This is a genomic window from Gordonia jinghuaiqii, assembly GCF_014041935.1.
GTDB lineage: Bacteria > Actinomycetota > Actinomycetes > Mycobacteriales > Mycobacteriaceae > Gordonia > Gordonia jinghuaiqii.
The window spans coordinates 3,282,871-3,397,002 of record NZ_CP059491.1 but is presented as its reverse complement, the minus strand read 5'-3'; the positions used below and the strand labels follow the sequence as shown (position 1 = coordinate 3,397,002).

Sequence of the window (114,132 nt, the reverse complement as noted above, 5' to 3'; positions counted from 1 at the left end):
TGCGCTGGAACCCGAACATCGAATAGAAGATGTACAGCGGGATCATCGGCTCGTCGTGTGTCGAATACGACGTGCCGACCGCGGCGAAGCTGGCTGCCGAGCCGGCCTCGTTGATGCCCTCGTGCAGGATCTGCCCCTCGGAGCTCTCCTTGTAGGCGAGCATCAGTTCGGCGTCGACCGAGGTGTAGAGCTGTCCGTTGCGGTTGTAGATCTTGAGCGTCGGGAACCACGAGTCCATCCCGAAGGTGCGGGCCTCGTCGGGGATGATCGGCACGATGCGCTTGCCGATCTCCTTGTCGCGCAACAGATCCTTGAACACGCGCACCAGCGCCATGGTGGTGGCGACCTGCTGCTTGCCCGACCCCTTCGCGGTGGCCTTGAGTGCAGAGCTGGTGTCGGCCTTGAGGACCTTGGAGGAGGTGCGGCGGCTCGGCAGGAAACCGCCGAGCGTCTTGCGACGATCGAGCATGTACTGGATCTCGCGCGAGTCCTTGCCGGGGTTGTAGTACGGCGGCAGGTAGGGATCCTTCTCCAGCTGCTCGTCGGTGATCGGGATGCGCGTCGAGTCGCGGAACGCCTTGAGATCGTCGAGGGTCAGCTTCTTCATCTGATGGGTCGCGTTGCGGCCCTCGAAGTGCTTGCCGAGGGTGTAGCCCTTGATCGTGTGCGCCAGGATGACCGTCGGCTGTCCCTTGTGGGTCATCGCCGAGGCATAGGCGGCGTGGATCTTGCGGTAGTCGTGACCGCCGCGCTTGAGGTTCCAGATCTCGGCGTCGGAGAGGTCCTTGACCAGTTCCTTGGTGCGCGGGTCCCGGTTGAAGAAGTGCTCGCGGACGAACGCTCCGTCGTTGGCCTTGTAGGTCTGGAAATCGCCGTCGGGAGTGGTGTTCATCAGGTTGACCAGTGCGCCGTCGCGGTCGGCGTGGAGCAGCGAATCCCACTCGCGGCCCCAGACGACCTTGATGACGTTCCAGCCCGCACCGCGGAAGAACGACTCGAGTTCCTGGATGATCTTGCCGTTGCCGCGCACCGGGCCGTCGAGCCGCTGCAGGTTGCAGTTGACGACGAACGTGAGGTTGTCCAGGCCTTCGGTGGCGGCGAAGCTGGCGAAGCCGCGCGACTCCGGCTCGTCCATCTCGCCGTCGCCGAGGAACGCCCAGACATGCTGGTCGGAGGTGTCCTTGATGCCGCGGTCGTGCAGGTAGTGGTTGAAACGTGCCTGGTAGATCGCGTTCATCGGGCCCAGGCCCATGGAGACCGTGGGGAACTCCCAGAAGTCGGGCATCAGCCGCGGATGCGGGTACGACGGCAAGCCGCCGCCCGCGCCGGCGTGGCTGTGTTCCTGCCGGAAGCCGTCCATGCGCGTCTCGTCGATCCGGCCTTCGAGGTAGGCGCGGGCATAGATGCCGGGGGAGGCGTGCCCCTGGATGAAGATGTGGTCGCCGCCGCCGGAGTGGTCCTTGCCGCGGAAGAAGTGGTTGAAGCCGACCTCGTACAACGATGCCGACGACGCATAGGTCGAGATGTGGCCGCCCACGCCGACCCCGGGGCGCTGTGCGCGGTGGACCATGATCGCGGCGTTCCAGCGGATCATCTGGCGGAAGCGACGTTCGACGTCCTCGTCACCGGGGAACCAGGGTTCGGCCTCGGTGGGGATCGTGTTGACGTAGTCGGTCGAGGTGAGCGCGGGGATCGACACACGCTTCTCGCCGGCGCGCTCGAGCAGCCGCAGCATCAGGTAGCGGGCGCGACCGGGTCCGGCGGCGTCGAGCAGGGCGTCGAACGAATCGAGCCACTCGCTGGTCTCGTCGGGGTCGATGTCGGGCAGATAGGACGCAACTCCCTCGCGGATGACACGGACGCGTTGGCCGCCGGGTCGTCCGTCCGGGCGGGCGCCGGTGTTGTCGGCCTCTTCGCTCGGAACGACGTCCTGTGTCGCGGGCTCCATCTGGTTGGTCACGGTGATGCCTACTCCCTCTGACAGGCCGGACTCGGGGTGGTGGTCCGGCTGCATGGCGTGCGGCACCGCCACTCCGATGTTGTGCGGTGCCCCCTTCATCGTGCCCCATGTGAGGTGGCTTGGCACCGACTGGATCTGTGTACCCTGTCGCGATCGCCCGGCTGCGGTAGCGTCGGTCAACTGTTACTCATGAGTAGGGAGAGGCGATGCTGGGCACAGGGGAGGCCAGGCCCGGCCGCAGGGGACACAGGGGTGTTCTGGGCACCACGGCGCTGTGCATCGCATTCGGGGGAATGCTGTTGAGTGCGTGTGCATCCACGGTTGGTGGTGTGGGTGTTGCGGCCCCGGGTGAGGTCGCGGTCTACCGGTCCGAGGTGTCGGCGTCGGCAGCGGCCGCGGTGCGCGCCGAGGGCGTCGAGCTCTGCCGTGAATCGATGTCGTCGATGGTGGTGATGGTGCGGGGCGTCAACACGTTCATCGACCGGCTCAACAGGACGCACTCGTATCCCGCCGTCGGCGATCTCGACGACAAGGCGCGGGCGAGCCTGATCGCCGGAGCCGATCAGATCCGGCCGAACATCACCGACACCTCGCCGGCCGATGTCGTGGCCCCGGCGAAGACGTTCCTGGATTCGACGGCACGGCTCGAGGACGCGATCCGACGCGAGCTGCGTACCACACTGAATCCGGTGTCGGGACAGTGGTCGCGCGACAAGCAGCGCCTGCTCGACGCGTGTGGCGCCTACACGCCCATACCGGCACCGTCGTCGGCGACACCGCGCGCGCCTGCGACGGACGCGGCGCCGACCGTGCCGTCGAGTCCGTCCGGTTAGCACCGTCGCAGCGTGGGTACTGACCGCCTGTGCACCATGGAAAGACAGGCTCGGCGAAACGCCCGAAATCGACGACGGTGTTCAGCTTGCAATGTGAGGCTTTAGGCTGTTGCCTATGCTGACAGGCGAATCGGTGTACGGAGATGTACGCGCCTACGCCGGACACGCAAATGACAACGAACCATCAAAACCTTCAGGAGGTCACTCGCGGTGGTAGCCGCCACAGACGGTAGCAACGCTCAGAAATTGGGCTTGACCGCGGGCTTGGTCGTGCAGGAACTCGGCTGGGATGAGGACACTGACGACGAACTTCGCGCCGATATCGAGGACGCGATCGACGCCGAGATGGTCGACGAGGACGCCGAAGACGTCATCGACGTCGTGATCCTCTGGTGGCGCGAGGGCGACGGCGATCTCGTCGACGCACTGATGGACGCCATCGGTCCTCTCGCCGAAGACGGGTTTGTCTGGGTGTTCTCACCCAAGACCGGACAAAACGGATACGTGGATCCGAGCGAGATCGCCGAGGCCGCCCCGACGGCCGGTCTCACGCAGACGTCGGCGATCAGCCTGGGAGATTGGTCGGCCGCCCGACTGGTCCAGCCCAAGGCGCGCGCGGGCAAGAAAGTATGAGCGATGCTCTGCCTTCGGCACCACTGACCGTCGGAGACCGGGCGCCGGATTTCGAGCTGCGCGATCAGAACAACCAGCTCGTGTCCCTCGCGGCTCTCCGCGCCGACCGCAATGTGCTCGTCGTGTTCTTCCCGCTCGCGTTCACCGGCACCTGCCAGGGCGAGCTGGGCTACATCCGCGACCAGCAACCGCGCTTCGACAACGACGACGTCACCACGGTGACCGTGTCGGTGGGCCCGTCGCCCACGCACAAGGTGTGGTCGTCTGCGCAGGGATTCCTCTTCCCGATCCTGTCGGACTTCTGGCCTCATGGCGAGACGGCCCGTGCCTACGGGGTGTTCAACGAGGACCGGGGCTACGCCAACCGCGGCACCTTCCTCGTCGACCGCGACGGCATCATCGTCTACGCGGACATGGTCGGACCGGGCGAGGTGCGCGACAACGAGGTCTGGGACAAGGCGCTCGGCGTCGTCGGCTGACACGTCGCATGGCCCGACACCGCGCTCGACGCGGTGTCGGGCCATGCCTCTGTCGAGGGTGAAATTCCTTTGCCACCGGGGTGGTTCGACGCTTTGATGTGAGGGCCCGCTCCCGGGCGCCCACGAAAGGAACCCCCTCATGCCCACCATGGCGTCGCCCAAGGTGCTCAACTACGCATCGCACGTGGACGACAACGCCCTGCGCCAGGCTGCCGAGACCGCCCGCCTGCCGTTCGTGCACCCGCACATCGCCCTCATGCCGGATGCCCACGCCGGCAAGGGTTCCGCGGTGGGCACGGTCATCCCGACCACCGACGCGGTCATCCCCGCGGCCGTCGGAGTCGACATCGGATGCGGGATGATCGCCGTCGAGACGCGCCTCGGTGCCGCCGACATCGACGGGATGGATCTCGCGGCGCTGCGGCGCGCGATCGAAGCGGCGATCCCGCTGTCGCCGGGCAACTACAACCGCGGCCTCGATCGGTTCGTCTTCACGCGTGCGCGTATCGACTCTCTCGCCGGGCAGGCGTCCGACACCGGCGTCGACCTGTCGCATTCGCCGAAGTGGCGCGAGCAGCTCGGTTCGCTCGGTGGGGGTAACCACTTCATCGAGCTGTGTCTCGACGAGCGCGACATCGTCTGGCTGTTCCTGCACTCGGGATCACGGGGCGTCGGGAACAAGATCGCGCAGAAGCACATCAAGATCGCCCAGAAGCTGTGCCGGCAGTGGTCGATCCAGTTGCCGAATGCCGATCTGGCCTACCTTGCGCAAGGGACACCGGAGCTGGCCGCCTACCTTCGGGAGCTGAAGTGGGCGCAGCGCTTCGCCTTCGAGAACCGGGCCGAGATGATGGACCGTTTCGTCGAGGTGTTCGCAGACTGGTACGCCTCGGATGCCGGCGATGTCGATGCAGTGCCCCTCGAAGTGGATCGGATCAACTGCCACCACAACTACACCGTGAAGGAAACCCACGGCGGCAAGGATGTGTGGCTCACCCGCAAGGGCGCGATCGACGCGCACAAGGGTGTCCGCGGGGTGATCCCGGGTTCCATGGGGACAAGGTCATACGTGGTGCGCGGCAAGGGAAATGAGTCCGGACTGTGCTCCGCTCCGCACGGTGCGGGCCGCCGGTTCTCGCGTACCGAGGCACGTAAGCGGTTCACCGCCGACGACCTCGCCGCGCGGATGGCCGGCATCGAGTACCGGCACGGTGAGGAGTGGGTCGACGAGATCCCCGACGCGTACAAGGACATCGATCAGGTGATGGCCGACGCCGTGGACCTCGTGGACATCGAGCACACCCTGCGCCAGATCCTCAACGTGAAGGGGACGTGAGGGTTGTCGAGAAGTCCCCACAGACCCGCGAACCCCGAAGGCGCTCGGTGCCTTCGGGGTTCGTTCGGTTCTCGTTCTCGGTCACCGCGCTCTGTCGGCGTCGGTCATCGCTCGAGATGGACGAACGCCTGAACATGGACGTCGGAATCCCCGAGCGCGGTGCGGATGGAGGTCACGGCGTCACCGACGGGTCCGGCGATCTCCTGGTAGCTCCGGTCGGGCCGTGCGGTGGCCTGGACCCGGATGATGCTGCGGGCGCGGTCGTCGATCGCCTTGGCGGTCACATTCTGGAACAGGGGATTGCCCTCGAGTTGCTCGGCGGCCGCAGCGGCGATGAGTTTCGGTGCGATCGTGAGGGTTCCTGTCTCGTCGGAGCCATCGAGTTCGACGTCCTCGACTGCGCGGGGACGAATGTTGGTGGACAGCAACAGCAGTCCCCACCCGAAGGCGACGACGGCGGCCGCGATCAGCACCCAGATCCACCACGATGCGGTGGCGCTGCGCTCGAATGCCGCCTCGTCGATGCTGTCGATCCAGTCTGCGACGGGGTCGAGTCCGGTGCGCCATGCGATCGCGCCGGCGCCGACGGCGATCAGCGCCAGTGCCACCAAAGCCGCGGTGAGACGGTGAAACGACGCGGGAAGACGATTCATCGACGTGCTCTCCCATCTCGAAAGCGGAGCCGTACAACGGCTCGCGGCGGTGACTCGAGAACCGAGACGACGTCGGAGAGCGTCTGGGTGATGAGGTCACGCTCAGTGACCGATGTCCGACCGAGGACGGTGCTCTTGACCTTGCGGCGGGTCACGATCGTGTCGACCTCATAGACGCCGGGGAGGTCGGATACCGCAGCACTGCACCGGCGTGCCACGTCGCCGGGACGGGTCCACATCTCCGGCTGGGTCATGCGCAGGTGTGTCGGCTGTCGAGGTTTGACGGCGACCCAGAGCAGTATCAGTCCGACCAGGACGAGGCCGATGGCCGCCGGCCACATCCAGCCCTGCCACTGCAGATCCCGGATCCACTCGGCGACGGTGACCGACCATTCGCGGCCGTCGAGCCACTCCGCCCGGACCGCGATGTCGCGGATCGCGGTGACACCCAACGCGATCATCGCGATTCCCAGGACGGCCCCGGCGATCGCAGCCCCCGGTAACCCGGACGGGGTGAAGACACGGTCAGACGGCGGTGTGGCCGTGGTGGCAGGACGCTGTGCAGTCTGCTCGTCGGATGCAGATCGGGTCACGATGGCACCTCCGTCTCGTGGATGGTCCCGGTGCCGGCACCTGCACTGGCACCTGCACTGGCGGAAGCGGTCTCGCGAGGTGCTGCAGGGAGGTCGATGAACCCGCTGTTGCGTCGACGTACATCGGACCCCGGCACAAGTTGACCCACCGTGACATCGACCCGCACCGGACGGACACCGGTGAGGCGGGCGACTTCGTCGGTGACGTGGTCACGGGCCTGTCGAGCGATGTCGGCGACCCGGCACGGCCATTCGAGCGCAAGGTCGAGCGAGATCCGCGCGGCCGGACCCGACGACCGCACGTGGGCGCTCGGCAGATCGGAACCGATGATCGAACGGCCGGCGCTGGAACCCAGGAGGGAACCGACGTTGCCCTGATAACGGGTCACGCCCGGAATGTCGAGCGCGGCGCGCGCGGCGATCTGCTCGATGACCCGGTCTTCGATGGTGAGCGTCCCGGCCGGTTCGGGTGTGCCGTCGCCGGTGGCCGCGGTGACTCCGGCGACGGTGGTCACCTCAGCCACGGCCCCTGCTCCGCAGGAGTGCGCCCACATCGATGGTGCCGTCGCGGTTGAGTCCCAGTACGAGGCCGCAGGCGCCCAGGACGACGGCGAGCAGGAAGCCGCCAAGTCCCCCGGCGATCGCCGCGAGCGCCAGAATCAGGCCCACGAACATTCCGATTGTCGCGTTACTCACTGTGCGCCACCTTCTTTCGGTGCTGGCGTGAAGTCGGTGCTGATGTCTTCGACCGTCACCGAGATGGGTCGCGCGGCGATCTTCTCGGCGGTGTCGCGCACTGCGGCGGCCACTGCCTGGAGGTCGTAGGACAGCGAGGCGACGATGTGGATCTCACCGTGCTGGTCGCTCAGCGAGACCCCCGCGACGCGATGGCCGGGAAGGTAGGTCGCCACCTCTCCGAACATCCCGGCGTGCAGCTCTGTCACACCCGGGACGGCCAGTACCGCTGCGGCCAGGGCTTCGGCGAGTTCGGGTGGATCGCTGCCGTCGGGACGCGCGGAAGGGAAATCCGCCGTCATCACTGGACCCGGGGAGCGGCGTCGTTCTGGTCGTCGTCGTCGCCGAACGCGATGTCGTGCACGGTGACGTTGACCTCGGTGACCTCGAGTCCGGTCATCTGCTCGATCGCCGAGATCACATTGCGTCGGACCGCGGCGGCGAGCTGGTGTATCGCCACGCCGTACTCGGCGACGATCGAGACGTCGACGGCGGCCTGTTGTTCGCCGACCTCGACCTCGATGCCCTGGGTGGTGCTCACCGAGGTGCCCGGCAGGACGTCGCGGACCCTGCCGACCGCACGCTCGGTGGCGCCGCCGAGATCGTGGACTCCGTCGATCTCGCGGGCGGCGATACCGGCGACCTTGGCGACGACGATGTCGGCGATCGAGGTGCGCCCGCGGTCTCCTGCGTTGTCGCGGCGGGCCAGGGCGTGGCGGTTGGTCGAGTCGGCGCCGGCGGAGACGGGGGCATCCGAGCTCGCGTGGTCCTTCGTCGATGCGTCCTCATGTGCCGATGCGGTGGAGCTGGCAGCCATGTCGATCTCCTTCGGTCGTGATTCTCAGGTGCGGACCGCTCTTCGGTGTGCTATCGCAAATGGAATTCACGATCCGTCTGTATGGTCAGTCGTGAGGGACAGGGGAAGTTGCACGCATGAATAGGAGTGATTCAGGTCACAGCCTGTCGCTCGACCTGGCTGACCTCGGTCATGACGATCTCGCGGGCGCGGCGGCGGTTGGCGACACCGAGGCGTTCGCGGTGCTCGTCCGGCGGATGACACCGGGACTGCTGCGATACATGCGCCGGATGGTGAGCGATACCCAGACAGCGGAGGACCTCACGCAGGAAACGCTGTTGGACGCCTGGAAGGGGCTGCCCGACTTCGAATTTCGGAGCACCTTCCGAACCTGGGTGTTCACAATCGCCCATCGGAAATCTGTCGACTACCACCGGCGCAGAAGAGATGTGCCCATCGTCGACGGAAGATTCGCCGAGATCGAGGCCGCCGGACCGCTGCCGCCGGAACAGGTCGAAAGGCAGTTGCTGATCGACGCTCTGCGTGCAGAGCTCGACAACCTGCCGTCGACCTCCCGTGCGGCCTGGTGGCTCAAGGAAGTGGAGGGGCTTACCCTCGAGGAAACCTCCCGGGTCTTGCGCATCAGCACGGGTTCGGTTCGCGGCCATCTCCAACGAAGCCGGAAGTTCCTGCACACGCGTCTCGCGCCGTGGGACCCTGGCAGACGGACACCCACCACGCCCAACGTGGACGGGCGGGAAGGAGGGGGGATTGATGCCTGAGGCACCTGATCTCACCGACGCCTGGATTGTGGAGGCCTCCCGACAACTGGCCGAGCCGCCGGGCGACATCGATCGCCTGATCTCGTCGATTTCCGCTGGGCTCAGCCGGGTGCGACGCCCAGCACGTGCGCTCGCCTCAGACGGAGTGCGCACCAAGGTCAGTGACCGGATCATCAAACAGATGATCGCGATCCGAATCCGACGGGACGTGGGCCGACTGGTGGTGTTCGCGGCCGTCGACGGTGCCGGTGACTCGGTCGACGGTATCCGCCTCGGCCTGGTGGCCCGCTATTCCGACGACCTCGTCGCGCTGTCGGACACGGTGCGCGACGTCGTCGAGGAGGTTCTCGTCGAGACGCTCGGGCCGGAGACCAGCGCGGCGGCACGCCGGAACATCTCCGTGCGCTGGCAGGATGTGTACACCCGCGAGTGGTTGAGTCGCTGAACCCCGTCGTTGTCCGAACCGCGCCGACTGCGGCATGGGGCGATGAAATCGGGAGAACTGGTGCGCGCAGTAGGATTTGAACCTACGACCGCTGGTGTGTAAGACCAGAGCTCTACCGCTGAGCTATACGCGCGTGCGCCGACGAAATGTGCCGTGCTGCGCCAACGAATCTAGCCGTTCCGCGCCGATCGCCCAAACCGGCCGTCGTGACCGCCTTCCGCGGCTCCGGGCCTCCTCAGATCGCGGGGTGAGCTGACCGGTGGACTCCAACCCGACTGGTGGACTTCGATCGAAGTCTTGCGGTCGAGATGAAGTCCACCGGTGCGGGAGGGGCCGTCGCTACCTCACGCGAAGATCGGGGGTAGCGCGAGGACCATGATGGCGCCCCAGATGACGTGGGTGATCGCAGGCGCCAGGATGCCGGCCGTGCTCCGCCGCAGGATCGCGCACACCGTGCCCAGGATGACGCCGGCGAAGCCGAGCATCACGTTGCCGCTGGCCATGGTGACCAGCACGTAGATGACCGTCGACACCAGCACGGGATTGTGCGGGCGCGCCGCGGAGTACACCGAACCGCGGAAGAACAACTCCTCGGCGAGACCGTTGACCACGGTGATCGCGGTGACGACGGCGAGACTGCCGTAATCGGCGAAGGCCAGCACCTGGTTGGCCAGGTCGCTCACCCCGGGGATCTCGCGGGCGATGAGGCCGCCCACCACGAATGCGGCGCCGACGGCCAGGCCGACGACGGTACCGAGAGCTGTCGCCCCCAGACGATCAGGCGGCCGCGACGCGACGGGGCTGTAGGCCCCCAGCCGCAGCGGCCCGGACACGAAGGCCCCGACGGTCCACACCACCGCCATGCCGATGGTCAGCGGGTAGAACGCGGAGTCGCCGGGTTCGACGCGCAACGAGATGCCCAGCATCACCGCGCCGATGACGAGGAACACGCCGACGATCCAGCGGCGTCGGATGTAGTGGTTACCGGGATCGGGGTCGCGGTCCACGGCGATCGAGTCGTACAGGTCGCGCGCCAGCGAGGTCACCAGCACTCATCACCACCTAGGTCGTTGGGACGGGGTCGCTCGGAGCAACAGGGCAGGTCAGCCGGCGCGGCTCGGGCGCAGGGTGCCCACGATCTTCGTCGCCACCCCGAGGGACGTACCGATGGTCTCACCAACAGTGCGCTTCACGCGCAGCCAATCGCCTCCGGCCCAGGTCGGGTCGGTGTCGGCGAGGTGGTGGAGGTCGTAGAGATCGCAGACCGGGCGCGGATACGGCGACCGCACCGAGGCCCGCACCGCGTCGCGCATGGGGGTCAGCCCACCCTCGGGAGGCGGCACGAGATCGCGGATGCTGTGTTCGGACGCCGTCATCGGATGATCGAGCGAGGTGACCAGTTCCTCGGTCAGCGACGTCGGCACCGGAACCAGCATGCCGCCGACCCGACCCGCCAGTCGCGTGCTGACGCCGAACACCGGAAGACGCAGGCGAGGCAGGCGGACCGCGGAGATGTACTCGTGCAGGATCGAGATGTAGCGGGCGTGGTCGGGGCCGGCGATGTCGTAGTGGCCCGGCGGTAGCGACGGACCGCATGCGGCGGTCAGGTAGTGGATGGCGTCGCGGATGGAGATCGGGTCCATGGGGTTGGTGATCCAGTCGGGCTCGGGGATCACCGGAAGGCGGTCGGCCATGTAGCGGATGATCTCGAACGACGTCGATCCCGCTCCGATGATCACCGCAGCGCGCAGCCAGACGAGCTCGGGACCGTCCTCGACGACGAGTCCCTCGGCGACGTCGGCCCGGCTCTGCAGGTGGGTCGACAGTTGGTCGCCGCCGGGGACGAATCCGCCCAGGTAGACGATGCGGGCGACGGCGGCGTCGCGCGCGGCCTCGGCCACGTTGCGTGCCGCGTCGCGATCGGCATCGGCGAAGCCGGATTCCCCGATGCCGTGCACCAGGTAGTAGACCGTGTCGATCCGGCCCGCCGCTGCCATCGCCTTCTTCACCGATATCGGATCGTCGGCGTCCATGGCCACCTTGCTGACCTGCGACGACCAGCCGAACCGGGCGATCTTGCGCGGATCGCGCGAGGTCACCACGACCTCGTGCCCTTGTTTCAGCAGTGCACACACCAGCCGAGAACCCACATAGCCGGTGGCGCCTGTGATGAGAAGCCTCATGACAACGACCGTAGACAAGTCTCGGTGTGCACGCTGGCTGTGGGAGGTCACTCAGGGCCCGGCGGTGACCGCTCGGCGGTACCTCTGCGCGACTTGCTCGTGGTAGTCGGCGACCGCGGCGAGTTCTGCGCGGAGTTCGACGGGTTCGATGACGGTGAAGTCGGCTCCGAAGGCATACAGCCAACGAGCGATCGAGGTGAGGGAGGACCCGTTCAACGTCACCTCGCAGCTGTGTTCGTCGCCGGATTCCAGTGTGCCCCAGGACGCGTGGACCATCGCCGCGATCTCGTCGAGCGGGGCGTGGATGCGTACCCGGGCGATCGCGCGCTGGTAGATGGCGCCGAGGCCGCGCAGGACGAATGCGGCCGCCCCGCCGTCGGGCGGATCGCGCGGGGTGAAGCGGGGGCCGGTGGGGACCTTCGGTTCCATCCGGTCGACCCGGAACGATCGCCAGTCGGCGCGTTCGAGGTCGAAACCGACCAGATACCAGCGGTTCCCGTTGCGCACCAGCCGGTACGGCTCGACCTCGCGTCGCCCTTCCCGGCCGTCGTTGCGGCGGTAGTCGAAGCGCAGGCGTTCGTGCCGGTGGCAGGCTGTGGCGATGTCGGTGAGACGGTCGGCGGAGACCGCACTCGACGGTGCGGCGCGGGGAACGGCCTCGATCCGTAATGCGTCGAGCCGGTGCTGAAGCCGCGAGGGCATGACCTGCCGGAGCTTGGCGAGGGCACCCGCCGACGCCTCGGCCATGTCGGCGACAGCGCCCGTGGTGACCGCATCGAGCCCCAACGCGACCGCGAGCACTTCCTGGTCGTCGAGGAGCAGCGGCGGCATCTCCGCGCCCGCGCCGAGTCGGTACCCGCCGCGCGCGCCGACGTTGGCGTCGACCGGATACCCCAGTTCGCGGAGCTTGTCGACGTCGCGGCGGACCGTGCGCGTGGTGATGTCGAGACGTTCGGCGAGCTCCCTGCCCGACCACTCCCGCCGCGTCTGCAACAGCGACAGCAGCGCGAGGAGGCGAGCGGAGGTTTCCAGCATGGCCTTCATCGTGCCCGAAGATGCGGACAGATCCTGTCCTTGTTCGGAAAGCGCTCAGCAGGTGATGAGCATTGTCGGATCGGAGGTGTTGTCCAGCCACTTCCCGTAGGCGTCGCCGCCGATCCGGTTGCGCACGTCGCAGATCTCGCCGAGCGTGGACCCCGCGACGAAGTAGACCGCGTAGATCGGGTTGCCGTCGAGGCTCTGGCGTAGCGACGCGCAGGACTGGTCGGTCCGCAGGTAGCTCGCGCCCGGATGCCGGTCCAGGAACGCCTGCACCTCGGTGGCGTACGCCCCCGGCGCCACTGCGTTGCCCACCACGACGATCCCCGTGCCGTCGCACGCCGGACGGGTGATCGGCACGGCCAGGCCGAGGTCGCCGGTGCCGCGGGTGTTGCTCTGGGTGGGCGTCGGGGTCGCCGGTGGTGGCGGGGCAGGCGTCGTGGTGAGGGGTGGGGCGGCGGGTGCAGTCGGGCCCGGAACCGATGTGGCTCGGGAAGATTCGGGGCGCTCGGTGGCCGGCAGTGATGACCTGTCACCCGCCGTGGTGGCCGAGCTGTCCCGATCGGTCGTCAGAACAGCCCACCCCACGACGCCGGCACAGATCAGCAGGACGACGACGGTGGCCAGCGCGATCGGGATCGCGGGAGATCTGCGCCGGGGCGGGGCCGACCACACCGCCGCCTGCGTCGGATTCCACTGGGGGCCCGAGTGGGTGGCCGCCGGGGTGGACAGGACCGGGGTGGACAGGACCGGCGTGGATGGGACCAGCGTGGCCGGTCCTCCGAGCGGATCGGCGCGCAACGCGGTCGCGGCGTCGGCGACCAGCGCGCCCGCCGAGAGCTGGCGCTGCACTGGGTCTTTTGCCATCCCGCGGGCGATGACGGAATCGACGGCGACGCCCAGGCGAGGCGGCGGGGTGGTCAGGTGGGCGGCGATCAACCGTTCGATCGTCGTCGCCGATGCGAAAGGGTGTGCGCCGGCGAGGCATTCGTAGAGCACGCAGGCCAGTGCGTAGACGTCGGCCGGGGGCCCGACCGCAGAGTCACCGAACCGCTCCGGTGCCATGTAGCCGAACGAGCCGATGGCGGTGCCCGTGCTGGTGAACCGGGTGTCCGTATCGGCTTGTGCGAGGCCGAAATCCACCAGGTAGGCGAAGTCCCGGTGGTCGACGAGAATGTTGTCGGGCTTCACGTCGCGGTGGACGAGCCCCTGTCGGTGTGCGGCGTCGAGGGCGTCGGCGATCTGCCCGACGATCCGCAGTGCGCGCTCGGGCGGCAGTGGCCCTTCGTCGGCGAGGAGTGCGCGCAGGTCGCGGCCGTCGACCAGACGCATGTCGATGAACAGCCGGCCGTCGATCTCGCCCCAGTCGTGGATCGGGATGACGTGCGGGTCGTTGAGCTGCGCGGCCACCCGCGACTCGCGCAGGAACCGGTCGCGGAAGGCCGGATTGTCGGCGACCGTCGGGTTGAGCAGCTTCAACGCGACCACGCGGCCCTTGTGGGTGTCGGTGGCGCGATACACCTCGCCCATGCCGCCGCGGCCGATCAGTGCTTCGATGACGTAGTGGCCGAATTGTTCACCGGCGAGATCGGATGCGGACACGCGGTCCAGCCTAGGGGGACCGGTACCGCGTCGGCAGGTCGAACACCCGGATTAGTCGGTGTATGGGTGCTCGGAGTCACCCGTGCCGGATAGGTTTGATCCGAACGCTCGGCCGACCACTGGAGGAGTACGTATGGCGACGACGATCCTGCCGATCGACGAGGTGACCGAGGCCTTGACCGCCCAGTGGGCGGCGATATCCGGACTCGCGTCCTCGCTGGGAGACGACCAATGGTCCGCGTCGTCGGTGCTGCCCGGCTGGACCAACGCCGACATCGTCGCCCACATCATCGGGACCGAGAGCATGCTCGACGGCCGCGATGTGGAGGCCACCCGCACCGTCAGCGCGCTCGATCACGTCCGAAATCCCATCGGCGAGCTCAACGAGAAATGGGTCGACCACTTCCGTCCGATGCCGCGCACCGAGGTCCTCGCCGCGCTCGACGAGATCATCGGCGTGCGCACCGCGGCCCTGCGGGCCATGGGTCAGGAGGCGTTCGACGCCCCGGCGATGACCCCGGCGGGCGCCGACACCTACGGGCGGTTCATGCGCATCCGCATCTTCGACTGCTGGGTGCACGAGATCGACCTGCGTGACGGCACCGACGGCTCGTCGGTCTCCGACCCCGGACCCGCCGCGCTCGCACTCGACGAGATCGGGACGTCGTTGCCGTTCGTCGTGGGCAAACGTGCCGACGCACCCAAGGGCAGCGCCGTGCTGTTCGACATCACGGGTCTCGCACCGCGCACGGTGCGGATCGTCGTCGGGGATCGTGCGGGCATCGTCGACGAGTTCGACGGCGGTGATGGCGCCGCCGACGTCCGGATCCGTCTCGACGCGGCGAACCTCGCGCGATGTGCGGGCGGCCGTCGGGATGCCGATCCCGCGGCTGCGGACATCGAGGGCAATGAGCAACTCGGACAGGCGATCCTGAATCGGATGAACTACGTGATCTGACGCCTCGTACCTCTGATGTGCTCGTTCAGCAGTCGGTGTCGTCCTACGATACTTACTGCTGAACGGTCCGTGTCTCGGCTACCCGCTGACGGTTGCCTTCTGGATCAGCAGGTTCTGCTTCGGCGGGCCCGACGCCGCGCCGGGTGCGTTCGGGGTGAATCCGCCCGCCACGATCCTGTCGAGAACGGCGAGCCCGGACGGGTCCATCGTGCCGACGATCGCGTAGGTCAACGGCAGTTCGGTGTCGTCGGCCAGCATGAAGAACGTGGTCGAGCCGGTGGCGCCCTCGTCGTCGGGGAGATCGAGGATGCCCACGGTGCCCCGCGGGTAGGTGACCTGTGGGATGCCGTCGTCGTCCGTCCCGGCCGAGGGTAGGTCTTCGGGCAGCTCGTCGGGGCTGGTCCAGCCCGGGTTGGTGCCCTCCTTACCGCCCGACGAGCCGCAGATCAGGTACTTCGCCGATGCGCGGTGGCATTTGCTGCCGTCGTAGAAACCCGACCTGATCAGCGACACCATCGCGCCGACATTGCACGGAGCCTCGGCCCGATTGAGTGTCATGCCGATGGTGCCCTGGCCGGCGATCGGGATCTCGGCCTCGACTGTGCCCGTATTCGGTTGTTGCGCTGCGGGTTCGGGCTGCGTGATGCCGCCCACCGGGGAACGTTCGGTGTAGTCGCAGGCGACGGTGCCGGCCGGGAGTGCGCTGACCGACCCGCTGGGGGTGGCCGGGTCGTCACCCCCGGACCCGGAGAGGACGAGCACGATGCCGGTCACCGCCAACGCGATCACCAGCACACCCACGCCGACGGCGATGCCGACGTTGCGTCCGGTGTTCGACTTGCGCGGCGGGCCCGACGGCACCCCGCCCCACTGGTTGGGGCCCGAGAAGGACTGGGGGCCCGAGTACGACTGGGGGCCCGAGTACGACTGGGGGCCCGAGTACGACTGGGGGCCCGAGTACGACTGGGGGCCCGAGTACGACTGGGGGCCCGAATGGCCGGGCGGAGAACCGAATCCGCCGGGGCTCGGGGAGTACTGCGGGCCGGGCATGGTCGGACCCGAACTGATGCCGCGGACCATCGTCGGTTCCGATGGCACCCCGGTCGGACCGGATCCCCGGGCGGGTGACGGCGTGCCAGGGGAGACAACCGGCCGGTCCGAGGACACCGGTGTGCCCGGTGTGCCCTGCTGGGGCCGCGGTGCAAAGGTCGGCGGGGCCACGTGGGATGGGGGCACGGTGGAGGGTGCCACGGAGGTCGGGGGTGCGGGTGGAGTCGCCGGCGCAGGCGACGACAAAGCCGCGGAGGCGGCTCGGATGAGTTCGCGCGCGGACGGATAGCGCTGTTCGGGGTCTTTCGCGAGACCCTTCGCGATCACCGGGTCGAGCGCTCCGCCCGTCGTCGGCGGCGCCTTGGTGATGTGTGCGGTCATCAGCCCCTGGTCGGTCTTCGACGGGAACGGAGGTTGGCCGGTGATGCACTCGTAGAGCACACACGCGAGGGCGTAGTTGTCGGAGCCCGGTCCCGCCGGCTGGTCGCCGAACCGCTCGGGCGCCATGTAGGCGAGCGTGCCGAGGGCGGTGCCCACCTGGGTGAGCCGGCTGTCGGTGGTGCCCTGGGCGATGCCGAAGTCGACCAGATAGGCGAAGTCGTCGGCGTCGACGAGGATGTTGTCGGGTTTGATGTCACGGTGCACGAGACCGTCGCGGTGGGCGGCGTCGAGCGCGGCCGCCACCTGACCGAGGATGTGCACGGCCCGGGCCGGGGGCAGCGGCCCCGAGTTGAGGAGTTTGCGCAGGTCCTGGCCGTCGACCAGGCGCATGTCGATGAACAGGACGCCGTCGGACTCGCCCCAGTCGTGGATCGGGATGACGTGCGGGTCGGACAGCTTGGCCGCGGTCTTCGACTCACGCTCGAACCGCTCGCGGAAGTCCTTGTCGTGCACCAGGTGTGGGGGCAAGACCTTCAGCGCGACACGACGCTCCTTGACTGTGTCGTAGGCCTCGTAGACCTCGCCCATACCGCCGCGACCGAGAAGCTTGTCGATGCGATAGGGGCCCAGCACTGTGCCCGCTCGCGACGATGGATCGGTCACGTCATCCCCGGCTTCCTCGGTGTCGGTGTCGGTGTCGGTGTCGGTGCCTCGCCGCGCCACGACGAGGAGACGAATCCACACTATCGACTGGTGACAGGCTTCGTATGTCGAGTTCGGCCGGTCATGCCGGGTCGTCGGACAATGCGGGGCCGCGGGCGAAGTCGCGCGCCTTGGCGCCCGACAGAACCTGGGCGGGCAGGGGGTCGCTGAGCAGCGTGCGTACGAGGGTCGCCGACGCGTCGAGGGGTGCGTCGCTGGCTGCGATCACGATGTTGCCGGTGCGTCGACCTTTGAACATCGCGGCGTCGGCGATCAGCATGAGGTGGGAGAAGACCGAGCCGATCGTCGCGGCTTCGGCGCGGGCGCCGGCGAGGTCGCGGCTGTCGCCGCAGTTGGCGAGATACAGCCCGCCCGGTTCGAGGACTTCGCGCACCGCCTCGGTGAATTCACGGGTGGTCAGATGTCGGGGGGTACGGTCGCCGGCGAAGGCGTCGCGCACCACGACGTCGCGGGTCCGCGGCTGCAGCGACGTCACCACCTCGCGGGCGTCGCCCACCCGAATCCGCAGCTTGGGTGCACGTGGCAGGTCGAACCATTCGCGGACGAGGCGGGCGAGTTCGGCGTCGATCTCGACGGCCACCTGTCGGGCGTCGGGATACCGGTGGTCGAGGTGGCGGGCGAGGGCGCAGGCCGCGCCACCGAGATGAAGGACCCGTAGGCGTTGGGTGGCGGGATACCTGTCGTCGATGACGGCCGACATCTGGCGCAGGTATTCGAAGTCGAGGGCGGTGGGGTCATCGGGGTGGATGTGGGAGCTGTGCGCGCCGTTGATCGTCAGCAGCCAGCCGCCCGAGATGGTGTCGGGCGCGAGCTCGGCGACGCCGGTGTCGATCTCGTACCGGCCGGGTCTCGGCTGCGGGGTTGTCCTGGCCACGGGGGCCAAGTCTGGCATGCGGGTCGAAAGGGTACGGCGCCGGGAGCGGAGCGAGCGGGCCGAATGGGTACGGCGCCGGGAGCGGAGCGAGCGGGCCGAGTGGGTACGGCGCCGGGAGCGGAGCGAGCGGGCCGAGTGGGTACGGCGGGCGGGCCGATACCATCGCGCGGTGTCTGCTCTGTTCGGTGGTGACCGTTTGTGGCGTGCTCGTCTGGCGACCACTGCGGGGTTGGTTCTCGGGTTCGGCCTCGATGAGGCGTTCGGTGATCCCCGTCGTGGGCATCCGGTTGCCGGGTTCGGTCGGTTGACGAGCGCGGCGGAGCGTCGTCTGTATCGCGATTCGCGGTCGGCGGGCGTCGGGCTGGTGGGTGTGATGGTCGGTTCGACGGTGCTCGCCGCGTGGTGGCCGGGGCGGCGGGCGTCGGTTCCGGTGAGGATCGTGGTGACGGCCGCGTCGACGTGGGTCGCGCTGGGCGGCACCTCGTTGTGCCGGGTGGGCGATGACGTCGCGGGGGCGCTCGAGCGTGGAGATGTCGAGGCTGCGCGCGCGTTGATCCCGAGTCTGTGTGGACGTGATCCGCGGTCGCTCGACGAGGCCGGTCTGTGCCGCGCGGCGGTGGAGTCGCTCGCCGAGAACACTTCTGACGCGACGGTCGGCCCGCTGGTGTGGGGCGCTGTCGCCGGTGTCCCCGGCATCCTGGGTTATCGCGCGGTGAACACCTTGGACGCGATGGTCGGTTATCGCAATGAGCGTTACCGCAACTTCGGGTGGGCCGCGGCTCGCCTCGACGATGTCGCGAATCTGGTTCCGGCGCGACTGGCCGGCTTGCTGATCGTGTTGGTGGGCGGAGCCCCACGGCGTGCTGTGACGGCGTGGCGCCGGGACAGCGGAGCTCACCCGAGTCCCAATGCGGGGGTCGTCGAAGCCGGTTTCGCCGGTTCGCTCGGTGTGCAGCTCGGCGGCCGCACGGTCTATCCGCACGGCGTCGAACTGCGACCGACTCTGGGTGAGGGACGCGCGCCGGGGCCTGCCGATCTGCGCGCGGCCGTGGACCTGTCGCGTCGTGTGCAGCGCGCGACGCTGGTCGCGTGCGTTGCGGGATCGGTGCTGTGGCCGGCCGCTGTCGGTGCCTTCCGCGGTGGGGCCTTCCGCAGTGGGGCCTTCCGCAGTTGGGCCGTCCGCCGAGGTGCGGGGCGGTAGCGGGCGTCGAGATGAGCGGGTTCAGCCGCCGTAGCGCCGGCTGAGTTTGTCGCGGACGTCGCGCGATTCGTCGTCGGCGTCGGGACCGTGTCCGATCTGTCCGACCTGGTGGGTCACGGTGGTGCGGCTGGCGGCGCGTAGTTCGTCGCGCATGTGCTGGCGCCGATGTGCGCGTGAGCCGGTCGGCGGGACGGGAGCCGAACGTGGGGTGCCGGCGTCTGCCTCGGACCCGCCGGTGTCCGCGCCGGCGGCGACGGGCTGGGCGTCCGCCTCGCGTGCGGCGGCCGCGGCGCGGCGGCGGGCGCGGATCTCGGTGGTGAGGAAGTAGAGGACGCCGAGCGGGGCCATGACGCCGAAGGCGAGCCACTGCAGGCCGTAGGACAGGTAGGGGCCGGTGTCGAGCTGCGGCAGCGAGATCTCGCCGAGCGAGCCGGGTTGGTCGGGTGACAGCTGGAGGTAGAAGTCGTCCATCGGGACCGACGTCGCGGCGGCGACGAGGCCTGGGTTGATGGTCGCCACCGTCAGTGCGCCGTTCTCGGTGCGCGCGCCACGGTCGGCGCTGACGCTCTCGGCGGCGCGGATGCGTGCACGGATGGTCTGTTCACCGCCGGGCGGTGCCGGGATGTCGGGGACGGCTCCTTCTTCGGGGCGCACGAAGCCCCGGTTGACGAGGATCACCCGGTCCGACCCGGCCACGGCGAACGGGGTGAGCACCTCGACCGCCGGGCGCTGGCCGACGTTGCGCAGACGGACCAGCGCCTGCTGCTCGGTGAGATAGGCGCCGGTGACCTCGATTTCGCGCCACTCCGACGACGGGTCGAACGTCGAGGCCGGAGCGACCTCGGCCAGCGGTTCGGTCTCCAGCGATGTCGCCGTGCGGATCAGATCGTTGCGGCGTTCGGTGTCGGAGTTCTTGCCCAGCTGCCACGGGGCGAGCAGCGTGAAGCAGGCCACCGCGAACGCGACGACCACAACACCGAGGGCGATCCACCCGGGACGGAGGATCGTTCGCAGAACATGCACGCCACCCAGGTTACCGAGCCGGGGTAGCGTGATCGAAATGCGAGACTTCCTCTGTTTGAAGTGCGGCCAGCGTCTTTCCTTCGAGAACAGCCTCTGCCTGAACTGCCGGAGTGCCCTCGGGTTCTGGCTCCAGACCCGGTCGATCCATGTCCTCGACGAGAAGGGGCGGGCCGAGGTCGACGGCGTCCTTCTCGAGCGCTGCGCGAACAACAAAGTCGCGCAATGCAACTGGCTGGTGAAGTGGAGCGGCAAGCCGACCATGTGCGAGTCGTGCCGCCTCACCAGGACCCGTCCCGGCGACGGTGACACCGAGGCCCTGGTGATCTTCGGGCAGACCGAGACCGCCAAACGACGCCTCATCCTCGAACTCGACGAACTGGGACTCCCGATCGAGGGCCGTGACGAGAATCCCCAGACCGGCCTCGCCTTCGACCTGCTCTCCAGTGCGGAGGGGCCGGTCATCACCGGTCACGCGAACGGCGTGATCACCCTTGACCTGGCCGAAGGCGATCACGTCCACCGCGAACAGATGCGCGTCGAGCTCGCCGAGCCGTATCGCACCGTCCTGGGACATTTCCGCCATGAGATCGGTCACTATTATCAGCTCGTCCTGATCGACGACGATCACCGGCCGGGTTTCGAGGAACTCTTCGGTAATCCCGACGACGACTACCAGGCTGCGCTCGACCGGCACTACAAGGAGGGTGCACCCGAGGGCTGGAAACAGAGCTTCGTGTCGTCATACGCCACCATGCACCCGGCCGAGGACTTTGCCGAGACGTTCGCGCACTACCTCCACATCCGCGACACCCTCGACACCGCGGCGGCGTTCGCGATGGCGCCGTCGGGCACGACCCTCGACAGCGTGCCGCCCGGTGACGTCGGTTTCGACCGCATCATCGGCGAGTGGCTGCCGCTGGCGTGGGCGCTCAACCAGATCAACAGGTCGATGGGGCACCAGGATCTCTACCCGTTCGTGCTGCCGGGACCGGTCCTGACCAAGATGCGCTTCGTGCACAACCTGGTGGCGCCGGCGCCCTGAGACCGACGCCGGGGTTCAGAAGCCGGGGTTCACTCGACGCCGAGTTCGGCACGAACCCAGTCGACGAGCCCCGGCATCGAGCTCTCGATCTGCTCCCGGGTCACGACGAAGTCCTCGGTGCTGCCGTAATACGGGTCGGCGAGATCGAGGTCGTCGGCGGGGGCCGACGGGTCGAACGAGCGCAGCAGTCGGGTCCGGTCGCCGAGACGTTTGCGTTCGAGCTCACGCGCGTGGCCGTTGTCCATCGCCACGAACAGGTCGGCGTCGAAGTGTTCGGGTCCGAGAACCGCGGCGACATGGGCGTCGGAGTAGCCGTGGGCGAGCAACTCCGTGCGCGCCCGGTTGTCGGCCGGCTCGCCGGTGTGGAAACCGCTCGTGCCGCAGGACGAGACGCGTACCTTGCCGCCCAGGCCGGCGTCGTCGAGCACCGTGCGGAAGATGTTCTGCGCCATCGGCGAACGACAGATGTTGCCGGTGCACACGAAACAGATGTGTAGTTCCTCAGCCACTGCTACCTCAACAAAGTCGATTGAGCCGTCACCCTATACGTCCGGTGCCGATCACACACCCAGGACGTCGCGCAGTTCGGCGACGGAGTCCACCGCCCAGGCTGCGTCCCGGTCCTCCCCGTCCAGAGAATAACCCCATCTCACGAGGATCGCCGAGATGCCGAATGCCGCTGCGCCGTGGACATCATGACTGCGATCTCCGATCATCACCACCGGGACGGTGACGTGGCCGGTGTCCGGATCGACGGGCAGACCCAGCTCGGCGATCGCGTGCGCGATGACGTCGGACTTGTGGCGTCGGGTGCCGTCGTCGCTGGCGCCGGCGATGTAGCGGAAGTGCTCGGTGAGTCCGAAGTGGTCAAGGATCTTGCGCGCGGTGGTCTGGTTCTTCGACGTCGCGATCGCCACGGTGCGTCCCGACGCGGCCAGATCGGCCAGGACCGCCGCCATACCGTCGTATACCGAGTTCTCCCGCCAGCCGATGTCGGTGTAGCGCTCCCGGTATGCGCGCATCGCCTGCTCGGCGGCCTCGGGCGGGAGGCCCAACGCGTTCAGCGTGTCGATCATCGGCGGTCCGACGATGCCGGCGACGACGTCCGGATCCGGTTCGGGGGCCCCGACGGCGGCGAGTGCATGCCGGAAACTGTTGGCGATGCCGTCGAAGCTGTCGGTGACGGTGCCGTCGAGGTCGACGAGCAGAACCGTCTCGGGATGGCGTGGATCTGGCGGCGTCATCACCCGACCATCGTGCACGTAAGGTCGGAAGGCATGACAGCTGGGTTCCGTGCAGTGCATCACGCCGGGGTGTGTGAGACGGGGGTGCATCAGAGCGGGCCGGATCTCGCCGACCCGGAACGTCACGGTGACCAGGATGCCGCGCCGGGGCTCGTCGACTTCGCGGTGAATGTCCGTGGCACCCCACCGGAGTTCGTGCTCGACGCGATCCGCGCGGGGATGGCCGACCTCGCCCGCTACCCGAGCGCCGCCGACGAGCAGTGCGCCGTCGACGCGATCGCGGCTGCCCACTCCCGGCGCGCCGACGAGGTGCTGTTGCTGTCGGGCGCCGCCGACGGTTTCGAGATGCTGCCCCGCCTGGGAGTCGGTTCCGCGGCGCTGATCCAGCCGTCGTTCACCGAACCCGAGATCGCCCTGCGGGCGGCGGGTGTGCCGATCACACAGACGACGCTGAGTGCGCCCTGGCAGTTGGGTGCCGAGCGCGAAGGTGACCTGGATTCGCTCGCGACCGTGCCCGAAGACGCCGATCTGGTGATCCTGGGCAACCCCACCAACCCGACGTCGGTGCTGCATCCGCGGGAGGCGATCGACGCCTTGCGCCGTCCCGGCCGGATCATCGTCGTCGACGAGGCCTTCGCCGACCTCACACTCGATGCGCGCGGAGTCATCGAACCTGAGTCGCTGGCATCTGTCGACTGGCCCGATCTTCTGGTGATACGCAGTGTGACAAAGACCTTCGGTCTCGCCGGGTTGCGGGCCGGATACCTGCTGGGGCCGGCGGATCTGCTGGCGCGGCTTCGGGCCGGACGACGCCCCTGGGCGTTGTCGACACCCGCGCTGACGGCGCTGACCGCCTGCGTGGGTGAGCAGGGGCACCGCTTCTGCGTCGAGCAGGCGCGGCTGGTGGCCGCCGAACGCGCCGCGATGATCGAGGAGTTGGCGCGGATCGGACTGGTTCCGGCGACCCGGCCGGCTGCCCCGTTCGTGCTCGTCGAGATGCCGCACGCGACGGAGGTCAAACGCCGACTCGTCGACCATGGCTTCGCGGTGCGCAGCTGCGCCAACTTCGTCGGACTCGGTGACACCCACCTTCGCCTGGCGGTCCGTCCGATCGAGCAGGTCCGGGCGCTCACCCGCGCGATCGAGCAGGTACGAGAGGAGATCGGGAATGCAGTCGGAACCCACCCCTGAGGCAGGGGTCACCGTCGGAGATGTCGTCGGCGTCGTCGAACGGGCGTATCCGCCCGCGCTCGCCGAGTCATGGGATGCGGTCGGTCTCGTGTGCGGTGATCGCGGCGAGCCCGCGCGCGGCATCCTGGTGTGCGTCGACGTGACCGACGCGGTGGTCGACGCGGCGGTCGAATCCGGTGTGGGGGTGGTGGTTGCGCACCACCCGCTGCTGATGCGCGGGGTGACCTCGCTGGCCGCGGACACCGCGAAGGGCCGCATCGTTCATCGTCTGATCCGCAACGGCATCGCGCTGCTGTCCGCCCACACCAACGCTGACCGTGCCCGCCCCGGTGTCTCCGATGCGCTCGCCGAGCGGCTCGGGGTGCTCGACACGGCGCCGATCGAACCCAAACCCGTTGCCCCTCTGGATAAGTGGGTCGTCATGGTGCCCGAGGGAAACGTCGAGCAGGTGAGCGAGGCGATGTTCGCCGCGGGCGCCGGATCGATCGGGGACTACCGCGACTGCTCGTGGACGGTCGTCGGCACCGGACAGTTCGAGGCCCAGGAGGCGGCGTCGCCGACGATCGGCGAGATCGGGATGCGCACCCACGTCGACGAGGCGCGGGTGGAGATGGTCGCCGACCGCGCGATCCGTGCGTCGGTGCTGCGGGCGCTGCGCAACGCCCATCCCTACGAGGAACCGGCCTTCGACGTGTTCGAACTGGCCGACATGGACAGCGACATCGGGCTGGGCCGGATCGGATCGCTCGCCGAGCCGACGACCCTGCGCGAGTTCACCGCGACGGTGGCACGGGCGCTGGGCAACCCGTGGGGCATCCGCGCCGCCGGTGATCCCGACATGCCGGTGCGGACCGTCGCGGTGTGCGGCGGTGCGGGGGACTCACTGATCGAACGCGTGCGCGGCCTCGGCGTCGATGTCTATGTGACCGCCGATCTGCGACATCACCCCGTCGACGAGAGTCTGCGCGTCGGCGCTCCGGCGCTGATCGACGCCGGCCACTGGGCCACCGAGTTCCCCTGGTGCGCCCAGGTCGCGGCGCTGCTGCGCAGTGAGCTCGGCACGCCGGTCGCGGTGTTCGAGCCACCCACCGATCCCTTCGGATTGCACAGTTTCGGCTGACCCGGGACAACGCCGAGCCGCCGCCGGGACAGCCCGGCCCCCCGCGTACGGTAGGGGGACTTCAGAGACAGGAGACCGCAATGAAAGTCGACGCCACCGTGCAGCGACTGCTGCTCGATCTCGCGGACTCCGATGCCGAGATCAACCGACTCGAGCATCGACGCAAGACGTTGCCCGAGGACGCCGAGATCGCCGAACACGAGACCGCGATCGACGCCGCCCGCGACGATCTGGTGCGCGCCGAGATCGCGGCGGAGGATCTCGGACGTGAGTACCGTCGCATCGATTCCGAGGTGACGGGAATGGCCAACCGGGAGGCCAAGGATTCGGCGTTGCTGGCCGGCGGCGGGCTCGCGCCCAAGGCGCTGTCGGAGTTGCAGCACGAGCTCGCCGGGCTCGGGCGCCGGCGCTCGGTGCTCGAGGACGAGATGCTGACGCTGATGGAACAGCAGGAGGCCGTCGAATCCGAACGCAGCCGCGCCGCCGCGACCATGTCCCATCTCGAGGAGAAGATCGCCGACGCCCGCGCGCGTCGTGACAAGTCGCTCCAGGTCATCGACGAGGATCTGTCGCGCGTTCGGGAACGGCGCGACTCGCTCGTGGCGGAGATCGACCCGCCACTGCTGGCCGTGTACGACAAACAGCGCGCCAACGGCCGGATCGGCGCCGGACTGCTCCGCGCCCGACGCTGCGGTGCGTGCCGGATGGAACTCGACCGCGGCACGATCGCGTCGATCGCCGCGGCGAGCTCCGATGAGGTTCTCCGCTGCGAGGAGTGTGGCGCGATCCTCGTGCGCACCGTCGAATCCGGGATCTGACGGGTGACGTCGGGCCGGACCGCGAAGAAGGCCCCGTCGTGGCAGGGGCAGCGTGGGGCACCCACCCGGTTCATCCTCCTCCGTCACGGGCAGACCCCGCTGTCGGTGGAACGCCGCTACTCCGGTCGGGGAAACCCTGACCTCACCGCGGAGGGACTGCGTCAGGCCCGCGCCGCTGCCGAACGCGTCGCGCGTGAGGACGGCATCGGGGCGATCGTGACCTCACCGCTGAGTCGTGCTCGCGCCACCGCCGACGAGGTGGCGGCACTCACCGGGGTCGACGTCGTCGAGCACCCCGGACTGATCGAGAACGACTTCGGCCGGTGGGAGGGACTGACCTTCACCGAGGCGTCCGAACTCGACCCGCAGATCCACCGCGAGTGGCTGTCCGACATCACCGTGCCCGCACCGGGCGGCGAGAGTTTCGCCCAGGTCGCCGAGCGGATCGCAGACACCAAAAACGATCTACTGGAACGATATTCAGGGCAAACAGTCGTACTCGTCTCCCATGTCACGCCCATCAAACTGATGCTGCGCGATGCATTGCGGGTCGGCCCCGAACTGCTGTTCTCACTCCACCTCGACCTCGCGTCGGTGTCGATCGCGGAGTACTTCGACGACGGTGGCTCGGTGGTGCGCCTCGTGAACGACGCCGCGCACTGGCACTGAGAAGACATACCCGGGGTCATTGGGCCCGGTAGATCAGAGACAGCCCTTGACACGGGCCTTACGACGGTCGAAACTGGCGCGCCACCAGTTCATGAATCAACGCACCATCCCGGGTTTCGTACCCAGTCCGGAGGCCTACGCCCCGGCCGTGAACGCACTCGAATCGACCACCGGTCATCTCGCCAGGGTCGGAGTCGAGGGCAGGGAGGACGTCGATCTGTACACCGCGATCATCGGCGGCCTCATCGACGCGCAGCAGGCCAATGACCCCGGCGGCAACCGCTGGGCTCGGCTGCTCGATCGCGCCGTGGACATGTTCGCCGACGATGTCGGCGTTCCACCACACATTGCAACCTGAGGAAGAACCATGTCCGGAACCACTTCTGCCGCCGATGCCGCCACCAGGCCGAGGCGCTCGACCCTGGACAGGGCCACCCTGATGCGCCTTGCCGCGACGGAGTACCGTCGCATCACCGCTCTGCTGTCCGCACTCGACGCCCGGTACTGGGAACGTGACACCGATTGTCCGGGTTGGGATGTCCGGGCGACGGCGAGGAGATCCCGCTACAGTCCGGGGCCCTCGGCACGCAGGTTGTCCACCTCGTCCATCGCCGACCGTAGTTTGGTCAGCCACTCGTCGGTGTGCGCACCGACGAGTTTGACCGACCAGGCCAGGGCGTCGGCGCGCGAGCGCGCGACACCGGCGTCGACGAGCGTGTCGAGTACCTGTCGCTCGGGCTGGCGCAGTCGGGTCATCACCGGAACGGCCAAGTGGGTGAACAGGATTCGTTGGTCACCGACGGTGACACCCCACGAGACCTTGCGGGCGTAGCGGGCCTGTGCCTCGTCGGCGATGGCCATGCGTTCGCCGCGGGTGTCCTCGCGGAAGCGCGAGGCGCGGCCCTGGGCTGCCGCTGCCGCCGCGGCGGGGTCGTCGTCGGTGTCCGGCGGGTCGAGGCTGCCGATGACGGTGATCTCATCGCGGTCGACAGTGACGTCGACGGGGCCGGTGAACCACTTGTCGGGCAGTCGCCCGGCGAACCAGGCGCCGGCGTCACCGGCGTCGGGCAGTTCGGCCTGCTGCCATCCTCCGCGACGCCCGCCCGGGCCGCGGGAACCTTGGTGTGGGCTTCTCATGACCGCCTCCTCGTGGTCTGATCACGCACGGACTGATTACATGATTACACCGTTACAGATGGTTGTCACCCCTCTCTTGGCGACGATGCGCCGAGTGCATGTCGGGCACCCCGACGGGCTGCCGTATCCTGGGTGCGCGAACGAGTCGGCCGGGCGGCCGCGGTGGGTGGAACGGGCGGATCACCGTCACGCCGCACACCGAGGAAAGTCCGGACTCCGCAGAGCAGGGTGGTTGTTAACGGCAACCCGGGGCGACCCGCGGGACAGTGCCACAGAAAACAGACCGCCGGCCGTCAGGCCGGTAAGGGTGAAACGGTGCGGTAAGAGCGCACCAGCGATGCGGGTGACCGCGTCGGCTCGGTAAACCCCACCCGGAGCAAGGCCGAAGCATGCACCTGCCGGTGCATGTGCGCGGGCGTCATGAGGGCTGCTCGCCCCAGCCCGCGGGTGGGCCGCTCGAGGTACCCGGCGACGGTGTGCCCAGATGGATGGTCGCCACCCGCGACGGTCGTCCAGACCGGCGCGGGTACAGGATCCGGCTTACGTGCCGACTCGTTCGCCTTCACCCCGGTGCCGTCCGGGTTTGTGCCGTCCGGGTTTGTGCCGTCCGGGTTTGTGCCCTCTGGGTTTGTGCCCTCTGGGTTTGTGCCCTCCGGGTTGATGTCGACCGGGTTAATGTCACTGGGGTGAAGCGCATTCTCTCCGCCCCCGACATCGACTTCGCCGGGATCCGCCACCAACTCGGGGTGGACGAGGAGTACGGCGACGACGCGCTGGCCGAGGCGCGTGCCGCGGTCGACCGGCTCGCCGGCGCACGTGAGGACCACACCGGCGTCCCGTTCGTCACGATCGATCCGCCGACGTCGAAAGACCTCGATCAGGCCGTGCACATCACGTCCGACGGGGACGGCTTCGTCGTCGACTATGCGATCGCCGACGTCGCGGCCCTCGTCATCCCCGAGGGTGCCCTCGACCAGGAGAGCCGACGCCGCGGGTCGACGGTGTACTTTCCGGACGGTTCGGTCCCGCTGCATCCGCGCGAATTGTCGGAGGGCGCGGGATCTCTTCTGCCCGAACAGGTCCGGCCTTGTGTGTTGTGGACGATCCGCGTCGGGCGGGATGGCTCGGTGACCGATGTGGCCGTACGGCGCTCGCGGATCCGGTCCGTCGCGCGCCTCGACTATGCCGGAGTCACCGCCGACGCCGCGGCCGGCCGGTTGCATCCGTCGATCGCGGCACTCCCGGCGTTCGGCGAGCTGCGCCACGAGGTTGCCCTGGACCGCGGCGCCGTCGAACTCGATCTGCCCGATCAGCAGGTGTCGCTCACCGACGCCGGGTGGCGCCTGCACCTCGAACCGCACACGCCGGCCGAGATGTGGAACTCGCAGGTGTCGTTGTTGGCGGGGACCTGCGCGGGCACGATCATGGCCGACGCCGGAATCGGTCTGCTCCGGACGCTGCCGCCGGCCGAGGACGACGCGGTCGACGGCCTGCGCGCCGCCGCGAGGGCTCTGGGCGTGGCGTGGCCCGAGGATCAGCCGGTCGGCCGGTTCCTGGCCGGACTACCGGGAGGCCTGCCGAGCACCCTGGCCCTGCAGTCGGCCGCGGGTGGACTCATGCGCGGCGCCAACTACCTCGCGCTCGACGGTTCCGATGCGGCGCGGGCGATCCCGGACGACAAGAAGCGACACGCTGCGATAGCCGGGCACTACGCCCACGTGACGGCACCGCTGCGTCGACTCGGTGACCGGTTCGCCACCGAGGTGTGTCTCGCACTCACCGCAGGAGACACGGTTCCGGACTGGGTGATGCGGGCGTTGCCCACCCTTCCGAAGATCCTGCGCTCGGCCGACACCCTGGGTGCCACGGCCGACCGCGCCGGCATCGATCTCGCCGAGGCGGTCATCCTCGGCGGACGTGTCGGCGAGCGATTCGACGCGGTGGTGATGTCGGCGGCCACCGAACGTAAATCCGCACAGATCTTCATCGCCGACCCGCCGGTGATCGCGCGCTGCGAAGGTGACCTGCGGGCCGGCGACCGGATCGTCGTCGAGCTGACCGACGCCGACGAGGTTACCCGCACGGTGGGGTTCCGGCCGGCGGGCTACAACTCCTTGGCGACCTTGCGGTAGGCGGCGATGGCGCGCTGTCCGTCGGCTTCGAGGCGGGCGTCGATGCGGCCGAGGACGAACATGTCGGCGCCGCTGAGCTTTCCGGCGGCGACAACCTCGGCGAGGCGGGCGCGGTTGATGCGGGTGTCGTTGAAGTCGCCGAGGGCCGACTGGATCTTCTTGGCCACGGCGCCGACGTCGCGGTACTTCTTCTTCCCGAGCGGTTCGGTCGAATCGATGCTGTAGCGCAACCGCTTCGCGCGCTTACGGATGGTGTGTAGTTGTTCTTCCCATTCCGCCGAGCCCTCCGCGAGGCCGGCAAGCTTGTCCTGAGCCTTACGGATGTGCTTGCGGCTCTTGGCGATCGCCCGGTCGACGACCGCGGTGGCCGGGAGCTCTGCGTCGGGGCCCGGTGGGGGAGCGGCGATGAGGCCGTCGATGGTGTCGAGGAGTGTGAAGTAACGCTTCGACGACATGGCCGCATGCGCGGCGCGCACGGCGCGGTCGTGGGCGGCAGACTCGGTGCCCGCGAGTTCGGCGAGCAGTTCCGGGGATGCGTTCTCGCCGCGTAGCAACGACTCGCTGATCTCCAGCTGCACCTCGGAATCACGTGCGTCGCCGAGGATCTGGGCGAGCAACTTGAGTTCGGCCCCGATGTGGGCGGTGCGGTCGGCGTCGAGCACGGTGGGGTAACCCGACAACACGCTCCGCAACCGACGGCACGCCACACGCATCTGATGGACGGCGTCGGGGGCATCGACGCGCACCTGCGGGTCGTAGGCGATCAGCGCGTTGCGGTGCAGGGCGATGTCGGTGATGACCAGTTCGAGTGCCGTGGGGCGCTTGGACAACCGCGGCTCGTGGACCGTGGGTGTCGCGCCGATCGCGCGGGCCAGTTTCGAGGCGCTCGACGCCTCCCGGGCGCCCCCGGCGCGCAGCGCCTTGTCGGCGGCCTTGAGGAGTTTGGTGGTGCCGCCGCGGAGGAGCTCGAACTCCCACTCGGCCCACTGCTGCGAGTGCCCGCCCGGCAGCAGTGACTGTGCGGTCACGAGATCCTCGGCGAGTTCGGCGAGAGGTTCGTCGTCGGCGCCCAGGAGTCGCGTCACGGTCCTCGTCGTCGAGATCACCGCGACCGGGGTGAGAGTGCGCGCCCGGGTCAGCGCGAGGATCGGCGTGAGCAGGGCATCGGGTATGTCGCCGTCGGCGGGCGCCTCGTCGAACCCGACCTGCAGTTCCCGTCGCGCACCGGGAATGTCGGTGGGGCGCTTGAGGTGCCAACCCTGGTCGGTGCCACCGGTGCGTCGGCGCAGGGTGATCTTGTTGCCGGCGAGATCGAGGTATTCGGTGTCGTAGTAGGTGGCGTCCAGCGCGAACGTCTGCGGTGTGGTCGCCGAGACGACGCTGGGCAGTGCGCGTAGGTCGGGGGCCACATGACCGGCGTCCACGTCGAACTTGAGCTCCACCTCGAGCTGCTCGGATGCGGGCACCTGTTCCTCCTGGATGTCGGGACGTACCGGTCGAGTCTAGTAGCGGGGCGGGGGTCTACCCGGAGAAGCGGTCGGTGGCCTCGATGAGATGGTGCCGGATGCCCGGCTCGTATGACGCGTGGCCCGCGTCGGCGACGACGTGCAGGTCGGCCGCCGGCCACGCGCGGTGGAGATCCCAGGCGCTGCGCATGGGGCACACGACGTCGTAGCGGCCCTGGACGATCACGCCCGGGATGTGCGCAATCGAGTCGATGTCGGCGAGGAGCTGGCCGTCGTCGAGGAACCCGTGGTTGACGAAGTAGTGGTTCTCGATCGATGCGAACGCGAGATCGTAACGGTGCGTGTCGTCCTCGGTGTTCGTAGTCTCCTCGGGCCGGGGGAGTAGGTAGCTGGTGGCCTGCTCCCACCCCGTCCAGGCCCGGGCGGCGGCACGCGCCACCGCCGGGTCCGTGGACGTCAGCAGGCGGTGATACACCTCGACGAGATCGCCGTCGCGTTCCTCGACCGGGATCGGCTCGAGATAGGACTCCCAGACATCGGGGTAGATGTGGGCGGCACCGCCGTTGTAGTACCAGTCGATCTCGCTGCGACGCAGCAGGAAGATGCCGCGCAGCACGAGCTCGGTGACCCGATCGGGGTGTGCCTGCGCGTACGCGAGCCCCAGCGTCGATCCCCAGGAGCCGCCGAACACCTGCCAGCGGTCGATGTCCAGATGGATTCGCAGGCGCTCCATGTCGGCGATGAGGTGGGGTGTGGTGTTGACCGACAGGTCGGCGCCGTCGGCGATGTGTGGGCGGGACTGTCCGCAACCGCGCTGGTCGAACAGGACGATCCGGTACTTCGCGGGATCGAAGAACCGGCGCTGCGCGGGTGCTGTACCGCCACCGGGCCCGCCGTGGACGAACACCGCGGGCTTACCGTCGGGGTTGCCCGAGGTCTCCCAGTAGATTTCCTGTCCGTCGCCCACGTCGAGATGGCCGGATTCGTAGGGCTCGATCTCCGGGTAGAAGTCACGCATGGACGCCAGGGTAGGCGCCGAAGCGCGGTCAGGGGGTACGGATCAGTAGCTGTGCTCGGGGCCGGGGAACACTCCGCGGCGGACTTCGTCGGCGTACTGTTCGGCGGCGGAGCGCAATTCGGAGCCGACGTCGGCGAAGCGCTTGACGAACTTCGCGGTCTTGCCGTGGGTGAGTCCGGCCATGTCCTGCCAGACGAGCACCTGGGCGTCGGTCTCGTTGCCCGCGCCGATGCCCACCGTCGGGATGGTGAGCTTGCGGGTGATCTGGCCGGCGAGGTCGGCGGGCACCATCTCCATCACCACCGAGAAGGCCCCGGCCTCCTGTACCGCGATGGCGTCGGCGATGAGCTGGTCGGCGCCGTCGCCGCGACCCTGCACGCGGAATCCGCCGAGTCCGTTGACGCTCTGCGGGGTGAACCCGATGTGCGCCATGACCGGAATCCCGGCGGCGGTCAGTGCCGCGATCTGCGGGGCCACCCGCTCGCCGCCCTCGAGCTTCACCGCGTGCGCACCGGTCTCCTTGAAGATGCGGAACGCATTCTCCAGGGCATGCTGCGGGCTGATCTCGTAGCTGCCGAACGGCATGTCGGCGACGACCAGCGCGTGGGGTGCGCCGCGCACGACGGCGCGGATGAGCGGGATCATCTCGTCGACGGTGACCGGGATGGTGGTGTCGTAGCCGAGGACGACGTTGGCCGCCGAATCACCCACGAGGAGCACGGGGATTCCGGCGGCGTCGAAGATGCGTGCGGAGGAGTAGTCGTAGGCGGTGAGCATCGACCACTTCTCACCTTCGGCCTTGCGCTGGGCCAGGTGATGGACGCGGGTCACGCGTCGCTTGGGGGCGTCGGAGGTGTCAGGAGTGGGCGTGGACGCGCCATACACCGAGGATTCGGACATCGTTGTCTCTTCTCTGCCTCGAGTCCCGGCTGGCCGTGACGACCGGAGTCGTCAGGAGCGGCGCGGCGGGTACCCGGGTTGAACACGGACAGTGGCCATTGTTTCATCACAGCGCGGCCGTGTGACCGGCGGTTGTTATGCAATTGGTCACATCGGGGGTCTGTGGACGACCGGCCCCGGCCGTACACCGCGCGCTCTGCCGGGGTGTAATCGCTGTTCGTCAAGCGTCCCACAGGGCGATCGCGGATCTCATAACGTGAGAAGCGGTCGGTAAAACCCCTGTACAGCGAGTTGGTCGCCTGCGTGTAACACAGATTTAACAGGGTACTTCTAAGGTCGGCGACCATGGATCGCCAAAAGGAATTCGTGCTGCGGACCCTCGAAGAGCGCGACATCCGCTTCGTCCGGCTGTGGTTCACCGATGTGCTCGGTTATCTCAAGTCGGTGGCGATCGCGCCGGCCGAGCTCGAGGGCGCCTTCGCCGAGGGGATCGGCTTCGACGGTTCGGCCATCGAGGGCTTCTCCCGGGTGTCCGAGGCCGACACCGTCGCCAAGCCGGACCCCTCCACGTTCCAGGTCCTGCCGTGGACGACCTCGGCCGGACGTCAGCACTCGGCGCGCATGTTCTGCGACATCGCGATGCCCGACGGCACGCCCAGCTGGGCCGACTCGCGCCACGTGCTGCGCCGTCAGCTGAACAAGGCCGCGGACCTCGGTTTCAGCTGCTACGTGCACCCTGAGATCGAGTTCTTCCTCCTCAAGGACGCACCCCTCGACGGCTCCGTCCCCACCCCCGCCGATTCGGGTGGCTACTTCGACCAGGCGGTCCACGACGCCGCCCCGAACTTCCGTCGCCACGCCATCGAGGCACTGGAGTCGATGGGCATCTCGGTCGAGTTCTCCCATCACGAGGGCGCGCCCGGGCAGCAGGAGATCGACCTGCGCTATGCCGATGCACTCTCGATGGCGGACAACGTCATGACCTTCCGCTACCTCATCAAGGAGGTCGCGATCAACGAGGGCGTCTGGGCGACGTTCATGCCGAAGCCGTTCAGCGAGCACCCCGGCTCGGCGATGCACACGCACATGAGCTTGTTCGAAGGTGACTTCAACGCCTTCCACAACCCCGACGACCCGATGCAGCTGTCGAACACCGGCAAGAAGTTCATCGCGGGCATCCTCCACCACGCCGCCGAGATCAGTGCCGTCACCAACCAGTGGGTCAACAGCTACAAGCGGCTCATCCACGGCGGCGAGGCGCCGACCGCGGCCACCTGGGGCGGGGCGAACCGTTCCGCGCTGATCCGGCTCCCGCTGTACACGCCGAACAAGGCGTCGTCGCGGCGCGTCGAGGTCCGCAGCCCGGACTCGGCCTGCAATCCGTACCTGACGTTCGCCGTCCTGCTGGCCGCAGGCCTCAAGGGCATCGCCGAGGACTACGAACTGCCCGACGAGGCCGAGGACGACGTCTGGGCGCTCACGCCCGCCGAGCGTCGGGCCATGGGGTACAAGGAACTCCCGGGCAGCCTGGCCGACGCGCTGAAGGAGATGGAGAACTCCGAGCTCGTCGCCGAGGCCCTCGGCGAGCACGTGTTCGACTACTTCCTGCGCAACAAATGGACCGAATGGTCCGGGTATCGCAGCCTGGTCACGCCCTACGAGCTGAAGAACTACCTGCCGCTGTAGCCGCCTGCCGGGCGGTGTCGAGTACCGCGGTGTCGTGCTCGGACCGCTCGATGGCTAGTTTGATGGTGTGACAACACGATCGGGACCCTCGGCACGCACGGGACGCAGTACGGTTCCCAGCGCGGGACGACTGGGTCTTCTCGACGACGCGGCACCGGGCAACCTCGCCGACCTGGGCTGGAACACGCCCGAGTCCGTCGACGTGTTGTGGGCGTTGTCGCGATCCCCGGACGCAGACCTCGCCCTGCGCACGCTGATCCGGCTGCGCGGTGAGGTGGGCGAGGAATGGTCCGAGATCGATTCGGCGCTGCGTGTCAACCGGTCGTTCCGCGGCCGGTTGTTCGCGATCATCGGCTCCTCCGACGCCCTCGCCGACCACCTCGTCGCCGAACCCGCGAGCTGGCGCCTGCTGCTGGCCGACGAGTTGCCCGACCGTGCCGAGGTCGACCGCCAGATGCTGGCCGCCGTCGACGCCGTGGCCGAGCCGGGTGAGGTCGAGAAGGGCAACCGCGTGTACCGCGCGAAGCTCACCGGCCCCAAGGCCGTCGTCGCCCTCCGGCTGGCCTATCGCAACCTGATCCTGCAGCTCGCCGCGCACGACGTGGCCTCGACCGTTGAGGACGAGCCCGTGATGTGGCTGCCCGAGGTCGGCGCCTACCTGTCCGATCTGGCCGACGCCGCGTTGACCGCCGCGCTGGCCGTCGCCTACGCCGAGGTGTGCGGGGACGACCCGATCCAGGTTCGCCTCGCCGTGGTGGCGATGGGCAAATGTGGTGCGCGCGAACTGAATTATGTCAGCGACGTCGACGTCATCTTCGTCAGCGACCCGGCCGACGGCGCCGCCGCGCGCATCGCGGGGGAGATGATGCGCATCGGCTCGCTGGCCTTCTTCGAGGTCGACGCGGCGCTGCGGCCCGAGGGCAAGTCCGGTGCGCTGACCCGCACCCTGGAATCGCATGTCGCCTACTACGAGCGCTGGGCCAAGACCTGGGAGTTCCAGGCGCTGCTGAAGGCGCGGGCGATGACCGGCGACATGGCGCTGGCCGACGAGTACATCGCGGCGGTCAAGCCGATGGTGTGGAAGGCCGCCGAACGACCCGACTTCGTCCCCGAGGTGCAGAAGATGCGACGCCGCGTCGAAGCGCTGGTGCCCGAGGGGGAGCGCGAACGCAACCTCAAACTCGGTCAGGGCAGCCTGCGTGACGTCGAGTTCGCCGTCCAGCTGCTGCAGATGGTGCACGGGCGCGTCGACGAGGAACTGCGCGTGATGCCCACGGTTGACGCGCTGGCGGCGTTGACCGCCGGCGGGTACGTCGGACGCGATGACGGCGCGAATCTGTCTGCGTCGTACCAGTTCCTGCGGTTGCTCGAGCATCGCCTGCAGTTGCAGCGGATGAGCCGGACCCACATGCTGCCGGCACCCGACGACGACGAGGGGCTGCGCTGGCTCGCCCGGGCGGCCCACATCAGGCGGGAGGGCGAGCTCGACGCGACGAGCGTGTTGCGCGAACAGATCCGCCACCAGAGTCTGCGTGTCCGACGGCTGCACCAGAAGCTGTTCTACCGTCCGCTGCTCGAGGCGGTCACCAGGTTCAAGCCCGACGAGCTGACACTGTCGGACTCCTCGGCGGAAAGACGCTTGGCCGCACTCGGTTACGCGCAGCCAGAGCGCGCGCTCAGCCACATCCGTGCGCTGTCCAACGCTCCCGGGCGACGCGGTCAGATCCAGCTCCTCATCCTGCCGCAGTTGCTCGAACACATCGGTGACACACCCGATCCCGACGCCGGACTCCTCAACTATCGCCGGTTGTGCGACGTCATGGAGGACACCGACTGGTTCCTGCGGCTGTTGCGCGACGACGGTGTGGTCGCCGGGCGTCTGATGAAGGTGCTCGGCACCTCCGAGTTCATCGCGAACATGCTGATGCGTTCCCCCGAGGTGATCCGCCAGTACTCCGACGGGCCCGACGGACCGAAGTTGTGCGACATCCGGCCGGAGGACGTCGCCAAGGGGCTGATCGCCTCCACCGTGCGACAGCAGGACATGAAACGTGCGGTGGCCGTTGCCCGATCGCATCGTCGGGCCGAGCTGGTCCGGGTGGCCTCGGCCGACGTCCTCGGGCTGATGGACGTGCCCGCGGTGTGCAACGCGCTGTCCAGCGTGTGGGCGGCGGTGCTCAACGCGGCACTCAAGGTGGCCATCGGCATCTCCGAACGCGACCGCGGCGGACGAGCACCCGCGCGGATCGCGGTGATCGGCATGGGACGTCTCGGCGGCGGCGAGCTCGGATACGGCTCGGATGCGGACGTGATGTTCGTGTGTCAGCCCGACCACGACGTCGCGGACTCCGAGGCGCTGAAGTGGGCTCAGACCGTCGCCGAGAACGTGCGCTCGATGCTCGGCAGCCCCAGCGCCGACCCGCCGTTGGAGGTCGACACGGGCCTGCGTCCCGAGGGTCGCAACGGTCCGATCGTCCGCACTCTCGCCTCCTACGCGGCCTACTACGACCAGTGGGCACAGCCGTGGGAGATCCAGGCGTTGCTGCGTGCGCATCAGGTGGCCGGCGACGAGGCGCTCGGCGTCGACTTCCTGCACATGGCCGATCGAATCCGCTATCCGGCGGGTGGTGTGTCCAACGAGGCGGTCAAGGAGATCCGGCGCATCAAGGCACGCGTCGACGCCGAACGTCTACCGCGCGGTGCGGATCCGGCCACCCACACCAAACTCGGCCGCGGCGGGCTCGCCGACATCGAGTGGACCGTGCAGTTGCTGCAGCTGCGGTACGCCCACCGGTACCGCAGTCTGCACAACACCTCCACGCTCGAGTCGCTGGACGCGATCGGCGCGGCGGAGCTGTTGTCCGAGAACGACGTGGCGCTGCTCAAGAACGCGTGGATCACCGCCACCAAGGCGCGCAACGCGCTGGTCCTCGTGCGTGGCAAGCCGGTCGACCAGCTTCCCGGGCCGGGGAAGCAGCTGCGGCAGATCGCGTATGCGGCGGGTTGGCCGGAGGATCAGGCGTCGGAGTTCCTGGAGAACTACCTGCGTGTGACGAGACGGGCGAAAGCCGTGGTGCTCAAGGTCTTCGGCGCCTGAGGCGTCGTGGTGTCGAAGTAAACGGCGTCCGGGGGGACACATGACTGCGGGGGATGGATGAGAAAGTTCTTCTGGGCGGCTGCGTACGTCGTCGGTTGGGCGATGCTCGCCGGCGTGCTGCTGGGTGTGTGGCTGCACTACTACCCCTCGCGTGGGGACGCCGCGCTGTACCTCACCAGCGCGGTACAGTTCACGCTCATCCCGGCGGTGCTCGCGATCGCGATATTCGCGGCGCTTCGACGCTGGTTCATGCTGGTGATCGCCGTCGTCGTGGCCGGGGCGCTGGCCTACACGCAGGCGCCCCTGGTGATCGCGCAGGACGCGCCTGCGGGGGAGAGGTTCACCGTGGTCTCGGCGAACCTGCTCTACGGTGGCGGGGACCTCGGCGCCCTCGAGAAGATCGTCGCCGACGCCGATCCCGATCTCGTGGCCCTGCAGGAGGTCACCCCGGAGGCGCTCGAGCGGGTGCGCGGGAGCGCGATCTCGCGAAAACTGCCGCACTCCTTCGCGATTCCGTACCCCGGCGCGGCCGGCACCGCGCTGTTCAGCAGACAACCGCTGGTCGAGCAGTACAACATCCCCGGCACGGTCATGCACAACCTCCGGGCGCGGACCGATCTGCCGGGCGCTGCTCGCACGCAGGTGCTGGCCGTCCACCCCGCGGCACCGGTGTGGGGCAACAACGGCGACTACTTCGAGGACATGGACATCCTCGCCGCCCAATTCGCGCAGTTGCCGGCCGGACGGGTCATCGCCGTCGGTGATTACAACTCCACCTGGAATCACGCGAAGTACCGCGCACTGCTGACCAACGGACTGCTCGACGGCACCGACGTCGCAGGTGCGGGTTTCCTGCCGTCGTATCCGACGGACTCTCGCATGGGCGACCGGCCACTCGTCGCGATCGATCGGGTCATCCTGCGCGGATTCGTGGCCACCTCGATGGACACCCACCACCTGCCGGGTTCCGATCATCGAACTCTGGTGGTATCACTGGTGGCATCATGAGCGCTGATCCCCAGACCCCGGCCACCGAGCCTGCCGCAGACGCAACGATTTCCGAAAGACTACGTGCGGCGACCGCGGTCGCCCACCAGCGCGCCGAACATGCGCCGTTCATCGACGACCTGATGTCCGGTCGACTCGGCACCGCGGAGTATCAGCGACTGGCCGTACAGCTCTACTTCATCTACGAGGCGCTCGAACGGGTCGGCGGTGACCTCGCCGGTCACCCGGTGGCCGACGCCGTGCTCGATGAGAAGTTGCTCCGGTTGCCGCGCCTGGGCGCAGATCTCGCATCGTTCGGGATCGACCCGTCCTCGACGACGCCGCTGCCGGCCGTCGCCCGCTATGTGGAGGCGATCGAGTCCACCCGCGATGACCCGGCACGCTATGTCGCGCACCATTACACGCGGTACCTCGGTGACCTCAGCGGCGGGCAGGTCGTGGCCCATCGCATGCGGGAGCACTACGGCGTCGACGACGCGGCACTGAGCTTCTACAGCTTCGACGGGATCGACAAACTCAAGCGCTACAAGGATGCCTACCGGGCACGGCTCGACGCGCTACCGCTCGACGAGGAGGCCGTCGACCGCCTCGTCGACGAGGCGGTCGCGGCGTTCGATCACAATCAGGCGGTATTCGGCGATCTGGACGGCGACCGGGCGGCCTGAGATTCGGCCCGAAGGCCTCCGCCCGCCAGGTGTGATGTCAGTTGACCTGTAGCTTGACGGTTCGATCCAGCACGATCTCGGCGAGGTCGTCGTGCCCCTTGACGAGCTCGATGCGCAGTTGATTGTCGTCGAGGCGGCTGGTGGTGCGAACGACGCGCGGTGTGCCCTCGAGGCTGATGCGGTCACCGGGGACAAGGTCTTCGACATACACGTCTCTGGTCATACGACCAAAATACGGTTCGACCGTGTGAGTCGGCAGGGCAGGAAGTCCCAAAAGTGATATGGATCACATGTGAGCGTCTTCACTGCCACCTGGGGTGATGCCGCGGCGTGTCGAATCGGGTCTTGACAACATTGTGCGCCGGGGTGACAGTGGTCACACTGAACAGATGGAACGCTCGTTCGGCGAGTGTTCATCTGCCACCCGGAAGGTGTCCTACATGACCGAAACCGTCGTTCCCGCCCTGACCGAACTCCTCGCCGATTCGCCCACCAACTGGGGCAAGTGGGGACCCGAGGACGAGGTGGGCAGCCTCAACTATCTCACCGCTGCACAGGTTCTGGCAGGTGCCGCGCAGATCAAGCAGGGCAAGCTGTTCACGCTGCAGCGGCTGATCGGCGATCCCAACGGTGATCCCGTGTGGCCCGGCCGCAGCCCGGCCACCCGCGAGATGATCCTCGACGAGTCGCACTGGGACTCCGGCGGCGACGGCCCGGCCTTCCCGGGCGGCCTGCACTACGCCGACGACAAGCTCTACGCGTTCTTGCAGGGCTCCACCCAGTACGACGCCCTCGGGCACGTCTGGTACGACGGCAAGCTCTGGAACGGATACGACGCGCGGACCACCATCGGCGGACTGTCCAAGGCCAGCGTCGCACCGATCGCCGAACGCGGCGTCGCCGGCAGGGCCGTGCTCCTCGACATGGCGCGGTACCGGGGCAAGGAGTACCTCGAGCCGTCGGAGACCTTCACCCATGAGGACCTCATCTCGTGCGCGCAGGCGCAGGGAACGCCCATCGAGCCCCGCGACATCCTGGTGATCCGCACCAACCACCTGCAGCTGTTCTTCGAGAAGGGCGACGACTTCTACACCGACTTCTGCGAGTCGGGACTGGTGTACTCGCCCGAGCTCGTGTCCTGGTTCCAGGAGATGGAGATCCCCAACCTGGTGACCGACACGATCGCCAACGAGGTGACCACCGACCCCAACAGCGGGGCGGCACTGGTGCTGCACAACGCCCTCATGCGCAACCTCGGTATCGCGTTCACCGAGATCTGCGACCTGGAGAAACTCGCGAGCGACTGCGCCGAGGATGGTGCGTACAACTTCTTCTACGTGGCCGCGCCACTGAAGATCAACGAGGCCACCGGCTCGCCCGTCAACCCGGTCGCGATCAAGTGAGCGACTACGAGGCCCGTCCCTGGCTGGCGCGCTACAGCAGGGGACGCCCGGCCGACATCGACACCGAGTTCGCCACCGCACTCGACATCTTCGACGCGGCGGTCGAGGAGGCCGCAGAGGTCCCGGCCATCAAGTACTTCGACGGTGTGCTGACCTACCGGGACCTCGACACGGCGTCGGATGCGCTGGCCGACCATCTACTGCGGCAGGGGTTCTCGACCGGCGACCGGCTGGCCGTCTACGTGCAGAACAATCCGGCCTTCGTGATCGGCCTGATCGGCGCGTGGAAGGCGGGCGGCGCGGCCGTGGCGGTCAACCCGATGAACAAGGCGCGCGAACTGGAGTACCTGCTCTCCGATTCGGGGGCCGTGGCGTTGCTCTGCCTCGACACGCTCTACGACGACGTCGCCCGCGGGGTTCTCGCCGACGCCGCAGGCGCGGTGGCGACCACGGTGACCGTGTCGGCGCTCGACGGCCAGACCCGGGACGACACAAGGCTGTTCAGCGGGCTGACCCGCTCGACACCGGCGGGAACCGTCGCACTGTCCTCGCTGATCGACGGGTACGACCGGACCCGCCCGCCGCGGGCGACACCGGCACCCGACGACCTGGCGGTCCTGACCTACACCTCGGGCACCACCGGAAAACCGAAGGGGGCGATGAACACTCATCGCAACCTCGCGTTCAACGCCCAGACCTATCGCGACTGGATCGGACTCACCGGCGACGACGTCATCCTCGGTGTGGCACCGTTGTTCCACATCACCGGCCTCGTCGGCCACGCGATGATCGCCATGCTGCTGCGTGCGCCGCTGGTCCTGACGCACCGCTTCGCGCCCGAGGTGATGGTCGACGCGATTCGGGAGCATCGCCCCACGTTCACCGTCGGATCGATCACCGCCTACATCGCGCTCGCCGATTCCGGTGGCGCACAATCCGGTGACTTCGAGTCGCTGCGTGCGCTCTACTCCGGCGGCGCACCGATCGCACCGGCCGTGGCCGACCGGCTCGAGGGCGTCTTCGGCGCGTACATCCACAACATCTACGGGCTGACCGAGACCAACTCGCCCTCCCATGCGGTGCCCTTCGGGGTGAAAGCGCCGGTGGACAAGGAGTCGGGTGCCCTGTCGGTGGGTGTGCCGGTGTTCAACACCGTCGTGCGCGTCGTCGACGACAACGGCAAGGACGTCGCGGTCGGTGAGATCGGCGAGTTCGCGACGTCGGGGCCGCAGGTGGTGCCGGGCTACTGGAACAGACCCGAGGCGACGGCGGAGTCGATCCCCGGCGGCGAATTACTCACCGGTGACGTCGGATTCATGGATGCCGACGGCTGGTACTACCTCGTCGACCGCAAGAAGGACATGATCAACGCCTCCGGTTACAAGGTGTGGCCGCGAGAGGTCGAGGACGTGCTGTACGGCCATCCCGCGGTGGCGGAGGCCGCGGTGATAGGTGTACCCGACGAATACCGCGGCGAGACCGTGAAGGCCTTCGTGTCCTTGCAGCCGGGCAAGTCGGCGGAGTCCGCCGAGCTCGTCGCGTTCTGCAAGGAGCAGATGGCGGCGTACAAGTATCCGCGCGAGGTGGAGATCGTGGGCGAACTGCCGAAGACGGCGACCGGCAAGATCCTGCGCCGGACCCTGCGAGACGCCGAGGTCGCGAAACCCGAGGTCGCGAAACCCTAGGTCGCGAAACGGTGGGTCGCGAAACGCTGGGCTGCCAAACCCTGGACGCGACGTCGTGGCCGGCGTGCCTGCATCCAACGAGGCCGTGCCGTACGACGATTCGCCCGCTACCGGCGTTCTCCGCCACCGGCGAGACGCACCGAGTAGCGGGCGTATCGACGTGCGACGGTGTCGGTGTCGGTGTCGGGGTCGTTCCGTCGGGACACCCCGAGGCACAGCGACACGATTGCCCGCGCGGTCTCGTGCGGGTGGTCGGCGTCCAATGTGTCCTCGGCGGCCCCGGCGTCGATCTCGGTGCGCAGCAACGACATCACCTCCCCGTCCAGGAGGGCCGCCCGTGCCTGCGCCTCGGTGGCGGCATTCGCCTCGTGGACGACGATCCGGGCCAGGTCGGCGCGCACGATCGCGAACCGGGTCAGGGCCTCGCAGAGGTTACCCAGGCGCGCAACGGGATCGGCGGCGTCGTCACGCGCGGGTGGAAGGTGCGCACGTAATTCCGCGAGGGCGAGATCGACACCGGCCACGAGCAGGGCCTGCTTGTTCGCGTAGTGGTGATAGACGCCGGGCACACTGATGCCGGCCTCGGCTGCCACCGTGCGCATGGTCGCGCCGTGATAGCCGGTGCGTACGAAACACGCGATGGCAGCGGCGAGTACAGGATCGAGTTCGAGTGCGGGATAGACGCGCCAGTCGAAGGGCGACCGCAACGGGTGCCCGCCGGTCGGGTCCCCGGCAGGGACCGGGTCGGCCTCGGACAGCCTGTGCACCGTGGTGCCGAGTTCGGCGGCGATGACATCGAGCCGCTCGGTCCCGGCCACTGTCTTACCGGTTTCGATCGCACTCATCGTCCCGACGCTGACACCGATACGACGGGCCAGTTCGCGCAGCGAGATGCCGGCCAGTTCGCGGGCCGGGCGGATCATCGTCTGTGGCGAGATCCTGAGCGGAGAACCCGCATCGCTCCACTCAGGCGAGCAGTTCCCGTGCTGTTCGGGCATGGCGTCCACGCTAATGGGAACCACCGCACGGTGTCTCGCCGGCGTGGCGGATCTGCCGCGATCGGTGTGCCCGCGGCGCGTGTTCGCGCGGCTACAATCGCGCCATGGCCGGACTTTCCGGGGACCTCGCCGGACGTCCCCCGACCGCACTAGCGATGTTCTCCGATGCGCTCGCCGACCGTCCCGGCCGGGCCTTCATCAAGTACTTCGACGGTGAACTGAGTTTCGCGGAGGTCGACGCGGCGTCGTCGTCACTGGCGACATCGTTGGTCCACAACGGGTTCGCCGCCGGCGACCGGCTGGCGCTCTATCTGCAGAACAACCCGGCGTTCGTGATCGGGTTGCTGGCCGCGTGGAAGGCCGGCGGGGTGGCGGTGCCGATCAACCCGATGAACACCGCTCGGGAGCTGACCTTCGCGCTCGTCGACACCGAGGCACGCGCGCTGCTGTGCCTGGATTCGCTGTACGCCGACGTCGCCGCGGCCGTCGTCGAGGCGAATGAGACCTCGATCGAGCAGGTGTACGTCACCTCCGCGCGCGACTGGCAGACACGGAACGACCCGCGGGTTCTCGCCTCGCTCGGGCCCGCGGAAACGGCCGGGGCGGTGCGACTGACGGATCTGCCCACCGCAACCGGATGGCCGGCCGGGACACCTCCGCACCCCGACGACCCGGCAGTCCTGATGTACACCTCGGGAACAACCGGGATCCCCAAGGCATGTGTCAACACCCACGCGAATGTGACGGCGAGCGCCGAGATCTACCGCACGTGGCTCGAACTCGACACCGACGACGTCGTCCTCGGCATCACCCCGCTCTTCCACATCACGGGACTCGTCGCGCATGTCGCGGTCGCGCTGCGCCTCGGCGCACCGCTGGTGCTGACACATCGGTTCGATGCCGGGGTCATGCTCGACGCCCTGCGAGAACACCGGCCGACGTTCGTCCTCGGGACGATCAGCGCCCTCGTCGCCGTGGTCGACGCGGCGTCGGGAGCGTCGGACTTCGCCTCGATCCGTCGCGTGGCATCGGGTGGCGCGGCGATCTCCGCGGCGGTGGCCGAACGCATCGAGCAGGCGACCGGGCAGGGCCTGACCGTCGTGTACGGCCTGACCGAGACCACCTCGCCGGCGTTGGCCGTGCCCCTCGGAGTCCGCCCGCCGGTCGACCCCGAATCGGGTGCGCTGTCGATCGGCGTGCCGGTGACCGGCACATCGGCGCGGATCGTCGACTCCCACGGGATGGAGGTGGCCCCGGGTGACGTCGGGGAACTCACTGTGAGCGGACCGCAGGTCGCCCGCGGATACTGGCGCGGGGATGAGGCCGACGACGGTGAGGGCACCTTCGCCGACGGCGAACTGCACACCGGGGACGTCGGTTTCGTGGATGGCGAGGGTTGGTTCTTCGTCATCGACCGCAAGAAGGACATGATCACCTCCGCGGGGTACAAGGTGTGGCCCCGCGAGGTCGAGGAGGTGTTCTACCGGCATCCCGATGTGGCCGAGGTGGCCGTCGTCGGCGTGCCCGACGAGGTGCGAGGCGAATCGGTGACGGCTTTCGTCGCACTGGAGTCTGGTCGACGTGCCGGGGTCGACGAGCTGGCGGCCTACGCCAGCCGTGAACTCGCGGCCTACAAACGTCCGCGCGGCATCGTGATCGTCGATGCGTTGCCGAAGACCGCGACCGGCAAGATCCTGCGCCGAGAGCTGCGCGGCAGCTGAGACGGGCCCTGACAACGACGACGCCCCGTCCGCAGGAGCGGACGAGGCGTCGTGCCGAGCGCTACCGAAGCGGTGCTCTACAGAACCGCTGCCACCACCGGATCAGCAGTCGTAGTACAGCGAGAACTCGTACGGGTGCGGACGGATCTGCACCGGCTCGATCTCGTTCTCACGCTTGAGCGCGATCCAGGTCTCGATGAGGTCCTCGGTGAACACGCCACCGGCGGTGAGGTAGTCGTGGTCCTCTTCGAGGCGGTCGATGACCGCGGCCAGCGAGGTCGGAGCCTGCGGGATGGACTTGGCCTCCTCCGGCGGGAGCTCGTAGAGGTCCTTGTCGACGGGCTCGTGCGGCTCGATCTTGTTCTTGATGCCGTCCAGGCCGGCCATCATCATCGCCGCGAACGCCAGGTACGGGTTGCCCGAGCTGTCCGGGCAACGGAACTCGAGGCGCTTGGCCTTCGGGTTGTTGCCGGTGATCGGGATACGCACACAGGCGCTGCGGTTGCGCTGGCTGTAGACCAGGTTGATCGGGGCCTCGTAGCCCGGGACCAGACGCTTGTACGAGTTGACCGTCGGGTTGGTGAAGGCCAGCAGCGACGGCGCGTGGTGCAGGATGCCGCCGATGTAGTAGCGAGCCAGGTCCGACAGACCCGCGTAACCGGCCTCGTCGTGGAACAGCGGCTTGCCGTCCTTCCACAGCGACTGGTGGGCGTGCATGCCCGAGCCGTTGTCGCCGAAGAGCGGCTTCGGCATGAAGGTGACCGACTTGTTGTTCTGCCACGCGGTGTTCTTGATGATGTACTTGAACAGCTGCACGTCATCGGCTGCGTGGAGCAGCGTGTTGAACTTGTAGTTGATCTCCGCCTGGCCCGCGGTGCCGACCTCGTGGTGACCGCGCTCGAGCTCGAAGCCCGAGTTGGTCAGGTTGGTCGACATCTCGTCGCGCAGGTCGACGTAGTGGTCGTACGGGGCGACCGGGAAGTACCCGCCCTTGGGGCGGACCTTGTAGCCCAGGTTGGGGCTGCCGTCGGGGTCGCGCGGCGACCCGGTGTTCCACCAGCCGGACTCGGACTCGACCTCGTAGAAGGTGCCGTTCATCTCCGAACCGAAGGACACCGAGTCGAAGATGTAGAACTCGGCCTCGGCACCGAAGAAGCAGGTGTCGGCGACGCCGGTCGAGGCGAGGTAGTCCTCGGCCTTGCGGGCGACGTTGCGCGGGTCGCGGCTGTAGGCCTCACGGGTGAACGGGTCGTGGACGAAGAAGCTGACGTTCATCGTCTTCGCCCTGCGGAACGGATCGATCCGCGCGGTGGCGGGATCGGGCAGCAGCATCATGTCCGACTCGTTGATCGACTGGAAGCCGCGCACCGACGAGCCGTCGAATGCCAGCCCGTCGTCGAACACGCTCTCGTCGAAAGCCGAAGCGGGGATCGAGAAGTGCTGCATGACACCGGGCAGGTCGCAGAAGCGGATGTCGACGTACTCGACACCTTCCTTCTTGATGCCCTCGAGTAGTTCTTCTTTACTGCTGTACACCGTGCGGTGACTCCTTCGTGATCGGTGGTACGTGTTGGGACACGCCACATCCGCCACTGAGAAACAGCAGCGGATCTCAGCGGCAACCGTATGGAGGCGAAGTTGCCCATGCGTCAAGTCCGTGTTTCTCCTGTGTTACACGCACAGTGTTGTTGGCTACACGCGCAATGTTGGCTACACAGCGCGGTGTTGTCAGCTACACCGCTGTGGATCACAGATCGCACTCGGCGCACCCCAACAGTAGCGGGGTGCGTTCGCGGGCGAGGAAGGTCGGCTCTGCCGCCGCGACTACCATGGTGAACACCGCATTTAACGACGCGGACCCGGGGTGTTTCCGCGGTCGCGCGAGAGGAGTCATCACAATGGGACGAGCCACCGGTTCCTGGCTGTCAGGCCCGCAGATCGGTCCCGGGACCGACGTCGACAACGAATATCGTGGTCAGGACCTCGGCTTGCCGGCCGGCGGCCCAGGGTCTCTGGCCACCGGCTGGCCCCGCGTGGCGGGCCTGCTCGTCGACTGGTTGATCGCCGCCGGACTGGCATTGCTGTTCGTCGGTTTCGATTCGCCCAACCTCGCCACCACCCAGCTCGGCGTGTGGTTCGTCATGGGTGTGTTCGCGGTCACCTTCTTCGGGTTCACGCCGGGCCAGTACGCCATGGGAATGCGTGTCGCACGAGTGGATTTCGGCGCCGAGCGCAACACCGCGGAGGCGACAGGCAAGCAGAGCCCGGCCGCGGTCGGCATCGTCCGCGCCCTCGCCCGACAGATCCTGATCGTGTTCCTCGTGCCTGCGCTGATCAACGACTACAACGGCCGCGCACTGCACGATCGTGCGACCGGAACGGCGCTCGTCCGCACCCGCTGACCCCGGGCCGCACACCCTCCAGAGTTGGACAAACGCACCCCGAGATAACTCGGGGTGCGTTCGTCCGTTCGTGGAGGGTGTGCGGGCGTCTCAGCCTCGACGACGCGCGGTGCGCTGCATGCTGCGCATCTTCGCGTTGCCGGGCAGCGGGCCCTTGGGCATTCCGGGCCCGGGGGCCTTGCTCCCGAGAGCGGCGAGCCGGCCCTCGAGGGTCTCCATGCGCTTGCGGTCGATGTTGCTGGGCAGCTTGTTGAGGTGGCGTTCCAGCTTCGAGAGCGGGACCTGGCCGTCGTCGTTGCCGACCATGATCTCGTAGATCGGGGTGTCGCCGACGACACGGGCGACCTTCTTCTTCTCCTGGGTGAGCAGCGATTTGATCCGCGTCGGGGAACCCTCGGCGACCAGGATCACACCCGGCTTGCCGATCACGCGGTGCACGGCGTCGAGGTGCGAGGTGCCGGCCACGGCCTGCTTGACCCGCCACTGGCCACGCATGTTGCCCAGGGCCCAGCCGGCGGCGCCGGGCTGTCCCTCGGCCTTGGTGTACACGTTCTTCTGCACGCGACGGCCGAACAGGATGAACGCGCCGAGGATGCCGACCACGACGCCGAGGGGGATCACCAGCCACGGCGAGCCCAGCAGGAAGCCGAGCGCGGTGAAGACGGCGATCGACAGGACGATCACGCCCGCCATGTACGGGATGAGCCGCTTGTCTTCCTTGCGCTGCATCTGGAAGGCCTGCCACAACTGCTGGCGCCGTTCCTTTGATGCCGCCTTACGGGCCTGCTTCTTCGCGGCCTTTGCTTCCTTGCTCACGGACTGCGCCTTTGCCATGTGGCCAGTTTACGTCCGGCTGGATGGGGACCGTCCGAAAGGTCGCCGTGGGTGCGGGCGCGAGGTCAGCGGGCGAGACGTTCCATCAGGCTCGAGGCCTCCTGGCTGGCCGAACCCGCGGTCGCCAGGTGCGCCAGTGCCGGGGAGATCTCGCGACCGTGGTGTGCCATGGCCTGCGCGTACAGGCGCCCGGCCCGATAGGACGACCGCACCAGCGGGCCCGCCATGACGCCGGCAAAACCGACCTCTTCGGCGAACTCGGAATGGTCGACGAACTCCTCGGGCTTGACCCACCGCTCCACCGGATGGTGCCGCGGGGAGGGGCGCAGGTACTGCGTGATGGTGAGGATGTCGCACCCGGCCTCGTGCAGGTCGACGATCGCCGACTGCACCTCCTGCGGGGTCTCACCCATACCCAGGATCAGGTTGGACTTGGTGACGAGGCCGAAATCGCGTGCGGCGGTGAGTACTTCGAGGGAGCGCTCGTAGCGGAACGCCGGCCGGATGCGCTTGAAGATGCGCGGCACCGTCTCGAGATTGTGCGCGAGCACCTCGGGCCGGGCGTCGAACACCTCGGCCAGCAGGTCGGGCTTGGCGTGGAAGTCGGGGATCAGGTTCTCCACGCCGGTGCCCGGATTGAGACGGTGGATCGCCCGGACGGTCTCGGCGTAGAGCCAGGCACCCTCGTCGGGCAGGTCGTCGCGGGCCACGCCGGTGATGGTGGAGTAGCGCAGGCCCATGGCCTGGACGCTCTCGGCGACACGACGCGGCTCGTCGCGGTCGAGCGGGGCCGGCTTGCCGGTGTCGATCTGGCAGAAGTCGCAGCGTCGGGTGCACTGCTCGCCACCGATGAGGAACGTCGCCTCGCGGTCTTCCCAGCATTCGTAGATGTTGGGGCACCCGGCCTCCTCACACACCGTGTGCAGGCCCTCACGCTTGACCAGACCCTTGAGCTCGGTGAACTCCGGGCCCATGGTCGCGCGCGTCCGGATCCACTCCGGCTTGCGCTCGATGGGGGTCTGGGCGTTGCGCACCTCGAGCCGAAGGAGTTTGCGGCCTTCGGGCGCCGGGGCGGCACCCGAAGACGTGGTGCTCGGTGCCGGTGCGCTCTGGGCTGAGGTGATCTTGGCTGGGGTGGTCTGGGCTGGGGTGGTCTGGGGTGCGGGAGCCGACGCCGTGGGTGTGGCATCGGGGGCACCGGGTCCGGGGGTGAGGGGGGACGCGGTCACTGGATCGATCCTACGCTCGCAGAAGTGTGGTCAGGGGTGGGCGTCGCGGCGACGCCGTCGAACGCGGTCAGCACGGCCGTCGCGGTGGCGTCGAGCAGCGAGGACACCGACAACGGCTGTGCCAGTTCACGAGACAGCGACGTGACCCCGGCGTCGGCGATACCGCACGGCACGATGGCCTCGAATGCGGACATGTCGGGATCGACGTTGAGCGCGAAACCGTGCAGTGCGACCCCGCGCGCTACGCGGATGCCGATCTGTCCGAGTTTGCGTTCGCCGGCGTCGTCGACGATCCACACACCCGACCGCCCGTCGACGCGGCCGGTCGAGACACCCAGGCCGGCGCAGACCGAGATGAGCGCCGACTCCAGGCGACGCACGTACTCGACGACGTCGAGCGGCTCGGCGAGTTTCACGATCGGGTAACCGACGAGCTGTCCCGGCCCGTGCCACGTGATGCGGCCGCCGCGGTCGACATCGATCACCGGGGCGCCGTTCGTCGGCCGGTCGGCGTCCTCGGTGCGCTTGCCCGCGGTGTAGGTCGACGGATGTTCCAGCAGCAGGAGCACGTCATGGTCCAGGGTGCCGTCGGCCCGATCGGTGGCCAGACCGTGCTGCATGTCGTAGGCCGTGCGGTAGTCGACCACGCCGAGGGAACGGACCTCGACGGGCGCGGTGTCGGCGCGGACGGAGCGGCCGGTCATGATGCGGGGGATCGGGTCGCGTAGGCCAGGGCCTCGTCGATCCCCGCGTGGGTGAAGGTGAATCCGGAATCGGTGAGCACGTGGGGTGCAACGCGCTGACTGAACAGAATCATTTCCTCGGCCATCTCGCCGCCGACGCCGCGCGCGAGAAATCCGGGCACCGCGAACGGTGCCGGACGGTGTACGGCCCTGGCGAGCGCGGAGGTGAACTCGCCGAACGGAACGGATCCGGGTGCGCTGAGGTTGACCGGGCCGGACACGTCGGCGTCGAGGAGGAACTCGATGGCCCGCACCTCGTCGATGAGACTGATCCAGGAGAAGTACTGTTCGCCGCCGCCGATCGGGCCGCCCAGCCCGAGCTTGAACAGCGGTCGCAGCTTGCCGAGCAGACCACCGCGTGCGCTGAGGACCGGGGCGGTCCGCAGCAGGACCAGACGGGTGTCGCTCCCGACGTTGGCGGCGGCTGCGGCCTCCCAGTCGACGACCAGCCCCGCGAGGAAACCCTCACCGGGGCCGTCGGTTTCGACGGCGACGCGGGTTCCGGTGTCGCCGTAGTAACCGGTCGCGCTGGCGCTGAGGAACGTCGGGATACCGAGATCGCGGACGGCTTCGGCGAGAACCTCGGTCGGCGTGATCCGGGAGTCGCGCAACTCCTGCTTGAACCGTCCGGTCCAGCGGCCGTTGCCGACGCCGACCCCGCCCAGGGAGACCACGGCGTCGACCCCGTCGAGGCTCTCCGGGGGCACGCCGATGGTCTCCGGGTCCCAGCTGAACTCGTCATCAGCACGTGCCTCGCGGCGGACCAGACGTGTGACCGTGTGGCCCGCCGCGCGCAGCGAGTTGACCAGGGCGTTCCCGATGAGGCCCTGTGAACCTGCGACGGCTGTGCGCATCGCGTGTCCCTGTTGTTGCCGGACTCTCTCGCCCTAGAGGCCGAGATCGGCGGCGAAAGAGGCACCTTCGAGGCGCTTCTTCACCGTGGTGAGGAAGCGGCCCGCGTCGGCACCGTCGATGAGGCGGTGATCGTAGGTCAGCGGCAGGTACGACATCGAGCGCACCGCGATCGACTCCGAACCGTCGTCACCGGTGATGACGACCGGACGCTTGACGATCGCACCGGTACCCAGCATGGCCGCCTGCGGCGGGACCAGGATCGGGGTGTCGAAGAGGGCGCCCTGGCTGCCGATGTTGGTGATGGTGAAGGTGCCGCCGGCGAGCTCGTCGGGCTTGAGGCCGTTGGAACGCGCACGCGAGGCGATGTCGGCGATCGCTCGGGCCAGCCCGGCGACCGACAGGTCATCGGCGTTGTGGATGACCGGCGACAGCAGACCCTGGGGCGTGTCGACGGCGATGCCGAGATGGACCTTGTCGTAGTAGGTGATCTCCTTCTTGTCCTCGTCGATCGAGGCGTTGACGTTCGGGTGCGCCTTCAGCGCCTCCACGACGGCCTTCGCGATGAACGGCAGGAACGTGAGGTTGACACCCTCGGAGGCCTTGAAGCCCTCCTTGGCCGCCTTGCGCAGTCCGACGATCTTGGTCATGTCGACCTCGAAGACCTGCGTGAGCTGGGCGCTCTGCTGGAGCGACTCGCGGGTCTTCTTGGCGGTGATCTGACGGATGCGGTTGATCTTCTGCGTCGTACCGCGCAGCTCGGCGAGCTCGGGCCGGATCTCCGGCGACGAGGACGACTGGGCCGGGGCCGAGGCAGCAGGTGCAGCAGCCGCAGGCGTGGACTCGGGTGCGGGCGCCTTGGCTTCTTCGGCCGCGGCGAGCACATCCTGCTTGCGGATACGGCCACCGACGCCGGTGCCCTTGATCGAGTTGAGGTCGATGTTGTTCTCCGCGGCGAGCTTGCGCACCAGCGGGGTCACGTACGGAGTCGACTCGACGGTGGGCGGGTCGGACTTCTCCGCGGACTTCGCCTCGGGAGCCGGCTTGGACTCGGCCTTGGGTTCTGGCTTCGGCTCGGCCTTGGTTTCCGGCTCGGGCTCGGGTTCCGGCTCGGCCTTGGTTTCCGGCTCGGGTTCTGGTTCGGGCTCGGGCTCGGACTTCGCCTCCGGTTCGGGCTCCGGGTCCTTCTTGGCGGGGGCGGCCGAGGCGTCGCCGATGACGGCGAGCTTGCCGCCGACCTCGATGACATCGTCTTCCTGCGCGAAGATCTCCAGCAGCGTTCCCGCGACCGGCGAGGGGATCTCGGTGTCGACCTTGTCGGTCGAGACCTCCAGGAGCGGCTCGTCCGCGGCGACCTCGTCGCCGACGGCCTTGAGCCAGTTGGTCACGGTGCCCTCGGTGACCGATTCGCCGAGCTCGGGCATGAGCACGTCGGTGCCCTCCGCGGAGCCGGAACCGGTGTCGGCGGTGGGTTTCTCGGCCGGTGCGTCCTCTTCGGTCGAGGGCTCCTCGGCGGCCTGCTCGGGCTCGGGCTCGGGAGCGGCCTCGGTCGGCTCGTCGCCGCCGGCGGAGTCGGAAGCGGAATCATCGGAACCGGAGTCGTCGGACCCCGCCTCGTCGGCGTCGCCGATCAGGGCCAGATCGCCACCGACCTCGACGACGTCGTCCTCCTGCGCGAGGATCTTGGTCAGCACGCCCGAGGTGGGGGCGGGGATCTCGGTGTCCACCTTGTCGGTCGACACCTCGAGCAAGGGCTCGTCGGCCTCGACGGTGTCGCCCTCCTCCTTCAGCCACCGGGTGACTGTCCCCTCGGTGACACTTTCACCAAGGGCGGGCATCTGGACGGAGAAGGCCATCGTTGTGAACTCCTGAACTCGACGTGGTGGTCTGTTGGTGATGCCCGGTGGTGTGTGCGCCGGTGGGCACGCTGGTGGGACGCGGTGGGGACCGCGTAAATGGATGGCGGGTCAGCCACTCATCCCCGCCGATCACCCTACCCGCACGGCGACGGGCCGACTCGGTTCGGCTCGTACTCGTTGGTAACGGTTCTCATCCGTTCTCGGCGATGTCCTCGAGCACTGCGGCGATGGTGCGGACAGGTACGCCCGTACCGCCCTTGGTGGTGTAGCCCCACGGGCCGCCGGTGTTGAAGGCCGGTCCGGCGATGTCGATGTGGGCCCACTGCACGTTCTCGGGCACGAACTCCTTGAGGAAGATGCCCGCGGCGAGCATGCCGCCCCAGCGGTGCGGCGTCACGTTGGCCAGATCGGCGACCCGCGACTTGAGGTCGGCGCGCAACTCGGCGGGCAACGGCATGGCCCAGGCGTTCTCGCCGACGTCGGCCGAGCGGGCGGCCACCCGGTCGCGGAACTCCTCGGTACCCATCACGCCGGGGGTGCGGGTGCCCAGCGCCACCATCTGCGCACCGGTCAGCGTGGCGGTGTCGATGAGGTAGTCGGGGTCGTCTTCGCAGGCGCGCACGATCGCGTCGGCGAGGACGAGGCGGCCTTCGGCGTCGGTGTTGAGCACCTCGACGGTGCGTCCGCCGTACTGGGTCAGCACGTCGCCCGGGCGTTGCGCCGTCGAGGACGGCATGTTCTCGGCCATCGGCACGGTCGCGGTGACCGACACGTCGAGGTCGAGACGGGCGGCCAGGATGGTCGCGGCGATGACGGCTGCCGCACCGCCCATGTCCGAGGTCATCTGGTCCATGTTCGCGGCAGGCTTGATGGAGATGCCGCCGGTGTCGAAGGTGATGCCCTTGCCGACGAGTGCGACCTTCTTCGGGGACTTCTTGGCCGTGTGGGTCAGCCGGACGAGCCGGGGCAGACGCGACGATCCCTTGCCGACGCCGATGATCCCGCCGTACCCCTGTGCGTCGAGTTCCTTGTCGTCGAGGATCTCGACGTTGAGTCCGGCCTTGCTGCCGAGCGTGCGGGCGCGGGCCGCGAACTCCTCGGGGTAGAGGTGGCTCGGCGGGGTGTTCACGAAGTCGCGGGCGATGGCGACGGAGTCGGCGACGGCGACCGCACGCTCCAGATCTGCCTTGGCTTCCTTGGACTTCGACTCGACGAGCAGCGTGAGGCGTTGCGGCGGAGTCTTATTCGGCTTCGACTTCTCCGAACGGAATTCGTCGAACCGGTAGGCGCCGAGGAACAGGCCCTCGGCCGCGGCGATCAGGTCGACGGTCGACAGCGTGGTCGCGACCGACTCGAGGCCGTCGAGTTCGCGGGCGGCGATGCCTGCGGCCTGACGGACCTGATCGTGGTCGTCGAGATTGTCGGCGTCGCCGAGGCCGACGGCGACGACGAGGCCCACCGAGAGTGATTCGGGGGCCGGGATCCGGGTGATCTCGCCGTGCGATCCGGTGGCCTGCAACGCCGTGAGGGCGGCGGTGATGGCGGTCGCCTGGGCGTCGTCGAGGATTCCGTCGCCGATCGCCAGGGTCGGCTCGGCGGCATCGGCGGTGTCATCACCGGAGCCCGATGCGCTGATCAGACCGATGACCAGGGCGGTGTCGTCCTTGCCGATCGTGGTGGACAGTTCGAGTTCGGGGCCGCGCGTGCGGTCGACGGTGTCGTTCTTGCTCACCCGGTCAACTCTGCCACAGCCCGGCCGGTGCCGACCGGTGGTGTCGAGAGGCCGGGTCGAGTGCGGACCTCACGGTCTCGGGCAGCTCCGCCGTACGGCCCGATAGCGTGAACGGCATGACTGAACTCCTCGCCGGACCGATCGCCGACCGCCATGCCGCACTGGGTGCGAGTTTCGCCGAGTTCGGCGGCTGGAACATGCCGGTGTCGTACTCGGGCACGGTCGCCGAGCATGCGGCGGTGCGTGAGGCCGTGGGCATCTTCGACGTCAGCCACCTGGGCAAGGCGCTCGTCTCCGGGCCGGGCGCGGCGGCGTTCGTCAACTCCACGCTCACCAACGACCTCGGCAAGATCGCTCCGGGCAAGGCGCAGTACACCTTGTGCTGCAACGATTCCGGTGGTGTCGTCGACGACCTGATCGCCTACCTCGTCGGCGACGACGAGGTGTTCCTGGTGCCCAACGCGGCCAACACCGCAGCTGTCATCGCACAGCTCGCCGCGGTTGCGCCGGAGGGCATCTCGATCATCGATCAGCATCGGGACCTCGGCGTACTGGCCGTGCAGGGCCCCAAGTCACCGGAGATCCTCGCCGCGCTCGGCCTGCCCGCCGACATCGAGTACATGGCCTTCGCCGACGCCGAGCTGACCACCGCCGACGGCGTGGCGCCCGTGCGGGTCTGTCGCACCGGCTACACCGGCGAACGCGGGTACGAGATCCTGCCGCGCTGGTCCGAGGCAGGCGCCGTCTTCGACGTGTTGCTCGAGGCGATCACGGCCGCCGGTGGGCTGCCCGCAGGCCTGGGCGCGCGCGACACCCTGCGCACCGAGATGGGTTATGCGCTGCACGGTCACGAGCTCGGGCCGGACATCACGCCGGTGCAGGCGCGGTCGAGCTGGGCGGTGGGCTGGGACAAGCCGTCGTTCTTCGGCCGGGACGCGTTGCTCGCCGAGAAGGAGTCGGGGCCGGCCCGTCGCCTCTACGGACTCAAGGCGACCGGTCGCGGGGTGCCCCGCGCCGGCTGCGTGGTCCGGTCGGCCGACGGTGCGGGCGGCCAGGAGATCGGGATGTGCACGTCTGGCACCTTCTCGCCGACCCTGAAACAGGGCATCGCGCTGGCGCTCCTCGACACCGTTTCGGGTGTGCGCAAGGGCGACGAGGTGGTCGTCGACGTGCGGGGTCGCGAGCTGCCGTGCGAGGTCGTCATCCCGCCGTTCGTGCCGTCGCATGTGTGACGGGCGCGCCCGCGCCCGGGCGTCTCACCGCGGCGTTTCGTGCGCCGACCGGGCGCGGAGATCGCTTTTGCGCCCAGCGGTACCATGACGCCATGACCTTGGAGTTCAACCGTACCGAGCACCCGCATCCGGTGTCGGAGGGCCGACGCGCAGAAATCCTCGCCGCCCCCGGATTCGGCCAGTACTTCACCGACAACATGGTGATGATCGACTACGACGCCGAGGTGGGCTGGCACAACGCCAAGGTGAAGCCGTACGGTCCGATCGCCCTCGACCCCGCGGCGACGGTTCTGCACTACGGCCAAGAGGTGTTCGAGGGACTCAAGGCCTACCGCCAGCCCGACGGGTCGATCGCCGCGTTCCGCCCCGAGGCGAACGCCGAACGCATGCAGCGCAGCGCCGCGCGGCTCGCGATGCCGGCGCTTCCGGTGGAGGATTTCATCCGCTCGCTCGAGGTGCTGCTCGAGGCGGACAACGCGTGGGTCCCCGCCGCCGGCGGTGAGGAAGCGCTCTACCTCCGTCCGTTCATGTTCGCCTCGCAGGCCGGTCTCGGTGTCAACGCGCCGTCCACGCAGTACATCTACTCCGTCATCGCCTCCCCGGCGGGCGCCTACTTCGCCGGTGGTATCAAGCCGGTCAGCGTGTGGCTGTCGACCGAGTACGTGCGCGCGGCGCCGGGCGGAACCGGCTTCGCCAAGTGCGGCGGCAACTACGCGGCGGCGTTCCTGGCTCAGCAGCAGGCCACCGAGCAGGGCTGTGACCAGGTGGTCTGGCTCGACGCCATCGAACGCCGGTACATCGAGGAGATGGGCGGGATGAACCTGTTCTTCGTCTTCGGGTCCGGTGCAGACGCGCGTCTGGTGACGCCCGAACTGTCGGGCTCGTTGCTGCCGGGCATCACCCGTTCCTCGTTGCTGACGCTGGCCACCGACGCCGGTTTCGCGGTCGAGGAACGCAAGATCACCACCGAGGAACTGCGCAAGGGCGTGGCGTCGGGTGACATCACCGAGGTCTTCGCCTGCGGCACCGCCGCGGTGATCACCCCCGTCGGACGCGTCAAGGGCGTCGGCGAGGACTACACCATCAACAACGGTGAGACCGGCGAGGTCACACAGGCACTGCGTGACACCCTGACCGGCATCCAGCGCGGAACCTTCGCCGACACCCACGGGTGGATGACGGAGCTCTACCGCGGCTGAGGGGAAACGGTTGCCGCCGAGGCGAGACATCTGCCGCTGAGGCGGCGTCCGACTCGGTCAGAGCAGAAGGCCGACGACGGCGAGTGCGACACCGAGTTCGATGGTGGCGCCGAGTACGTCGCCGGTCATTCCGCCCATCCGGCGCGCGCAGTGCCGGGTGAACAACCACGCGAATGCGGCGACACACACGACGATCGCAACACCCTGGACGACGGCGGCCGGCTCCATCTGGCCGCCGTCGAATCCGTTGTGGCCCAAGCGGAGCGGAACGGTCGCGACAAGCGCGACGAGCGACCACACGGCGATCGAACGGTACTGGGTGCCCGCGACCAGTGCGCCGAAACCGTTGGGGTGTGCGGGTTTCAGTGATCGTCGGGTGCCGATGACCGCACCGAGGCGGGCGACTGCGACGGCGAAGACGATGTCGTACCAACGCGATCGCTCGGCGAGGCCGGCGAACCCGACCGCCTGGACACCCAGGGTGAGGGTCAGCGTCGCGACCCCGAACGGGCCGACGGTGCCGCTGCGCATCACCTCGGTGACCCGCTCTGGCGGGCCGTAACACCCGAGGCCGTCGGCGGTGTCGGCGAGTCCGTCGAGGTGCATGCCACGCGTGAGTACGGCCAGCAGCGCGACCACCAGTACGCCGGTCAGCAGGGCGGGGGCGTCGGTGGAGGACAGCAGGAACGCCGCCGCCGCGGCGGTCGCGCCCAACACGGCTCCGACCACCGGCAGTGCCGACATCGCGGCCCCGCCGACCGCCCGATCGGGGGTGGTGCCGGCGTCGCCGACCGGCAGCACGGTCATCCAGCTGACCGCGGTCCGCACCGCGCTCACCGGCGAGAGCATCGCACATCGCCTCGCGGTCAGGATGTTCCGGTGCCCGCAGGCTCGGCGGGGGAGGCGGCCGCGCTCTTGTCGGTGACGCCGGCCTCGTCGAAGGTGGCCATCGAGATCAACAGGTCGACCGAGGACTGCACGATCGGAAGTGCCAGTACCGCGCCGCTGCCCTCCCCGAGCCGCATCGAGAGATCGAGTACGGGCTCGAGGTCGAGGTGTTCGAGGGCGATCCGATGTGCGGGTTCGACCGACAGGTGACCGGCGATCCACCACCGCATCGCGCCCGGCGCGAGCTCGTTGGCGACCATCGCGGCCGCGGTGATCACCACGCCGTCGAGGATCACCGGTGTCCGGCGCAGCGCGGCCTGGGCGAGGAAGCCCGCGGTCGCGGTGAGGTCGGCGCCGCCGACCGCGGCGAGCAGGGCCAGCGGGTCGTGGATCACCTTGCGTGCGCGTCGCATGCCGTCGCGGATCGCGGCGGTCTTGCGCATCCAGCCCGCGTCGTCGACACCCGTTCCGCGACCGACGATCTCGACCGGTTCGCGTCGTGCGAGCGCACCGACGAGGACGGTTGCGGGGGTGGTGTTGCCGATACCCATCTCGCCGGCGATCAGCACGTCGGTGCCCGAGTCGATGAGGTCGTCGGCGATGGCGCGACCTGCCGCCAGTGCCATCCGGGCCTCGGCCAGGGTGATGGCGTCGGTGGTGCGCAGATCACCGCTGCCGCGTCGCACCTTGTACCGCGACAGGTGCGGTGCGGTGTCGGCGTCGACGGACATGTCCACGACCTTCACCGTCGCGCCGACCCGGTCGGCCATCACGTTCACCGCCGCACCACCGGCGGCGATGTTGGCGACCATCTGCGCGGTCACCTCGGGCGGGAACGCCGACACGCCGCCGCGAGCGACGCCGTGGTCGCCGGCAAACACGACGACGGCAGGAGCGGTGAGCGGGGCCGGTGGGCACTGTCCCTGGCACGCCGAGATCCACACCCCGATCTCCTCGACCCGGCCGAGTGACCCCGGCGGTTTGGTGAGCATCATCTGGCGCTCGCGGGCGGCGAAGGCGACCGCCTCGTCGGGCGGAGACACGGGCGCGAAGACCTCGGCGTCGGTGGGGTCGGGCAGTTCGCGGGACGCCGGCGCGTCATCGGGGGTGTGATCCGGCGCGGCGTCGGCAGGGGGATCGGCAGGGGGTTCGGGAGTCGCTTCGGACGCCGGTGGCTCTGTCCGGTCACGGCCGGGCTCCCCGGCCGCGACGGCAGGCGCCACGACAGGTGCGTCGGCGTCGACCGGTGCTGTCCGAGCTGCCGCGTCGTCCCGGGGGAGGTCCAGGACGCGGCCGGCGACCACCAGCGACACGCGCTCACACACGGCGGCGACAGCGGCGTTGAGGGTCCCGAGGAGATCCTGGAACACGCGTCCGGCGGGTGTGGGCGGCACCAGCGACAGGCCGACCTCGGGGCTGATGAGCACCACGTCGGCGGTCATCGCCGACAGCGCGTCGCACAAGTCGGCGATCTGGGCGTCGAGATCGATCTCCGACCCCGACGTCCAGCCGTGCACGGCGTCGATCTGTGTGGTGAGCCAGCTGCCCAGGTCGTCGACGAGGGCGGGGATGTCGGGGGCGGCGCGCAAGGCGCGGCTCAGGTCGGCGGTCTCGATCGTGGTGTATCGATCGTCGCGGCGCTCACGATGAACCCGGATCCGCTCCATCCACTCGCTGTCGGTGGAGGTGATGGGGCCGGTCGCCAGATAGCGGATCTGCCGGTGCCCGCGCAACAGCGATTCGCCGTACGCGGACTTGCCCGATCGCACGCCCCCGAGGACGAGGGTGCGCGTTGCGCGGTCGGCCACGGATCAGACTTCGTCGCCGCGCGAGACCATCGGCTTGGGGGCGCGCATCTTGCGCAGCTGCATCGCGCGGGTGAACGCGTACCAGCCCAGCTTGAACCCGCCGTCCGACGACTCCGGGAACCGTTCGGCGACACGGCGATTGACCATACGTCCGAGGATCACTCCGTCGATGGCCATCAGCACGACGAACGCGACGAGGACCAGGTTGGTCAGCGCGGCCGCCTGCGGCAGCAGGAACATCATCAGGATCAGCAGGATGGCGAAGGGCATGAACAGTCCGGCGAAGTTGCGCCGGGCGTCGACGATGTCGCGGGTGTAGCGGCGCGCCGGTCCCTTGTCGCGGGGCATCAGGAACGCCTCCTCGCCCGCCATCATCTTCTCGCGCTGCTCGAGACGCTTGGCGCGGCGCTCCTCCGAGAGCCTGCGCTTGTCCTCCTTGGACAGGGTGGACTTGAGTTCCTTCTTGCGCGCACGCGCCTCGGACCGGGTCGTCGGCGGCGGGGCCACCGGGCCGCGACGTCGGTTCTCGGCCTGGCGGCGACTCGGCGTCGGGCGTCCCTTGCCGGGTGTGTACTTGCTGCCCTTGGGGGTCGACTCGTCGGTGGTATCGGACTCGTCGACGGCGAAGGTGGAGACCGGGCCGTCGCCCGAATCCGCCTGCGTGTCGTCCTTCTTCCATGGCAGCTTCACGCCTGTAGAGCCTAGGTGATCGATGTTGCGAGGGAAACGCGCGGTCGTCGCTTTCGGGCGCCGCGGTCGGCGACGGCAGGCCGCGGACGTCGATTTGCTGCCGCGAGGTGAGGTGCGGGGACGGGCCGGAGAGGTCTCGTCGCCCTGCCGGGTATCGGCGCGCTACCTATACTTCGTGCTCATGACCGGTGGCGGGTGTGGAGGCGAGTCGATGGCGGCCGAACCGATGCGTGGATGCCCGTGCGCGTTCTGATCGCGCCGGATTCGTTCGGCGACACCATGTCCGCGGTGGTCGCGGCACAGGCCATCGCGCGCGGTTGGGTCGCCGCGCGGCCGGCCGACGATCTCGTTCTCGCCCCGCAGTCCGACGGCGGTCCGGGTTTCGTCGATGTGCTGGCGACCCGCGTGGGCACCGTCGTCACCGAGGAGGTCCACGGCCCCCTCGGTGCGGGGGTCGCCGCGCGATGGCTCCTCGACGAGGCGTCGTCGACCGCCTACCTCGAATGTGCCCAGGCCTGCGGACTCCATCAGCTCGGCGGGACGCCGACGCCGCGCACAGCCGTGCAGGCCACCACGCACGGGGTGGGGGAGCTCATCGCCGCGGCACTGTCGCACGGTGTGCGTCGCATCGTGGTGGGCCTCGGTGGCAGCGCGACCACCGACGGGGGTGCCGGCCTCGTCGACGCCCTCGGCGGTGGCGCGCGGGCGCTCGAGATGTTGCGCGATGTGCAGATCGTGGTGGCGTCCGACGTCGAGAACCCGCTTCTCGGGTCGCTGGGGGCGGCTGCCGTGTTCGGGCCGCAGAAGGGCGCCGACGCCGACACCGTCGCCCTGCTCGAGAAGAGGTTGGCCGACTGGTCGTCGACCCTGAACTCGCTCGCCGGTACGGACATCATCGCAGAACCCGGCGCCGGCGCGGCCGGCGGTCTCGGTGCCGCGCTGCTCGCCCTGGGCGGCGAGCGGGTGTCGGGTGCCACCGTGGTGGCCGCGGCCACCGACCTGTCCGCCGAGGTCACCGCCGCCGACGTCGTCGTCACCGGTGAGGGTCGGTTCGACTCGCAGACCCTGCGCGGCAAGGTCGTGTCCGCTCTGCACGCCGCGGCATCGAGCGTGGGGGCCGCCGGTGCCGGCGCCCCGACCCTGGTCCTCGCCGGGCAGGTCGCGCTGTCCGGGTCGGAGATCGCCGCCGCCGGAATCGCGGGTGCGTACGCCATCGTCGACGTGGCCGGGTCGGTGGAGGTCGCCATGGCCGACGCCGAGAACCAGCTCACACGGCTCGCCGAGTCGGTTGCGGAGCGGTATTCGGGCTGAACCCGGACCGATCGGCGTTCAGTGCTCGACGTCGGTCCGAATGGACGGGAATACCACAGGAGGGAGTACGGTTGTACGCACGGGCACAACCGGTCGACCTCCCGGCGAGCGGGGTGAAACCCGAGAAGGCGCGGGGCACAGACCCCAGAGCGAGATCGGGCCTCTTCCGACCGGGACCACACCACTTACAGGAGCATCCATGACCGTGCAGAACGAAACGGGCACTGCCACGAGCACCGGCGTCATCCTGAGCGACGCTGCCGCGTCCAAGGCGAAGGCGTTGCTCGACCAGGAGGGCCGCGACGATCTCGCGCTGCGTATCGCGGTCCAGCCGGGCGGCTGCGCCGGCCTGCGATACCAGCTCTTCTTCGACGATCGCAGCCTCGACGGCGACGTCACCTCCGACTTCGGCGGTGTGAAGCTGGCCGTCGACCGGATGAGCGCTCCCTATGTGCAGGGCGCCACCATCGACTTCGTCGACACCATCGAGAAGCAGGGGTTCACCATCGACAACCCCAACGCGACGGGCAGCTGCGCCTGCGGCGACTCGTTCAACTGATCCGACGCCGCGCGCGTCGAACGGCTTTTCTCCACCGGCCGCATCCCTTTTCGGGGTGCGGCCGGTGTCGTGTCGGGGGAGTGGGTAGCGTGGACACCTGTCCGGTCAACCACCTGAAGGGCTGAGAACGCTAGTGGCAATCGTTGTGTGCGGGTCCATCGCTACCGATCATCTGATGAAGTTCCCGGGCAAGTTCTCCGAGCAGCTGCTCGGCGACCAGCTCGAACACATCTCCCTCAGCTTCCTCGTGGAGGACCTCGTCGTCCGCCGGGGCGGCGTGGGCGGCAACATCTGTTACGCGATGGGGCAGCTCGGCGGCAGTCCGGTGCTGGTCGGTGCCGTCGGCTCCGACTTCGCCGAGTACCGCGCGTGGCTCGAGTCCAACGGCGTCGACTGCCGTGGCGTGCGCGTCTCCCAGACCCACCACACCGCACGGTTCATGTGCACCACCGACGAGACGATGGCGCAGCTGGCGACGTTCTACGCCGGCGCCATGAGCGAGAGCCGGGACATCGTGCTCGCCGACGTGATCGCCGAGACCGGTGCGCCGGATCTCGTGCTCATCGGCGCCGACGATCCCGCAGGCATGATCGGTCACACCGAGGCGTGCCGGGCCGCAGGCATCCCGTTCGCCGCCGACCCGTCGCAGCAGCTCGCCCGCCTCGACGGCGAGGAGGCACGCGCACTCATCGACGGCGCCGACTACCTGTTCACCAACGAGTACGAGTGGGGTCTGCTGCGCCAGAAGACCGGCCTGTCCGAGACGCAGGTCGCCGAGATGGTCGGCGTGCGCGTGACGACGCTGGGCAAGGGCGGCGTCGAGATCGTCGAACGCGACGGCACCCGCACCCATGTGACGGTGGTGCCGGAGACCGCGAAGGTCGATCCCACCGGTGTCGGCGACGGCTTCCGCGCAGGCTTCCTGACCGCACTGTCGAAGGGGCTCGGCTTCGAACGCGCCGCGCAGGTCGGCTCGATGGTCGCCGTACTCATCCTCGAGACCGTGTCGACCCAGGACTGGTCGTGGGACGACGCGACCGCGCTGGCGCGCATCGAGGGCGCCTACGGCGCCGACGCCGCGGCGGAGATCAAGGCGGCGCTCGCCGGTTGATCACCGCGTCCGGCGGACGCCCGGTGGTGACCGGTCTGACGTTGCCCTCCGTTCGCCGGACGTGAGACCTTGGAAGGCGAGCCCCGATGGCGGGCTCCCGGACGAGGGGTGCTGTACCCGGTGTGCGACAAGACGGCCCGCTGGAGGTCGTGATGTCGTGGTTGATCCTGGTGATCTCGGGTGTTCTCGAAGCCGTATGGGCCACTGCGCTGGGCAAGTCCGAGGGTTTCACCAGGCTCGCCCCGACGCTGGTGTTCGTCGCGGCGCTGGCCGCCAGCATGGCCGGTCTGGCCTATGCGATGCGCGAACTCCCGATCGGCACCGCCTACGCGGTCTGGGTGGGGATCGGCGCGGTGCTCACCGTCGTCTACGCGATGGCCACCGGCGAGCAACCGGTCTCGGCCGTCAAGGTGTTCTTCCTGCTGATGATCGTCGGCGGCGTGATCGGTCTCAAGCTCGCGCACTGACACACCGAACCGCCCCGGAAAACCGCCCTCCACAGGCTGACGAGCGACGTATCGTCGTCGAATTGCCTTGGGAGGGCGGTTTTCTGGGGCGGTGTCGGGATGATTGCCGGCCGGTGGAGTGTCTAGACCCGCACCGGGTAGGTGTGGTCGATGATCTCGGGCACGATCGTGCCCTCGACGAAGATCCCATGCCACACCATGAAGATGAGCACCGTCCACAGGCGACGGCTGTTGTCCACCGCGCCTTCCCGGTGTTCGTTGAGCATCGCGATCACCGCGGACTTGTCGAAGATGTGGTCGGTCTGTGAGTGGGCGATCGTCTCGTGCGCCCAGTCGAACATCTCGGTGCCGGCCAGCCAGTGGCGGATCGGAACCGGGAAGCCGAGCTTCTTGCGATGCAACACGTGGGCCGGGACGATCTGCTCGAGTGCCTTGCGCAACGCGTATTTCGTCGTGCCGTGGGCGATCTTCTCGTCGTGCGGCAGACGCTCGGCGACCGCGAACACCTCCGGATCGAGGAAGGGCACACGCAGTTCGAGCGAGTTGGCCATGGTGATCTTGTCTGCCTTGACCAGGATGTCACCGCGCAGCCACGTGAACAGATCGAGATGTTGCATGCGCGCCACCGGATCCCAGCCCTCGCTCATCGCATAGATCGGCGCGGTGACGTCGGTGTGGGTCCACTCCGGGCGGTAGTCGCGCAGCACCGCTTGCAACCTGGCGTCGTCGAAGCTGCGTGCGTTGCCGTAGTAGCGCTCCTCCAGAGTCAGCGAGCCGCGATGAAGGAGGCTCTTTCCGCGGGTGCCCTCCGGGATGCGGTCGGACACCTTGCCCGCGGCACGGCGCAGTGCGCGGGGCAGCCGGTCGAACGGTGCGAGTGACAGCGGTTCCTTGTAGATCGTGTACCCGCCGAAGAGTTCGTCGGCGCCCTCGCCGGAGAGTACGACCTTGACGTGCTTGCGCGCCTCGGCGGCGACGAAGTACAGCGGCACGAGCGCGGGATCGGCAACCGGATCGTCGAGATACCAGACGATCGAGGGAATGGCCCCGATGAACTCCGACGGTCCGACGACCTTCACGACGTGGCGCGCGCCGATCGCCTCGGCCGACTCCGCGGCGACATCGACCTCGGAGTAACCCTCCCGCTCGAAACCGGTGGTGAAGGTGATCAGGTCGGGGTTGTGCCGGATGGCCAGCGCGGCGATGGCCGTCGAGTCGATGCCGCCGGACAGGAACGAACCGACGGTGACGTCGGCGCGCATGTGCTTGGCGACCGAATCGGCCAGGACGTCGGCGATCTCGTCGTAGCGTTTCTGGCGGGTGGCGTCGGTGACCGGCCGGACACCGAACTGCGGGGTGAAGTACCGCCGGATCGACAGGGGACTGCCGGGGGTGGCGGTCGCATGACAGCCGGACTCGAGACGGCGGATGTCGGCGTGCACGGTCTCGGGCTCAGGGACGTACTGCAGCACGGTGTAGTGCTCGATCGCGCGCGGATCGAGATCCACCGACAGGCCGACGCGTTCGATCAGTTCGAGCAGGCTCTTCTTCTCGCTGCCGAAGATCAACCCGCCCGGACCCGACGCCACGAACAGCGGCTTGATGCCGAACGGATCGCGGGCGAGGAACAACGACCGGGTCTCGGTGTCCCAGATCGCGAACGCGAACATGCCGCGGAGGCGGCGCACCGCGTCGGGACCCCAGTGGTGGAATGCGGCGACGATGGCCTCGCTGTCACCCTCGGTGCGGAACTCGACGCCCTCGTCCGCGGCGAGTTCGGCGCGGATCTCCAGGTAGTTGTAGATCTCCCCGTTGAACACCAGCGCGTAGCGGTCGGGACTCTCCGGGGGACCCCACCGGAGCGGCTGATGGGAATGTTCGATGTCGATGATCGAGAGCCGGTTGAAGCCGAAGACGATGTCCTCGTCGTGCCACGTCCCCGGTTCGTCGGGTCCGCGATGCCGCATGCAGTGTGAGGCCACCGCCACCGCGTCGACGACATCGGCTGCCGATGCGTCGGAGGTCAACAGGCCGAGCAGACCACACACGTTTACTTCTCCCAATCCGTTGTCAATCCACACCCACGGCCGGCCACGGCCGGGCCGCGTCCGAGTATGCCTGAAGAGCAACAGACGGTTCCGACCTGGCTTGTTCGCGCACGCCGCAGAGCTGACACGACCGGATCAACCCCAATAACGAGAGCTTCCCCCGGTTGGTCTACGCTGCGTAGTACTAGGTGCAAGAATTGCCGTGTGCCCACGGCGGGTTCTTGCCCTTGCAGGTCATGTGGCATGCACTCACCTCGGCGCAAGGGCGCCGGTGAGCGAGCAGGAAGGCGTGAAATTGGCTCACGATGGACGGCCCCGAGCGCGGCGTGTCTCATCCGCGTCACGGACGATGAAGCGACTCGGATTTGTCGCCGCTCTCGGCCTCGGCGCACTGCTGATGTCGGGGTGCGACGCCGGCGCGGCGATGCGTTTCGGTTGGCCCGAGGGCATCACGCCCGAGGCCAAGAAGATGGTCGATCTGTGGACCTGGTCGGTCATCGCAGCTCTGGTCATGGGCATCCTGGTGTGGGCGCTGATATTCTGGACCATCACGTTCCACCGCGCGAATGACGCCAAGAAGGGCGTCTTCCCGCGGCAGACCGCGTACAACGTCCCCTTGGAGCTCACCTACACGGCGATCCCGTTCGTCATCATCGCGGTGCTCTTCTACTTCACCGTCATCGTGCAGAACGACGTCGAAGGCAAGACCGACGACTCGAAGGTCGTCGTCGATGTGACCGCGTTCCAGTGGAACTGGAAGTTCGGCTACAACAAGGTCGTCTTCTCCGACGGCACCGTCTACGACGGCTTCGAGGAGAACGGCAACCCGTTCGAGATCCAGGAACAGGTCGGTGGCTCCGGCCCCGCCGCGGAGACCGAGCACAGCGGTCCCAGCGATCACGGTGGCGAGCACGAAGAAGTGCCCCTGCCGGCCGGCGGCCGCGATGACGACATCCGCGACTACCTGAACTTCGACAAGATCGAGACCGTCGGAACATCCTCGGAGGTTCCGATCCTGGTCCTGCCGACCGGTAAGCGGATCGAGTTCAACATCGCCTCTGCCGACGTCATCCACTCGTTCTGGGTGCCGGAGTTCCTCTACAAGCGCGACGTCTTCCCGTTCCCGAAGCAGAACGCCAGCGACCCGATCTTCCAGTTCAGCTCGATCGATCGGACCGGCGCCTTCGTCGGGCGTTGCGCCGAGATGTGCGGCACCTACCACTCGATGATGAACTTCGAGGTCCGTGCGGTCACGCCGGAGGACTTCGACTCCTACATCCGGTTCCGCCAGGCGAACCCGACCGCGACCAACGCCGAGGCGCTCGCGTCCATCTGTCAGGTGCCCGAGTCGGTCAGCACGGTTCCGTTCGACACCCGACGTAATGCCGGCGGCACCGTCGGAGCCGAGGGCAACCGGGACGATCCGGTTCTGGCCAACTGCACCAAGAAAGTGAGCTGACGATGAAGATCGAGGCACGCCTCTTCGAGATGCTGACCGCCTTCTTCTTTCTGACGGGCGTCGCTTACACCCTGTTCACTGCCTTCACCAGCAAGGGCCTGGAGTGGGTCGGCGCGGTCGGGCTGTTCTTCGCAGCCGGACTGACGCTGATCGTGGGTACGTTCTTCCGGTTCGTCGCACGACGCGTCGAGATCCGTCCGGAAGACTACGAAGATGCCGAGATCGAGGACGGCGCAGGCGAACTGGGCTTCTTCAGCCCCCATTCGTGGTGGCCCATCCTGATCGCACTCGGCGCATCGACCTTCGCGGTCGGCTTCGCGACGGGCAACTTCTGGCTGGCGATCTTCGCCGCCGTGGCGATCATGGGCGCGGCCGCAGGGCTCGTCTTCGAGTACCACGTCGGACCCGAGAAGCACTGACCTCCACGGTCGCACGCAGCATCTCCAACAGCAACGACAAGCGCCCCACCGGATGTCCGGTGGGGCGCTTCTCGTCGTGATGAGGCCTGTGGTGATCCCGTGCTGTGGTGATCCCGTGCCGAGGTCGTCCCGTACGTGTCAGCGCCGTGCGGGACGGAGCGGCCGGTAGACCTTCAGTACGCGGTAGTCGACCCGGAACTCGGCGCTGGTGTAGGACTCCTCGACCTCGCCGTCGTGGGACACCGCGACCGGGCCGTCGACCGGCGTGAAACGGAACTCGGGCACCTGCATCTCGTGATAGAGCTTCGAGCGCTCGAGCCGGCCGGCGGCCAGCGACCCGAGGAGCCGCAGCGTGGCCCAGCGGTGGTTCGTCTCCAGGATGCGGACGTCGAGGAGTCCGTCGTCGAGCCGGACCCGGCGAGCGGGCAGGAAGCCGGTCGGCTGGTAGATCGAGTTGCCGACCAGGAACAGTGACGCGTCGATGACCCTGTCGCCGATGTCGACACGGACGTGCGGGTCTTTGCGGAGCACCTGGAACACCGCTGCCGCAGTGGCCAGCGGACGGCTGATGCGGCTCTGCAGCCGCCTCCGGATCCGGACGAAATGTGGGTGGGCACCGATGCTGGCAGTGTTCAGGATGAGGCGAGAATCGTTGAGCCACACCGCGTCGACCCGGGACGCCGAACCTGTGCGGATCGACTCGAGGGTGTGTTCGACCGTGCCGCACCCGATGTCGCGGGCGAAGTGGTTGAACGTGCCTGCCGGGAAAACAGCCAGCGGGACGTCGGCGGCGACCGCCGCGGCCGCCGCACACGCGACGGTGCCGTCACCGCCGGCGACACCGAGGATGTCCGCCCGTGAGGCGCTCTCGGCGAATTCGGCTGCCATGTCGGAGTGTTCGTCGAGTTCCACGATCTCCGCGTCGGGCAGCGCGTGCCGGATGGCGGCGACGACGCGGCGCCCGTGGCCGTCACCCGCCGCCGGATTCACCACGATGACCAGACCCGCGCCGTTCGGACGTGCCGGGGCGTCGACGATGCTGGGTGCGGCCAGCGACAGTGAGGGCTGGGCGATCGGCGGTATGACGCGGGCCCCGATTGTCGCGACCGCGGCACCGATGCCGAGGCCGGCGACCACGTCACCGGGATAGTGTGCGCCGGTGGCGACTCGGGAGAGTCCGACCAGACCTGCGAGCGCGGACAACACGAGGCCGGCGGGTGCGCTCTCGACCCCGACACCCACCGCGAAGGCGGCCGCACTCGCCGAATGTCCGGACGGCAGCGAGTTCGACGTCGGGCTGCGGTGCCCCTGCCGGGGCAGCGGGATGAGGCCGGAGGAGGGGCGGGGCCGGCGTCGAATCCGCTTGGCGCCCTGGTTGGTCACCACGCTGGTGACCGCGAGCGCGGCGAGACCCCGGGCAGCGCCTCGCTGCAGCGACGGATGTCCGGACACGGCGAGTCCCGCGGCGATGGCCATCCACAGCTTCGAATGATCAGCGGCCCGGGACAGCGGCGGCATCGTCGCATCGAGCAGCGGGCTCGGCGAGCGGGCGATCGTGTCGTAGATCTCGGCATCGAGAGTGCCCATCCCGCGGGTGATCTGGGACAGACCGGAACTTCTGGAACGTAACCGGCGCATGGTGTCCACCGTGCCACATCGGATGCGTGGCGGTGGGGGAGGGGAGATGCCGAGACGCTCGACATGGATCGGGGAACGAGACAGCGGGCCGTCGTGCACCGGAGTGGTGCTCGACGGCCCGCTGTGGGTCGTACGTGGAACCTCGCGAGTGTGTTACTCGCCGAAGGGGTTGCCGCCCTTGGCCTGCAGGTCGCGCAGGGCCTTGCGCTCCGCGGCCTCGAGCTCGTGCTCGAACTCCACGTGACGCAGCTGCTGCTCCGGCGGATCGGCGGTCAGGATCGAACCCGTACCCGGGGCGCCCGCAGAACCGAGCTTGTTCATCCGCTTCGGTAGTGCGACACCCTCGTAGGGGAGCGGGATCGGGTGACCGTGATCGTCGACCGGGCCGAGGGGCTGGTGCACCTCGATGTACTCACCCTGCGGCAGCCGCTTGATGATGCCGGTCTCGATGCCGTGTGCCAGGACCTCACGGTCGCTGCGCTGCAGCGAGAGTGCCCAACGGTAGGCGATGAAGTACACCAGCGGCGGCAGGATGATCAGTCCGATACGGCCGATCCACGTCGTCGCGTTCAGTGAAACGTGGAACTTGAACGCGATGATGTCGTTCATGCAGGCCAGCGTGAGCAGGATGTAGAACGAGAACGCCATCGCACCGATCGCCGTGCGCACCGGGGTGTCGCGCGGACGCTGCAGCAGGTTGTGATGAGCGTCATCGCCGGTGAGTCGCTTCTCGATCCACGGGTAGGCGAACATGACCGCGAACATGATGGTCATGATCAGCACGACCCAGTTGGACATCACCACCGTGTAGTTGCCCAGGTAGAGCTCCCACGCCGGGAACAGACGTATCAGTCCGTCTGTCCACATCATGTAGATGTCGGGCTGGGAACCCGCGGACACCTGCGCCGGGTTGTACGGGCCGATGTTCCAAACCGGGTTGATCTGGAAGACGCCGGCCATGATGGCCAGGACTCCGGTCACGAAGGCGAACATCGCGCCACCCTTGGCCGCGAACACCGGCATGATGCGGACGCCGACGACGTTCTTCTCGGTGCGGCCGGGGCCGGGGAACTGGGTGTGCTTCTGGTACCAGACGAGCGCGAGGTGCGCGCCGATCAGCGCCAGGATGATGCCCGGGAACAGCAGGATGTGGAGCACGTACAGACGCGGGATGATGATCTCGCCGGGGAAGTCCCCGCCGAACAGCGCCCAGTGAATCCAGGTGCCCACCACGGGGATACCGAGGACGATGCCACTCATCGCGGCGCGGACGCCGGTACCCGAGAGCAGGTCGTCGGGGAGCGAGTAGCCGAAGAAGCCCTCGAACATCGCCAGGATCAGCAGGAGGCAACCGATGATCCAGTTGGCCTCACGCGGACGTCGGAACGCACCGGTGAAGAAGATGCGTGCCATGTGGATGATGATCGACGCGGCGAACAGCAGCGCAGCCCAGTGGTGGATCTGGCGGACGAACAGACCGCCGCGGACCTCGAACGAGAGGTCCAGCGTGGTCTCGTACGCCTTGGTCATCATGACGCCGTTGAGCGGCTGATACGCGCCGTCGTAGACCACGCGGGCCATCGACGGATCGAAGAACAGCGACAGGTAGACACCCGAGATCAGCAGGATGATGAAGCTGTAGAGCGCGATCTCACCCAGCATGAACGACCAGTGGGTGGGGAACACCTTGTTGATCTGGCGGCGCATACCCGCGGCGAGGTGATACCGCGAGTCCATTTCCTCGGCCTGTGTGCCGAGACGGTCGGCGATGCTCATGACTTACGCTCCCAGAATGCCGGTCCGACGGGCTCGATGAAGTCGCCTGCGGCAACGAGGTAGCCCTCGCTGTTCACCGTGATCGGCAGCTGTGCCAGAGCACGGGCGGCCGGTCCGAAGATGGGCTTGGCGTACTCGAGGGCGTCGAACTGCGACTGGTGGCAGGGACACAGGATCCGGTTGCTCCGCTGCTCGTACAGCGATGCGGGGCATCCGAGGTGGCTGCAGACCTTGGTGTAGGCGAAGTAGTCACCGTAGTTGAAGCTCTCCTGCCCGGTGCGCTTGATGGCGCGGGCCGCGTCCTCGGGACGCAGACGGATGAGCATGACGGGGTTACGGACCTCGTGGAGGCCCTTCTCCAGCAGATGGCGGGAGTGCTCGGACTCACCGAAGCCGTCCGAACGACGCCACGGGAAGACGGTCTCCATGCCGCCGGCGTCGAGATCCTCCGGCCGGACCAGGGCGACCTGGAACGGGTTGCCGGTGTCGCGACGCAGGTAGATGGTCTCGTTCGGGTCGCTCTTGGGGTTGTAGATCGGCGACCAGCCCGAGTGCCACAGCGGTGAGTTCGGTCCCTCGGCCCACGGGTTCTTGATGAATCCGCCGAGGAAGGCGACCAGGCCGGTCACGGCGAAGGCGCCCAGACCGAATCCTGCCGAACCGATGATCATCTTGCGACGACCCAGGGTCGAGGTCTTGCCGGTGTCCTGCAGGAGACCGACGATCGTCTTCTTGTCGACCTCCGACGAACCGCCGTCGTGGCGGTCCTGGACCGAGATCTCGGCCGGGATGAACTTCTTGGTGATCAGGATCAGCGCGACGCCGATCGCGAACACCGAGAGTCCGAACGTGGCACCCAGCAACGGCGTGTTGAAGGTGTACCACCAGTAGTTCGGGTCGTCGGGAAGTGCGAACTCCCAGTGGTTGAACAGGAAGATGCCCAGGCAGGCGAGTGCGGCGACGCCGGCGATGGTGAACCAGACGGCCACCTGTCGCTCCGCGCGCTTCTCGGCCTTCGTGCCCGGCTCGGCGTACCGCTCCGAGCGGTGGATGATCTCGACGCCGTCGAGATTGGTGCCGAGTTTGACGAGCTCATCGGTGCTCATCTGGTCGAGTTCGTCCCGCGACGGGACGTCCCCGCTCTTCTCACTGCCGCTCATGCTCGAGATCCCATCCACATGGCGCCTGCGACGATGGCGATGACGCCGACGAACCACATCACCATTCCCTCACTGACCGGCCCGAAGCCGCCCAGTCCGAGTCCGCCGCTTGGCTTGGCCTCGGTCGCGTACTTGACGTAGGCGATGATGTCCTTCTTCTCTGCCGAATCGAGCTGCCGGTTGGAGAACTTGGGCATGTTCTGCGGACCGGTCAGCATCGCGGTGTAGATCTGTGACTCGCTGACACCGTCGAGGTTCGGTGCGTACTTGCCCGAGGACAAGGCGCCACCACGACCGGTGAAGTTGTGGCACGACGCGCAGTTCAGGCGGAACAGTTCACTGCCGCGTCCGATGCTGTCACCGCGCAAGGAGCCTTCGGAGACGTTGCCGTCGGCGTCACGCGGGGTCTTGGGACCGCCGCCTTCTGCCTGGATGAATGCGCCGAGCTGATCGATCTGCTCGGTGGTGAACTTCGCGGGCTTGCGCTGGGCCTGTGCCTCGCCACGTGCGGCCGGCATACGACCGGTCGAGACCTGGAAGTACACGGCGGCGTCGCCGACGCCGAGCAGGGCCGGACCGCGGTCGGTCACACCCTGCAGGTTGGCGCCGTGGCACGTGATGCACGAGGTCTCGTAGAGCTTGCGACCGTCGTTGATCATCGCGGCGTTGCTCTCGTCGGCAACCGCGACCTGGGGTTCGGGGGTCAGAACCGAGGCGAGCACACCGGCCATGACCAGACCGGCCAGCAACACGATGGTGCCACCGGCGCGTCGGCGAAGCTTGCGTCGTGCCTTGGCGCGGCGGCCGGCGTCACGTGCAGAGGAGTGTCGGGCCGATGCATCGGGTCCGACCTCGGTGCCGCTATCCGACGGACGCGGTGGAGATGAACTCATCTGTGACTCTCTACTAAGCGGGACGGACTGTTGTTCTAGAGCGAGCTGTGCTCTGTGGTTGTGGATCGAGCTTCGCTCTGTACTGCCGAATCGAGCTTCGCTCTGGTGGCTCCCCGCGGGGACCGCGGGGAGCCGGCTTCATCGGATGAAGTAGATCGTGACGAACAGTCCGATCCAGACGATGTCGACGAAATGCCAGTAGTAGGAGACAACGATTGCGGCGGTTGCCTGCGCCGGGGTGAACTTCGAGAGTTTGGTTCGGATGAGGAGGTAGACGAAGGCGATCAGGCCGCCGATGACGTGGAGGCCGTGGAAACCGGTCGTTATGTAGAAGACCGATCCATAGGCGCTCGACGACAGCGTCGTGCCGTGTCCGACGAGCACGGTGTACTCGTAGCCCTGCCCGAGGACGAAGATCGTGCCCATGATCAGGGTGATCACGTACCAGCGGCGAAGGCCGAAGACGTCGCCGCGTTCGGCGGCGAAGACGCCCATCTGGCAGGTCACCGACGAGAGAATCAGGATCGTCGTCACCGGTATGGCGAGGGCGAGATTCAACTCGGTCGGTGGCGGCGGCCATCCCACCGCGGAGTTGGCACGGGCGACGAAATACATCGCGAAGAGGCCAGCGAAGAACATGAGCTCACTGGACAGCCACACAATCGTGCCGACGCTGACCATGTTGGGCCGGTTCAGCGAGTGCACGCGCGAGGTTATGGCTGTTCCTGAGGTACCTACAGCGCTTGTCACAAGTGAAGTATGACGGTTCGTAGTAAGCGGTGGCCACCCGGGTCGGAAATTGGGGTGAAGTAATTCTCCCGCCCCAGGTCGGGGCACCAATCGGAGCCGCTCCGGCGTGTCCGCGGAGGTTCGTCTGCGGCGCTGTGATGGCTACGGTGTGTTCATGTCCAGTTCGTCCTCATCGGGTTCCCGGGATCTCAACGGACGCGTCGTCGCGCAGGGGCGCCTGGCCCGCCTTCGGTCACGTCTTCGGGGCGACCTGCAAGCGGGTCCGCTGTCGCTGACCGACGCCGTCGTGACGGTCGCGGGCTCCGACGACGACGCAGTGGCGAGTTCGGCGGCGCTCGACGCCTCGTCGTGGCGGTCGGAGGAGGAGGTCATCCTGCGGCATGACCTCGAGCTCCCGCACGGCCGTCTGGACGATGCTGTGGCGGTGGCCGCCCTCGACGGTTACGAGGTGATTTCCGACGAGCGGTGGGGGCCGGCGCCGGAGGCCTCCGCGGCCGGGTACGCGGTGGTGGTCGTGGCGCGTGTCCAGCGGCTCGACGCCATGCATCTGTCCCAGGAACGGTCACGGATGGCCAGCCTGGGATCCCGTCACGACGGCGTCGCGCGCAGCTGGGCCGTCCTTCAGCGTCCGCGTGGTTGAGCAGGCACTAGGCTCTCTGCGTGTGAGCACCGGACAATCCGACTTCAGCTGGCCGCAGATCCTCGGCAAGATCATCGATCGCCTCGACCTCAGTGTCGACGAGGCCGCGTGGGCGATGAACGAGATCATGACCGACAGCGCCACCGGAGCGCAGATCGCCGCCTTCGGCGTCGGGGTCAAGATGAAGGGCGCGGCGCCTGCCGAGCTCCTCGGTCTGTCGCGGGCGATGCTCGACCACGCCACCCTGGTCGACGTGAGCCGGCCGGCCGTCGACGTGGTCGGTACCGGCGGCGACCGGTCACACACCGTCAACATCTCGACGATGACCGCGATCGTGATCGCGGCCGCAGGCGTGGCGGTGGTCAAGCACGGGAACCGGGCGGCGTCGTCGAAGAGCGGTGGTGCCGATGTGCTGGAGGCGCTCGGGGTGGACATCACCCTCGACGCGGCCTCGGTGGCGCGGTGTGTCGAAGAGCTCGGGATCGGGTTCTGCTTCGCGCCGGTCTTCCACCCGGCGTTCCGTTTCACCGGACCGCCGCGCAAGGAGATCGGTATCCCGACGGTGTTCAACGTGCTGGGGCCGCTGACCAACCCGGCGAGGCCCTCGCGAGGGCTGATCGGATGCGCCTTCGCCGACCTCGCGCCCGTGCTGGCACGCGCCTTCGCCGAACGGGGCGGTTCGGCGCTGGTCGTGCGAGGCGACGACGGGCTCGACGAACTGACGACCACCACGACGTCCACGGTGTGGCAGATCGTCGGCGGGCAGGTGAACGAGCTCAGCGTCGACCCGACCGACCTGGGGATCGCCCGGGTGCAGCTCTCGGCCCTTCAGGGCGGCGATGCGGTGGCCAACGCGGCCATCGCCCGCGATCTGTTCGCCGGGACGACCGGACCTGTGCGCGACGCGGTCCTGTTGAACTCGGCGGGTGCGATCGTGGCGTTCGAGCAGCAGGCACCGATGAGCTCCACGGAGCTCACCGAGGCGCTGCGGGTGGCCAAGGAGCGCGCCGCGGATGCCATCGACACCGGTGCTGCGGCAACGTTGTTGGATCGGTGGGCAGCGCTCAGCACCCGACTGGCCTCGTCTCACTGACCGCCGGTACGCCCGGCGGTGATGCCGGGCGGTGCGTCGGACGGCGGCTCCCGGTCAGTTCTCGCCGATCGAGAAGCCGCCTTCGACGTCGGAGCTGGAGTAGCTGCGGAACGCGATGTGCGTGGCGCTCTTGAGTACACCCGGCAGCCGGTTGATCTGGCCCGTGACGACGGTGGCGATCTGTTCGTGGTCGCGCACCCTGATCTTCGCGATGAGGTCGACGTCGCCCGCGCAGGAGTACACCTCTTCGACCCCGGGGATGTCGGCGACGGCCTGAGCGGTCTCCGGGATCCGGTGGATGTCGGCCTGGATGAGGACGATGGCAGTGATCATGGCGCCAGCCTAGTGGCCGCCGCGTGCTGACTCGTCCGATGTGCCCGGTGTCCGTCTGCACGCGCGTCGTGCGCCGACCTGGACCAGCCGAGCCTGCGTTCGGCACATCCGACGGGCAGCGCGACCGGATCGCTCGTGGCGACGATCCGCGCTCCCGGCTCGGTCATCCACCGATAGATCAGGCCGACCTCCTCCGCCGGCGCGCCGCGCAGCGGCCCCGGCTGGGGGATCACGGTCTCGGCGGAGGCGATCAGGGCGTCGACGACGGGCATCGGGGACACGCCGCGCCGGGCGCGGCCCGCCGCCGCGAGGCGTCCGTGCCGGATCACCGCGAAGTGCCAGCCGCGTTCACCGTCGGACCGGGCGACCACGATCTCGGCGATCGAGCAGAGCGCGGCCAGGCGCTGACACCGCGCCAGTGCGTCGATGGTCAGGGCGAGGCGGTCACGGTGGCGGGCCGCGGTCTCGAACATGTGCGCCTCGGACAACTCGGCCAGGCGTGCGGTGAGGTCGTCGAGCAGTTCGTCGGTGTCGCCGCGCATGAGGCGCCGCGCCGCGGTGACCCGCGGTAGGTAGTCCGGGACCGTCTGCGCCTGGGTGGCTGCGGCATGGCACGCGCCGGGCAGGCGCGCGCCCTCGACCGTCGGGCACCAGTGGTAACCGTTGGCGCCCAACCGTTTTGTGCACGTCCGCAGACCGGCGGCCGCGGCGATGACGTCGGCGACGGTGGCGGCGTTGTTGCGGTTCCCGACCGGTCCGATCGACTCGTCGGTGGGGGTGCGGCTGACCTTGAGGCGAGGGAAGCGCTCCTCGGTCAGGGTCACCCACCAGCCCTTATTCGGCTGGGTGGACCGCCGGTTGTAGGCCGGGGCGTGGGCGCCGAGGAGTCGTAGTTCACGCACCGCCGCCTCGAGCGCGTGGGAACACTCGACGACGTCGACGCGCTCGGCGAGCAGCACCATCTCGGCGATGCGGCGGCGGGGATCGCCTCCGGTGAAGTAGGAGCGCACCCGGCGACGGAGGTCGACGGCGGTACCCACGTAGAGGACCTCGTTCGACGGACCGCGGAAGAGATAGACCCCGGGGCGGGCGGGAACGTGGTCGGCGAGGTGGCGCTTGGCGCGCAGCCGCGGGTTGGTGCGCGGCAAGTACGACGTCAGCTCGCCGACGGTGGCGATGCCCTGGTTGCCGACGCGTTCGAGCAGCCGGTGGAAGACCTCCACGGTGGCGCGTGCGTCGTCGAGGGCGCGGTGGGTGGGCCGGACGGAGACATCGAAGAGCTCGGCGAGTGCGCTCAGCTTCACCGTCGGCGTCTCCTCCCGCGACAGGATGCGCCGGGCCATGGTCACGGTGCACAGACTCAGGCTGAAGGTCCACGGCAGCTGCAGGCGGATCGCGTTCTGCCGGAGAAAACCCATGTCGAAGCGTGCGTTGTGGGCCACGAGTATCGAACCGCGCGCGAATTCGAAGAACGCCGGCAGCACCGATTCGATCCGCGGGGCGTCGGTGAGCATGGCCGTGGTGATCCCGGTGAGGGTGACGATCTGGGGCGGGATCGGCCGGCCGGGGTCGACCAGGGTGGCGAACTCGCCGATCACCTCGCCGCCGCGGATCTTGACCGCGCCGATCTCGGTGATGCGATCGCGGGCCGGGTCGGAGCCGGTGGTCTCGAGGTCGACGACCACCAGGGTCGTGTCGAAGAGCGAACGGTCGCTGAACTCGTTCGGCGAGGCGTTCCCTTCCGCGGCGTGGTCGGCGGCCTCGAGGTCGGCGAAGGTCAACTGCCCGCCGGAGCCGTCGACGCTGGTGTCCATCACCTGGCGAACATTAGTTCGATGCACCGACACGGCGGCCGCGACGCACCGCGACGAGGTGCTTGTGGCTTGTGTGACAGATGTTGCGAACTCTGTTCGAGCGAACTTGTCGGTGGGGGGACCTAATCTCCACCTCGACGTGAGAGACGAGGCAAATCCTCACGATCGACCCGCCCGACACGGGGCCGACGCGGCCCCGGCCGCGAGATGAGATGGAGATCACACCATGTATGTCGACTGCGCCAGCTGCCCGGCCCGTCCCGTCGCCTGTGACGGGTGCATGATGACGGTGCTTTTTGGCGGCCCGAGCTGGGACGATGTGCCCGGCGAAGGTGGAGCTCCGGTAACGGCGGGGGCCGCCGGCGCCGATGCTGAGCTCGACCTCGCAATCGATGTTTTCCACGCGGCTGCAATGGTCACCAGTGGTGCTGCACGATCTGCAAGGTCCGGTAAAACCGCAGCTCAGAGCATGGATCGGATGGCATCGGTGACGGTCCTGCGTGCAGGCTGAGAAATGCGTGGGGTTTGAGTGTCCGTCGCCTAGTGGACAGGGCGCCCACGATTTCGTAACCTTTCTGAGACATTCGCGGAGCGTCCCGCTTCAACAGAAGTGGTCCGCAGAAGTCACCGCTCAATCGCCCTCGTGGCGAACCGGGGAACCACAACCTTCGGGCAGGGTCATCGGGCGCGTCAGCATTGACGCTCCCGGCCGACACTGCGCCGAATCGGGGTGAATCGCGTTATCACGCATGCGTGTCCTGTGGATACGTCGTGCGCGAAACACGTGTAGGGCCACTCTTCCGGCCCGAACCCGACAGCTAACTCGGTCGGCGGTAGAGGAAGATTTTTGAAGGAGAACACGCTTCGTGGCCAAACATCGTTTGGAACAGCCCAATCGTGGGAGCACGGTTGCAAAGAAGGCGGTGATCGCCGGATCGATCACGCTCGGTTCGCTCGCCGCTGCTGCCGGTCCGGCTCTGGCCGCCCCGGTCCACACCCCGCTCGGCACCTTCGAGATCCCGGCCCTGCCCGGTGAGAAGAAGGGCCCGGAGGTCAAGCCCTCCCCCAAGGCCAAGCCTGTCAAGAAGTCGCCCGCGGCCACGGTCGAGATCCCGAACCTGGGTCAGTTCACCGTGCCGGGCATCGCGCCGGAGCAGATTCCCCAGCAGTTCCGTCCGGGCGGCGGCGGTGGCTTCGTGCAGCCGCAGATGACCACCGGACAGAAGGCCGTCAAGGCCGCGGAGAGCAAGATCGGCTCGCCGTACTCCTACGGTTCGGCCGGCCCGAACGCATTCGACTGCTCGGGCCTGGTCTACTGGTCCTACAAGCAGGCCGGAAAGACCATTCCGCGTGACAGCTACGGACAGCTCGGCGGTGGTCGTTCGGTGTCCTACAGCGAGGCGCAGCCCGGCGACGTCATGATCTTCAACGGTGGCGGTCACGCCGGCATCTACGTCGGCAACGGCCAGTTCGTCCACTCGTCCACCTACGGCACCCCGGTGAAGCGGGACGCCGTCAAGGAGTGGACGCTCACCGGCATCCGCCGCTACTGAGTCCAACTGAACCGCTGTCGCTACTGAGACCAACTGAACACACGAGCAGTAGGAGAGGGCGGATCGCGCGAGGTGCGGTCCGCCCGATCCAGTCCTCGGGACCTGTCGTCGGACCTAGTGTGGTCCGGAGTCGCCGGAGCACGCCGGGGAGGCGTGAGCCGGGGGAGTCTCCGACGAGAGTTCCTCGGGGACGAGCCAGCAGAGGAGTGAGTGAGACCGTGGTTTTCGGGGAGGGGCGGACTCGAGCAGCTGGTCCGCGCACGCGATCGGGTCCGCTGATGATCGCCGTCTGCGTGTTGTCGGCACTCGCGACCGTCATCGCCCCGGCGACCGGCGGGGTGGGCGATGCGCGCGCCGTACCCGCACGGACGGCCGATCAGTTGCTCGACCGCTACAAGCAACTGGGCATCGACGCGGAGAAGACCACCGAGGCGATGCACGACGCGAAGATCGAATACGACAAGCAGCGCGGGATCGTTCTGTCGGCCAAGAAGGCCGCGGCGATCGCCCAGCAGAAGCTCGACGCCAGCCGTGCCCAGCTCGCGGTGCACCAGTCCCGGGTCGACGCCATCGTGCGGGCCAGCTACCAGGGTGCGCGCGTGAGCGGTCTGTACGCGGTGATGGTGAGTGACTCACCCCAGGCGCTCCTCGACCAGATGTCCGGCCTGGACATGATCTCCCGCCAGGCGGCGTCGGATCTCTCGGCGATCAAGAAGGTCCGGGCCCGCACGGCCGTCGCCAAGAAGGACGCAGACCAGACCGCCCTGGCGGCCTCGGAGGCCGTGTCCCGTGCCGAACGCGTCCGCGGTGATCTGCAGACCAAGCAGGCCGACCTACAACTCCAGGCCATCCAGATCCGTGCGATCTACGAGTCGATGACCGGCAAGCAACTCGCCGCACTGCGCGGGCCCACTTTCGACTTCGATCCCCGTCTGGTCCCCCGGGGCACCGCTCCCGCACTCATCGCTGTGCAGGCCGCGCTGACAAAGATCGGCGCGCCGTACGTATGGGGAGCCACCGGACCGCAGTCGTTCGACTGCTCGGGACTGATGGTGTGGGCCTTCGCGCGGGCCGGAAAGACCTTGCCGCGGTCGAGTCAGGCGCAGCTGGCCGGTGGCCAACCGGTCGAGCGCAAGGACCTCAAACCCGGTGACCTGATCATCTACTACCCGGACGCCCATCACGTCGGCATGTACGTCGGTGAGGGTTACGTCATCCATGCGTCGACCTTCGGTGTCCCGGTGAAGGTCGTCCCGCTCGACGAGGCCGGACCGTACAACTCGGCCCGTCGGTTCTAACGCGCCGGTGGTCTTCCTGCGCGGGCGGCTGTGCCCGACCCTGGCGGCGCTCGCCCTGGTCGCCGGAGCCGCCACCGGATGCGGCACCGCAGGTTCACCGGCCGAGCGGGGACCGGATTCCGGGGCGACCTCGACGGTGAGCACCGCGACCAACGTCTACGAGCAGGACCGTGCGGCCGGGGTGACACGACTGCTCGACTCACTCGGCACCGCGATCACCGCCGGCGACGTGACCGCGATCGGCGGCCTGTTCGACGCCGCCGCGTCGCCGCAGTTCAAGAACCGGTTCGTCACCGCCGCCGCCACGTTCCGGCCGGCCGAGTTCGAACGTCGGAGCGGTCGGGGCGCCGAGCTGCGCTTCGCGCGGTTCGACTATCAGCTCGCTCCCACCGAGGAGGCCGAGAAGCTCGTGCCCGGCGAGCTCCAGCAGGTCCTCGACGCCGGGGGCAGCTCGGACTCGTGGGTGGCTCCGGTGGAGTTGCGTTACGCGCTCGGCGGCGCGACCTCACCCGGCATCGCCGAACCCGAGGTGGTGGCCGGTACCGAGTTCATCGTCTCCCGACATGGGGAGGACTGGCAGCTCGTCGGCGACTCCGCAGCTCTGGGCGGAGACCCGTCGGCCACGCAGATGTGGGAGCTGCCCGGCCTGATGGCCGTCGATGTCGCGACCGCGGGCGGCACCTCGGTCGTCGCGTCCTATCCCGACACCACCAAGACCGTCGTCGATCTGCGCCGCCTGTTGCCGGATGCCGTGGACGCGGTCAGCGCGTTCTGGGGCGACACCTGGGATCGTCGGGCCGTGGTGGTCGCCACCGCGACGGACCCGCAGTTCGATGCACTCGTGCCCGCGGGTCCCGCCGTGACCGGGAGGGCCGCGGCCGCATCGGTCTACAGCCGGGTCGACCATCCGCAGCGCACGGCGGTGGGGCAGCGGATCGTGTTCACCCCGGCGGCCCTCGGTCTCGCCGCCCCGACGCTCGGCGTCGTGCTGCGTCATGAACTCACCCACATCGCGGCCCGTGTCGACACCGCCGTCGGTGCGCCGCTGTGGATCACCGAGGGCGTGCCCGAGTACGTGGGCCGCAAGGGCACGTACACCCGACTCGCCGACGCCGCACCGGATCTGGCCGAGGCGGTCCGCTCCGGCTCCGCCCCGATCGACCTACCCGCCGACGCAGAGTTCGCGATGGACGGTCAGACTTCACTGGTGGCATATCAGAGCTCCTGGTCGTTGGCCGCCTACGTCGCGGACCGGTTCGGTGAGGCACGGCTGAAGAAGCTGTACGTCGGCGTGGCGGCGTCGCCGGAGGCGGCGCGACAGGACGCCGCGATCTCCGGTGCGCTCGGCGTCGACCGCAAGCAGCTGCTCACCGGATGGCGTGGATGGCTCGACGGCCAGGTGCGTTGATGTCGCGAACCCTGTTGATCACCAATGACTTTCCGCCGCGGCCGGGTGGTATCCAGTCCTACCTGCAGAACCTGGTGGAGCGGTTGCCCGCCGACGACATCGTGGTCTACGCACCGCGGTGGCGCGGCGACTCGCATGACGAGTTCGACGCCGCCGCCGCGTATCGGGTGTACCGCCACCCGACCACGCTGATGCTGCCGACACCGTTCGTCGCCCGCCGCGCCGCCGACATCGTGCGCCGTGAGGACATCTCGACCGTGTGGTTCGGGGCGGCCGCACCGCTGGCGGTGCTGGCCCCGGCGATGCGTCGGGCCGGTGCGGAGCGCGTGATCGCGAGCACCCATGGGCACGAGGTGGGCTGGTCGATGCTGCCGGTGGCGCGTCAGGTCCTGAACCACATCGGACGCAACACCGATGTCATCACCTTCGTGAGCCGCTACACCCGAGGTCGTTTCGCCTCGGCATTCGGTGCCCATGCGTCCCTGGAGTACCTGCCGCCCGGCGTCGACACCGACCGTTTCCGGCCCGACCCGGCCGCGCGTCGACAGTTCCGGGAACGCCACGAGCTGGGGGAGAGCCCGACGATCCTGTGCCTGTCGCGGCTGGTGCCGCGCAAGGGGCAGGATGTATTGATCCGTGCGCTACCGCTGATCCGGCGCACGGTACCCGACGCCACCCTGGTGATCGTCGGCGGCGGACCGTACGCGGAGACCCTGCACGATCTCGCCGCCGAATCGGGGGTGCAGGACAGCGTGATCTTCACCGGGTCGGTTCCCGCCGAGGAACTCGCGGCGTACCACAACGTCGCCGACGTGTTCGCGATGCCGGCACGGACGCGCGGCGGCGGGCTCGACGTCGAAGGGCTGGGCATCGTCTACCTCGAGGCATCGGCAACGGGAGTCCCGGTCGTCGCCGGGTTGTCCGGCGGAGCGCCTGAGACCATCGTGGAGGGCGTCACCGGCACCGCCGTCGACGGTACCGATGTCGACGCGGTCGCCATGGCCATCCTCTCGATCCTCGGCGATCGCGAGGCGGCAGCCGAGATGGGCCGGGCGGGAAGACGATACGTGGTCGAGAACTGGCAGTGGAGTCAGATGGCGGCCCGCCTGCGCCAGTTGCTGTAGAGGCAACCGGCGCGGCGAGCCGACGGTACCGCCGGGCGGTCACCGCTCGTAGATCGCCTCGATGTCGCCCGCGAACTTCTCCACGACCACGTTGCGCTTGACCTTGAGGGTCGGCGTCATCTCGCCGGTCTCCTCGGTGAAGTCCGCTGACAGGATGCGGAACTTCTTGATGCCTTCGGCACCCGACACCGTCTTGTTGGCCAGATCGATGGCCGACTGGACCTCGGCGAGCAGCTCGGCGTCGTCGAGGAGATCGGCGACCGATGCCGACGCGGGTTTGCTGTTGCGCTCCTTCCACGCCGGGAAGGCCTCCTGGTCGATCGTGATCAACGCGGCCACGAACGGCTTGGCGTCGCCGACGACCGTCGCCTGCGAGATCAGGACGTTGGCGCGGATGACGTCTTCGAGGCCGGCGGGGGAGACGTTCTTGCCGCCCGCGGTGACGATCAGCTCCTTCTTGCGGCCGGTGATCGTGATGAACCCCTCGGAGTCGACGGTGCCGAGGTCGCCGGTGTGGAACCAGCCGTCGACGACGGAGGCGGCGGTGGCCTCGGGGTTCTGCCAGTACTCGGCGAACACGACGCCGCCGCTCAGCAGGACCTCCCCGTCGTCTCCGATGCGAACGGCGTTGCCCGCCAGCGGCTTTCCGACCGTACCGATCTTCGAGGCCGACGGCGTGTTCACGCTGAACGCCGCCGTGGTCTCGGTGAGTCCGTAGCCCTCGTACACCGGCACGCCGATACCGGAGAAGAAATGGCCAAGGCGCGCGCCGAGCGGTGCGCCGCCCGAGATCGCCATCTGGCACTCCCCGCCGAGAGCGTCCCTGAGCTTCTTGTAGACCAGGGCGTCGAACAGCGCGTGCCTGAGCTTCAGGCGGAGGCCGACCTGACCCTGTTCGCGGGCCTGAGAGTAGGCGATGGCGGTGTCGGCCGCGGCGTCGAAGATCTTGCCCTTGCCGCCGTCGTGCGCCTTCTGGCGTGCGGTGTTGTACACCTTCTCGAACACGCGGGGCACCGACAGGATGAGCGACGGCTTGAAGACCGCGAATTCGTCCACCAGATGGGCGATGTCGCTGGTGTGCCCGACCTCCGCGCCGGCCTCGATGGCGACGAGCGTGATCGCGCGGGCGAGCACGTGGGCCAGCGGGAGGAACATCAGCAGGCGCTTCTCGTCGCGCTTGATGAGTTCGTCGAGGATGTCGCCTTCGAGGACGGCGCGCACCTCGGAGAGCATGTTCGCGTGGGTGAGTTCGCAACCCTTGGGGCGGCCGGTGGTGCCCGAGGTGTAGATCAGGGTCGCCGGATCGGCGGACCCCACGGTGGCGCGGCGTTTGGCGACCTCGTCGTCGTGCACGTCGGCGCCGGCGGCACCGAGTTCGTCGACGGCGCCCGGGCCGTCGGTGCGGTCGATCTGGAACACGGTGACGGGTGCGGTGAGCGAGTCGATGGACTCGAAGGCGGCGCGATGGGCGTCGTCCTCGAGGATGATCGCCACGGCGCCGGAATCGCGCATGATCCACTCGATCTGGCCGGCCGAGGAGGAATCGTAGATCGGCACGGTGATCGCGCCCGCCGACCAGATCGCGAAGTCGAAGAGGTTCCATTCGAGGCGGGTTCGCGACAGCAGGGCCACGCGGTCGCCGGGGTTGACGCCCGAGGCGATCAGTCCCTTGGCGAGCGCGGAGATGCGGGCGGCGGCGTCGGCCGCGGTGACAGGCTCCCACCGGTCACCCTGCTTGTGCCGGAAGACGATGTGCTGCGGAGATCGCTGTGCCCGGTCGAAGATGATGTTCGTGCAGTTCTCGTCGTCGGCGATCGAGAACTTCGCGGGCACGCGGTACTCGCTCATCGTGGTTACCCTCCAGTAGACAACAATGAGCAAATCGTATCCCCGTGGCCGGATCGGCCTGTTCGCGACGTCGGTTTCGGGTGCACTACCCTGCGTCGACACGAGTATGTGAAGCTAGTGGGCGTGACGAGCATCCAGGTGGCAGACGAGGTATTCGTCGCCGCGGCACCACCGCTGGCCGCCGCCGTGATCGGCGACCCGGCCCGCTGGCGTAGATGGTGGCCCGACCTCCGACTGGCGGTCACCGAGGACCGCGGGGAGCAGGGGATTCGCTGGCAGGTGGGCGGCCCGGTGACGGGAACGATGGAGATCTGGAACGAGGCCGTCCTCGACGGTTTCGTCCTGCACTACTTCCTGCACGCCGAACCGACCCGCGCCCTGCCCGACGACCCGCGTGCCCGCGCCGACGCGTTGGCCTCAGAGAACAAGCAGCGCCGGGTGGCGGGCAAGGAGATGTCGTTCGAGTGCAAGCGCATCCTCGAGGACGGGCGCGGTGTGGGTGGGCCCGCGGTGGGGTCCCCGGCCGGGTCCGGGGTGGCCTGATGGCCGACCACACCGAACGCGACATCGTCATCGGTGCCGACGCCGGCGACATCCTCGCCGTCATCGCCGATTTCGAGCACTACCCCGACTGGGTGACCTCGGCGCGGGAGGTCGAGGTGCTGCGCACCGACGACGCCGGCCGGGCCCTGGAAGTACGGTTCGTGCTCGACGCGGGCGTCCTGCAGGACACCTATGTGCTTGCCTACGACTGGGATCCGAACGCGACCGAGGTGTCCTGGCATCTGGTCTCGAGTGACCTGCAGAAGGATCAGCGCGGGCGCTATGTACTCACCCAGCAGGTGCCGGGGTCGACCAAGGTGACCTACGAGCTGATGGTGGATCTGCAGGTGCCCATGATCGGACAGCTCAAGCGCCGTGCGGAGAAGGCCATCACCGACGCCGCGCTGCTCGACCTGAAGAAGAGGGTCGAAGGCTGATCGATCTCACACCTGTTCACGTGGTGCTCGGTCCCGGTGGTTCCGGCGTCTCCGCGGTCGCCGCCGCTGGCGCGACCCAACGGCCGCGCACGCCACGGGATTCCCGACAGCGCTCCGGTACCCCGATCGCCGGGGCCGAGCCGCACACCCTGCTGATCACCGTCGACCGCTGGTCCCCCGTGCCCGACTGGGCACGGGTCTACCGACAGCCCGGCGAACCCGTCGCGGTGTCGAAATCCCTCCACCTGCTGACCCTGGATCGGCTCGATCTGACCGAACGCACCTGGTCGTCGTTCGTGGACGTCCTCGCGCACACGGTCAGCCACAGCAAGGCGATGCTGCCCGGTGTCGGCACCCTCGCCGCGATCGATGCCGCCGAACTGACGTCGTTGCCGGGCATCGACGACTTCCTGCTCCTGCGCCGCATCCGCGACGAGGCGACGAGTGGCCAGTGGCAGCGGATCATCGTCGACTGTTCGGGGTGCGGCGACCCGATGCAGTTCCTGCGCGGCGGATCGGTGCTGAGCCAGGCGCTCAACCGGTTCTGGCCGCGGCACCGGAGACTCGCGATGGCCGCCGAACGGCCCGTCATCGCGCAGCTGACGGCCGCCGTCGACGCCATCGACCGCGACTGCCTCGACATCGCCGAGCTGTTCGCCGATCCCCACGCGGTGGCCGTGCACCTGGTGCTGGCCGCCGATGACCGCACCCGCAGGCTGTCGGAGCAATACCTCGCGGGTGCCGACCTCATGGGTCTGCCGTTGGCCTCGGTCCAGGTGAACGCCGGCGTCGGTTCGGAATCGCCCACCGAACTCGTCGAACTGGTCCGCGCCCAGCTCGACACCGCCGATGCGTGCGGATCGGTGCCGGTGGAGCTGGTCGGCCGGTCCGCCGACACCATCGATCGCATGGCTCGACTGCGCAAGCTGGCGGTGACGTTGCCTGCCCCGCACGGGATGCCGCGCGGTTCCGCTGCGGCGCGGATCGAGGCGATGGTCGACGAGGACGCGGCCGACGACACGGCCGGGACCACCGACACGGCACGGGCCGAACCGGGTGGTCCTGCCTACCGGCTGTCCTGGCCGCAGCGACTGCCCGACCCCGACTCCCTGGCCCTGGGCCGCAGCGGTGACGACCTGCTGGTGACGATCTCCGGGTTCCGTCATCCGGTACGACTGCCGTCGGTGTTGCGACGCTGCACGGTGGTCGATGCCGACTGGGACGGTGAGCGGCTGAGCATCGGGTTCGTCCCCGACCCGGCGGTGTGGCCTCAGCGGTGACGTCCTGGCAGTCCGGGGGGCGATGACAGGGCCCGGGGACCGGTGGGCAACGACGAGGTGGTCGACAGCGGTGGAACGGTGCCGCCGCGACGGGGTACGTTCGAAGACCGCACGCCGCAGGCGCCGCGGTACGGTGCGCTGAGGCCCGACCGAGCGCGATGGTCGGCATGACCGGGTCACGACGATCTGGGCACGACGATCTGGGCACGACGACTGGCACGACGCTGTGGGCACGACGGCGGCCGAAGGGGGAGAGTTCGCGATGGGTACCGACGAGGAGACGTTCCGGCAGGCCGGTGACGGGTCCGATCGCGGTCGGCCCGCCGACCCCGTCCGGGATCTGTTGCTCGGGTTGGCCGACCAGATCGACCAGCTGGCGGTGCTTTTCGCGTGGTCTCCCGATGCTGCGGGTCCGAAGCCGGAAGCCGGCGCGGGAACTTCGGACTCGGGAAGGCCGGGCTCACACGACATCGAGGACTTGTGGAACAAGTACTCGCGAGGTTTCGGGTCGGCGTTCGCCGCGGGCGGTCCGGTCGATTCGGCACTCGCCGGGGCGTCGGGTGAGATCACCACGCTGCTGAGAGAGATCGGTGGCCTCATCGCCCGGCTGATCGCGGCGGTCGTCGCGGTGCTCGAGGCGATCGCGGAGGCACTGCGGTCGGCGCCGAGCACCGGATCGACACCGCGCCACTACGAGCCGATACCGGTCCGCATCAACGCCGCCGCGCCGCGCGCCGGGTACACGCCTCCCGCGGCCCACCCGGAGCCCCGGCCGGCCTCGCGGACGCCCGTGACCGACCCCGACCAGGAGAACTGATGGGCGACTTGACGATCGGGATCGACATCGGCGGCACCAGTGTGCGTGCATCGGTGGTCGACGACCGCGGCGCGATGCTCGACACCCTGCGTGCCCAGACACCCCCCACGGCACAGGCTCTCGAACACTGCCTCGACCGGCTCGTCGGCGAACTGACCTCGCGGTGGGATGCGAAGGCCGTCGGCCTGGCGATCGCAGGCTTCCTCACGACCGACCGCAAGATCGTGCGATTCGCACCGCATCTCCCGTGGCGCGAGGCGCCCGTCGCCGAGGACATGACCCGGCGCGTGGGGATTCCGGTCTACGCCGAACACGACGCCAACGCGGCCGCGGTCGCCGAGTGGCGATTCGGTGCCGCCGCCCGCGGACACAACACCGTGGTCCTCGCGATCGGTACCGGCATCGGCGCGGGACTTGTCATCGACGGCGAGATCTACCGCGGGAGTTACGGTGTCGCACCGGAACTCGGTCATCTGACGATCGTCCCCGACGGCCGGGCGTGTGCGTGCGGCAAGCGTGGCTGCTGGGAGCGGTACTGCAGTGGCACCGCGCTGGTGGACACCGTCGTCGAACTCCTCGCCGACGGCGACTGGGGGCGCAGCCAACTTGCCGCCGACGTCGCCGCCGACCCGGGCTCCCTGACCGGACGTCGTGTGGCCGGTGCCGCAGCCGACGGCGACGCCGTCGCGCTGGCGGCCTTCGCCCGGTTCGCGACGTCGCTCGGGCAGGGCCTCGCGATGATCGCCGACATCTTCGACCCCGACCTGATCGTGCTCGCCGGTGGTGTCGGGGCGGCGTCGGGCCTGTTCCTCGACGAAGCCCGCGAGCACTACGCCCGCCAGGTCACCGGTGCCGGGCACCGTCAACTCGCCCGCATCCGCGGCACCCAGCTCGGCGAGACGGCCGGTGTCGTCGGCGCGGCCGAGGTTGCGCGCCAAGCAATTCGGGCCACGGCGTCGATCAACCCGGTGGACCGCCCGGTCGCCGGGCTCTGACGCCGGGGAACGGGCGTCGCGGTCAGTGGACCGCCGCGCCGGGCATCGCTGACGAAAGCCGGGCCGATCGGTAGAGTTCGACGCGGGTAAGGTCTTGGCGTCGGGACGTCCAATGGCCGGCGTTGCCGGAGCGGCAGCGGAAGGTCTCGACCGGTGAAGTCATCGGGTCGGAGTGCGCGGCGAGGAGAATCTCATGTGGTACTGGGCGTTCAAGTACATATTTGTCGGCCCGTTCCTGCGGGTGATGGGCCGGCCGACCATCGAAGGCCACGAGAACATCCCGGTCGACGGTCCGGCGATCCTGGCCAGCAACCACCTCGCCGTCATGGACAGCTTCTTCCTGCCGCTCATGGTGGACCGTCGCATCTACTTCCTCGCCAAGAGCGAGTACTTCACCGGCACCGGACTCAAAGGGCGCCTGCAGCGCTGGTTTTTCACCGCCGCCGGCCAGATTCCCATCGACCGGTCCGGAGCCGAGGCCGCCGAAGGCGCGTTCACCGCGGCACGCCGGCAGCTGGGCAAGGGCGAACTGATGGGCATGTATCCGGAGGGCACCCGCTCGCCCGACGGCCGGCTCTACAAGGGAAAGACCGGACTCGCACGTATCGCGATGGACACCGGCGTACCGGTCATCCCCGTCGCGATGTTCGACACCCACAGGTTCAACCCGCCGGGAAGCATCATGCCCCGACCCACCAAGGTGACTGTCCGGATCGGCAAACCCCTCGACTTCGCCCGATACGAGGGGATGGAGGGCAACCGCTACATCGAGCGCGCCGTCACCGACGAGATCATGTACGAGCTGATGCAGCTCTCCGGCCAGCAGTACGTCGACGTCTACGCCGCAAGCCTCAAGAATCAGCAGCCGGTCGCCGAACCGCCGGCCGCCGACGCCGCCTGAGGGCAACCGGCCCTGCCGCGCGGGCCCGCTGTGGTCTCCCGGACCGGTGAGTCAACCCGCTTCGCCCACGCGCGCATCATCATCGAGGATGGCGCACAGCTGAGGTACCCAGTCCCGGTCGGCCGGAACGACATCGGCGAGATCGAACGTCCGTAGTTCCTCGGCCGAGACCCACCGCACGTCGAGGTGTTCGAGCGCGGCGGGTGTCCCCGACAACAACCGGGCCCGGTACGCATGCAGCGTGAGCCCGTTGGCGAGCGACACCTGCGCGCCGACGCGCTCGCCGGCCTCCACCTCGGCGCCGAGTTCCTCCCGGATCTCGCGGGTGAGGGCTTCGGCATGCGATTCACCCGATTCGACCCGACCGCCGGGCAGCTCCCATTTGCCCGCCAGCTCGGCCGGCCGGGACCGCTGCGCCAGCAGCAGTCGACCGTCGTCGATGATGGCCGCCGCGACCACATCAGCGGGCCGGGTGTCGGGGAACAGGGCGGGGGAGGTCGGGGTGCGATGCGCGCGGGTCGCGATCAGCCACCCCAGCGTGACGAAGGTGGCCACCGGCCACGCCGCGCCGAAGATCGCCTCCACGGCGGCCGGGGGTACCGGGCCGTACTCGATCATCACCCGCAGCACCCACGGGATCCCCAGGCCGGCGACGACCACCCACATCCCGAGAACCGCCCGGGCACCGGGACGCACCGACGCCGCGCCGTGCACCAGCCAGACGCCCAGCGGGATGATCCACACCCAGTGATGGACCCAGGAGATCGGGGAGATCAGCAGACCGAGGAACTGGACGACGAGCAGGACGCCGAGTGCGTCGGAGACCGAGCGCCAGGCGATGACCGCCACCACCGTCGCGACGAGGACACCGGCGAACCAGATCCAGCCGGTACCGACGTCGAACCCGACGAACCGTGACAAGGTGCCGCGCAGGCTCTGGTTGATCACGGCCTTCACCGGGCCGATGCGTTCGGCGTCGCCGAGGAGTGTGCCGTAATAGGTTCGGGTCACGTCGGGGAACAGCAGCAGGCACCCGAGGATCGTGAGCACGAAGGCGATCGCCGCGCTGACCGCGCCCAGGGGGCGTCGTACCGCGAGATACCACAGCCCGGTGATGGCCGGGGTCAGCTTGATGCCCGCCATCAGGCCGATCAGCGCTCCACCGGCGAGGACACCGCGATCGCTGCGGGCCCAGTTGACCGCGAGCAGGGTGCCGAGCATCAGGAAGACATTGATCTGGCCGTAGTCGAGCGTCACCCGGACCGGTTCGCACCAGATCGCCGGTGCGGTCCACAGCGCCGCAAGGGGGTGGATGTCGGTGGTCCGGCCGCACAGGCGGAGTGCGAGCAACACGCATCCGTAGAGCGCCCCGAAGGTGGCGAGCTGCCAGCCGATGGCCACGAGATCGAACGGGATCAGCGACAGCGGGTACAGCACGACCGCCGCGAAAGGCGGATAGGTGAAGGGCAGCGCGAAGTCGGTCTCACCGGCATAGGTGAACAAATAGAGCGACCCGTCGGCGAGACCCGCCGAACCGTCGCGGTAAACGTGCAGGTCGACGAAGTTCCTGCCGTTCACGGTCAGCGTGTCCCAGACGAGCCGCGCGATGATCGACGCCGCCAGGAGAGCGGTCGCCAGCACAGACCTGGAGCGCACGAAATACCAGGGTAGACAGCAAGTGGCCGGTATGGCGAAACGATGAGCGGTGAGCGGGTCGTCACCGGCGTGTGTGAATACTTGTCCCATGCGGTTCTTCTACGACTCGGAGTTCATCGAGGACGGCAACACCATCGAGCTGGTGTCGATCGGTGTCGTCGCCGAGGACGGGCGCGAGTTCTACGCGGTGTCCACCGAATTCGACCCCGGACGCGCCGGCGACTGGGTGCGCGCGAACGTGCTGCCCAAGCTGCCGTCCCCGTCGTCGTCGGCCTGGCGCGACCGTCGGCGCATCCGTGAGGACCTGCTCGAGTTCCTCACCGCCGACGGCACCGACATCGAGTTGTGGGCCTGGATCGGCGCCTACGACCACGTCGTGCTGTGTCAGCTGTGGGGGCCGATGACCGCGCTGCCGCGGCCGATCCCGCGTTTCACCCGGGAACTGCGGCAGCACTGGGAGGCCGCCGGACGTCCGGCACTGCCGCCCGCACCCGCCGACGCCCACGACGCGTTGAGCGACGCGCGGCACAACCTGCGGCGCTGGGAGGCGATCGAGAAGGCGCGCGCCTGACCTGTGCCTGCGGTCCGCCGTTGTGGCGCCGCTGCCGTGCCCGACCCGCACTTCGGAGGACGGGTGGGGCTCCACTACTCTGGTTCGGGTGGTGAACTGGACCGTAGACGTGCCGATCGACGATCTCCCCGAGTTGCCCCCGCTGCCGGGTGATCTCGAGGATCGATTCAACGACGCGATGAGCCGTCCGGCCGTGCAGCAGCCGAGCTGGCCCGCCGAGGAAGCGCGCAAGATGCGCACCGTTCTCGAGTCGGTTCCGCCCATCTGCATGCCGGCCGAGGTGCAAACGCTGGCCTCGCAGCTGGCCGACGTCGCCGAGGGGCGCGCGTTCCTCCTGCAGGGCGGTGACTGCGCGGAGACCTTCGCCGACAACACCGAGCCGCACATCAAGGGCAACATCCGCACACTGCTCCAGATGGCCGTCGTGCTCACCTACGGGGCCAGCACGCCGGTGGTGAAGGTGGCGCGCATCGCCGGCCAGTACGCCAAGCCGCGATCATCGGATGTCGACGCCCTCGGCCTGCCGTCGTACCGCGGCGACATGGTCAACGGCTTCCCGGCCGAGCCGAACGTCCGCGCCCACGACCCGTCACGACTGGTGCGCGCCTACGCCAACGCCGCGGCCGCGATGAACCTCGTGCGCGCCCTCACCCAGGCCGAAGCCGATCTGAGTCGAGTGCACGACTGGAACCGCGAGTTCGTGCGCACCTCGCCCGCCGGCGCACGGTACGAGGCGCTCGCCTCGGAGATCGACCGCGGCCTGCGCTTCATGGACGCCTGCGGCGTCACCGACTCGAGCCTCAACTCGGCGGCGATCTTCGCCTCCCATGAGGCGCTCGTGCTGGACTACGAACGCGCCATGCTGCGGTTGGCCGATGATCCCGAGGGCGACGGCAAGGTGCTCTACGACCTGTCGGCGCACTTCCTGTGGATCGGTGAGCGCACCCGTCAGCTCGACGGCGCGCACATCGCGTTCGCCGAGCTCATCAACAACCCGATCGGCGTGAAGATCGGACCCACGACGACACCCGAGCAGGCCGTCGAATACGTCGAGCGTCTCGACCCGCACAACGTCCCCGGCCGCCTGACGCTCGTCGCGCGGATGGGCAACGGCAAGGTGCGCGACGTGCTCCCGGCCATCGTCGGTGCCGTCGAGGCGACCGGGCACAAGGTCATCTGGCAGTGCGACCCGATGCACGGCAACACCCATGAGGCCTCGACGGGTTTCAAGACCCGTCATTTCGATCGCATCGTCGACGAGGTGCAGGGATTCTTCGAGGTGCATCGAGCACTCGGCAGCCACCCGGGCGGCGTCCACGTGGAGCTCACCGGGGAGGACGTCACCGAATGTCTCGGTGGCGCACAGGAGATCTCGGATCTCGACCTCGGTGGTCGCTACGAAACCGCCTGCGACCCACGGCTCAACACCCAGCAGTCGCTGGAGCTGGCGTTCCTCGTCGCGGAGATGCTTCGCGGCTGACGCGTGTAGAGCGGCCGGCAGTTCCTGCCGGCCGCGATCGAGGCTCTTCGGTGACCTCTCAGCCGATCGTGAGATACGTGCTGCCGACCCAGAAACCGGCGGCGCCGAGTCCGGCGGCGAGGAGCAGCACCACGAGAATCCACGCCAGCGAGCCGAGACGGCTGCCGCCGACGAGCGCGGGTTCGACGTGAGCATCTCGCGTCCGTTCCGGGGTACGCGGTAGATCGCGGTCGTCGGTACGTTCACGGACAGGCGGCTCGGTGGGCGGGTCCACCACGTCGGCCACCGGCCGTACCGGTTCGGAGGCCGGACTGTGCGGGCCGGGCACCGAGTGAACCCTGGTGCCGCCCCCGGGGCCGCCGGCCGCGCGATACCGCGACATCGTCTCGCGTTCGGCGGATCGGCGCGGTGCGGGCACCGTGAACGGCGGGAGGTCGAGTTCGTCGGCGACGGTGAGCAGGGCGCGTTGCATGTCGAATCCGTCGGCGAAACGGTCGGCCGGGTTGCGTTCGGTCGCGCGCAACACGATCTCGTCGAACTCCTCGGGTACACCCGCGATCACGTCACCGGGAGCCGGAACGTCGAAGGTGAGCCGCTGATAGGCCAGCGCCAGAGGCGAATCGCCTTGGAAAGGTGTTCTGCCGGTGAGTAATTCGAACATCATCACGCCCATGGAGTAGACGTCGCTGCGCGCGTCTGCGTGGGTCGACTCGACCTGTTCGGGGGACAGGTAGGCGGCGGTCCCGAGGATGACGCTCGCCGAGGTGACCCCGGCCTCGGCGACGGCACGCACCAAGCCGAAGTCGGCGACCTTCACCTCGCCCTCGTCGGAGATCAGCACGTTCTCCGGTTTGACGTCGCGGTGCACCAGGCCCGCGGCGTGGGCGGTACCCAATCCGCCGAGTACGGGCGCGGCGACGGCCACCACCGCGTGCGGCGGCATCGGTCCGCGTTCGCGCAGCAGCTCGCGCAGGCTGCCGCCGTCGACGAGTTCCATCACCAGGAACGCGATGCCGTTGTCGATGCCCTGGTCGTACACCGCGACCAGACCCGGGTGCTTGAGTCCCGCGACCGCGCGAGCCTCGAACTCGAAGCGGCGCAGGAACTGCGGGTCGTGAGAGTAGCGGGAGTCCATGACCTTGACGGCCACGTCCCGGCCGAGGCGCAGATCGACGCCGAGATAGACCGCCGACATGCCGCCGCGCGCGATGGGCGCGTCGATCCGGTACCGGCCTTCGAGGACGGTCCCGAGCATCGTGTCGACGGGGGAATTCATTCTGCCGAATCTACCTGCAGGGCGGGGTGGTCTGGGACAACCCGGGTCCCGGTGCGGACAGCGCGCCGCCACGTCGTCGAACCGGTCGCCGGGTACAGCGGTTTCTCGCCGTCGCGCGGACCGGTTAGGCTCTTGTCCGTGGGTTCCTTACCGTTGTCGCCTGACACCCTGCCCCCCGATGTGGATCTGCTGTCGGTCGACGAGGTCGCCCGCCGTCTCCATGTCTCGTCCAATCGGGTGCGCACACTGATCCGTGACCACAATCTGCTCGCCGTCTCCCGCGGGGGGCAGCCCGGGATCCCGGCGCTGTTCCTCGACGACGAGGGCGTCGTCAAGCACTTCTACGGTCTCGTCGGTGTCCTGCTCGACGGCGGTTACACCCGCGACGAGGTGATGAGCTGGCTGTTCACCGTGCACGACGACCTCGGTCTGTATCCGGCGGCCGCGCTGCGCACGGATTACGCGCGCGAGGTCATCCGCCGGGCGCAGGCTCAGGCTTTCTGACCCGGTCCGCAACGGACGGGCCGGTCTCGGACGGGTCGGTCTCGGATGTCGGGGCGGTCCCCCAGGCCCACCTGCCGAAGCGGCGCAGCGACAACGGGTCCGGGCGCACCAGCGACCATGCCGCCAGCCCGGCCAGGGCGGCGGCGAGCGCGACCTCGAACGGTTTGTAGAACACGATCGCGTCGTCGGGCTGGAACACGATGAGCAGGAACGTCGACGCCCCGACCACCGTCGCCCGTGCCCATTGCGGCAGTGTGAAGGCCACCGCGATGGCCAGGACCCAGGTGTAATACCAGGGGAGCGTTGACGGTTCGAGGAGCAGCACGGCCAGCATCGCCCACGCCATACCGGCCACGGCGTCGCGGTCGTCGTGCCGGTGCCGCCACCACAGCACGACGAGCGTCACAGCGAGGACGACGAATCCGATCGAGCGGGTGACCTCCAGCACCGGTTGCAGATTCAGCGCGACGAAGGGTGCGGCGACAAGGGTCACCAGGTGCGCGGCCAGCGTCGGGATGGTGAACCAGTTGATGATCACATCCGCCCAGCCGAGGCCGGTCAGCCAGCCGATGCCCAGCCCGACGACCAGCGTCCAGAACCCGAAGACCGCGAGCGCGATCCCGACGATCGAGGCGAACACGGTCACCACGTCGCGTGCCGTCACCTGACGCTCGGAACGAATGTGCGCCAACCACATCCACAACACGAACGGCAATGCGACACCGGCGGTGATCTTGATGGACACCGCCACCGCCAGCACCGATGTGCCGAGGACGTGGCGCCGCTGGGCCACCAGCGCGATGCCGCTGACGAGGACACCCATCATCAGCAGCTCGACGTGCGGCCCGGCGACGAGGTGGATGAGCACCAGCGGGTTGAACAGCGTCAGCCACAGGCCGGCCTGCGGCGAGGCGCCGAACCGACGGGCCAGTCGGGGGATCGCCCACAGCGACAGGAACAATCCCGGCAGCAACAGGAGTCGGATGGCGAGCACGCCGAGGATGACGTGGTCGCCGGTGATCTCGGTGACCACGCGCAGCATGCCCATGAAGAACGGACCGTACGGCGCGGTGGTGGTGGCCCAGACCTGCGCCATGCTGTCGACGAGCGGCCCCGGGGCGTGGGCGGGTCCGTCGGCGTACGGGTCGAAGCCGGCTCCGAACACCGCGCCCTGCGCGAGGTAGGCGTAGACGTCGCGGCTGTACACCGGTACCGCGATGAGCAGCGGCGCCGTCCAGACCAGCACCCACCGACCCAGCGTGCGTGTCGATGGCAGGGCCTCGGCGGCGGTGTCGGCGTCTGTGGTGGGACGGACGACGCGACGGCCCAATCGGACCCATGCGAAGACCATCAGGAACACGCCGGTCCAGAAGAAGGTGCCGAACAGGTTCTTGCCGTGGCCGTAGGTGATCCAGCTCAGGCCGAGGTCGGTGAGCAGTGGTGAATTGCGTGGCGGGTCGCCGACGCCGAAGCTGCCGACACACACCAGCGCGGCACCGATCGCACCGCAGATCAGATCTCGGGTCGCCGGGCCGACTCGGCCCGCCACCGGGCTCCGCTTCATGGCGCGCTCACGCCTCGCGGTGCGCGACGCGATGCGCGACCGCGGCCAGTTCGGTACGGATGTCGGCGCCGATGTCGGCGGCGTCGAGCGAGCTCAACGCCGACCGCAACAACTCGTCGATCGACTTCTCGACTTCGGCGACGGCGCCGACCTCGACGAAGATGTCGCGCGCAGCGGCCAACTCGTCGTGGGAGAGCGGGTGTCCGATGAACGAGCGCAGGTGTTGCCCCAGTGCGGGGTCGCTCTCGTCGGCGCGACGCAGTGCGATCGCCAGCAACGCGGTGCGTTTGCCCGACGCCAGGTCGTCGCCGGACGGTTTGCCCGTCCGCGCCGGGTCCCCGAACACGCCGAGCAGGTCGTCGCGCAGCTGGAAGGCGATACCGAGATCGTGGCCGATCGAACGCAGTCGGGTCACCAGATCCTCGGGGGCGCCGGCCAGGCGCGCACCGAGTTCGAGTGGGCGGGCGACGGTGTAGGCGGCTGTCTTGAACTCCATGACCCGGTAGGCCGCGGCCGTCGAGTCGTCGCCGCCGGCTTCGTTCACGATGTCGAGGAACTGGCCGCCGAGTACCTCGGTCCGCATCGCCGCCCAGGTCGCACCGACGTCGGCCGGCAGCGGACGGTGCTCGCGTCGTTCGCCGGGGGTGCGTGTCCCGCCGCCGGCCGAGCTTGTCCCACCGCTGGTCGAGCTTGTCGAGACCACCGCCGGACGATGATCGTGGACGAGATCGTCGGCCCAGGCGAGTGCGAAGTCGCCGGCCAGGATGGCCGCGGCGACGCCGTGCTCGCCGGCGTCACCGGCCCATCCGGCACCGGTGTGCCGCGACTCGAATGCGCGATGGGCGGTCGGGTGTCCGCGACGTGTGTCGGAGTGGTCGATGATGTCGTCGTGGATCAGTGCGCAGGCCTGCACGAGTTCGAGTGCGGCGCACACGCGTAGTGCGTCACGCGCGTCGGGTCCGCCGCGTTCCTCACCCTCGCCGCGTCCCGAGGATGTGGTGCCGCAGCGCCACCCGGCGAAGGCGAAGACCGGCCGGATGCGTTTGCCGCCCTGCAGGATGAAGTCCCGGATCAGTTCGGCGGCCTCGCCGACGACCGGCGCGATCTGCGCGGCCGCGGGCACGGCGTCGGCGAAGAACGCACGCAATTCGGCCTCGACGGCCGCCGGGACCGCATCGAGTGTGGTCGGCGTGGGGATCGTGAAGGTCACCGTGCCAGGCTATGCGAATCGCTCCGTACACTGTCCGGGTGACCCCAACCGCTCCGGCACCCTCGATCGTCGAACGTCTGTCCGCGCCGCACCGCGGCCCGGTCCCGTTCTCCGTCGAGTTCTACCCCCCGCGCGACGCCGAGGCCGAGTCCCGTCTGTGGCGGGCCGTGCGCATCTTCGAGCGGTTGTCGCCGGCCTTCGTGTCGATGACCTACGGGGCGGGCGGTTCCACCCGTGACCGCACGGTCCGCATCACCGGGCAGCTCGCCGCCCAGACGACCCTGCTCCCGGTGGCCCATCTGACCGCGGTCAATCACAGCGTCGCGGAGTTGCGCGCGCTGGTCGGCGCGTACGCGGATCAGGGCATCACCAACATCCTGGCCCTGCGCGGTGATCCGCCCGGCGATCCGCTCGGTGAGTGGGTCGCCCACCCCGACGGCGTGGAGTATGCCGAGCAGCTCGTCCGGCTCATCGGCACACTGGGCGATTTCCACGTCGGCGTGGCGTCCTTCCCCGAGACGCACCATCGTTCCCCCGACATCGAGCACGACACCCGCACCCTGGTGAACAAGCTGCGGGCCGGCGCCGAGTACTCGATCACCCAGATGTTCTTCGATGTCGAGCACTACCTGCGGTTGCGCGATCGCGTCGCGGCCGCCGATACCGAGCAGGGGGCCAAACCGATCATCCCGGGCATCATGCCGGTCACGTCACTGGCCACCGCGCAGCGCATGGTCGAGCTGTCCGGATCGGTGATCCCGCCGGCGGTGGAGGAGCGCTTCGCCCGGGCCGCGGGCAACGGTCCGGAAGAGGATCGTGCGGCCGTCCGTGCCGAGGGCATCGACTTCGCGACCGAGATGGCGCAACGCCTGATCGCCGAGGGCGCACCGTGCCTGCACTTCTGCAGCCTGAACTTCGCCAAGGCGACGACCGAGGTGCTCGGCCGTCTCGGGGTCGACGTCGACGCGGCGCTGCACGTCCCGGCCTGAGCCGTCTGAGCAACCCCGACTGACCCACCCGCCCGGCCCGTCTCAGCCGAACCCCTCGCAGGGTCGGCCCCGAGGGGTTCATCTCTCCGTCGGCGGTGACGGCTGTGATGCGTCGGACGCCGAGCCGGCGCGAGCCTCCCCGGGCACGGGGTCCGCGGCGGCGGCCAGTCCCTCGCCCGAGATGTTCGACGGCGCGGTCTTCACGGGAACCGGCCGCCCGGGACGGGGCCCGCGGTAGCGCTTGGAGTAGGCGATCCGCACGATCACCAGGATCACGATCACGCAGAGCAGCGCCACGAACCAGGACCAGCTGCTGACCGCGGCCGTGGCCGGATCCGGGTAGGTGGCGTCGGCGGTGAAATCCGACGGTTCGCCCACCGGCGGTGTCCACGTCACCGTCGATTCGCCGATCTGCTCACCGTTCGTCGCGGTGACCGGTCCGCCGAAGGTGACTGTGAGCTGCACGTAGTCGCGGCCCGGGATGAGTTCGGTCAGGTCGGTGTTGCCGCGGAAACGCACCACCTCGCCGCTGCGCTTGGCGGTGAGGTCCATCGTCAGGGACGTGTCGCCGTAGGAGTCGGCGATGATGTCGCCGAGCTGACCGAACTGGCCCGCGGTCAGATCGGAGAAGCTCGCGCGGGTGCCGGCGCGGGTGGCCGGGTTGTCGTCACCGCTCCGGTCCCCGCCGCCGTTCTCGGCCGACGTCGACGGTGCCGCGGAACCGTCGCCCGCACCGGGCTCCTCCGGGGTCTCCCGGTAGTCGGTCACCGACACCTGGCCGGCCATCGACTCGGGGAGATCGAGCTGCGGGGTGCCGCGCGGGTTGTCCGCCGAGGTCGCGACGATGACGCTCCCGGAATAGCGGTCGCCCACCGTGGTCGACCGTTCGAGGCAGCCGGCCATCAGCGGGGACATGACGAGGAGCGCGACGGCCACCGCGGACGGCAGCAGACGCCGGGCTCGACGGGACTCGGGTGCACCCGGTTCGGGATTCGACGTTCGCACGGTGCTCATCGTGCCAGACGGGCCAGGCCCGGAGGGTCAGCGCGACCCGCGCCGCGCGCGGCGTCGCAGCGCCAGGTGTCCCGCGATGTACCCGCTGGCGCCGGTGACGCCGCCGCCGGGGTGCGTCGACGCGCCGGCCAGCAGGAGGCCGTCGGCGCCGGGGACGTGGTGTCCGGCGAGGTCGGGGGTGGGGCGCCACATGAACATCTGGTCGATCGACATCTCGACGTGCATGATGTTGCCGCCGATGAGGCCGAGCTCGGTGGCCAGGTCGTGGGGGGTCTGTACATACCGGTGGGCGATCGACGCGGCGAAACCCGGTGCGTGTCGATCGACTTCGTCGCAGATCGCGGTGGCCGCCCGTGCGCCGGCACTCGCCCAGTCACCGTCGGCGAGGCGGTAGGGATGCCACTGCGCCCAGAGATTGATCACGTGGCGTCCCGCCGGGGCGAGGGTGGGGTCGATCGCCGAGTAGCTCATCGCCACGACGGCCGGGCGCGGCGGCAGTTCACCGACCGCGGCGGCGGAGTGTGCGGTGACGAGCTGAGCGCGGTCGGTGACGAGAAGTCCGAGAGCGGAGTGGACGCCGTGGGCGGGGAGATCGCCGGGCAGATCCCGATACTCGGGCAGAGCCGTCGTTCCCAGTCGGACCGCCATCCCGATGCCGTTGCCCACGACGATGTTCCGCCGCCACTTCTCGAGTGTGGCCTCGTCGAAGCCGCCGGCGGCCAGCAGGTCCAGCGTCGTGAGGATGTGGCAGGCGCTGATGACGGTGCCGGTGCAGCGGAGTTCGCCGGAGGCCGATCGCACCCGCCAGTGGTCGCCGCAGCGGGTGATGGAAGTGGCCGGGTCGGCGCAGGAGACGCGGGCACCGTCGTGGCCGAGCCGGCTCACGAGAGCATCGGTGAGGGCGCCGCTGCCGCCGATCGCGCGCCCCGGCGGGATGCGATGCATCAGCGCGGCGAACCCCACCATGGGCGAGGTGCCGGGTGCACTCATCGGCGGCCCGGACTGGGCGCCGAACCAGGCGAGACCCGCCTTGAGGTGTTCGGAGGTGAAGTACTCGTCGAGCAGGGAGTCCCCGGAGGCCATCAGCTCGGCGGTGAGGTTCAGCACCCGGCCGGTGCGGCGACCGAACAGTCCCGTGCGCGCGGTGGTCGCGGTGCCGCCCAGGCCGCCGAATGCGCGCCCCAGCCGTCCCATGGTCGCGGGGTGGAAGAACGCGTCCATCACCGCCGCGGCGCGCGGTGTCCAGGCTTCGACGAAACGGCGGTATGCGGCGGCATCGCCTGGGCCGCAGGCACGTTCGATCGACGCGCAGGTGGCGTCGAGGTCGGTGCGGAACACGATCGCCGGTGCGGTCGCGGTGGCCGGGATGAAGGCCCACGGGTCGCAGTCGACGTAGCGGAGGCCGTGGGAGGTCAGCTCGAGGTCGTCGATCACGGGGGAGTGCCGGATCATCAGATGCGCCGACGACCCACGATCGATGCGGTGACCGGGAAAGCGTTCCACGGTCGACACGGCGCCGCCGGGGATGTCGTCGCGCTCGAGGACCTCGACGTCGCGTCCGGCCTGTGCCAGGTAGGCCGCGGCGATCAGACCGTTGTGGCCCGCGCCGATGATCACCGCGTCACGTCGGACCCCGTGGCCGGTCATGTTCCCGTGTTGCCGGTCGGGGCGGCGGCCGGGGCCCGCAGATCCAGCGGAAGCGGCCTGCCGAGGAAGGCGAACGGGCGAGGATCGCCGGTGAAGGTGAAGTGCCGTAGTACATCGGAGAACCCCATGCGCCGGTAGAGCGACCATGCGCGGTTCTGTTCGGCCGGGGTCTCCGGTGTCGACAGCAGTACGTGCCGCTCCGGGCGGTCGGCGAGCAGTCGGGCGAGCAGCAACTGGCCGATACCTCGGCCCTGAGCGTTGGGATGCACGTGGAGCTCCGTCAATTCGAAGTAATCGCGGGCGATCACCTCGATGTGCTCGGGCGAGCGGCCGGTCTGGCGCAGCCCCAGCCGCAGCTGCTGGTTCCACCACTGGCCGGTCGCACCAGTGTATCCATAGGCGATGCCGACGAGGAGATCGTCGGGCCCCCGGCCGACCGGGGGGCCCACGCGGCGCCGGGCGGCGGGCATCGTGTGCGCCTCGTGCGGCGACACCGTGGCCACCGCGCCCACCGCGTGCCAGCCGGGACGGGCGATGTGTTCACGCCAGAGTCCGGCGCGGTGGACCTCGGTGCCGCGGGGATACCCCATCGCGGTCACGTAGATGTCCAGCGCGGGTTCGAGCCACGCCCGTGAGTCCTGACCGCTCAGGCTCACCAACCGGATCGTCACCGCCCGACCACTCCCTGCGTCACCACTACCTCATGAATCGGTTCTGTCACACACGCCTTGTAGACAAGCGGGTGGATAGCTATATTGAACGTGTCGAACGGATGTTCGATGAATGTGCCTCCGCAAGCTGTTCGCGTTCATCCACGACGACACGGTCCGGCGGCGGACGAGGGAAGCGTCTGCCGCCGGGCCGAGTCAATCCGCTGCCCAGAACGAGAAACGACCGCCGGCCCGCGGCGATGAGCACGAGGAGGACGCCATGCCCAGCCATCGCGCCGCCAATGGTCCCACCGGCCCCGCGTCGGCGGACCCGGCGATGGTCGGACGCGCGCGCGATCTGCTCGCACGCGCCCACCTCCTCCTCGACAATGCCGACGGGGTTGAGGACGACGCCGAACGCTTCCGTCAGCTCTACCTCGTCGCGCTCCGCGCGTCCGGCGCCGCGCTGGCCGTGCACGAGCCGATCGGGACGACGCGACGCAAGACGTCGAACGCCTGGACCCGGATCGGGATGGTCGCGCCCGAGCTGGCCCAGCCGGCCGCCCGCTTCGCGGCCCTGTCGCCCGTTCGCATGAAGATCGAGTCGGGCATCATCCGAACGCTCGATCCGGACAGCGTCGCCGGCATGCGCCTGCTCGTCCTCGAGTTCCTCCGCCGGGTCGAGACGATGGTGATCGCCTATGAACAAGGCAAACTCGGCGGACAAGTGCCGCAGATCGGGCGAACCGCGTGAGACCGGCCACACTTATGGGGCCCGTGGGGGCCCTGGTCGGCTGCAACGGCGAGTAATGGTGGTCGCGGTCGATTTCACCTCGTATCATGGGACGATAGGCGCAGACGCCTTACCGGTCGCGGGTGACCGTCGTCGGCGTCGCGGATCAGGGAGAAGGAGGGTCGGTGCCACTTTCGGAGCACGAGCAACGCATGCTCGAACAGATCGAGAGCGCTCTGTACGCGGAAGACCCCAAGTTTGCGTCCAGTGTCAAGCGTCGACGGCTGGGTAGGTCGAGTGCTCGTCGTCGCCTTCAGGCGGTGGCGGTATTCGTCATCGGACTCGTCATGCTCATCGGCGGCCTCATCGTCGACATCGCCATCGGCGGATTCCCCATCGTCAGCCTTCTGGGTTTCCTGGTGATGTTCGGTGCGGGCCTCTTCGCCCTCTGGGGAGACAACTCGCCAGAGACTGCGCCCTCGTCATCGCGGGGCGGGAGAAAGCAGTCCGCGTCCCCGGAGGCCAAGCGCAAGCTGTCGGAACGCATGGAAGAACGATTCAACCGGAGGTTTGAGCAGGAGTGATCCTCTGATCCCGACGACCCCTCGTCGGCGATCGGCTGACCCCCGCTTCGACTCCCACAACCGCATACGATCACAGCCGCGTGCCGCCGAGCACGCGGCTTTTTCGTGCGTATGCCCCTGTGTAGCCGCACTGTGCAGCCTCGCAACGCTGTGCCCCGCCGTGTCTGGCCTCCACTGCCGCGGGTTCCTCATTCCTCCCCACGTGCGTCGTCGGCCTCGCCTCAGCACGTTCCCCCACCCCGCTCCACCGGCGTGCCCCACTTCGCCCCACCGGGGTGCCCCACTTCGCCCCACCGGTACACAACCGCTGGTCACAAGGGCACCGCAGGCGTCAGACCGCCCCTTCTATCACTTGCAACAAGGGTTGATGACGCCGACCGACGAACCGGGGACACACGGGGAGTCGCGAATTTTTGACGTCTTGAACTGGGACTTTGTGGTCGAGGGGAGGAGATGGGGGCGCTGGGGGTGGAAAGTGGTGGAAAGTGGGGTACTGTGGCATCACTGGGTAAGGCGATCCGGAACGCAGAACTCAGTGGGCAGGAGGTGTCGACATGTCCCCGCGATTTGTCGGCACCTACACGCCCAAATTGGACGACAAGGGGCGGCTCACGCTGCCCGCGAAGTTCCGCGACGCACTGGCAGGAGGGGTAGTGGTCACCAAAGGCCAAGACCACAGCTTGTCGGTGTATCGGACCGAAGAGTTCGATGCGATCGCGGCGAGGATCGTCGAGGCGTCACGCAACGACCCCGATCTGCGTGCGTTTCAGCGAACGTTCTTCGCCGGTTCGGAAGAACAGCGGCCGGACGGTCAGGGCAGGATCAGCTTGTCCGGCGACCACCGGGTCTATGCGGGACTGTCCAAGGAGTGCGTGGTGTTCGGCAGCTTCGATCACCTCGAGATCTGGGATTCGGCCGCGTGGGACGAGTACCAGACCCAGCACGAGGAGAACTTCTCGGCAGCCAACTCGGCCGCGTTGAACGCGGTGCTGTAGCCGAGAGACAAGGCAGAGTCGGCACTCGCGTTTTCGGGTGGCACGAGGCCTCGGCCCGGTCCGACCCTGGCGTACTTCCCCAACGCCAGGTGCGGAATCGGGTCGGGACCCCGCTCCATCCGAAGCCCGCCGCTCGCGCAGATGCGCAGATCCTCACCAACCGCCGAAACCGCCGACACGCCGATGGGGGGCTCTCCGTGGACGACACACGTGACGACTCTCGCCGCACCGGCGAATACGGGCACATCCCGGTCATGGGTGCACGAATCGTCGAATTGCTCACTCCCGCACTGGATGCTGACGAGCCGCGGGTCTTCCTCGACGCCACCCTCGGCGCCGGTGGACACAGTCAGCTGATTCTGGAGACCTTCCCGCTCGTGCGTGTGATCGGCATCGATCGCGACGCGTCGGCACTCGACATCGCCCGGCGGCGCCTCCAGCCGTACGCCGATCGGATCTCTCTGCATCAGGCGACATTCCACGAGATCGACGACGTCCTCGCAGCTGCGGGTGAGGAGACGATCGATGCGGCACTGTTCGACCTCGGTGTGTCGTCGATGCAACTCGACCAGGCCGGCCGCGGGTTCGCCTATGCGCTCGACGCGCCGCTGGACATGCGGATGAACGCCGACGACCCGCTCACCGCCGCCGACGTGCTCAACACCTATTCCCACGGCGAACTCGCTCGCGTCCTCTCCGAATACGGTGAAGAACGCTTCGCCGGCCGGATCGCCTCCGCGGTCCTGCGTGAACGCGAGAAGGAACCGTTCACCACCAGCGCGCGACTCGTCGAACTGCTCTACGACTCCATTCCCGCAGCCACCCGGCGGACCGGAGGGCACCCGGCCAAGCGCACCTTCCAGGCATTGCGCATCGAGGTCAATCACGAGCTCGACGTCCTGCGTGAGGCGCTGCCGGCAGCGCTGTCCGCGCTGGCCGTCGGGGGGCGGATCGCGGTGATGAGCTATCAGTCACTCGAGGACCGAATCGTCAAGCACGAGTTCGCCGCCCGGACCACCTCCACGTCCCCACGCGGTTTGCCGGTCGAATTGCCCGGCACCGCGCCGAAGTTCCGTCTCGTCACCCGGGGCGCCGAGCGCGCCGACGAGGACGAGCTCGCCGTCAATCCGCGATCCGCACCGGTGCGCGTCCGGGCGATCGAACGAGTCGAGAAGGGCTGAGCATGACCATCCTGCACGAGGCCCCGACGCGCGCCGACTCCGAGCGGGACTCCCGACGGTCGCGCCGTACCCGCATCGAATCCGAGCGGGCCACCCGATCGCGGGCAGCCCAGCGAGCACTGGACCGGCGCTCCAAGCGCACCGCCGCCGGTCATGTGACAACGCCTCGCCGCACCGGTGGGGGACTCTCGATGACCGGCGTCTCGCTGCGAGAGCGCCTGCAGCACACGCCCTTTGTGGTCCCGGTCATCGCCCTGCTGGTCCTCGGTCTGGGCCTGAGTCTGTGGTTGTCGACCAAGGCCGCGCAGGATTCCTACAAGCTGGGTATCGAGCGAGCGGCGAATCAGTCACTCGTCGACCAGCGCGATGCGTTGAAGCGCACCTACGAATCCGGCAACTCCGCACCCGAATTGTCGTATGAGGCAACACGTCTCGGGATGATCCCGGCCGACAATCCGGCTCGCATGATCGTCGAGCATCCCAAGCGCCCGAAGATCGTGGGCAAACCGGCCCCGGCCTCGGGACGACCGATGGCCGACCTCAACCCGGATCTCAAGCCGGATCCGGCCGACACCATCGATCCGAGCCAGGTGGACGACTCGATCGGTCTCGGCGGCGGAGGCACCGACAGCGGTGGCTCGGGCAACCCCCAGCCTTCGACACCCCAGCCTTCGACACCCCGGTCCTCGACACCCCAGCCGACGAGCCCGCAACCCAAACCCTCGCAACAGGTGCCGGCGCCCGCCGGGGCGAACCCGATGCCGGCGCCCGCCGGGGCGAACCCGATGCCGGCGCCTGCCGGGGCGAACCCGTCACCGTCGGCGAGACCGACGCCGTCCACGCCGATCCCGGCGCCGAATGTGGTGCCCGCCCCGTGAGTTCGCCGGCGGCGCGGCCGGCACACCGCGCTCTGCCGTGTGCCGCTCGTCTCGCGGCGATCTGCAACCCGCCGGGTCCAAATCCGGTGCCACAACGTTGAAGCGGTGAAGAATTGACGACCATGACACGTGCGACCTTCGAGCGTCACGGCCCTCGGCCGTCTCGCCCGGGACGCCGACCCGGCAACGCACCGGGAGCGAGGTCGGGTGGCTCGGGCCGGGGTGGATCCGGGCGGCGTGGGTCGGGTGACGGGGGATCGGGCAAAGGTCCCTGGCGGCACCTCGGCGGTCCTCAGAGTTTCGGTTTCCGCACTCGGATGGCGGGCATCCTGGTCTTGCTGGTGGTGCTCGCGGTGGCGGTCAAGATGATCGTCGTGCACACCGTCGAGGCCGGCGCGATCTCGGCGGAGGCGGCACAGCAGCGCGAGTACACGCAGGTCCTCACCGCCAAGCGCGGGGCCATCCTCGATCGCAACGGGCGCCCGTTGGCCTACACCGACGAGGCACGCTCACTCACGTTCCTGCCCAAGGCCGTTCGTAAGTCGATCGATGAAGAACATCGCAAGAACCCGTCACTGCCGGATGTCGAGACGAGACTGAGGGAGATCGCCAAGGGCGTATCGGTCGCTCTCGGCGGGTCGATTTCCGAAGAGGACCTGCTGGCGAAGGTGACCGGCGAGGAGACGTTCGTCTACCTCGCGCGTTCGGTGAGCCCGGACGTCGCCTCGCGGATCACCGAGGAGTTCCCCGAGGTCGGCGCCGATCCCCAGAGCATCCGCCTGTATCCGGGCGGGTCGCTCGCGGCCAACGTGGTCGGCGACGTGAACTACGACGGCAACGGACTCATCGGACTCGAGGCATCGCTCGACTCGATCCTGTCCGGGACCGACGGATCACGGACCTACGATCGTGGCTCCGACGGCGCGATAATCCCCGGCAGCATGCGCAACGTGCACCCCGCGCTGAACGGGGCCACGGTGCGCCTGACGCTCGACTCCGACACCCAGTGGTTCGTGCAGAGCCAGGTCATGAAGGCCAAGCAGGCGTCCGGTGCCAAGGGGGCGTCGGCGGTGGTGCTCGACGCGCAGACCGGTGAGGTGCTCGCCATGGCCAACGACGGCACGTTCAACGCCTCGGAGCCGCTCGCCGATCAGCCCCACGCCGAGTTGGGCAACCCCTCGGTCACCTCGCCGTTCGAGCCGGGTTCGGTCAACAAGCTCGTCGCGGCCTCGGCGGCCATCGAATACGGCCTCACCAAACCCGACACGGTGCATCAGGTCCCCGGCGACATCCGGATGTCGGGGGTGACCGTGCGCGATGCGTGGCCGCATGGTGTCGAGCCGTACACCACCACCGGCATCTTCGGTAAGTCGTCCAACGTCGGCACGCTGATGCTGGCCAAACGCATCGGCGAGGAACGGTTCGCCGAGATGGTCAAGCGTTTCGGACTCGGACAGCGGACCGGCGTCGGACTCCCCGCGGAGAGCGCAGGCGAGGTGCCCGCGCTGAGCCAGTGGTCGGGTGGTTCGTTCGCCAACCTGCCGATCGGGCAGGGGCTGTCGATGACCCTGCTCCAGATGACCGCGATGTACCAGGCCATCGCCAACGACGGTCTGCGAATCCCGCCGCGCATCCTCGTCTCCGAGGAACGCGACGGCGCCGGAACCGAGGACCGCGCCCGCCCGGACCCCGTACGCGTCGTCAGTCCGGCGACTGCGCGAACCGTGCGCGACATGTTCCGCTCGGTGGTGCAGGACGATCCGATGGGCGTGCAGATGGGCACCGGCACCAAGGCCGCTGTCGACGGATACCAGATCTCGGGCAAGACCGGCACCGCCCAGCAGGTCGACCCGTCCTGTGGCTGCTACTCGAACTCGAACTACAACATCACCTTCGCGGGGATCGCGCCCGCGGACGATCCGCGCTACGTCATCGGGATCATGCTGGACAATCCGCGCCGCAGCTCCGATGGTTCCGGCGGCCAGTCGGCCGGCCCGCTGTTCTCGACCATCGCGTCGTGGATGTTGCAGCGGTCGCAGGTGCCCCTCTCGCCGCCGGCGCCCCGAATGACGCTCGTCGCCCGCTGAGGACACCACACTCCGCGCTGTCCGGGCATATCGCCCACGGACACCGCCCGGCGTACACGCGTCCGCGGGGGCCCATCCGCGGGTCGGTATCGTAAGTGCAATTCTGCGCCGGGCCGGCCCGCCGGGATCCCGACCTGTAACCGCCCATCCCACTGACACCACAGCCTGAACCAGGCCCGACCACACACGAGGAGGCGAGGAGCACCCATGGCGTCTCGTCGACGATCATCTGGCCGTGCCGGCGGACCCATTCGGCCACGCGAGGTCACACCGACACCCGTCGCCGTGCTGTCCACGGCGACCGGTGCCCGACTCGATCTCGTCGGCGGCGCCGACCGGGAGACGAGCGTGACCGGGGTGACCCTGCGCGCCCAGGAGGTGGCGCCGGGCGACCTGTTCGCCGCATTGCCCGGTGCGGCCACACACGGTGCGCGGTTCGCCGATCAGGCCGTGGCCGCGGGTGCGACAGTCATCCTCACCGACCCGGCCGGCCGGGCCGAACTCGCCCGCGTGCTCCCGCCGGAGACGGCCGTCGCGGTCCTCGTCCACCCCGCACCGCGCACCATCCTCGGCAACGTGAGCGCCCGGGTGTACGGCAACCCGTCGCAGCGACTCAAGCTGATCGGGATCACCGGGACATCGGGCAAGACCACCACGTCCTACCTCGTCGAGGCCGCACTGCTGGCCGCGGGCCATTCGGTGGGTCTGATCGGGACGGTGGAGACGCGCGTGAACGGGGTCGCCCAGCCGAGCACGCTGACGACACCGGAGGCTCCCACCCTCCAGGCACTGCTCGCGGCGATGCTCGAGGACGGCGTGGACGTCGTCGTCATGGAGGTGTCGAGCCACGCACTCGCGCTCGGACGGGTCGACGGCGCACACTTCGCCATCGGCGCGTTCACCAACCTCTCGCAGGATCATCTCGACTTCCATTCGACGATGCGCGCCTACTTCGACGCCAAAGCGCAGCTGTTCGTCCCCTCGTCTCCGACCCACGCGGTCCGCGCCGTCGTCTGCGTCGACGACGAATGGGGCAGACGTATGGCCGAACTCGCGCGCCGCCCCGGTGAGGCGGCCCACCTGCAGCCGATCACGGTCTCGACCGGGCCGACGCCCGCGCACTGGCACGCCGGTGAGTCCCACCTCGCCGCGGATGGCACCTCCAAGACACCGTTCACCGAACCCGACGGCGACCACGAACTCCTCATCCCGCTGCCCGGCCGCTACAACGTGGCCAACGGGTTGCTCGCGGTGGCCGTCGCCCACGCGGCCGGGGTGTCGATCTCCACGGCCCTCGACGCCGTCGCATCGGTGAGTGTGCCGGGCCGGCTGCAGCGCATCGACCTGGGACAACCCTTCCTCGCGCTGGTGGACTACGCCCACAAACCCGGTGCCGTGCAGGCAGTCCTGGCGACGCTGCGGGAACAGACGACGGGCCGGGTGGCCGTCGTCCTCGGTGCAGGCGGAGATCGCGACACCAGCAAGCGTCCGCTCATGGGCGACGCCGCCGCGCGCGGCGCCGAACTCGTCATCGTCACCGACGACAACCCGCGCACCGAAGATCCCGCCGCGATCCGTTCAGAAGTGCTCGCCGGAGCGCGCTCGGTCGCGGACTCCGACCGGCCCGCGGGCGCCGAACCGGTGCGCGAGGTCGGCGACCGTGCCGCGGCGATCATCGAGGCCATCGGCTGGGCCCGGCCGGGCGACATCGTCCTGGTCGCGGGCAAAGGACACGAAGCAGGGCAGGAGATCGACGGCGTGAAGCATCCGTTCGACGACCGGGAGGTCGTCGCCGAAGCGCTGGCATCGGTGACCGGACCCCCGGCGCCTGACGCCCCGGCCCCGGGCGCGACGACCGAGGGTGATCGATGACCGCACCCCACGTCACGGTGATCCGCGGGGAGACACCGGTGACGGTCGACGACGCACGCCTCCTGGTACGACGCCTCGTAGAATTTGCGGGCTCCGCCCGCGGTGTAGAACCTGCGGGCTCCCGCGGCACGGGACGGCCCCGTACCTGGGCGATCATCGCCGAACTCGCCTCACCCGAGGGCGTCCCGGAGAACCAGCGCGTCGTCGAACACGATCTGCTGGGTCGTCTGGCGGTCCGGCTGGCAGTCGACAAGACTCTCTGCGTGGGGGATTCGCGTTCGGTGCACGCGCTGCACCAGGGGGCGGTCATGGAAGGGTCCTGGGGCGACGAGGCGCGCATCGTCGCCACCGTTTCCGACGCGGCCGAACTCGTCGACGTCGATCCGGACTGGCGGCCGGCCGCCGGTGACGTCATCCTCGTCGCCGCCGCGGGCGCCGACCTCGACTCGGTCGTCGACGCCTGGGGTGCGCGCTGCGGATGGCAGCCCGTCGACGCCTCGACGCCGGGAGGGGACCCGACGTGACCCGGCCGAGGCGGCAGAAGGCGCAGGACACACACCTGGTGCAGGACACCGGCCGGGTTCGGAAGAGACAAGCGTGAGTGGGGACAGAAGCGTGAGCGGGGACAGAGTGAACACGAGGGCAGCACGGTGACACAGATCCTCTTGGCGGGTGCGATCGCGATCGCGGTGTCGATCCTGCTGACCCCCGTCCTGGTCAAGGTGTTCTCCCGGCAGGGATTCGGCCAGGAGATCCGGGTCGAGGGCCCGAAGAGTCACCAGACCAAGCGCGGCACACCGTCGATGGGCGGGGTGGCGATCCTCGCGGCGCTCTGGGCGGGCTACTTCGGCTCGCACCTCATCGGGGTGTTCACCGACGGGGGTAACGGACCCACCGCGTCGGGCCTGCTGGTCCTGGGCCTGGCGACCGCGCTGGGCATGGTCGGCTTCCTCGACGACATGATCAAGATCCGCAAACACCGGAACCTGGGGCTGAACAAGACCGCCAAGTCGATCGGGCAGTTCATCGCCGCGATCCTGTTCGGCATCCTGGTCCTGCAGTTCCGCAACGACTACGGCTACACCCCGGCCAGCACCAACCTGTCCTACGTCCGCGACATCGACGCCATCTCGCTCGGCGCCGTCGTCTTCGTGGTGTTCTGCTGGCTCGTCGTCGCCGCCTGGTCCAACGCGGTGAACTTCACCGACGGACTCGACGGTCTGGCGGCCGGTTCGATGGCCATGGTCCTGGGCTCCTACGTCCTGGTCACCTTCTTCCAGTTCGTCAACGCCTGCGCGGGCGGTGCCAAACCGCCCAGCGACATCCCCACCGGTTGCTACCAGGTCCGCGACCCGCTCGACCTCGCCCTCATCGCGGTGGCCGGCGGCGGCGCCTGCCTCGGCTTCCTGTGGTGGAACGCCGCACCGGCCAAGATCTTCATGGGCGACACCGGGTCGCTGGCGCTCGGCGGCATGCTCGCCGGCCTGTCGATCACCACCCGAACCGAACTCCTCGCCGTCGTCATCGGCGCGCTGTTCGTCGCCGAGATCATGTCGGTGGTGATCCAGATCGCCTTCTTCCGGACCACCGGACGACGAGTGTTCCGGATGGCCCCGTTCCATCACCACTTCGAACTCGGGGGCTGGGCCGAGACGACGGTGATCATCAGGTTCTGGCTGCTCACCGCCATCGCCTGCGCACTCGGCCTGTCGCTGTTCTACGGCGAGTTCCTGACCGCCAATGGTTGAGCCGGATCCCTCCTCAGCTGATCTGTCCTCGCCGGTAGCCCCCGTGACCGGGCCCGAGGGTGCGGCCGCACTCGGGTTGGCCGGACGCACGGTCGTCGTCGGCGGCGCGGGGACCGCCGGGATGTCCGCCACCCGCTACCTGGTCACCCTGGGCGTCCACGTCCTGCTCGCCGACGACCGCTTCGCCACCCGTGCGGCCGACCCCGACGCCAGGCGGTCGGCGATCGACGCGGTCACCGGAGTGGCCGAACTGACGTCGCAGGGCGTCGAACCCGTCGCGACGGCCGACCTCCTCGCCGACCCCGCATGGACCGCCCACACCGCGGTCGTGGTCGTGTCACCGGGCTTCGCGCCCACCAACGCGCTCGTCACGGCCGCCGCCGACGCCGGCATCCCCGTCTGGGGCGAGGTCGAGCTGGCCTGGCGGGTCGACGCGGCAGGCCTGCTCGGTGAGCCGCGCACCTGGCTGGTGGTCACCGGCACCAACGGCAAGACGACGACCACCTCGATGCTGGCCGGGATCATCGACGCCTCGGGACGTGCGGGCGCGGCCTGCGGCAACATCGGGCTGCCCGTTCTCGACGCGATGCGCGCCACCCCACGCGTCGACGTCCTGTGTGCCGAACTGTCGTCGTTCCAGCTGCACTGGGCGCCGTCGATCCGGCCCGACGCCGGCGTCGTGCTCAACGTCGCCGACGACCACCTGGACTGGCACGGCACCTTCGAGGCCTACGCAGCGGCCAAGGCCGGCGCCCTGCGCGGTGCGATCTCGGTCGTCGGACTCGACGACGCGGTCGCCTCCGGGCTCCCGGCGTCGGGACGTCGTGTCGGATTCACCCTCGGCCCGCCCGGGCCGGGCCAGCTCGGCGTCGTCGACGGGCAGCTGGTGGACCGCGCCTTCGGCGCCGGGCCGCTGTACGCCGCCGACGAGGTCAGCCCGGCCGGTCCGTCCGGCGTGTCCGACGCGCTCGCAGCCGCCGCGCTCGCGTTGGCCATCGGCGTCGACGGGAACGCCGTGCGCGCCGGGCTCAGTGCGTTCCGCCCGGCGCGACATCGGGGAGAGGTGGTGGCC

Annotated in this window: 105 protein-coding genes, 1 tRNA gene, 1 other RNA gene and 2 riboswitches (2 of these 109 cut by a window edge); of the genes, 58 read left to right on the top strand and 49 right to left on the bottom strand. The window is 68.6% G+C overall.

The features are described from left to right. A protein-coding gene (gene aceE / locus H1R19_RS15100; RefSeq protein WP_188328033.1) for a pyruvate dehydrogenase (acetyl-transferring), homodimeric type crosses the window boundary here: on the bottom strand, positions 1–2,026 show its 5' portion. It extends 869 nt beyond the left edge of the window; only the first 2,026 of its 2,895 coding nucleotides appear in the window; its start codon is at positions 2,024–2,026; its stop codon lies beyond the left edge, outside the window. 140 nt (positions 2,027–2,166) lie between these two features. Here aceE and H1R19_RS15095 point away from each other — a divergent pair, with 140 nt between their 5' ends. The 4 genes from H1R19_RS15095 to H1R19_RS15080 all read left to right on the top strand — a co-directional run bounded on the left by H1R19_RS15095 (position 2,167) and on the right by H1R19_RS15080 (position 5,241). After that, the gene (locus tag H1R19_RS15095; protein WP_188327746.1) at positions 2,167–2,793 is read left to right on the top strand and encodes a hypothetical protein; all 627 of its coding nucleotides are present in this window, start codon (positions 2,167–2,169) and stop codon (positions 2,791–2,793) included. A gap of 210 nt (positions 2,794–3,003) precedes the next feature. Next, positions 3,004–3,426 (top strand): DUF3052 domain-containing protein, encoded by a 423-nt coding sequence (locus H1R19_RS15090; RefSeq protein ID WP_188327747.1) that lies wholly within the window; start codon positions 3,004–3,006, stop codon positions 3,424–3,426. Next, positions 3,423–3,905, top strand: a complete 483-nt coding sequence (locus tag H1R19_RS15085) for a peroxiredoxin (RefSeq protein ID WP_188327748.1) — start codon at positions 3,423–3,425, stop codon at positions 3,903–3,905. Before H1R19_RS15090 ends, H1R19_RS15085 begins: the two co-directional genes overlap by 4 nt. A 139-nt stretch (positions 3,906–4,044) precedes the next feature. Then, the gene (locus H1R19_RS15080; RefSeq protein WP_219849450.1) at positions 4,045–5,241 is read left to right on the top strand and encodes an RtcB family protein; all 1,197 of its coding nucleotides are present in this window, start codon (positions 4,045–4,047) and stop codon (positions 5,239–5,241) included. Between the two features lie 104 nt (positions 5,242–5,345). Here the strand turns inward: H1R19_RS15080 and H1R19_RS15075 are convergent, their stop codons facing one another. The 6 genes from H1R19_RS15075 to H1R19_RS15050 are packed head-to-tail and all read right to left on the bottom strand — an operon-like array spanning position 5,346 to position 8,039. Further along, positions 5,346–5,894 (bottom strand): Asp23/Gls24 family envelope stress response protein, encoded by a 549-nt coding sequence (locus H1R19_RS15075; protein WP_188327750.1) that lies wholly within the window; start codon positions 5,892–5,894, stop codon positions 5,346–5,348. Next, positions 5,891–6,487 (bottom strand): DUF6286 domain-containing protein, encoded by a 597-nt coding sequence (locus tag H1R19_RS15070; protein ID WP_219849449.1) that lies wholly within the window; start codon positions 6,485–6,487, stop codon positions 5,891–5,893. The genes H1R19_RS15075 and H1R19_RS15070 overlap by 4 nt, the downstream gene beginning before the upstream one ends. Next, a complete protein-coding gene (locus H1R19_RS15065; RefSeq protein WP_244970719.1) occupies positions 6,484–7,011 on the bottom strand; it encodes an Asp23/Gls24 family envelope stress response protein in 528 nt (175 codons plus the stop codon). The genes H1R19_RS15070 and H1R19_RS15065 overlap by 4 nt, the downstream gene beginning before the upstream one ends. Next, positions 7,004–7,183, bottom strand: a complete 180-nt coding sequence (locus H1R19_RS15060; protein WP_188327753.1) for a DUF2273 domain-containing protein — start codon at positions 7,181–7,183, stop codon at positions 7,004–7,006. Before H1R19_RS15060 ends, H1R19_RS15065 begins: the two co-directional genes overlap by 8 nt. Then, on the bottom strand, positions 7,180–7,524 hold the full coding sequence (locus H1R19_RS15055) for a hypothetical protein (protein ID WP_219849447.1): 345 nt from the start codon (positions 7,522–7,524) through the stop codon (positions 7,180–7,182). Before H1R19_RS15055 ends, H1R19_RS15060 begins: the two co-directional genes overlap by 4 nt. Next, positions 7,524–8,039, bottom strand: coding sequence for an Asp23/Gls24 family envelope stress response protein (locus tag H1R19_RS15050; protein WP_188327755.1), 516 nt, complete (start codon positions 8,037–8,039; stop codon positions 7,524–7,526). The genes H1R19_RS15055 and H1R19_RS15050 overlap by 1 nt, the downstream gene beginning before the upstream one ends. Before the next feature lie 116 nt (positions 8,040–8,155). Here H1R19_RS15050 and H1R19_RS15045 point away from each other — a divergent pair, with 116 nt between their 5' ends. Both H1R19_RS15045 and H1R19_RS15040 read left to right on the top strand, forming a co-directional pair. After that, a complete protein-coding gene (locus tag H1R19_RS15045; RefSeq protein ID WP_219849446.1) occupies positions 8,156–8,800 on the top strand; it encodes an RNA polymerase sigma factor in 645 nt (214 codons plus the stop codon). Beyond that, the gene (locus H1R19_RS15040; protein WP_219849445.1) at positions 8,793–9,245 is read left to right on the top strand and encodes a hypothetical protein; all 453 of its coding nucleotides are present in this window, start codon (positions 8,793–8,795) and stop codon (positions 9,243–9,245) included. The genes H1R19_RS15045 and H1R19_RS15040 overlap by 8 nt, the downstream gene beginning before the upstream one ends. Positions 9,246–9,303: 58 nt before the next feature. On the opposite strand, the gene H1R19_RS15035 is transcribed toward H1R19_RS15040, so the two are convergent. From H1R19_RS15035 to H1R19_RS15015, 5 genes are all read right to left on the bottom strand, one after another. Continuing rightward, positions 9,304–9,378 (bottom strand) — tRNA-Val (locus H1R19_RS15035). Positions 9,379–9,589: 211 nt separating this feature from the next. Then, positions 9,590–10,297, bottom strand: coding sequence for a type II CAAX endopeptidase family protein (locus H1R19_RS15030; protein WP_188327758.1), 708 nt, complete (start codon positions 10,295–10,297; stop codon positions 9,590–9,592). Positions 10,298–10,348: 51 nt separating this feature from the next. Then, positions 10,349–11,428, bottom strand: a complete 1,080-nt coding sequence (locus H1R19_RS15025) for an NAD(P)H-binding protein (protein ID WP_188327759.1) — start codon at positions 11,426–11,428, stop codon at positions 10,349–10,351. 51 nt (positions 11,429–11,479) lie between these two features. Then, positions 11,480–12,463, bottom strand: a complete 984-nt coding sequence (locus tag H1R19_RS15020) for a helix-turn-helix transcriptional regulator (protein WP_219849444.1) — start codon at positions 12,461–12,463, stop codon at positions 11,480–11,482. Positions 12,464–12,517: 54 nt separating this feature from the next. Then, a complete protein-coding gene (locus H1R19_RS15015) occupies positions 12,518–14,068 on the bottom strand; it encodes a serine/threonine-protein kinase (RefSeq protein WP_219849443.1) in 1,551 nt (516 codons plus the stop codon). A 133-nt stretch (positions 14,069–14,201) separates the two neighbouring features. On the opposite strand from H1R19_RS15015, the gene H1R19_RS15010 reads away from it, so the two are divergent. Then, positions 14,202–15,026 (top strand): maleylpyruvate isomerase family mycothiol-dependent enzyme, encoded by an 825-nt coding sequence (locus H1R19_RS15010; protein WP_219849442.1) that lies wholly within the window; start codon positions 14,202–14,204, stop codon positions 15,024–15,026. Between the two features lie 78 nt (positions 15,027–15,104). On the opposite strand, the gene H1R19_RS15005 is transcribed toward H1R19_RS15010, so the two are convergent. Continuing rightward, positions 15,105–17,120 carry a protein kinase domain-containing protein gene (locus H1R19_RS15005; RefSeq protein WP_219851705.1) on the bottom strand — a complete coding sequence of 672 codons (2,016 nt, stop codon included), beginning with the start codon at positions 17,118–17,120 and terminating at the stop codon, positions 15,105–15,107. Positions 17,121–17,241: 121 nt separating this feature from the next. Continuing rightward, positions 17,242–18,054 (bottom strand): spermidine synthase, encoded by an 813-nt coding sequence (locus H1R19_RS15000; protein ID WP_219849441.1) that lies wholly within the window; start codon positions 18,052–18,054, stop codon positions 17,242–17,244. Between the two features lie 169 nt (positions 18,055–18,223). Here H1R19_RS15000 and H1R19_RS14995 point away from each other — a divergent pair, with 169 nt between their 5' ends. Beyond that, positions 18,224–19,255, top strand: a complete 1,032-nt coding sequence (locus H1R19_RS14995; RefSeq protein WP_372631443.1) for a cobalamin biosynthesis protein — start codon at positions 18,224–18,226, stop codon at positions 19,253–19,255. 21 nt (positions 19,256–19,276) lie between these two features. Here the strand turns inward: H1R19_RS14995 and H1R19_RS14990 are convergent, their stop codons facing one another. Next, positions 19,277–20,278, bottom strand: coding sequence for an SURF1 family cytochrome oxidase biogenesis protein (locus H1R19_RS14990; RefSeq protein WP_219849440.1), 1,002 nt, complete (start codon positions 20,276–20,278; stop codon positions 19,277–19,279). A 37-nt stretch (positions 20,279–20,315) separates the two neighbouring features. Here H1R19_RS14990 and H1R19_RS14985 point away from each other — a divergent pair, with 37 nt between their 5' ends. After that, a complete protein-coding gene (locus tag H1R19_RS14985; RefSeq protein ID WP_188327763.1) occupies positions 20,316–21,320 on the top strand; it encodes a zinc-binding metallopeptidase family protein in 1,005 nt (334 codons plus the stop codon). A 29-nt stretch (positions 21,321–21,349) separates the two neighbouring features. Here the strand turns inward: H1R19_RS14985 and H1R19_RS14980 are convergent, their stop codons facing one another. Further along, positions 21,350–21,829 carry a low molecular weight protein-tyrosine-phosphatase gene (locus tag H1R19_RS14980; RefSeq protein ID WP_188327764.1) on the bottom strand — a complete coding sequence of 160 codons (480 nt, stop codon included), beginning with the start codon at positions 21,827–21,829 and terminating at the stop codon, positions 21,350–21,352. A gap of 51 nt (positions 21,830–21,880) precedes the next feature. Continuing rightward, on the bottom strand, positions 21,881–22,564 hold the full coding sequence (locus H1R19_RS14975) for an HAD hydrolase-like protein (RefSeq protein ID WP_188327765.1): 684 nt from the start codon (positions 22,562–22,564) through the stop codon (positions 21,881–21,883). 33 nt (positions 22,565–22,597) lie between these two features. Between H1R19_RS14975 and cobC the strand changes: the two genes are divergently transcribed. The 5 genes from cobC (at position 22,598) to H1R19_RS14950 (ending at position 26,720) form a co-directional block, all read left to right on the top strand. Then, on the top strand, positions 22,598–23,755 hold the full coding sequence (gene cobC / locus H1R19_RS14970; RefSeq protein WP_219849439.1) for an Rv2231c family histidinol phosphate aminotransferase CobC: 1,158 nt from the start codon (positions 22,598–22,600) through the stop codon (positions 23,753–23,755). Beyond that, positions 23,733–24,875 carry a Nif3-like dinuclear metal center hexameric protein gene (locus H1R19_RS14965; protein WP_188327767.1) on the top strand — a complete coding sequence of 381 codons (1,143 nt, stop codon included), beginning with the start codon at positions 23,733–23,735 and terminating at the stop codon, positions 24,873–24,875. The genes cobC and H1R19_RS14965 overlap by 23 nt, the downstream gene beginning before the upstream one ends. Before the next feature lie 80 nt (positions 24,876–24,955). Beyond that, positions 24,956–25,693, top strand: coding sequence for a zinc ribbon domain-containing protein (locus H1R19_RS14960; RefSeq protein WP_188327768.1), 738 nt, complete (start codon positions 24,956–24,958; stop codon positions 25,691–25,693). Positions 25,694–25,696: 3 nt separating this feature from the next. Continuing rightward, complete coding sequence (locus H1R19_RS14955) at positions 25,697–26,362, top strand: histidine phosphatase family protein (RefSeq protein WP_219849438.1); 666 nt, start codon at positions 25,697–25,699, stop codon at positions 26,360–26,362. Between the two features lie 91 nt (positions 26,363–26,453). Beyond that, entirely contained in the window at positions 26,454–26,720 is a 267-nt protein-coding gene (locus H1R19_RS14950; protein ID WP_188327770.1) for a hypothetical protein, read from the top strand. Positions 26,721–26,926: 206 nt separating this feature from the next. On the opposite strand, the gene H1R19_RS14945 is transcribed toward H1R19_RS14950, so the two are convergent. After that, positions 26,927–27,499: a hypothetical protein gene (locus H1R19_RS14945; protein ID WP_219849437.1), complete on the bottom strand. Its 573-nt coding sequence runs from the start codon at positions 27,497–27,499 to the stop codon at positions 26,927–26,929. A gap of 141 nt (positions 27,500–27,640) precedes the next feature. Here H1R19_RS14945 and rnpB point away from each other — a divergent pair. Together rnpB and H1R19_RS14935 are read left to right on the top strand one after the other, a co-directional pair. Next, positions 27,641–28,058: RNase P RNA component class A (rnpB, locus tag H1R19_RS14940), an RNA gene on the top strand. 127 nt (positions 28,059–28,185) lie between these two features. After that, positions 28,186–29,631: an RNB domain-containing ribonuclease gene (locus H1R19_RS14935; RefSeq protein WP_219849436.1), complete on the top strand. Its 1,446-nt coding sequence runs from the start codon at positions 28,186–28,188 to the stop codon at positions 29,629–29,631. Here H1R19_RS14935 and H1R19_RS14930 read toward each other — a convergent pair. Genes H1R19_RS14930 through panB form a run of 3 tightly spaced genes read right to left on the bottom strand, consistent with a single transcriptional unit; the run spans position 29,604 to position 33,015 of the window. Then, on the bottom strand, positions 29,604–31,097 hold the full coding sequence (locus H1R19_RS14930; protein WP_219849435.1) for a CYTH and CHAD domain-containing protein: 1,494 nt from the start codon (positions 31,095–31,097) through the stop codon (positions 29,604–29,606). The two genes, H1R19_RS14935 and H1R19_RS14930, sit on opposite strands and share 28 nt — an antisense overlap. 55 nt (positions 31,098–31,152) lie before the next feature. Then, entirely contained in the window at positions 31,153–32,115 is a 963-nt protein-coding gene (pip, locus tag H1R19_RS14925; RefSeq protein WP_219849434.1) for a prolyl aminopeptidase, read from the bottom strand. Positions 32,116–32,157: 42 nt separating this feature from the next. Then, positions 32,158–33,015, bottom strand: a complete 858-nt coding sequence (gene panB / locus H1R19_RS14920) for a 3-methyl-2-oxobutanoate hydroxymethyltransferase (protein ID WP_188327775.1) — start codon at positions 33,013–33,015, stop codon at positions 32,158–32,160. A gap of 345 nt (positions 33,016–33,360) precedes the next feature. On the opposite strand from panB, the gene glnA (H1R19_RS14915) reads away from it, so the two are divergent. The 4 genes from glnA (H1R19_RS14915) (at position 33,361) to H1R19_RS14900 (ending at position 39,471) form a co-directional block, all read left to right on the top strand. Then, complete coding sequence (gene glnA / locus H1R19_RS14915; RefSeq protein ID WP_188327776.1) at positions 33,361–34,701, top strand: type I glutamate--ammonia ligase; 1,341 nt, start codon at positions 33,361–33,363, stop codon at positions 34,699–34,701. A 67-nt stretch (positions 34,702–34,768) separates the two neighbouring features. After that, positions 34,769–37,798: a bifunctional [glutamine synthetase] adenylyltransferase/[glutamine synthetase]-adenylyl-L-tyrosine phosphorylase gene (locus H1R19_RS14910; RefSeq protein ID WP_188327777.1), complete on the top strand. Its 3,030-nt coding sequence runs from the start codon at positions 34,769–34,771 to the stop codon at positions 37,796–37,798. A gap of 57 nt (positions 37,799–37,855) precedes the next feature. Then, positions 37,856–38,806, top strand: coding sequence for an endonuclease/exonuclease/phosphatase family protein (locus H1R19_RS14905; RefSeq protein ID WP_219849433.1), 951 nt, complete (start codon positions 37,856–37,858; stop codon positions 38,804–38,806). Then, positions 38,803–39,471: a biliverdin-producing heme oxygenase gene (locus H1R19_RS14900; RefSeq protein WP_188327779.1), complete on the top strand. Its 669-nt coding sequence runs from the start codon at positions 38,803–38,805 to the stop codon at positions 39,469–39,471. The genes H1R19_RS14905 and H1R19_RS14900 overlap by 4 nt, the downstream gene beginning before the upstream one ends. A gap of 37 nt (positions 39,472–39,508) precedes the next feature. Here H1R19_RS14900 and H1R19_RS14895 read toward each other — a convergent pair whose 3' ends face one another. Then, entirely contained in the window at positions 39,509–39,694 is a 186-nt protein-coding gene (locus H1R19_RS14895) for a hypothetical protein (RefSeq protein WP_188327780.1), read from the bottom strand. 217 nt (positions 39,695–39,911) lie between these two features. On the opposite strand from H1R19_RS14895, the gene H1R19_RS14890 reads away from it, so the two are divergent. Then, entirely contained in the window at positions 39,912–40,874 is a 963-nt protein-coding gene (locus tag H1R19_RS14890; protein ID WP_219849432.1) for a cyclase family protein, read from the top strand. Continuing rightward, a complete protein-coding gene (locus H1R19_RS14885) occupies positions 40,871–42,559 on the top strand; it encodes an AMP-binding protein (RefSeq protein ID WP_219849431.1) in 1,689 nt (562 codons plus the stop codon). Before H1R19_RS14890 ends, H1R19_RS14885 begins: the two co-directional genes overlap by 4 nt. Positions 42,560–42,666: 107 nt before the next feature. Here the strand turns inward: H1R19_RS14885 and H1R19_RS14880 are convergent, their stop codons facing one another. Then, the gene (locus H1R19_RS14880; protein WP_219849430.1) at positions 42,667–43,557 is read right to left on the bottom strand and encodes a TetR family transcriptional regulator; all 891 of its coding nucleotides are present in this window, start codon (positions 43,555–43,557) and stop codon (positions 42,667–42,669) included. A gap of 104 nt (positions 43,558–43,661) precedes the next feature. On the opposite strand from H1R19_RS14880, the gene H1R19_RS14875 reads away from it, so the two are divergent. Next, positions 43,662–45,278 carry a class I adenylate-forming enzyme family protein gene (locus H1R19_RS14875; protein ID WP_223204581.1) on the top strand — a complete coding sequence of 539 codons (1,617 nt, stop codon included), beginning with the start codon at positions 43,662–43,664 and terminating at the stop codon, positions 45,276–45,278. Positions 45,279–45,380: 102 nt separating this feature from the next. Here H1R19_RS14875 and glnA (H1R19_RS14870) read toward each other — a convergent pair whose 3' ends face one another. Continuing rightward, entirely contained in the window at positions 45,381–46,814 is a 1,434-nt protein-coding gene (glnA, locus tag H1R19_RS14870; RefSeq protein WP_188327784.1) for a type I glutamate--ammonia ligase, read from the bottom strand. 362 nt (positions 46,815–47,176) lie between these two features. On the opposite strand from glnA (H1R19_RS14870), the gene H1R19_RS14865 reads away from it, so the two are divergent. After that, positions 47,177–47,680, top strand: a complete 504-nt coding sequence (locus H1R19_RS14865; protein WP_219849429.1) for an RDD family protein — start codon at positions 47,177–47,179, stop codon at positions 47,678–47,680. A 90-nt stretch (positions 47,681–47,770) separates the two neighbouring features. On the opposite strand, the gene H1R19_RS14860 is transcribed toward H1R19_RS14865, so the two are convergent. From H1R19_RS14860 to H1R19_RS14835, 6 genes are all read right to left on the bottom strand, one after another. Beyond that, the gene (locus tag H1R19_RS14860) at positions 47,771–48,514 is read right to left on the bottom strand and encodes a DUF4191 domain-containing protein (protein ID WP_188327786.1); all 744 of its coding nucleotides are present in this window, start codon (positions 48,512–48,514) and stop codon (positions 47,771–47,773) included. Between the two features lie 65 nt (positions 48,515–48,579). After that, a complete protein-coding gene (lipA, locus tag H1R19_RS14855) occupies positions 48,580–49,743 on the bottom strand; it encodes a lipoyl synthase (protein ID WP_219849428.1) in 1,164 nt (387 codons plus the stop codon). Further along, positions 49,740–50,447: a lipoyl(octanoyl) transferase LipB gene (gene lipB / locus H1R19_RS14850; protein WP_188327788.1), complete on the bottom strand. Its 708-nt coding sequence runs from the start codon at positions 50,445–50,447 to the stop codon at positions 49,740–49,742. The genes lipA and lipB overlap by 4 nt, the downstream gene beginning before the upstream one ends. Next, positions 50,444–51,340: a TIGR01777 family oxidoreductase gene (locus tag H1R19_RS14845; protein WP_188327789.1), complete on the bottom strand. Its 897-nt coding sequence runs from the start codon at positions 51,338–51,340 to the stop codon at positions 50,444–50,446. The genes lipB and H1R19_RS14845 overlap by 4 nt, the downstream gene beginning before the upstream one ends. Positions 51,341–51,373: 33 nt before the next feature. After that, positions 51,374–53,194: a 2-oxoglutarate dehydrogenase, E2 component, dihydrolipoamide succinyltransferase gene (sucB, locus tag H1R19_RS14840; protein WP_219849427.1), complete on the bottom strand. Its 1,821-nt coding sequence runs from the start codon at positions 53,192–53,194 to the stop codon at positions 51,374–51,376. A gap of 193 nt (positions 53,195–53,387) precedes the next feature. Next, positions 53,388–54,929 (bottom strand): leucyl aminopeptidase, encoded by a 1,542-nt coding sequence (locus H1R19_RS14835; protein WP_219849426.1) that lies wholly within the window; start codon positions 54,927–54,929, stop codon positions 53,388–53,390. Between the two features lie 116 nt (positions 54,930–55,045). On the opposite strand from H1R19_RS14835, the gene gcvT reads away from it, so the two are divergent. Next, on the top strand, positions 55,046–56,161 hold the full coding sequence (gcvT, locus tag H1R19_RS14830; RefSeq protein WP_219849425.1) for a glycine cleavage system aminomethyltransferase GcvT: 1,116 nt from the start codon (positions 55,046–55,048) through the stop codon (positions 56,159–56,161). Between the two features lie 92 nt (positions 56,162–56,253). After that, on the top strand, positions 56,254–57,360 hold the full coding sequence (locus H1R19_RS14825) for a branched-chain amino acid aminotransferase (RefSeq protein WP_188327793.1): 1,107 nt from the start codon (positions 56,254–56,256) through the stop codon (positions 57,358–57,360). A 57-nt stretch (positions 57,361–57,417) separates the two neighbouring features. On the opposite strand, the gene H1R19_RS14820 is transcribed toward H1R19_RS14825, so the two are convergent. The 3 genes from H1R19_RS14820 to H1R19_RS14810 are packed head-to-tail and all read right to left on the bottom strand — an operon-like array spanning position 57,418 to position 60,746. After that, on the bottom strand, positions 57,418–58,209 hold the full coding sequence (locus tag H1R19_RS14820; RefSeq protein ID WP_219849424.1) for an adenosylcobinamide-GDP ribazoletransferase: 792 nt from the start codon (positions 58,207–58,209) through the stop codon (positions 57,418–57,420). A 17-nt stretch (positions 58,210–58,226) separates the two neighbouring features. Further along, positions 58,227–60,056, bottom strand: a complete 1,830-nt coding sequence (gene cobT, locus H1R19_RS14815) for a nicotinate-nucleotide--dimethylbenzimidazole phosphoribosyltransferase (RefSeq protein WP_219849423.1) — start codon at positions 60,054–60,056, stop codon at positions 58,227–58,229. 3 nt (positions 60,057–60,059) lie between these two features. Then, entirely contained in the window at positions 60,060–60,746 is a 687-nt protein-coding gene (locus tag H1R19_RS14810; protein WP_219849422.1) for a DUF3043 domain-containing protein, read from the bottom strand. A 240-nt stretch (positions 60,747–60,986) separates the two neighbouring features. Between H1R19_RS14810 and H1R19_RS14805 the strand changes: the two genes are divergently transcribed. From H1R19_RS14805 to H1R19_RS14790, 4 genes are all read left to right on the top strand, one after another. Next, positions 60,987–62,057 (top strand): glycerate kinase family protein, encoded by a 1,071-nt coding sequence (locus H1R19_RS14805; protein WP_219851701.1) that lies wholly within the window; start codon positions 60,987–60,989, stop codon positions 62,055–62,057. Positions 62,058–62,256: 199 nt separating this feature from the next. Next, positions 62,257–62,616: a HesB/IscA family protein gene (locus tag H1R19_RS14800; protein ID WP_188327797.1), complete on the top strand. Its 360-nt coding sequence runs from the start codon at positions 62,257–62,259 to the stop codon at positions 62,614–62,616. Positions 62,617–62,749: 133 nt separating this feature from the next. Continuing rightward, complete coding sequence (locus H1R19_RS14795) at positions 62,750–63,727, top strand: carbohydrate kinase family protein (RefSeq protein WP_219849421.1); 978 nt, start codon at positions 62,750–62,752, stop codon at positions 63,725–63,727. A 75-nt stretch (positions 63,728–63,802) separates the two neighbouring features. Continuing rightward, a riboswitch (guanidine-III (ykkC-III) riboswitch) is annotated at positions 63,803–63,869 on the top strand. A 10-nt stretch (positions 63,870–63,879) separates the two neighbouring features. After that, positions 63,880–64,194, top strand: coding sequence for a DMT family transporter (locus H1R19_RS14790; protein ID WP_219849420.1), 315 nt, complete (start codon positions 63,880–63,882; stop codon positions 64,192–64,194). Positions 64,195–64,316: 122 nt separating this feature from the next. On the opposite strand, the gene asnB is transcribed toward H1R19_RS14790, so the two are convergent. After that, positions 64,317–66,242, bottom strand: coding sequence for an asparagine synthase (glutamine-hydrolyzing) (asnB, locus tag H1R19_RS14785; protein ID WP_219849419.1), 1,926 nt, complete (start codon positions 66,240–66,242; stop codon positions 64,317–64,319). Between the two features lie 349 nt (positions 66,243–66,591). Between asnB and ctaC the strand changes: the two genes are divergently transcribed. Beyond that, positions 66,592–67,701: an aa3-type cytochrome oxidase subunit II gene (gene ctaC / locus H1R19_RS14780; protein WP_188327801.1), complete on the top strand. Its 1,110-nt coding sequence runs from the start codon at positions 66,592–66,594 to the stop codon at positions 67,699–67,701. A 2-nt stretch (positions 67,702–67,703) separates the two neighbouring features. Continuing rightward, positions 67,704–68,120 carry a cytochrome c oxidase subunit 4 gene (locus H1R19_RS14775; protein ID WP_219849418.1) on the top strand — a complete coding sequence of 139 codons (417 nt, stop codon included), beginning with the start codon at positions 67,704–67,706 and terminating at the stop codon, positions 68,118–68,120. A 138-nt stretch (positions 68,121–68,258) separates the two neighbouring features. Here H1R19_RS14775 and H1R19_RS14770 read toward each other — a convergent pair whose 3' ends face one another. The 5 genes from H1R19_RS14770 to ctaE form a co-directional block, all read right to left on the bottom strand. Further along, complete coding sequence (locus H1R19_RS14770; protein WP_372631539.1) at positions 68,259–69,758, bottom strand: bifunctional phosphatase PAP2/diacylglycerol kinase family protein; 1,500 nt, start codon at positions 69,756–69,758, stop codon at positions 68,259–68,261. A gap of 153 nt (positions 69,759–69,911) precedes the next feature. Beyond that, positions 69,912–71,534 carry a cytochrome bc1 complex cytochrome b subunit gene (qcrB, locus tag H1R19_RS14765; RefSeq protein ID WP_188327803.1) on the bottom strand — a complete coding sequence of 541 codons (1,623 nt, stop codon included), beginning with the start codon at positions 71,532–71,534 and terminating at the stop codon, positions 69,912–69,914. Further along, positions 71,531–72,694, bottom strand: coding sequence for a cytochrome bc1 complex Rieske iron-sulfur subunit (qcrA, locus tag H1R19_RS14760; RefSeq protein WP_188327804.1), 1,164 nt, complete (start codon positions 72,692–72,694; stop codon positions 71,531–71,533). Before qcrA ends, qcrB begins: the two co-directional genes overlap by 4 nt. Continuing rightward, positions 72,691–73,587: a cytochrome bc1 complex diheme cytochrome c subunit gene (gene qcrC, locus H1R19_RS14755; RefSeq protein ID WP_188327805.1), complete on the bottom strand. Its 897-nt coding sequence runs from the start codon at positions 73,585–73,587 to the stop codon at positions 72,691–72,693. The genes qcrA and qcrC overlap by 4 nt, the downstream gene beginning before the upstream one ends. Before the next feature lie 138 nt (positions 73,588–73,725). Further along, positions 73,726–74,337: an aa3-type cytochrome oxidase subunit III gene (gene ctaE / locus H1R19_RS14750; protein WP_188327806.1), complete on the bottom strand. Its 612-nt coding sequence runs from the start codon at positions 74,335–74,337 to the stop codon at positions 73,726–73,728. Positions 74,338–74,491: 154 nt separating this feature from the next. Here ctaE and H1R19_RS14745 point away from each other — a divergent pair, with 154 nt between their 5' ends. After that, complete coding sequence (locus H1R19_RS14745) at positions 74,492–74,977, top strand: hypothetical protein (RefSeq protein WP_219849417.1); 486 nt, start codon at positions 74,492–74,494, stop codon at positions 74,975–74,977. Between the two features lie 22 nt (positions 74,978–74,999). Continuing rightward, the gene (gene trpD, locus H1R19_RS14740) at positions 75,000–76,070 is read left to right on the top strand and encodes an anthranilate phosphoribosyltransferase (protein WP_219849416.1); all 1,071 of its coding nucleotides are present in this window, start codon (positions 75,000–75,002) and stop codon (positions 76,068–76,070) included. A gap of 54 nt (positions 76,071–76,124) precedes the next feature. Here the strand turns inward: trpD and H1R19_RS14735 are convergent, their stop codons facing one another. Beyond that, positions 76,125–76,403 carry an Lrp/AsnC family transcriptional regulator gene (locus H1R19_RS14735; protein ID WP_058253073.1) on the bottom strand — a complete coding sequence of 93 codons (279 nt, stop codon included), beginning with the start codon at positions 76,401–76,403 and terminating at the stop codon, positions 76,125–76,127. Beyond that, positions 76,400–78,217 (bottom strand): DEDD exonuclease domain-containing protein, encoded by a 1,818-nt coding sequence (locus H1R19_RS14730; protein ID WP_188327809.1) that lies wholly within the window; start codon positions 78,215–78,217, stop codon positions 76,400–76,402. Before H1R19_RS14730 ends, H1R19_RS14735 begins: the two co-directional genes overlap by 4 nt. A gap of 618 nt (positions 78,218–78,835) precedes the next feature. Next, positions 78,836–79,065, top strand: a riboswitch (cyclic di-AMP (ydaO/yuaA leader). Positions 79,066–79,083: 18 nt separating this feature from the next. On the opposite strand from H1R19_RS14730, the gene H1R19_RS14725 reads away from it, so the two are divergent. The 4 genes from H1R19_RS14725 (at position 79,084) to H1R19_RS14710 (ending at position 83,600) form a co-directional block, all read left to right on the top strand. Then, complete coding sequence (locus H1R19_RS14725; RefSeq protein WP_188327810.1) at positions 79,084–79,770, top strand: C40 family peptidase; 687 nt, start codon at positions 79,084–79,086, stop codon at positions 79,768–79,770. 278 nt (positions 79,771–80,048) lie between these two features. Then, the gene (locus tag H1R19_RS14720) at positions 80,049–81,068 is read left to right on the top strand and encodes an NlpC/P60 family protein (protein ID WP_219849415.1); all 1,020 of its coding nucleotides are present in this window, start codon (positions 80,049–80,051) and stop codon (positions 81,066–81,068) included. A 7-nt stretch (positions 81,069–81,075) separates the two neighbouring features. Continuing rightward, positions 81,076–82,476, top strand: a complete 1,401-nt coding sequence (locus tag H1R19_RS14715) for a hypothetical protein (protein ID WP_219849414.1) — start codon at positions 81,076–81,078, stop codon at positions 82,474–82,476. Further along, a complete protein-coding gene (locus H1R19_RS14710; RefSeq protein WP_188327813.1) occupies positions 82,476–83,600 on the top strand; it encodes a glycosyltransferase family 4 protein in 1,125 nt (374 codons plus the stop codon). The genes H1R19_RS14715 and H1R19_RS14710 overlap by 1 nt, the downstream gene beginning before the upstream one ends. Before the next feature lie 39 nt (positions 83,601–83,639). Here the strand turns inward: H1R19_RS14710 and H1R19_RS14705 are convergent, their stop codons facing one another. Beyond that, positions 83,640–85,448, bottom strand: a complete 1,809-nt coding sequence (locus H1R19_RS14705) for an AMP-dependent synthetase/ligase (protein ID WP_188327814.1) — start codon at positions 85,446–85,448, stop codon at positions 83,640–83,642. Between the two features lie 108 nt (positions 85,449–85,556). On the opposite strand from H1R19_RS14705, the gene H1R19_RS14700 reads away from it, so the two are divergent. The 6 genes from H1R19_RS14700 (at position 85,557) to H1R19_RS14675 (ending at position 90,421) form a co-directional block, all read left to right on the top strand. Then, positions 85,557–85,991, top strand: coding sequence for a hypothetical protein (locus H1R19_RS14700; protein WP_188327815.1), 435 nt, complete (start codon positions 85,557–85,559; stop codon positions 85,989–85,991). After that, positions 85,991–86,428: an SRPBCC family protein gene (locus tag H1R19_RS14695; RefSeq protein ID WP_188327816.1), complete on the top strand. Its 438-nt coding sequence runs from the start codon at positions 85,991–85,993 to the stop codon at positions 86,426–86,428. Before H1R19_RS14700 ends, H1R19_RS14695 begins: the two co-directional genes overlap by 1 nt. 20 nt (positions 86,429–86,448) lie before the next feature. Beyond that, positions 86,449–87,708 carry an ArsA family ATPase gene (locus tag H1R19_RS14690; protein WP_219849413.1) on the top strand — a complete coding sequence of 420 codons (1,260 nt, stop codon included), beginning with the start codon at positions 86,449–86,451 and terminating at the stop codon, positions 87,706–87,708. A gap of 262 nt (positions 87,709–87,970) precedes the next feature. Further along, positions 87,971–88,525, top strand: a complete 555-nt coding sequence (locus tag H1R19_RS14685) for a hypothetical protein (RefSeq protein ID WP_219849412.1) — start codon at positions 87,971–87,973, stop codon at positions 88,523–88,525. After that, positions 88,525–89,520 (top strand): ROK family protein, encoded by a 996-nt coding sequence (locus H1R19_RS14680; protein ID WP_219849411.1) that lies wholly within the window; start codon positions 88,525–88,527, stop codon positions 89,518–89,520. Before H1R19_RS14685 ends, H1R19_RS14680 begins: the two co-directional genes overlap by 1 nt. Before the next feature lie 193 nt (positions 89,521–89,713). Next, complete coding sequence (locus tag H1R19_RS14675; protein WP_219849410.1) at positions 89,714–90,421, top strand: lysophospholipid acyltransferase family protein; 708 nt, start codon at positions 89,714–89,716, stop codon at positions 90,419–90,421. A 51-nt stretch (positions 90,422–90,472) separates the two neighbouring features. Here the strand turns inward: H1R19_RS14675 and H1R19_RS14670 are convergent, their stop codons facing one another. Then, positions 90,473–92,062 (bottom strand): mannosyltransferase, encoded by a 1,590-nt coding sequence (locus tag H1R19_RS14670; RefSeq protein ID WP_219851698.1) that lies wholly within the window; start codon positions 92,060–92,062, stop codon positions 90,473–90,475. 103 nt (positions 92,063–92,165) lie between these two features. Between H1R19_RS14670 and H1R19_RS14665 the strand changes: the two genes are divergently transcribed. Together H1R19_RS14665 and H1R19_RS14660 are read left to right on the top strand one after the other, a co-directional pair. Further along, positions 92,166–92,648 (top strand): polyadenylate-specific 3'-exoribonuclease AS, encoded by a 483-nt coding sequence (locus H1R19_RS14665; RefSeq protein WP_188327821.1) that lies wholly within the window; start codon positions 92,166–92,168, stop codon positions 92,646–92,648. A gap of 88 nt (positions 92,649–92,736) precedes the next feature. Continuing rightward, positions 92,737–94,128, top strand: a complete 1,392-nt coding sequence (locus H1R19_RS14660) for a class II 3-deoxy-7-phosphoheptulonate synthase (RefSeq protein ID WP_188327822.1) — start codon at positions 92,737–92,739, stop codon at positions 94,126–94,128. Between the two features lie 58 nt (positions 94,129–94,186). Here the strand turns inward: H1R19_RS14660 and H1R19_RS14655 are convergent, their stop codons facing one another. Next, a complete protein-coding gene (locus H1R19_RS14655; RefSeq protein ID WP_188327823.1) occupies positions 94,187–95,404 on the bottom strand; it encodes a protein kinase domain-containing protein in 1,218 nt (405 codons plus the stop codon). A 138-nt stretch (positions 95,405–95,542) separates the two neighbouring features. Between H1R19_RS14655 and H1R19_RS14650 the strand changes: the two genes are divergently transcribed. Further along, positions 95,543–95,908, top strand: a complete 366-nt coding sequence (locus tag H1R19_RS14650; protein WP_188327824.1) for an Rv2175c family DNA-binding protein — start codon at positions 95,543–95,545, stop codon at positions 95,906–95,908. On the opposite strand, the gene H1R19_RS14645 is transcribed toward H1R19_RS14650, so the two are convergent. Together H1R19_RS14645 and H1R19_RS14640 are read right to left on the bottom strand one after the other, a co-directional pair. Further along, a complete protein-coding gene (locus tag H1R19_RS14645; protein WP_188327825.1) occupies positions 95,877–97,472 on the bottom strand; it encodes an alpha-(1->6)-mannopyranosyltransferase A in 1,596 nt (531 codons plus the stop codon). The genes H1R19_RS14650 and H1R19_RS14645 overlap by 32 nt on opposite strands. Positions 97,473–97,479: 7 nt before the next feature. Further along, positions 97,480–98,682 (bottom strand): polyprenyl synthetase family protein, encoded by a 1,203-nt coding sequence (locus H1R19_RS14640; protein ID WP_219849409.1) that lies wholly within the window; start codon positions 98,680–98,682, stop codon positions 97,480–97,482. A gap of 11 nt (positions 98,683–98,693) precedes the next feature. On the opposite strand from H1R19_RS14640, the gene H1R19_RS14635 reads away from it, so the two are divergent. Next, positions 98,694–99,671, top strand: coding sequence for a methylenetetrahydrofolate reductase (locus H1R19_RS14635; protein WP_188327827.1), 978 nt, complete (start codon positions 98,694–98,696; stop codon positions 99,669–99,671). Between the two features lie 78 nt (positions 99,672–99,749). On the opposite strand, the gene H1R19_RS14630 is transcribed toward H1R19_RS14635, so the two are convergent. The 3 genes from H1R19_RS14630 to H1R19_RS14620 are packed head-to-tail and all read right to left on the bottom strand — an operon-like array spanning position 99,750 to position 103,003. Continuing rightward, positions 99,750–100,685, bottom strand: coding sequence for an LppM family (lipo)protein (locus tag H1R19_RS14630; RefSeq protein WP_219849408.1), 936 nt, complete (start codon positions 100,683–100,685; stop codon positions 99,750–99,752). A gap of 27 nt (positions 100,686–100,712) precedes the next feature. Further along, a complete protein-coding gene (locus H1R19_RS14625) occupies positions 100,713–102,332 on the bottom strand; it encodes a phytoene desaturase family protein (protein ID WP_219849407.1) in 1,620 nt (539 codons plus the stop codon). Beyond that, positions 102,329–103,003, bottom strand: a complete 675-nt coding sequence (locus tag H1R19_RS14620) for a GNAT family N-acetyltransferase (protein WP_219849406.1) — start codon at positions 103,001–103,003, stop codon at positions 102,329–102,331. The genes H1R19_RS14625 and H1R19_RS14620 overlap by 4 nt, the downstream gene beginning before the upstream one ends. Positions 103,004–103,262: 259 nt before the next feature. Between H1R19_RS14620 and H1R19_RS14615 the strand changes: the two genes are divergently transcribed. The 10 genes from H1R19_RS14615 to murD form a co-directional block, all read left to right on the top strand. Then, positions 103,263–103,736, top strand: coding sequence for an SAV_6107 family HEPN domain-containing protein (locus H1R19_RS14615; RefSeq protein ID WP_188327831.1), 474 nt, complete (start codon positions 103,263–103,265; stop codon positions 103,734–103,736). 164 nt (positions 103,737–103,900) lie between these two features. After that, positions 103,901–104,299: a DUF3040 domain-containing protein gene (locus H1R19_RS14610; protein ID WP_219851696.1), complete on the top strand. Its 399-nt coding sequence runs from the start codon at positions 103,901–103,903 to the stop codon at positions 104,297–104,299. 554 nt (positions 104,300–104,853) lie between these two features. Continuing rightward, complete coding sequence (gene mraZ, locus H1R19_RS14605) at positions 104,854–105,294, top strand: division/cell wall cluster transcriptional repressor MraZ (RefSeq protein WP_219849405.1); 441 nt, start codon at positions 104,854–104,856, stop codon at positions 105,292–105,294. Positions 105,295–105,491: 197 nt separating this feature from the next. Continuing rightward, the gene (gene rsmH / locus H1R19_RS14600; protein ID WP_219849404.1) at positions 105,492–106,475 is read left to right on the top strand and encodes a 16S rRNA (cytosine(1402)-N(4))-methyltransferase RsmH; all 984 of its coding nucleotides are present in this window, start codon (positions 105,492–105,494) and stop codon (positions 106,473–106,475) included. Between the two features lie 2 nt (positions 106,476–106,477). Beyond that, positions 106,478–107,353: a cell division protein FtsL gene (gene ftsL, locus H1R19_RS14595; protein WP_219849403.1), complete on the top strand. Its 876-nt coding sequence runs from the start codon at positions 106,478–106,480 to the stop codon at positions 107,351–107,353. A gap of 122 nt (positions 107,354–107,475) precedes the next feature. After that, a complete protein-coding gene (locus H1R19_RS14590) occupies positions 107,476–109,440 on the top strand; it encodes a peptidoglycan D,D-transpeptidase FtsI family protein (RefSeq protein WP_219849402.1) in 1,965 nt (654 codons plus the stop codon). Between the two features lie 207 nt (positions 109,441–109,647). Then, positions 109,648–111,312: a UDP-N-acetylmuramoyl-L-alanyl-D-glutamate--2,6-diaminopimelate ligase gene (locus tag H1R19_RS14585; RefSeq protein ID WP_219849401.1), complete on the top strand. Its 1,665-nt coding sequence runs from the start codon at positions 109,648–109,650 to the stop codon at positions 111,310–111,312. Continuing rightward, the gene (locus tag H1R19_RS14580) at positions 111,309–111,836 is read left to right on the top strand and encodes a UDP-N-acetylmuramoyl-tripeptide--D-alanyl-D-alanine ligase (RefSeq protein ID WP_219849400.1); all 528 of its coding nucleotides are present in this window, start codon (positions 111,309–111,311) and stop codon (positions 111,834–111,836) included. Before H1R19_RS14585 ends, H1R19_RS14580 begins: the two co-directional genes overlap by 4 nt. 126 nt (positions 111,837–111,962) lie before the next feature. Then, complete coding sequence (gene mraY / locus H1R19_RS14575) at positions 111,963–113,060, top strand: phospho-N-acetylmuramoyl-pentapeptide-transferase (RefSeq protein WP_219849398.1); 1,098 nt, start codon at positions 111,963–111,965, stop codon at positions 113,058–113,060. 121 nt (positions 113,061–113,181) lie between these two features. Beyond that, on the top strand, positions 113,182–114,132 hold the 5' portion of the coding sequence (murD, locus tag H1R19_RS14570) for a UDP-N-acetylmuramoyl-L-alanine--D-glutamate ligase (RefSeq protein WP_244970996.1). 612 nt of this gene lie beyond the right edge of the window; only the first 951 of its 1,563 coding nucleotides appear in the window; the start codon lies at positions 113,182–113,184; the stop codon falls past the right edge of the window.

Bases quoted from the DNA above. Each gene is read 5' to 3' on its own strand.
- H1R19_RS14890 (WP_219849432.1), top strand. From the start codon at position 39,912: ATGACCGAAACCGTCGTTCCCGCCCTGACCGAACTCCTCGCCGATTCG.
- pip (WP_219849434.1), bottom strand. From the start codon at position 32,115: ATGCGTGACTTCTACCCGGAGATCGAGCCCTACGAATCCGGCCATCTC.
- H1R19_RS15040 (WP_219849445.1), top strand. From the start codon at position 8,793: ATGCCTGAGGCACCTGATCTCACCGACGCCTGGATTGTGGAGGCCTCC.
- H1R19_RS14800 (WP_188327797.1), top strand. From the start codon at position 62,257: ATGACCGTGCAGAACGAAACGGGCACTGCCACGAGCACCGGCGTCATC.
- H1R19_RS15085 (WP_188327748.1), top strand. From the start codon at position 3,423: ATGAGCGATGCTCTGCCTTCGGCACCACTGACCGTCGGAGACCGGGCG.
- qcrC (WP_188327805.1), bottom strand. From the start codon at position 73,587: ATGAGTTCATCTCCACCGCGTCCGTCGGATAGCGGCACCGAGGTCGGA.
- H1R19_RS14710 (WP_188327813.1), top strand. From the start codon at position 82,476: ATGTCGCGAACCCTGTTGATCACCAATGACTTTCCGCCGCGGCCGGGT.
- H1R19_RS14775 (WP_219849418.1), top strand. From the start codon at position 67,704: ATGAAGATCGAGGCACGCCTCTTCGAGATGCTGACCGCCTTCTTCTTT.
- H1R19_RS14675 (WP_219849410.1), top strand. From the start codon at position 89,714: ATGTGGTACTGGGCGTTCAAGTACATATTTGTCGGCCCGTTCCTGCGG.
- gcvT (WP_219849425.1), top strand. From the start codon at position 55,046: ATGACTGAACTCCTCGCCGGACCGATCGCCGACCGCCATGCCGCACTG.
- H1R19_RS15080 (WP_219849450.1), top strand. From the start codon at position 4,045: ATGCCCACCATGGCGTCGCCCAAGGTGCTCAACTACGCATCGCACGTG.
- mraZ (WP_219849405.1), top strand. From the start codon at position 104,854: ATGTCCCCGCGATTTGTCGGCACCTACACGCCCAAATTGGACGACAAG.
- H1R19_RS14905 (WP_219849433.1), top strand. From the start codon at position 37,856: ATGAGAAAGTTCTTCTGGGCGGCTGCGTACGTCGTCGGTTGGGCGATG.
- H1R19_RS14950 (WP_188327770.1), top strand. From the start codon at position 26,454: ATGAATCAACGCACCATCCCGGGTTTCGTACCCAGTCCGGAGGCCTAC.
- qcrB (WP_188327803.1), bottom strand. From the start codon at position 71,534: ATGAGCATCGCCGACCGTCTCGGCACACAGGCCGAGGAAATGGACTCG.
- H1R19_RS14585 (WP_219849401.1), top strand. From the start codon at position 109,648: ATGGCGTCTCGTCGACGATCATCTGGCCGTGCCGGCGGACCCATTCGG.
- H1R19_RS14615 (WP_188327831.1), top strand. From the start codon at position 103,263: ATGCCCAGCCATCGCGCCGCCAATGGTCCCACCGGCCCCGCGTCGGCG.
- H1R19_RS15010 (WP_219849442.1), top strand. From the start codon at position 14,202: ATGGCGACGACGATCCTGCCGATCGACGAGGTGACCGAGGCCTTGACC.
- H1R19_RS14730 (WP_188327809.1), bottom strand. From the start codon at position 78,217: ATGGACACCAGCGTCGACGGCTCCGGCGGGCAGTTGACCTTCGCCGAC.
- cobC (WP_219849439.1), top strand. From the start codon at position 22,598: ATGACAGCTGGGTTCCGTGCAGTGCATCACGCCGGGGTGTGTGAGACG.
- H1R19_RS14720 (WP_219849415.1), top strand. From the start codon at position 80,049: ATGATCGCCGTCTGCGTGTTGTCGGCACTCGCGACCGTCATCGCCCCG.
- H1R19_RS14965 (WP_188327767.1), top strand. From the start codon at position 23,733: ATGCAGTCGGAACCCACCCCTGAGGCAGGGGTCACCGTCGGAGATGTC.
- sucB (WP_219849427.1), bottom strand. From the start codon at position 53,194: ATGGCCTTCTCCGTCCAGATGCCCGCCCTTGGTGAAAGTGTCACCGAG.
- H1R19_RS15055 (WP_219849447.1), bottom strand. From the start codon at position 7,524: ATGACGGCGGATTTCCCTTCCGCGCGTCCCGACGGCAGCGATCCACCC.
- glnA (WP_188327776.1), top strand. From the start codon at position 33,361: ATGGATCGCCAAAAGGAATTCGTGCTGCGGACCCTCGAAGAGCGCGAC.
- H1R19_RS14985 (WP_188327763.1), top strand. From the start codon at position 20,316: ATGCGAGACTTCCTCTGTTTGAAGTGCGGCCAGCGTCTTTCCTTCGAG.
- H1R19_RS14865 (WP_219849429.1), top strand. From the start codon at position 47,177: ATGGGACGAGCCACCGGTTCCTGGCTGTCAGGCCCGCAGATCGGTCCC.
- H1R19_RS15075 (WP_188327750.1), bottom strand. From the start codon at position 5,894: ATGAATCGTCTTCCCGCGTCGTTTCACCGTCTCACCGCGGCTTTGGTG.
- H1R19_RS14630 (WP_219849408.1), bottom strand. From the start codon at position 100,685: ATGAGCACCGTGCGAACGTCGAATCCCGAACCGGGTGCACCCGAGTCC.
- H1R19_RS14695 (WP_188327816.1), top strand. From the start codon at position 85,991: ATGGCCGACCACACCGAACGCGACATCGTCATCGGTGCCGACGCCGGC.
- H1R19_RS14645 (WP_188327825.1), bottom strand. From the start codon at position 97,472: ATGAAGCGGAGCCCGGTGGCGGGCCGAGTCGGCCCGGCGACCCGAGAT.
- H1R19_RS14635 (WP_188327827.1), top strand. From the start codon at position 98,694: ATGCGAATCGCTCCGTACACTGTCCGGGTGACCCCAACCGCTCCGGCA.
- H1R19_RS15045 (WP_219849446.1), top strand. From the start codon at position 8,156: ATGAATAGGAGTGATTCAGGTCACAGCCTGTCGCTCGACCTGGCTGAC.
- H1R19_RS14875 (WP_223204581.1), top strand. From the start codon at position 43,662: ATGGCCGGACTTTCCGGGGACCTCGCCGGACGTCCCCCGACCGCACTA.
- H1R19_RS14655 (WP_188327823.1), bottom strand. From the start codon at position 95,404: ATGAATTCCCCCGTCGACACGATGCTCGGGACCGTCCTCGAAGGCCGG.
- qcrA (WP_188327804.1), bottom strand. From the start codon at position 72,694: ATGAGCGGCAGTGAGAAGAGCGGGGACGTCCCGTCGCGGGACGAACTC.
- H1R19_RS15050 (WP_188327755.1), bottom strand. From the start codon at position 8,039: ATGGCTGCCAGCTCCACCGCATCGGCACATGAGGACGCATCGACGAAG.
- H1R19_RS15020 (WP_219849444.1), bottom strand. From the start codon at position 12,463: ATGCTGGAAACCTCCGCTCGCCTCCTCGCGCTGCTGTCGCTGTTGCAG.
- H1R19_RS14880 (WP_219849430.1), bottom strand. From the start codon at position 43,557: ATGCCCGAACAGCACGGGAACTGCTCGCCTGAGTGGAGCGATGCGGGT.
- H1R19_RS15025 (WP_188327759.1), bottom strand. From the start codon at position 11,428: ATGAGGCTTCTCATCACAGGCGCCACCGGCTATGTGGGTTCTCGGCTG.
- H1R19_RS14705 (WP_188327814.1), bottom strand. From the start codon at position 85,448: ATGAGCGAGTACCGCGTGCCCGCGAAGTTCTCGATCGCCGACGACGAG.
- H1R19_RS14820 (WP_219849424.1), bottom strand. From the start codon at position 58,209: ATGCTCTCGCCGGTGAGCGCGGTGCGGACCGCGGTCAGCTGGATGACC.
- H1R19_RS14685 (WP_219849412.1), top strand. From the start codon at position 87,971: ATGGGTACCGACGAGGAGACGTTCCGGCAGGCCGGTGACGGGTCCGAT.
- lipB (WP_188327788.1), bottom strand. From the start codon at position 50,447: ATGACCGGCCGCTCCGTCCGCGCCGACACCGCGCCCGTCGAGGTCCGT.
- H1R19_RS15095 (WP_188327746.1), top strand. From the start codon at position 2,167: ATGCTGGGCACAGGGGAGGCCAGGCCCGGCCGCAGGGGACACAGGGGT.
- H1R19_RS14975 (WP_188327765.1), bottom strand. From the start codon at position 22,564: ATGACGCCGCCAGATCCACGCCATCCCGAGACGGTTCTGCTCGTCGAC.
- H1R19_RS14945 (WP_219849437.1), bottom strand. From the start codon at position 27,499: ATGAGAAGCCCACACCAAGGTTCCCGCGGCCCGGGCGGGCGTCGCGGA.
- H1R19_RS14735 (WP_058253073.1), bottom strand. From the start codon at position 76,403: ATGATCACTGCCATCGTCCTCATCCAGGCCGACATCCACCGGATCCCG.
- H1R19_RS14680 (WP_219849411.1), top strand. From the start codon at position 88,525: ATGGGCGACTTGACGATCGGGATCGACATCGGCGGCACCAGTGTGCGT.
- H1R19_RS14745 (WP_219849417.1), top strand. From the start codon at position 74,492: ATGTCCAGTTCGTCCTCATCGGGTTCCCGGGATCTCAACGGACGCGTC.
- H1R19_RS14770 (WP_372631539.1), bottom strand. From the start codon at position 69,758: ATGCGCCGGTTACGTTCCAGAAGTTCCGGTCTGTCCCAGATCACCCGC.
- H1R19_RS14900 (WP_188327779.1), top strand. From the start codon at position 38,803: ATGAGCGCTGATCCCCAGACCCCGGCCACCGAGCCTGCCGCAGACGCA.
- H1R19_RS14790 (WP_219849420.1), top strand. From the start codon at position 63,880: ATGTCGTGGTTGATCCTGGTGATCTCGGGTGTTCTCGAAGCCGTATGG.
- H1R19_RS14625 (WP_219849407.1), bottom strand. From the start codon at position 102,332: ATGACCGGCCACGGGGTCCGACGTGACGCGGTGATCATCGGCGCGGGC.
- H1R19_RS14825 (WP_188327793.1), top strand. From the start codon at position 56,254: ATGACCTTGGAGTTCAACCGTACCGAGCACCCGCATCCGGTGTCGGAG.
- H1R19_RS14580 (WP_219849400.1), top strand. From the start codon at position 111,309: ATGACCGCACCCCACGTCACGGTGATCCGCGGGGAGACACCGGTGACG.
- H1R19_RS14665 (WP_188327821.1), top strand. From the start codon at position 92,166: ATGCGGTTCTTCTACGACTCGGAGTTCATCGAGGACGGCAACACCATC.
- H1R19_RS14845 (WP_188327789.1), bottom strand. From the start codon at position 51,340: ATGCGCACAGCCGTCGCAGGTTCACAGGGCCTCATCGGGAACGCCCTG.
- H1R19_RS14960 (WP_188327768.1), top strand. From the start codon at position 24,956: ATGAAAGTCGACGCCACCGTGCAGCGACTGCTGCTCGATCTCGCGGAC.
- ftsL (WP_219849403.1), top strand. From the start codon at position 106,478: ATGACCATCCTGCACGAGGCCCCGACGCGCGCCGACTCCGAGCGGGAC.
- H1R19_RS14895 (WP_188327780.1), bottom strand. From the start codon at position 39,694: ATGACCAGAGACGTGTATGTCGAAGACCTTGTCCCCGGTGACCGCATC.
- H1R19_RS14590 (WP_219849402.1), top strand. From the start codon at position 107,476: ATGACACGTGCGACCTTCGAGCGTCACGGCCCTCGGCCGTCTCGCCCG.
- ctaC (WP_188327801.1), top strand. From the start codon at position 66,592: ATGAAGCGACTCGGATTTGTCGCCGCTCTCGGCCTCGGCGCACTGCTG.
- H1R19_RS14860 (WP_188327786.1), bottom strand. From the start codon at position 48,514: ATGGCAAAGGCGCAGTCCGTGAGCAAGGAAGCAAAGGCCGCGAAGAAG.
- panB (WP_188327775.1), bottom strand. From the start codon at position 33,015: ATGTCCGAATCCTCGGTGTATGGCGCGTCCACGCCCACTCCTGACACC.